This window comes from Gordonia sp. PvP123 (assembly GCF_040547295.1).
GTDB lineage: Bacteria > Actinomycetota > Actinomycetes > Mycobacteriales > Mycobacteriaceae > Gordonia > Gordonia terrae.
On the sequence record NZ_JBEPPN010000001.1, the window covers coordinates 230,686 to 346,028 of the forward strand.

At 69.3% G+C, this 115,343-nt stretch carries 102 protein-coding genes, 4 tRNA genes and 1 pseudogene (3 of these 107 cut by a window edge); 38 read left to right on the forward strand and 69 right to left on the reverse strand.

Going from position 1 to position 115,343, the window contains the following annotated elements; genetic code table 11:
* Positions 1-3, reverse strand: the 5' end (the start) of a protein-coding gene (mltG, locus tag ABIC25_RS01025) for an endolytic transglycosylase MltG (RefSeq protein WP_354559572.1). 1,875 nt of this gene lie to the left of the window's left edge; the window shows 3 of its 1,878 coding nt (coding positions 1-3); the start codon lies at positions 1-3; its stop codon lies beyond the left edge, outside the window.
* Positions 1-451 carry the 5' portion of a Holliday junction resolvase RuvX gene (gene ruvX / locus ABIC25_RS01030; protein ID WP_239403930.1) on the reverse strand. The gene continues 11 nt to the left of window position 1, outside the view, so only the first 451 of its 462 coding nucleotides appear in the window; its start codon is at positions 449-451; its stop codon lies beyond the left edge, outside the window. The genes mltG and ruvX overlap by 14 nt, the downstream gene beginning before the upstream one ends.
* Entirely contained in the window at positions 451-3,162 is a 2,712-nt protein-coding gene (gene alaS / locus ABIC25_RS01035) for an alanine--tRNA ligase (protein WP_239403931.1), read from the reverse strand. The genes ruvX and alaS overlap by 1 nt, the downstream gene beginning before the upstream one ends.
* A 123-nt stretch (positions 3,163-3,285) precedes the next feature.
* Positions 3,286-4,671, reverse strand: a complete 1,386-nt coding sequence (locus ABIC25_RS01040) for a replication-associated recombination protein A (RefSeq protein ID WP_004019009.1) — start codon at positions 4,669-4,671, stop codon at positions 3,286-3,288.
* 7 nt (positions 4,672-4,678) lie between these two features.
* Positions 4,679-5,857 carry a hypothetical protein gene (locus tag ABIC25_RS01045; protein WP_033203545.1) on the reverse strand — a complete coding sequence of 393 codons (1,179 nt, stop codon included), beginning with the start codon at positions 5,855-5,857 and terminating at the stop codon, positions 4,679-4,681.
* Between the two features lie 148 nt (positions 5,858-6,005).
* Positions 6,006-6,911 carry a transglutaminase family protein gene (locus ABIC25_RS01050; RefSeq protein ID WP_004019012.1) on the reverse strand — a complete coding sequence of 302 codons (906 nt, stop codon included), beginning with the start codon at positions 6,909-6,911 and terminating at the stop codon, positions 6,006-6,008.
* Positions 6,908-9,613, reverse strand: a complete 2,706-nt coding sequence (locus tag ABIC25_RS01055; RefSeq protein WP_354559574.1) for a circularly permuted type 2 ATP-grasp protein — start codon at positions 9,611-9,613, stop codon at positions 6,908-6,910. The genes ABIC25_RS01050 and ABIC25_RS01055 overlap by 4 nt, the downstream gene beginning before the upstream one ends.
* Positions 9,610-13,096 (reverse strand): annotated as a pseudogene (locus ABIC25_RS01060) (transglutaminase family protein). Before ABIC25_RS01060 ends, ABIC25_RS01055 begins: the two are co-directional and overlap by 4 nt.
* Before the next feature lie 98 nt (positions 13,097-13,194).
* On the reverse strand, positions 13,195-15,027 hold the full coding sequence (gene aspS, locus ABIC25_RS01065) for an aspartate--tRNA ligase (RefSeq protein ID WP_239403935.1): 1,833 nt from the start codon (positions 15,025-15,027) through the stop codon (positions 13,195-13,197).
* Positions 15,028-15,167: 140 nt separating this feature from the next.
* Between aspS and ypfJ the strand changes: the two genes are divergently transcribed.
* The gene (gene ypfJ, locus ABIC25_RS01070) at positions 15,168-16,031 is read left to right on the forward strand and encodes a KPN_02809 family neutral zinc metallopeptidase (protein ID WP_354559576.1); all 864 of its coding nucleotides are present in this window, start codon (positions 15,168-15,170) and stop codon (positions 16,029-16,031) included.
* A 10-nt stretch (positions 16,032-16,041) separates the two neighbouring features.
* Entirely contained in the window at positions 16,042-17,715 is a 1,674-nt protein-coding gene (locus ABIC25_RS01075) for a DUF885 domain-containing protein (protein WP_354559578.1), read from the forward strand.
* A 16-nt stretch (positions 17,716-17,731) separates the two neighbouring features.
* Here ABIC25_RS01075 and ABIC25_RS01080 read toward each other — a convergent pair whose 3' ends face one another.
* Positions 17,732-18,547, reverse strand: a complete 816-nt coding sequence (locus ABIC25_RS01080; protein WP_354559579.1) for an SDR family oxidoreductase — start codon at positions 18,545-18,547, stop codon at positions 17,732-17,734.
* Complete coding sequence (locus ABIC25_RS01085) at positions 18,544-19,221, reverse strand: hypothetical protein (protein ID WP_239403939.1); 678 nt, start codon at positions 19,219-19,221, stop codon at positions 18,544-18,546. The genes ABIC25_RS01080 and ABIC25_RS01085 overlap by 4 nt, the downstream gene beginning before the upstream one ends.
* 113 nt (positions 19,222-19,334) lie before the next feature.
* Here ABIC25_RS01085 and ABIC25_RS01090 point away from each other — a divergent pair, with 113 nt between their 5' ends.
* The gene (locus tag ABIC25_RS01090; RefSeq protein WP_004018778.1) at positions 19,335-20,006 is read left to right on the forward strand and encodes a TetR/AcrR family transcriptional regulator; all 672 of its coding nucleotides are present in this window, start codon (positions 19,335-19,337) and stop codon (positions 20,004-20,006) included.
* A 15-nt stretch (positions 20,007-20,021) separates the two neighbouring features.
* Here ABIC25_RS01090 and hisS read toward each other — a convergent pair whose 3' ends face one another.
* Together hisS and ABIC25_RS01100 are read right to left on the reverse strand one after the other, a co-directional pair.
* On the reverse strand, positions 20,022-21,287 hold the full coding sequence (gene hisS, locus ABIC25_RS01095) for a histidine--tRNA ligase (RefSeq protein ID WP_004018779.1): 1,266 nt from the start codon (positions 21,285-21,287) through the stop codon (positions 20,022-20,024).
* Positions 21,284-22,024 (reverse strand): MBL fold metallo-hydrolase, encoded by a 741-nt coding sequence (locus tag ABIC25_RS01100; RefSeq protein ID WP_354559581.1) that lies wholly within the window; start codon positions 22,022-22,024, stop codon positions 21,284-21,286. The genes hisS and ABIC25_RS01100 overlap by 4 nt, the downstream gene beginning before the upstream one ends.
* Positions 22,025-22,234: 210 nt before the next feature.
* Between ABIC25_RS01100 and ABIC25_RS01105 the strand changes: the two genes are divergently transcribed.
* Positions 22,235-23,155, forward strand: a complete 921-nt coding sequence (locus ABIC25_RS01105) for a peptidylprolyl isomerase (protein ID WP_033203425.1) — start codon at positions 22,235-22,237, stop codon at positions 23,153-23,155.
* A gap of 463 nt (positions 23,156-23,618) precedes the next feature.
* On the opposite strand, the gene ABIC25_RS01110 is transcribed toward ABIC25_RS01105, so the two are convergent.
* The 24 genes from ABIC25_RS01110 to ABIC25_RS01225 all read right to left on the reverse strand — a co-directional run bounded on the left by ABIC25_RS01110 (position 23,619) and on the right by ABIC25_RS01225 (position 48,478).
* On the reverse strand, positions 23,619-26,003 hold the full coding sequence (locus ABIC25_RS01110) for a RelA/SpoT family protein (RefSeq protein ID WP_239403941.1): 2,385 nt from the start codon (positions 26,001-26,003) through the stop codon (positions 23,619-23,621).
* A gap of 109 nt (positions 26,004-26,112) precedes the next feature.
* The gene (locus ABIC25_RS01115) at positions 26,113-26,688 is read right to left on the reverse strand and encodes an adenine phosphoribosyltransferase (RefSeq protein ID WP_004018784.1); all 576 of its coding nucleotides are present in this window, start codon (positions 26,686-26,688) and stop codon (positions 26,113-26,115) included.
* 16 nt (positions 26,689-26,704) lie between these two features.
* Positions 26,705-28,426, reverse strand: a complete 1,722-nt coding sequence (locus tag ABIC25_RS01120) for an ABC transporter substrate-binding protein (RefSeq protein WP_239403942.1) — start codon at positions 28,424-28,426, stop codon at positions 26,705-26,707.
* Between the two features lie 10 nt (positions 28,427-28,436).
* The gene (gene secF / locus ABIC25_RS01125; RefSeq protein WP_354559583.1) at positions 28,437-29,633 is read right to left on the reverse strand and encodes a protein translocase subunit SecF; all 1,197 of its coding nucleotides are present in this window, start codon (positions 29,631-29,633) and stop codon (positions 28,437-28,439) included.
* Positions 29,630-31,255, reverse strand: coding sequence for a protein translocase subunit SecD (gene secD / locus ABIC25_RS01130; protein ID WP_239403943.1), 1,626 nt, complete (start codon positions 31,253-31,255; stop codon positions 29,630-29,632). Before secD ends, secF begins: the two co-directional genes overlap by 4 nt.
* Before the next feature lie 252 nt (positions 31,256-31,507).
* Positions 31,508-31,891: a preprotein translocase subunit YajC gene (gene yajC / locus ABIC25_RS01135; RefSeq protein ID WP_004018788.1), complete on the reverse strand. Its 384-nt coding sequence runs from the start codon at positions 31,889-31,891 to the stop codon at positions 31,508-31,510.
* Between the two features lie 149 nt (positions 31,892-32,040).
* Positions 32,041-33,129, reverse strand: coding sequence for a Holliday junction branch migration DNA helicase RuvB (gene ruvB / locus ABIC25_RS01140; RefSeq protein ID WP_354559585.1), 1,089 nt, complete (start codon positions 33,127-33,129; stop codon positions 32,041-32,043).
* A complete protein-coding gene (ruvA, locus tag ABIC25_RS01145) occupies positions 33,130-33,723 on the reverse strand; it encodes a Holliday junction branch migration protein RuvA (protein WP_004018792.1) in 594 nt (197 codons plus the stop codon). It abuts the gene before it with no gap.
* Positions 33,720-34,289, reverse strand: a complete 570-nt coding sequence (gene ruvC, locus ABIC25_RS01150; protein ID WP_064571789.1) for a crossover junction endodeoxyribonuclease RuvC — start codon at positions 34,287-34,289, stop codon at positions 33,720-33,722. The genes ruvA and ruvC overlap by 4 nt, the downstream gene beginning before the upstream one ends.
* Positions 34,290-34,393: 104 nt before the next feature.
* Positions 34,394-35,149 (reverse strand): YebC/PmpR family DNA-binding transcriptional regulator, encoded by a 756-nt coding sequence (locus ABIC25_RS01155; RefSeq protein ID WP_004018794.1) that lies wholly within the window; start codon positions 35,147-35,149, stop codon positions 34,394-34,396.
* A 155-nt stretch (positions 35,150-35,304) separates the two neighbouring features.
* Complete coding sequence (gene pdxT / locus ABIC25_RS01160) at positions 35,305-35,925, reverse strand: pyridoxal 5'-phosphate synthase glutaminase subunit PdxT (RefSeq protein ID WP_064571788.1); 621 nt, start codon at positions 35,923-35,925, stop codon at positions 35,305-35,307.
* Positions 35,922-36,764 (reverse strand): acyl-CoA thioesterase, encoded by an 843-nt coding sequence (locus ABIC25_RS01165; RefSeq protein WP_004018797.1) that lies wholly within the window; start codon positions 36,762-36,764, stop codon positions 35,922-35,924. The genes pdxT and ABIC25_RS01165 overlap by 4 nt, the downstream gene beginning before the upstream one ends.
* 64 nt (positions 36,765-36,828) lie before the next feature.
* Positions 36,829-37,323, reverse strand: coding sequence for a helix-turn-helix transcriptional regulator (locus ABIC25_RS01170; RefSeq protein ID WP_354559587.1), 495 nt, complete (start codon positions 37,321-37,323; stop codon positions 36,829-36,831).
* A gap of 170 nt (positions 37,324-37,493) precedes the next feature.
* Positions 37,494-38,261, reverse strand: a complete 768-nt coding sequence (locus ABIC25_RS01175; protein WP_354559588.1) for an FHA domain-containing protein — start codon at positions 38,259-38,261, stop codon at positions 37,494-37,496.
* Positions 38,262-38,272: 11 nt separating this feature from the next.
* Positions 38,273-39,139, reverse strand: a complete 867-nt coding sequence (locus ABIC25_RS01180; protein WP_101818783.1) for a PP2C family protein-serine/threonine phosphatase — start codon at positions 39,137-39,139, stop codon at positions 38,273-38,275.
* 131 nt (positions 39,140-39,270) lie between these two features.
* The gene (gene pdxS / locus ABIC25_RS01185) at positions 39,271-40,182 is read right to left on the reverse strand and encodes a pyridoxal 5'-phosphate synthase lyase subunit PdxS (protein ID WP_004018801.1); all 912 of its coding nucleotides are present in this window, start codon (positions 40,180-40,182) and stop codon (positions 39,271-39,273) included.
* Positions 40,183-40,277: 95 nt separating this feature from the next.
* A complete protein-coding gene (locus ABIC25_RS01190; protein ID WP_248645347.1) occupies positions 40,278-40,823 on the reverse strand; it encodes a LemA family protein in 546 nt (181 codons plus the stop codon).
* Positions 40,823-41,947, reverse strand: a complete 1,125-nt coding sequence (locus ABIC25_RS01195; RefSeq protein ID WP_101818781.1) for a glycosyltransferase family 4 protein — start codon at positions 41,945-41,947, stop codon at positions 40,823-40,825. Before ABIC25_RS01195 ends, ABIC25_RS01190 begins: the two co-directional genes overlap by 1 nt.
* 46 nt (positions 41,948-41,993) lie before the next feature.
* A complete protein-coding gene (locus ABIC25_RS01200) occupies positions 41,994-42,917 on the reverse strand; it encodes a phosphatidylinositol mannoside acyltransferase (protein ID WP_354559590.1) in 924 nt (307 codons plus the stop codon).
* Positions 42,914-43,615 (reverse strand): phosphatidylinositol phosphate synthase, encoded by a 702-nt coding sequence (gene pgsA / locus ABIC25_RS01205; RefSeq protein WP_354559592.1) that lies wholly within the window; start codon positions 43,613-43,615, stop codon positions 42,914-42,916. The genes ABIC25_RS01200 and pgsA overlap by 4 nt, the downstream gene beginning before the upstream one ends.
* 96 nt (positions 43,616-43,711) lie before the next feature.
* Complete coding sequence (locus ABIC25_RS01210; RefSeq protein ID WP_004018806.1) at positions 43,712-44,275, reverse strand: ATP adenylyltransferase; 564 nt, start codon at positions 44,273-44,275, stop codon at positions 43,712-43,714.
* Positions 44,268-46,361 (reverse strand): threonine--tRNA ligase, encoded by a 2,094-nt coding sequence (gene thrS / locus ABIC25_RS01215; RefSeq protein ID WP_354559593.1) that lies wholly within the window; start codon positions 46,359-46,361, stop codon positions 44,268-44,270. Before thrS ends, ABIC25_RS01210 begins: the two co-directional genes overlap by 8 nt.
* Positions 46,362-46,482: 121 nt before the next feature.
* The gene (locus ABIC25_RS01220) at positions 46,483-46,995 is read right to left on the reverse strand and encodes a TIGR02611 family protein (RefSeq protein WP_354559595.1); all 513 of its coding nucleotides are present in this window, start codon (positions 46,993-46,995) and stop codon (positions 46,483-46,485) included.
* A gap of 85 nt (positions 46,996-47,080) precedes the next feature.
* Positions 47,081-48,478 (reverse strand): glycosyltransferase 87 family protein, encoded by a 1,398-nt coding sequence (locus ABIC25_RS01225; RefSeq protein ID WP_354559597.1) that lies wholly within the window; start codon positions 48,476-48,478, stop codon positions 47,081-47,083.
* Between the two features lie 148 nt (positions 48,479-48,626).
* Between ABIC25_RS01225 and ABIC25_RS01230 the strand changes: the two genes are divergently transcribed.
* A complete protein-coding gene (locus ABIC25_RS01230; protein ID WP_354559598.1) occupies positions 48,627-49,160 on the forward strand; it encodes a hypothetical protein in 534 nt (177 codons plus the stop codon).
* Between the two features lie 90 nt (positions 49,161-49,250).
* On the opposite strand, the gene ABIC25_RS01235 is transcribed toward ABIC25_RS01230, so the two are convergent.
* Positions 49,251-49,604: a DUF732 domain-containing protein gene (locus ABIC25_RS01235; protein WP_354559600.1), complete on the reverse strand. Its 354-nt coding sequence runs from the start codon at positions 49,602-49,604 to the stop codon at positions 49,251-49,253.
* Entirely contained in the window at positions 49,601-49,975 is a 375-nt protein-coding gene (locus ABIC25_RS01240) for a DUF732 domain-containing protein (RefSeq protein WP_354559601.1), read from the reverse strand. Before ABIC25_RS01240 ends, ABIC25_RS01235 begins: the two co-directional genes overlap by 4 nt.
* Positions 49,976-50,222: 247 nt before the next feature.
* On the opposite strand from ABIC25_RS01240, the gene ABIC25_RS01245 reads away from it, so the two are divergent.
* The gene (locus ABIC25_RS01245; protein WP_354559602.1) at positions 50,223-50,984 is read left to right on the forward strand and encodes a GTP pyrophosphokinase; all 762 of its coding nucleotides are present in this window, start codon (positions 50,223-50,225) and stop codon (positions 50,982-50,984) included.
* An 83-nt stretch (positions 50,985-51,067) separates the two neighbouring features.
* On the opposite strand, the gene ABIC25_RS01250 is transcribed toward ABIC25_RS01245, so the two are convergent.
* Positions 51,068-51,142, reverse strand: a tRNA-Val gene (locus ABIC25_RS01250).
* Between the two features lie 253 nt (positions 51,143-51,395).
* Here ABIC25_RS01250 and ABIC25_RS01255 point away from each other — a divergent pair.
* The 3 genes from ABIC25_RS01255 to ABIC25_RS01265 all read left to right on the forward strand — a co-directional run bounded on the left by ABIC25_RS01255 (position 51,396) and on the right by ABIC25_RS01265 (position 51,660).
* Positions 51,396-51,468, forward strand: a tRNA-Gly gene (locus tag ABIC25_RS01255).
* A 22-nt stretch (positions 51,469-51,490) separates the two neighbouring features.
* Positions 51,491-51,564: transfer RNA gene (locus ABIC25_RS01260), tRNA-Cys, on the forward strand.
* A gap of 21 nt (positions 51,565-51,585) precedes the next feature.
* A tRNA-Val gene (locus ABIC25_RS01265) sits at positions 51,586-51,660 on the forward strand.
* A 51-nt stretch (positions 51,661-51,711) separates the two neighbouring features.
* On the opposite strand, the gene ABIC25_RS01270 is transcribed toward ABIC25_RS01265, so the two are convergent.
* Genes ABIC25_RS01270 through ABIC25_RS01285 form a run of 4 tightly spaced genes read right to left on the reverse strand, consistent with a single transcriptional unit; the run spans position 51,712 to position 55,673 of the window.
* Positions 51,712-52,806: a CaiB/BaiF CoA transferase family protein gene (locus ABIC25_RS01270; RefSeq protein WP_354559603.1), complete on the reverse strand. Its 1,095-nt coding sequence runs from the start codon at positions 52,804-52,806 to the stop codon at positions 51,712-51,714.
* Positions 52,803-53,447 carry a TetR/AcrR family transcriptional regulator gene (locus tag ABIC25_RS01275; protein WP_004018814.1) on the reverse strand — a complete coding sequence of 215 codons (645 nt, stop codon included), beginning with the start codon at positions 53,445-53,447 and terminating at the stop codon, positions 52,803-52,805. The genes ABIC25_RS01270 and ABIC25_RS01275 overlap by 4 nt, the downstream gene beginning before the upstream one ends.
* Positions 53,428-55,038, reverse strand: a complete 1,611-nt coding sequence (locus ABIC25_RS01280; protein ID WP_354559604.1) for a class I adenylate-forming enzyme family protein — start codon at positions 55,036-55,038, stop codon at positions 53,428-53,430. The genes ABIC25_RS01275 and ABIC25_RS01280 overlap by 20 nt, the downstream gene beginning before the upstream one ends.
* Positions 55,035-55,673, reverse strand: coding sequence for a nitroreductase family protein (locus tag ABIC25_RS01285; RefSeq protein WP_064571775.1), 639 nt, complete (start codon positions 55,671-55,673; stop codon positions 55,035-55,037). Before ABIC25_RS01285 ends, ABIC25_RS01280 begins: the two co-directional genes overlap by 4 nt.
* Before the next feature lie 138 nt (positions 55,674-55,811).
* Here ABIC25_RS01285 and ABIC25_RS01290 point away from each other — a divergent pair, with 138 nt between their 5' ends.
* The 3 genes from ABIC25_RS01290 to ABIC25_RS01300 are packed head-to-tail and all read left to right on the forward strand — an operon-like array spanning position 55,812 to position 59,168.
* The gene (locus ABIC25_RS01290) at positions 55,812-57,755 is read left to right on the forward strand and encodes a flavin-containing monooxygenase (protein ID WP_354559606.1); all 1,944 of its coding nucleotides are present in this window, start codon (positions 55,812-55,814) and stop codon (positions 57,753-57,755) included.
* A gap of 22 nt (positions 57,756-57,777) precedes the next feature.
* A complete protein-coding gene (locus ABIC25_RS01295; RefSeq protein WP_354559608.1) occupies positions 57,778-58,596 on the forward strand; it encodes a sulfurtransferase in 819 nt (272 codons plus the stop codon).
* Positions 58,593-59,168, forward strand: coding sequence for a GNAT family N-acetyltransferase (locus ABIC25_RS01300; protein WP_354559610.1), 576 nt, complete (start codon positions 58,593-58,595; stop codon positions 59,166-59,168). Before ABIC25_RS01295 ends, ABIC25_RS01300 begins: the two co-directional genes overlap by 4 nt.
* Positions 59,169-59,256: 88 nt before the next feature.
* On the opposite strand, the gene zapE is transcribed toward ABIC25_RS01300, so the two are convergent.
* Positions 59,257-60,270, reverse strand: coding sequence for a cell division protein ZapE (zapE, locus tag ABIC25_RS01305; protein ID WP_239403482.1), 1,014 nt, complete (start codon positions 60,268-60,270; stop codon positions 59,257-59,259).
* A 35-nt stretch (positions 60,271-60,305) separates the two neighbouring features.
* On the opposite strand from zapE, the gene ABIC25_RS01310 reads away from it, so the two are divergent.
* The 4 genes from ABIC25_RS01310 to msrB all read left to right on the forward strand — a co-directional run bounded on the left by ABIC25_RS01310 (position 60,306) and on the right by msrB (position 64,627).
* A complete protein-coding gene (locus tag ABIC25_RS01310) occupies positions 60,306-61,106 on the forward strand; it encodes a pyrimidine reductase family protein (protein WP_239403481.1) in 801 nt (266 codons plus the stop codon).
* A 76-nt stretch (positions 61,107-61,182) separates the two neighbouring features.
* Complete coding sequence (locus tag ABIC25_RS01315) at positions 61,183-62,793, forward strand: alpha/beta hydrolase (RefSeq protein ID WP_354559612.1); 1,611 nt, start codon at positions 61,183-61,185, stop codon at positions 62,791-62,793.
* Positions 62,794-62,853: 60 nt separating this feature from the next.
* Positions 62,854-64,158: a glycosyltransferase family 87 protein gene (locus tag ABIC25_RS01320; RefSeq protein ID WP_354559614.1), complete on the forward strand. Its 1,305-nt coding sequence runs from the start codon at positions 62,854-62,856 to the stop codon at positions 64,156-64,158.
* Positions 64,159-64,195: 37 nt separating this feature from the next.
* Positions 64,196-64,627 (forward strand): peptide-methionine (R)-S-oxide reductase MsrB, encoded by a 432-nt coding sequence (gene msrB / locus ABIC25_RS01325; protein WP_101818957.1) that lies wholly within the window; start codon positions 64,196-64,198, stop codon positions 64,625-64,627.
* 15 nt (positions 64,628-64,642) lie between these two features.
* Here msrB and hemQ read toward each other — a convergent pair whose 3' ends face one another.
* The 3 genes from hemQ to hemE are packed head-to-tail and all read right to left on the reverse strand — an operon-like array spanning position 64,643 to position 67,865.
* Positions 64,643-65,338 carry a hydrogen peroxide-dependent heme synthase gene (gene hemQ, locus ABIC25_RS01330; RefSeq protein WP_004018825.1) on the reverse strand — a complete coding sequence of 232 codons (696 nt, stop codon included), beginning with the start codon at positions 65,336-65,338 and terminating at the stop codon, positions 64,643-64,645.
* A gap of 56 nt (positions 65,339-65,394) precedes the next feature.
* A complete protein-coding gene (locus ABIC25_RS01335; protein WP_354559616.1) occupies positions 65,395-66,801 on the reverse strand; it encodes an FAD-dependent oxidoreductase in 1,407 nt (468 codons plus the stop codon).
* Positions 66,801-67,865: a uroporphyrinogen decarboxylase gene (hemE, locus tag ABIC25_RS01340; protein ID WP_354559617.1), complete on the reverse strand. Its 1,065-nt coding sequence runs from the start codon at positions 67,863-67,865 to the stop codon at positions 66,801-66,803. The genes ABIC25_RS01335 and hemE overlap by 1 nt, the downstream gene beginning before the upstream one ends.
* A 91-nt stretch (positions 67,866-67,956) precedes the next feature.
* Here hemE and ABIC25_RS01345 point away from each other — a divergent pair, with 91 nt between their 5' ends.
* The 3 genes from ABIC25_RS01345 to ABIC25_RS01355 all read left to right on the forward strand — a co-directional run bounded on the left by ABIC25_RS01345 (position 67,957) and on the right by ABIC25_RS01355 (position 70,406).
* Entirely contained in the window at positions 67,957-68,583 is a 627-nt protein-coding gene (locus tag ABIC25_RS01345) for a DUF3000 domain-containing protein (RefSeq protein WP_033203548.1), read from the forward strand.
* The gene (locus ABIC25_RS01350) at positions 68,580-69,857 is read left to right on the forward strand and encodes an HRDC domain-containing protein (protein WP_354559618.1); all 1,278 of its coding nucleotides are present in this window, start codon (positions 68,580-68,582) and stop codon (positions 69,855-69,857) included. Before ABIC25_RS01345 ends, ABIC25_RS01350 begins: the two co-directional genes overlap by 4 nt.
* Before the next feature lie 120 nt (positions 69,858-69,977).
* Entirely contained in the window at positions 69,978-70,406 is a 429-nt protein-coding gene (locus ABIC25_RS01355) for a type II toxin-antitoxin system Rv0910 family toxin (RefSeq protein ID WP_086536809.1), read from the forward strand.
* A 13-nt stretch (positions 70,407-70,419) separates the two neighbouring features.
* Here ABIC25_RS01355 and ABIC25_RS01360 read toward each other — a convergent pair whose 3' ends face one another.
* The 4 genes from ABIC25_RS01360 to ABIC25_RS01375 all read right to left on the reverse strand — a co-directional run bounded on the left by ABIC25_RS01360 (position 70,420) and on the right by ABIC25_RS01375 (position 77,040).
* Complete coding sequence (locus ABIC25_RS01360) at positions 70,420-71,583, reverse strand: carboxylate-amine ligase (protein ID WP_435529055.1); 1,164 nt, start codon at positions 71,581-71,583, stop codon at positions 70,420-70,422.
* A 30-nt stretch (positions 71,584-71,613) separates the two neighbouring features.
* Positions 71,614-73,572, reverse strand: a complete 1,959-nt coding sequence (gene dxs / locus ABIC25_RS01365; RefSeq protein ID WP_004018832.1) for a 1-deoxy-D-xylulose-5-phosphate synthase — start codon at positions 73,570-73,572, stop codon at positions 71,614-71,616.
* A 151-nt stretch (positions 73,573-73,723) separates the two neighbouring features.
* On the reverse strand, positions 73,724-75,028 hold the full coding sequence (locus tag ABIC25_RS01370; RefSeq protein ID WP_239403474.1) for a class I SAM-dependent RNA methyltransferase: 1,305 nt from the start codon (positions 75,026-75,028) through the stop codon (positions 73,724-73,726).
* Positions 75,025-77,040 carry an APC family permease gene (locus tag ABIC25_RS01375; protein ID WP_004018834.1) on the reverse strand — a complete coding sequence of 672 codons (2,016 nt, stop codon included), beginning with the start codon at positions 77,038-77,040 and terminating at the stop codon, positions 75,025-75,027. Before ABIC25_RS01375 ends, ABIC25_RS01370 begins: the two co-directional genes overlap by 4 nt.
* A gap of 78 nt (positions 77,041-77,118) precedes the next feature.
* Here ABIC25_RS01375 and ABIC25_RS01380 point away from each other — a divergent pair, with 78 nt between their 5' ends.
* Positions 77,119-77,787, forward strand: a complete 669-nt coding sequence (locus ABIC25_RS01380; RefSeq protein WP_004018835.1) for a potassium channel family protein — start codon at positions 77,119-77,121, stop codon at positions 77,785-77,787.
* Positions 77,788-77,809: 22 nt separating this feature from the next.
* Positions 77,810-78,472 carry a potassium channel family protein gene (locus ABIC25_RS01385; protein WP_004018837.1) on the forward strand — a complete coding sequence of 221 codons (663 nt, stop codon included), beginning with the start codon at positions 77,810-77,812 and terminating at the stop codon, positions 78,470-78,472.
* Here the strand turns inward: ABIC25_RS01385 and ABIC25_RS01390 are convergent.
* Positions 78,453-79,145, reverse strand: coding sequence for a DUF3159 domain-containing protein (locus tag ABIC25_RS01390; RefSeq protein WP_354559620.1), 693 nt, complete (start codon positions 79,143-79,145; stop codon positions 78,453-78,455). The two genes, ABIC25_RS01385 and ABIC25_RS01390, sit on opposite strands and share 20 nt — an antisense overlap.
* Positions 79,142-79,516 carry an OB-fold nucleic acid binding domain-containing protein gene (locus ABIC25_RS01395; protein ID WP_004018839.1) on the reverse strand — a complete coding sequence of 125 codons (375 nt, stop codon included), beginning with the start codon at positions 79,514-79,516 and terminating at the stop codon, positions 79,142-79,144. Before ABIC25_RS01395 ends, ABIC25_RS01390 begins: the two co-directional genes overlap by 4 nt.
* A gap of 214 nt (positions 79,517-79,730) precedes the next feature.
* On the opposite strand from ABIC25_RS01395, the gene ABIC25_RS01400 reads away from it, so the two are divergent.
* On the forward strand, positions 79,731-80,462 hold the full coding sequence (locus tag ABIC25_RS01400) for an alpha/beta hydrolase (RefSeq protein WP_354559621.1): 732 nt from the start codon (positions 79,731-79,733) through the stop codon (positions 80,460-80,462).
* 7 nt (positions 80,463-80,469) lie between these two features.
* On the opposite strand, the gene ABIC25_RS01405 is transcribed toward ABIC25_RS01400, so the two are convergent.
* Both ABIC25_RS01405 and dut read right to left on the reverse strand, forming a co-directional pair.
* The gene (locus ABIC25_RS01405; protein ID WP_354559622.1) at positions 80,470-81,378 is read right to left on the reverse strand and encodes a DUF3710 domain-containing protein; all 909 of its coding nucleotides are present in this window, start codon (positions 81,376-81,378) and stop codon (positions 80,470-80,472) included.
* Positions 81,379-81,462: 84 nt separating this feature from the next.
* Positions 81,463-81,948: a dUTP diphosphatase gene (gene dut, locus ABIC25_RS01410; protein ID WP_101818756.1), complete on the reverse strand. Its 486-nt coding sequence runs from the start codon at positions 81,946-81,948 to the stop codon at positions 81,463-81,465.
* A 22-nt stretch (positions 81,949-81,970) separates the two neighbouring features.
* Here dut and ABIC25_RS01415 point away from each other — a divergent pair, with 22 nt between their 5' ends.
* Positions 81,971-82,543 (forward strand): DUF3093 domain-containing protein, encoded by a 573-nt coding sequence (locus tag ABIC25_RS01415; RefSeq protein WP_064571759.1) that lies wholly within the window; start codon positions 81,971-81,973, stop codon positions 82,541-82,543.
* An 81-nt stretch (positions 82,544-82,624) separates the two neighbouring features.
* On the opposite strand, the gene ABIC25_RS01420 is transcribed toward ABIC25_RS01415, so the two are convergent.
* Entirely contained in the window at positions 82,625-82,924 is a 300-nt protein-coding gene (locus tag ABIC25_RS01420; RefSeq protein WP_004018846.1) for a DUF4193 domain-containing protein, read from the reverse strand.
* 411 nt (positions 82,925-83,335) lie between these two features.
* On the opposite strand from ABIC25_RS01420, the gene cei reads away from it, so the two are divergent.
* The gene (gene cei / locus ABIC25_RS01425; protein ID WP_354559624.1) at positions 83,336-84,028 is read left to right on the forward strand and encodes an envelope integrity protein Cei; all 693 of its coding nucleotides are present in this window, start codon (positions 83,336-83,338) and stop codon (positions 84,026-84,028) included.
* 1 nt (position 84,029) lies between these two features.
* Here cei and ABIC25_RS01430 read toward each other — a convergent pair whose 3' ends face one another.
* Positions 84,030-84,956, reverse strand: coding sequence for an inositol monophosphatase family protein (locus tag ABIC25_RS01430; protein WP_354559626.1), 927 nt, complete (start codon positions 84,954-84,956; stop codon positions 84,030-84,032).
* Between the two features lie 157 nt (positions 84,957-85,113).
* Between ABIC25_RS01430 and ppgK the strand changes: the two genes are divergently transcribed.
* The 4 genes from ppgK to ABIC25_RS01450 all read left to right on the forward strand — a co-directional run bounded on the left by ppgK (position 85,114) and on the right by ABIC25_RS01450 (position 89,449).
* Entirely contained in the window at positions 85,114-85,917 is an 804-nt protein-coding gene (ppgK, locus tag ABIC25_RS01435; RefSeq protein WP_354559627.1) for a polyphosphate--glucose phosphotransferase, read from the forward strand.
* Positions 85,918-85,973: 56 nt separating this feature from the next.
* Positions 85,974-87,542, forward strand: a complete 1,569-nt coding sequence (locus ABIC25_RS01440) for an RNA polymerase sigma factor (protein ID WP_354559628.1) — start codon at positions 85,974-85,976, stop codon at positions 87,540-87,542.
* 392 nt (positions 87,543-87,934) lie between these two features.
* Complete coding sequence (locus tag ABIC25_RS01445) at positions 87,935-88,984, forward strand: sulfite exporter TauE/SafE family protein (protein ID WP_354559630.1); 1,050 nt, start codon at positions 87,935-87,937, stop codon at positions 88,982-88,984.
* A gap of 258 nt (positions 88,985-89,242) precedes the next feature.
* The gene (locus ABIC25_RS01450) at positions 89,243-89,449 is read left to right on the forward strand and encodes a DUF7455 domain-containing protein (RefSeq protein WP_004018852.1); all 207 of its coding nucleotides are present in this window, start codon (positions 89,243-89,245) and stop codon (positions 89,447-89,449) included.
* A 131-nt stretch (positions 89,450-89,580) separates the two neighbouring features.
* On the opposite strand, the gene ABIC25_RS01455 is transcribed toward ABIC25_RS01450, so the two are convergent.
* Complete coding sequence (locus tag ABIC25_RS01455) at positions 89,581-91,341, reverse strand: DEAD/DEAH box helicase (protein ID WP_354559632.1); 1,761 nt, start codon at positions 91,339-91,341, stop codon at positions 89,581-89,583.
* A 283-nt stretch (positions 91,342-91,624) separates the two neighbouring features.
* On the opposite strand from ABIC25_RS01455, the gene ABIC25_RS01460 reads away from it, so the two are divergent.
* Complete coding sequence (locus tag ABIC25_RS01460) at positions 91,625-92,830, forward strand: YihY/virulence factor BrkB family protein (protein WP_004018854.1); 1,206 nt, start codon at positions 91,625-91,627, stop codon at positions 92,828-92,830.
* A gap of 52 nt (positions 92,831-92,882) precedes the next feature.
* On the opposite strand, the gene ABIC25_RS01465 is transcribed toward ABIC25_RS01460, so the two are convergent.
* A complete protein-coding gene (locus ABIC25_RS01465; protein ID WP_010840877.1) occupies positions 92,883-93,155 on the reverse strand; it encodes a DUF3039 domain-containing protein in 273 nt (90 codons plus the stop codon).
* Between the two features lie 100 nt (positions 93,156-93,255).
* On the opposite strand from ABIC25_RS01465, the gene ABIC25_RS01470 reads away from it, so the two are divergent.
* Positions 93,256-93,708 carry a DUF3099 domain-containing protein gene (locus ABIC25_RS01470; protein WP_064571753.1) on the forward strand — a complete coding sequence of 151 codons (453 nt, stop codon included), beginning with the start codon at positions 93,256-93,258 and terminating at the stop codon, positions 93,706-93,708.
* Between the two features lie 276 nt (positions 93,709-93,984).
* Complete coding sequence (locus ABIC25_RS01475; protein WP_171011532.1) at positions 93,985-94,923, forward strand: sigma-70 family RNA polymerase sigma factor; 939 nt, start codon at positions 93,985-93,987, stop codon at positions 94,921-94,923.
* Between the two features lie 55 nt (positions 94,924-94,978).
* Here ABIC25_RS01475 and ABIC25_RS01480 read toward each other — a convergent pair whose 3' ends face one another.
* The gene (locus ABIC25_RS01480) at positions 94,979-97,828 is read right to left on the reverse strand and encodes a bifunctional acetate--CoA ligase family protein/GNAT family N-acetyltransferase (RefSeq protein ID WP_354559634.1); all 2,850 of its coding nucleotides are present in this window, start codon (positions 97,826-97,828) and stop codon (positions 94,979-94,981) included.
* On the reverse strand, positions 97,821-99,065 hold the full coding sequence (locus tag ABIC25_RS01485) for an acetoin utilization protein AcuC (RefSeq protein WP_354559636.1): 1,245 nt from the start codon (positions 99,063-99,065) through the stop codon (positions 97,821-97,823). Before ABIC25_RS01485 ends, ABIC25_RS01480 begins: the two co-directional genes overlap by 8 nt.
* A 185-nt stretch (positions 99,066-99,250) precedes the next feature.
* Here ABIC25_RS01485 and ABIC25_RS01490 point away from each other — a divergent pair, with 185 nt between their 5' ends.
* Positions 99,251-99,946: an iron-dependent transcriptional repressor DtxR gene (locus tag ABIC25_RS01490; RefSeq protein WP_004018860.1), complete on the forward strand. Its 696-nt coding sequence runs from the start codon at positions 99,251-99,253 to the stop codon at positions 99,944-99,946.
* A 60-nt stretch (positions 99,947-100,006) separates the two neighbouring features.
* Here the strand turns inward: ABIC25_RS01490 and ABIC25_RS01495 are convergent, their stop codons facing one another.
* Positions 100,007-101,131, reverse strand: a complete 1,125-nt coding sequence (locus ABIC25_RS01495) for a DUF4192 domain-containing protein (RefSeq protein WP_239403465.1) — start codon at positions 101,129-101,131, stop codon at positions 100,007-100,009.
* Between the two features lie 93 nt (positions 101,132-101,224).
* A complete protein-coding gene (locus tag ABIC25_RS01500) occupies positions 101,225-101,929 on the reverse strand; it encodes a hypothetical protein (RefSeq protein WP_354559638.1) in 705 nt (234 codons plus the stop codon).
* A 178-nt stretch (positions 101,930-102,107) separates the two neighbouring features.
* Between ABIC25_RS01500 and ABIC25_RS01505 the strand changes: the two genes are divergently transcribed.
* Entirely contained in the window at positions 102,108-103,079 is a 972-nt protein-coding gene (locus tag ABIC25_RS01505) for a proteasome assembly chaperone family protein (RefSeq protein WP_354559640.1), read from the forward strand.
* 17 nt (positions 103,080-103,096) lie between these two features.
* Positions 103,097-105,229: a DEAD/DEAH box helicase gene (locus tag ABIC25_RS01510; protein WP_033203449.1), complete on the forward strand. Its 2,133-nt coding sequence runs from the start codon at positions 103,097-103,099 to the stop codon at positions 105,227-105,229.
* Here ABIC25_RS01510 and ABIC25_RS01515 read toward each other — a convergent pair.
* Positions 105,226-106,182, reverse strand: a complete 957-nt coding sequence (locus ABIC25_RS01515; protein WP_354559641.1) for a hydrogen peroxide-inducible genes activator — start codon at positions 106,180-106,182, stop codon at positions 105,226-105,228. The two genes, ABIC25_RS01510 and ABIC25_RS01515, sit on opposite strands and share 4 nt — an antisense overlap.
* A 102-nt stretch (positions 106,183-106,284) precedes the next feature.
* Here ABIC25_RS01515 and ABIC25_RS01520 point away from each other — a divergent pair, with 102 nt between their 5' ends.
* Together ABIC25_RS01520 and ABIC25_RS01525 are read left to right on the forward strand one after the other, a co-directional pair.
* A complete protein-coding gene (locus tag ABIC25_RS01520) occupies positions 106,285-106,872 on the forward strand; it encodes a peroxiredoxin (RefSeq protein ID WP_004019399.1) in 588 nt (195 codons plus the stop codon).
* A gap of 11 nt (positions 106,873-106,883) precedes the next feature.
* Positions 106,884-107,417 carry an alkyl hydroperoxide reductase gene (locus ABIC25_RS01525; protein ID WP_004019398.1) on the forward strand — a complete coding sequence of 178 codons (534 nt, stop codon included), beginning with the start codon at positions 106,884-106,886 and terminating at the stop codon, positions 107,415-107,417.
* Between the two features lie 117 nt (positions 107,418-107,534).
* On the opposite strand, the gene ABIC25_RS01530 is transcribed toward ABIC25_RS01525, so the two are convergent.
* The gene (locus ABIC25_RS01530) at positions 107,535-108,788 is read right to left on the reverse strand and encodes an aminotransferase family protein (RefSeq protein WP_354559642.1); all 1,254 of its coding nucleotides are present in this window, start codon (positions 108,786-108,788) and stop codon (positions 107,535-107,537) included.
* Positions 108,789-108,871: 83 nt separating this feature from the next.
* Between ABIC25_RS01530 and hrpA the strand changes: the two genes are divergently transcribed.
* Positions 108,872-112,861, forward strand: a complete 3,990-nt coding sequence (gene hrpA / locus ABIC25_RS01535; protein WP_354559644.1) for an ATP-dependent RNA helicase HrpA — start codon at positions 108,872-108,874, stop codon at positions 112,859-112,861.
* Here the strand turns inward: hrpA and nrdR are convergent.
* Both nrdR and ABIC25_RS01545 read right to left on the reverse strand, forming a co-directional pair.
* Positions 112,835-113,347: a transcriptional regulator NrdR gene (gene nrdR, locus ABIC25_RS01540; protein ID WP_033203453.1), complete on the reverse strand. Its 513-nt coding sequence runs from the start codon at positions 113,345-113,347 to the stop codon at positions 112,835-112,837. The genes hrpA and nrdR overlap by 27 nt on opposite strands.
* Positions 113,348-113,446: 99 nt before the next feature.
* Positions 113,447-113,986, reverse strand: a complete 540-nt coding sequence (locus ABIC25_RS01545; protein ID WP_354559645.1) for a LysM peptidoglycan-binding domain-containing protein — start codon at positions 113,984-113,986, stop codon at positions 113,447-113,449.
* 242 nt (positions 113,987-114,228) lie between these two features.
* Here ABIC25_RS01545 and lexA point away from each other — a divergent pair, with 242 nt between their 5' ends.
* Positions 114,229-114,933: a transcriptional repressor LexA gene (gene lexA / locus ABIC25_RS01550; RefSeq protein WP_239403460.1), complete on the forward strand. Its 705-nt coding sequence runs from the start codon at positions 114,229-114,231 to the stop codon at positions 114,931-114,933.
* Here lexA and ABIC25_RS01555 read toward each other — a convergent pair.
* On the reverse strand, positions 114,911-115,343 hold the final stretch of the coding sequence (locus ABIC25_RS01555; RefSeq protein WP_354559646.1) for a phosphoenolpyruvate--protein phosphotransferase. Its footprint extends 1,277 nt past the window's final position; the window shows 433 of its 1,710 coding nt (coding positions 1,278-1,710); the start codon falls outside the window, past its right edge — the gene reads right to left on this strand; its stop codon occupies positions 114,911-114,913. The two genes, lexA and ABIC25_RS01555, sit on opposite strands and share 23 nt — an antisense overlap.

The window sequence follows — 115,343 nt, forward strand, 5'->3', positions numbered from 1 at the left end:
CATCCAACCACCCCTGAAGAATAGCGACCGCCGCGGCCTGGTCGATCACCGCGCGCGAGGACTTCACCGTCCGGCCGCTCGCGTGCAGTGCCTGCTGTGCGGTCACCGTCGTGAAACGTTCGTCGTGCCACTGCACCGCCACCGGGTCTATCCGGGACGCGAGTCGGTCCCCGAAAGCACGTGCGGTCTCCGCCGCCGTGCCCGCGGTGTTCTTGAGTGTCTTCGGGAGGCCCACGACCACGCCGACGGCCTCGTACTCGGTGACCAGGGCCGCGATCCGGTCGAGATCGTCTGTGCGCGACGGAGTCCGGCGCACCGTCTCCACCGGCGTGGCGAGGATGCCGTCGGGGTCACACACGGCGACGCCGATCCGCACGCTCCCGACGTCGATGCCGAGGAGTCGTCCTCGGGTCCGCGGCGCAGCGTCGGGCCGGGATTGCGGGTCGGGCATCAGGCGACGAACTCGCGGATGCGGGTCAGCGCGGCGGCGATGCCCGACGGATCGGTACCGGCACCCTGAGCCAGGTCGGGTTTGCCGCCGCCACGTCCGCCGAGCAGCGGTGCGACTTCCTTGACGAGGTCGCCGGCCTTGATACCGGCGTCCCGCGCGGCGGCCGTGGTGGCGATCACGAACGGCACCTTGGCATCCGGCCCGTCACCGCTCGGCGAGAAGAGCGCGATCACCGCCTGCCGGTCGGCGACCCGGCCACGCAGGTCGGTCACCACCGAGCGGAGCCCGTTGGCGTCCAGGCCCGGCACCCGGCCCTCGACCACGAGCGTCGCACCGACGGTCGTCGCGGTCTCGAGAAGACCGGAGACCGCGGCCCGTGCGGCGTCGGCGCGCACCCGCTCGAGTTCCTTCTCGGCGTCGCGCAGCTTGGTGACGAGCTGCTCCACGCGGCCCGGCACCTCCTCGGACGGCACCTTCAGCGACGACGCCAGCCCGGCCAGCAGCGCCCGTTCCTTCGACAGGAACCGGAACGAGTCCATGCCGACATACGCCTCGACGCGCCGGACGCCCGAGCCGACCGAGGATTCGCCGATCAGGGTGATGGGTCCGATCTGGGACGACGACGCGACGTGCGTGCCGCCGCACAGCTCCATCGAGAACGGCCCGCCGATCTCGACGACGCGGACGACGTCGCCGTAGTTCTCGCCGAAGAGCGCCATCGCGCCCATCGCCTTGGCCTCGGACAGACCGGTCTCGAAGGTGTTGACCTGATAGTTCGCCTCGACCGCGGCGTTGCTGATCTCCTCGATCTCACGACGCTGGGCCTCGGTCACCGGACCGCCGGCGTTGAAGTCGAAACGCAGATAACCGGGACGGTTCAGGGACCCGGCCTGCGTCGCCCCGGGGCCGAGGACCTCGCGCAGCGCCGCATGGACCATGTGGGTGCCCGAGTGGCCCTGGGTGGCGCCGTGACGCCAGGCGGTGTCCACCGCGGCCAGGACCTCGTCGCCCTCTTCGATCTCACCCTCGTCGATGCGGACCTTGTGCAGCCACACCGACTTCCCGACCTTCTGCACGTCGGTGACCGACATGCGAACTCCGGATCCGGTGCTGATGGTGCCGATGTCGGCCATCTGTCCACCGGACTCGGCGTACAGCGGCGTGCGGTCGAGAACGACCGTCAGCTCCTGCCCGGCCGATGCGGCGGGCAATCGCGCACCGTCGGCGACGAGGCCGAGGACGCGGGCTTCCGACACCAGCTCGTCGAAGCCGGTGAACTCGGTCGGCCCGCGGTCGAGGAAGTCGCGGTAGACGCTGAGATCGGCGTGCCCGGTCTTCCGGGCGGTCGCGTCGGCCTTGGCGCGTTGCTTCTGTTCGGCCATGAGCGCGGTGAAGCCCTCTTGGTCGACGGCGAGACCGGCCTCGGCCGCCATCTCCAGGGTGAGGTCGATCGGGAAACCGTAGGTGTCGTGCAGGGTGAAGGCGTCCGACCCGGTGATGGTGCTGCGCGACGCGGCCTTGGTGGCGGTCGCGGCGTCGGCGAACAGCTTCGAACCCGCGGCGAGGGTCTTGGAGAACGAGGTCTCCTCGCCCACCGCCACGTCGACGATGTGCTTGCGCTGGGTCTCGAGTTCGGGATACGACGGCGCCATCAGATCGATGACCTTGCCGATGATCGTGCCCATGGTGGGCTGACTGTCGCCACTACCGAGCTGATTCGGCCCGCTCGCTCCGCTCCCGGCGCCGAGCAGACGCATGGACCGGACGACCCGCCGCAGCAGACGACGCAGGACATATCCCCGGCCGTCGTTGCCGGGCAGCACTCCGTCGCCGATCAGCAGGGCCGACGTGCGGGCGTGGTCGGCGACCACGCGGAACCGGACGTCGTCGGCGTGCGAACCGGCGCCGTAGGCCCGCCCGGACAGCTGCGCGGCGAGATCGATGATGGGCTTGCACAGGTCGGTCTCGTAGACGTTGTCGACGCCCTGCAGGATGCAGGCCACGCGCTCGACGCCCATGCCGGTGTCGATGTTCTGCTTCGGCAGCGGACCGAGGATCTCGTAGTTGTCCTTGCCGCCGCCGGGGCCGCGGACGTTCTGCATGAACACGAGATTCCAGATCTCGATGTAACGGTCCTCGTCGGCCTCGGGGCCGCCTTCCACGCCGTACTCGGGCCCGCGGTCGTAGAAGATCTCCGAACAGGGACCGCACGGGCCGGGCACGCCCATCGACCAGTAGTTGTCCTTCATGCCGCGTCGCTGGATGCGTTCGGCGGGGACACCGATCTCATCGCGCCAGATGGCCTCGGCCTCGTCGTCGTCGAGGTAGACGGTCGGCCACAGCTTCTGCGGGTCGATGCCGAAGCCGCCGTCGGCGACGCTGTTGGTCAGCAGCGTCCAGGCGAAGGTGATGGCCTCCCGCTTGAAGTAGTCGCCGAAGGAGAAATTGCCCGCCATCTGGAAGAAGGTGTTGTGCCGGGTGGTGATGCCGACCTCGTCGATGTCGAGGGTCCGGACACACTTCTGCACGCTGGTGGCCCGCGAGTAGGGCGGGGTCTGCTCACCCAGGAAGAACGGCTTGAACGGGACCATGCCGGCATTCACGAACAACAGGTTGGGATCGTCGAGCAGCAACGAAGCGCTCGGCACCTCGGTGTGCCCGGCCTTGATGAAGTGGTCCAGGAACCGCTTCCGGATGTCATGCGTCTGCACTGTGGGTTTCGTCCTGCCGTTGGTGATCGCAGCCGTTGGTGGTGGCGGCCGTTGATGTCGCGACATCCCAGCCTACCGTCGGCGGGTCGTCGAACGGCGCAGGGACTCTCAACTGCGAGAACGTCAGCGGGACCGGCGCCGCGACACCGCGCCGCGCACGATCGACCGCAACTTCGCCACTCGCGGACCGATCTCGCGCTCCAGCCCGTGGTCGGTGGGGACGTAGTAGTCCCTCCCGACCAGATCATCGGGCGCATACTGTTGCGCCACAACGCCATCGGGATCATCGTGCGGATATCGGTAGGCGACGCCGTTGCCCAGCTTCTTGGCCCCCGGATAGTGGCTGTCGCGCAGGTGGGCCGGAACCGCGCCGGCCTTGCCCGACTCGACGTCGGCGAGAGCCGCGCCGATGGCCGACACCACACCCGCCGACTTCGGGGCCGTCGCGAGGTGGATGGTCGCCTGGGTGAGTGCCAGTTTGGCCTCCGGCATCCCGACCAGGTTCACGACCTGAGCGGCCGCGACCGCGGTCTGCAGGGCCGTCGGGTCGGCCATCCCGATGTCCTCGCTGGCATGGATCATCAGGCGCCGCGCGATGAACCGCGGGTCCTCCCCCGCCGCGATCATCCGCGCGAGATAGTGCACGGCGGCGTCGACGTCCGAACCACGGATGGACTTGATGAACGCGCTCGTCACGTCGTAGTGCTGGTCGCCGTCCCGGTCGTAGCGCACCGCGGCGCGATCGATGGCGGTCTCGACGTCGGCCAGGTCGATGGACTCGGTCGAGTCGGCGCTCGCCTCGAGGGCGGTCAGCGCCCGGCGCGCGTCCCCGCCCGACACCGCGACGAGGTGGTCGTAGGCGGCGTCGGAGACCTCGACCTTGCCGTCCAGCCCCCGCGGGTCGGCGACCGCCCGGGTCAGCACCTCGCGGATGTCGGCGTCGGTCAGGGACCGCAGCTGCAGGACCAGCGACCGGGACAGCAGCGGGGCGACCACCGAGAACGACGGGTTCTCGGTCGTCGCGGCGACGAGCAGGACGATGCGGTTCTCCACCGCGTCGAGCAATGCATCCTGCTGTGTCTTGGAGAATCGGTGCACCTCGTCGATGAACAGGACCGTCTGCTGACCGCCGTTCTTGCCGTCGCCGATGAGCCGGCGGCGGGCCACGTCGATGACCGCCCGCACCTCTTTCACCCCTGCGGTCAGCGCGGACAGCGCCTCGAAACGGCCGCCGGTGGCCCGCGCGATGAGCGAGGCCATGGTGGTCTTGCCGGTGCCCGGCGGCCCGTAGAGCAACACCGACGCCGCGCCCGACCCGCTGATCAGCTTCCGCAGCGGCGAGCCGGTCCCGAGCAAGTGCTGCTGCCCGACGATCTCGTCGAGGTTCTGCGGGCGCATCCGGACCGCGAGCGGCGCGGTCGGGGACGGCGGCGCGGTGAGGCCGCCCGCGTTGCCGGGCCCGGCAGAACCTGCCCGAGGATCGTCGGGTGGGTCGAACAGTCCGTCCACGAGCGTGTCAGGCCAGCCAGATGCGCTGGAGCGCGACGCCCATCGCGGTCGCGAACACGGCGGTCTCGTCGTCCCCCGCCCGTCCGGCCGCGGCGGCGAGATCGGTCCAGCGGCTGACGATCACGCGGGGGTCGTTGGTGTGCAGGGCCCAGTCGTGGGTGAAGCCGGCGGCACCGAAGTCGGCCACATCGAACTCGGCATCTGGCTGGTCGGTCGTCTCCGGATCGCCCGGCAACATCCACACCGTCGACAGCCACACCCAGAGCTGGCGGGCGAGCAGCACCTTGCGCTGCATCTCCCGCTCGTGGGCGAGGGCCGGCCAGATCGAGTGCACCTCGGACCGCCACGCGTCCACCATCGACACCTCGAGGTCGGTGGCACGCGCGGAGGTCCGGGGCGGCAGCTGGGCGGTGATGGTGACGAGCGCGTAGGCGATGTCGAGGGTCGCGTCGCGGAATCCGCCCCACTCGTAGTCCATGAACTGGACACCGTCGTCGTTGAGCAGGATGTTCTCGGGTCCGACGTCGGAGGGGCTGAAGGCGCGGTGGTCGCCCTCGTCGAACAGCGTCGCCGCGCTCCGCAACGACTCGACGACCTGCTCCGGGACCACGACGTCGAGCGCGGCAGCGTGCCCGACCACCGAATCGATCGACCGCAGCGCCTCGTCGCGCAGGATGTCGCGCCCCTGCGTACCCGACGGTCCGCGGCGCAGCAGCGCGAGGAAGTCTCCTTCGCCACCGACCGTGGCCGCATGCATCCGGCCGAGGGCCTGACCCCAGGCGCTGACCGCACGGGAGGTCTCGACGGGGTCGACGCCGGCGAGGTACTCGAGCATCGAGCGGCCGTGGCCGAGGTCGGAGAGCACCATGATCCGCAGGTCGGGATCCGAGGCGATGAGTTGCGGCCCCGGACGCGATTCGTTGGGCAGCGCGGTCGCGTACTTGTACGACGCGATCTCCCGGTGGAAGGCCTGCGGGTCCTCGTGCTCGGGAAGGGCCTTGATCACGAGCGATCGGTCCAGGCTGAGAGGGTTCTGGGCGACCCGGACCCGCACCACCGTGGTGCGCCCGCTGCCGCCGAGGTCCTCGGGATCATCGAGGACCACTGCTGATCCGGCGCGGTGTGACAGCAGCGCCTCTGCCGCCCGCACCACGCTGGTGATGCGGCTTTCCGTAATGACCGTCATGTCGCCCACCAACCTACCCGTTGCAACGATGTCGCAACAGCACTGTTCGTTCATCTGTACCACGTCGCGATCGGGGCGTCAGCAGATCGGGCACCGAACACGGTGTGGCACAGCGGGTTACCGCATGGGTCGCGGAACCGTGTCCGATTCAGCCCGGCGCGGGGCCATCCGCCGGGCTCACGTCCACCGACACCTCGATCCGGCTCTTGGTGGAGTCGGTGTAGATGACCCCGCGCAGCGGCGGCACGTCGTCGTAGTCGCGTCCCCAGGCGACCGTGACGTGGCGTTCGTCGACCAGCTTGTCGTTGGTCGGGTCGAAGGGCAGCCAGCGGCCGTCGGGCATCCAGACCGCAGCCCACGCGTGGCTGGCATCCGCGCCGAAGACCTTCTCCGTGCCGGGCGGCGGCTCGGTCGCGAGATACCCCGACTCGTACCTCGCCGCGAGGCCCTGCGACCGCAGGCAGGCGATCGCGACGCGGGCGAAGTCCTGGCAGACGCCCTCGCGCCGCTGCAGGACCGTGTCGACCCGGGTGGTGATGGCCGTCGACCCCGAGCGGTAGGTGAAGTCGGCGAAGATCCGTGAGGTGAGTTCGGTGACGGCCTCGACCAGCGGCCGGCCCGGGGTGAAGACCCCGGCGGCGTACTCGTGGACCGCGGGGGTGATCTCCGGCCGCTCCAGATCCAGGACGAACTCGGCGGCCAGGGCACCCTCCCGGCCGTCGACGGCGGCCGGACGTGCCTGCTCCCACGGGGTACGGGCGGCCGGGCTCAGGAGGACACCCGGGTCCACCGGGTCCACCTCGACGACGGACCGCGCGGTGACGGTGAGCTCGCGATGCGACGTCCGCACGTGGAAGTAGCTGTCGTGGTTGCCATAGACGTCGAGCCCCGTCGACCGGTCGTCGGGCTCGGGTTCGATCTCCAGCGACGTCGAATGCACGCGCTGCCCGGGCAGGTCACGCGGCGTCAGGTGGCACCGCCCGTACGACGACGACACGTCGTCGTCGTAGGTGTAGGTGGTCCGGTGCATGACGCGGTAGGTGCGCGAACTCACGACTCCCCACCGGCCCAGATCGGTCGCGCCTGACGGGGGGTGGCGAAGCGGGTCCGGGTCAGCAGGTCGGAGAGTTCGCGCGCACCGGTGCGCAGCGTCGTCATCAGTTCGACGAGTTCGGGACGGCGCCGCTCGGTGTCGACGTGCACGAGATCCACGGGGTCGCTTCGCCGGAGCTCGGCGATCATGTCCTGGACGGCGCGTTCGGCCCCGGCCGACCGCAGGGTCTCCGGCACCGAGGACAGGGCTGAGTTCAACCGCTCCAGTGAGAAGATCATCGACCTCGGATTGGTCGGGTCGAACAGCAGCAGCTCGGCGACGCCGGCCGGCTGGTACAGACCGCGGTTGCGGCGCCGGTAGATGATGGACGACTCGTTGGCCACCAGGTACGACTCCAGCAGCGCCTGCTCGACGTCGGTGTCCTGCGCGTCGGCGAACATCGCGAGCGTGAGGTCGGCGAGGGTCACCGCCCGCTCGATGCGCCGGCCGACATCCATGAACATCCAGCCCGGGTCGTGCACCATCGACTCGGCCTGTAGTCCGGTGAGGGCCAGCACACCGTGCAGGATCTCGTCGTGCGCGCGGGCCAGGTCGGGGCCGAGGTCGAGCGCGGCGTCGCCTGCGCCCGCCTCGGCCCGCGACCGGACGACCAGCCTCGTCGTGCTCGCCATGACGCGTTCGACCGGGGCGAGCACCATCCAGGTGCTCGTCGACATCTGGTCCCGGACCGCCCGGGCCGTACTGATGAGCCGGTCGATCGAATACGCGATGGTCCCGGGCACCGACCGCGACACGGTGAGGTCGGCGATCTTCTCGATCGCCTCGTTCACCTGCTCGGGCGACGGCGGCCGGTCCGACCCCGACATCAGCAGCCCGGCGGTGTCGAGGTAACGCGCGGTGCCGGTCACCGTGGCGACGGCATGCAGCAGCCGCGGTACCGCCGGCGTGCCGGACATCCACGGCCGATACTGGAAGTCTTGATAGCGCTCGCGGGAGACCTTCGCCAGTCGGGTCACGAGCTCGGTCCGCTCGCCGTAGCGGCCGAGCCAGAACAGGTCCGCCAGCACTCGTGGGCTGGCCGCGGCCGCGACGTCGGAGTACTCGCGCGTCACCGGACGGCCCGCCGCAGCGCCTGCGACGACCTCGGCGGCCGGCTCGGTGCGGGTCTCCGGACGGCGCGAGACGTGCCCGCCCACCTCGGTGCTGGTGACCCAGACGTCCTTGGCGGCGATCACGTGGTGGGCGGCGCCCTCCACCCCGTCGGCGAGGACCGCCCCCAGCCCGCCGGGCATCACCGCGTAACCGGGACCCTGCGCCACGCTGAAGGCGCGCACCGACACCGGCGCCGCACGAAGCGGCGCCTGCGACCCGCCCGGAGCGCTGCCGGGGGTGACCGTGGGGGCCACCGAGAACGCCTCGAGTTCGCGCGCGACCCACTGCCAGGTCTGCGCCTCGATCCGGGCGGCGAGGTCGGCGCGCTCGGACGCGGCGAGCAGCGGGCCGATGACTTCCTCTCCCGTGCACGTGTCGGTCAGCACGAGGGACGCCAATCGATCGCGGATCAGGCTGCGCTGCAGCGGATCTCCCGCCCAGTAGGTGGTGACCGAACCCAGTTTCAGCTCCTCGTCGAGCAGGACCGGCGCCAGCCGCTCCAGCACGGTGTGCAGAGCCGGGTTCTCCAGCACTCCCGAACCGAGCGTGTTGAGGACCGTCACCGTGCCGCGCGAGATCGCCTCGACCAGACCGGCGACACCGAGCTGGGAGTCCGTTCGCAGGTCCAGCGGGTCGGCGTAGGCGGCGTCGATCCGCCGCAGCAACACGTCCACACGCTTGTACCGACCGAGCGACCGCATGTACACCGCACCGTCGCGGACGGTGAGATCGGCGCCCTCGACGAGCGGGAAGCCGAGCACCGAGGCGAGGTAGGCCTGGTCGAAGGCGGTCTCGGACATGCTGCCGGGACTGAGGACCGCCACCGTCGGATCGTCGACCCCCGGCGGGGCGTATTCGGTGAGCGCGAGGCGCATGGTGCCGGCGAAGTTGGCCATCGGCCGGGGCGCGCACGCCTGGAACAGCTGCGGGAAGGTCTTCGACATCAGCCGGCGCCCGGCGATCGCGTAGCCGACCCCCGACGGCGCCTGCGTGCGGTCGCGGTATGCGACGAAGTCGCCGTCAGCGGTGCGTGAGATGTCGACCGCATGCAGGAACAGCGCATGGGGTCCGGCGACCTCCAGACGGGCTGCCTTCCGGATGTACCCGGGGTGTCCGAAGACCATCTCGGGTGCGACGAGTCCGGCGGCGATCGTCTTCTGGTCGCGGTAGAGGTCGCGCAACAGCAGGTCCAGCAGCATCGACCGCTGCGTGACGGCCTTCTCGAGTTCGGCCCACTCGACTCCGTCGACGACCAGCGGCACCGCGTCGACCTCCCAGTCGCGGGTCACGGTGTCGTGGCCGTCGAACTCGTTGTAGACCACGCCGTCGTCGCTCACCGCGGCCGCCAGGCGCGCCGCGGAGCCCCGGAGCCGGTCGGTGCCGCGCAACCGGTAGATGCGGGCGAGGTCCGCCCACGCCGGACGGATCGCCCCACCGGGTTCGAGGAGTTCGTCGTAGGATTCGACCGGCCGGTCCGGGTCGAAGAGGGTCTGGCCCGCGGCGCGGTAGCGGTCGAACACCGCGGAGGCGTCGCCCGGCGAAGAGATCACCGAAGAACTGTACGTGCCCGCCGGAGGTCGAGGACTCCGGGCACCCCGAAGTCGATGGCCTGCCGGGACGCTCGCTCGCGCAACAGTCCGACGTCGACGGTGCCGGTGGTGTGTCCGGCCGCCTCGAACCGCCCGTTGCGGCGCGACTCGGCCTCGACCGCGTTGACCGGCGGACGGTCGTAGGCCCGTCCGCCGGGATGGACGACGTGATAGGTGGCGCCACCCACCGACCGGCCGTTGACCGTGTCGATCAGATCGAAGGTGAGCGGGGTGTCGATGGTGATCGTCGGATGCAGCGAACTCGGCGGCTGCCAGGCCCGGAACCGGATCCCGGCGACGCGTTCCCCGGTGCGCCCCGTGGCCCGCAGCGGGATCGGAAAACCATTGCATGTCAACAAGTATCGAACGTCCTCACCACCCAGGACCCGCACCTGCACCCGCTCGACGGACGAGTCGACATAACGAGCGGTGCCGGTTCCGGTCGACTCCTCCCCCAGCGTGTTCCACGGCTCGATGGCACTGCGCAGCTCGATCTCCTGGTCTCGGATCTGCACGGTCCCCAGACGCGGGAACCGGAACTCGGTGAACGGGTCCAGCCACGCGGTCTCGAACGGGTAGCCCGCCTCACGGAGCTCCTCGGCGACGAGCGCGATGTCGGCGATCACGTAGTGCGGCAACAGGTGTTTGCCGTGCAGGTCGCCACCGTGGCGGATGAGCCGGGCGCGATAGGGCTTCTCCCAGAACCAGGACACCAGGCTGCGCACGAGCAGCGACTGGACCATCGCCATCCGATGGTGCGGCGGCATCTCGAACGCCCGCAGTTCCAGCAGACCCAGCCGCCCGCGCACCGAGTCGGGGCTGTAGAGCTTGTCGATGCAGAACTCGGCCCGGTGGGTGTTGCCGGTGATGTCGGTCAGCAGGTGCCGCAGGGCCCGGTCGGTGACCCAGGGATTGGGTGGCGCCCCGTCGAATCGCCCGCCGACGGTGTCCTTGACCGCCAGCCGGTCGATCTCGGCGAAGGCGATCTCCAACTCGTAGAGCGCCGACTCGCGCCCCTCGTCGACGCGGGGTGCCTGCGACGTGGTGCCGATGAACCGGCCGGAGAACAGGTACGACAGCGCGGGATGCCGCTGCCAGTAGGTCAGCATCGACACCAGCAGATCGGGGCGGCGCAGCATCGGTGAGTCGGCGGGCGTGACGCCGCCGAGGGTGATGTGGTTACCACCGCCGGTCCCGCCGTGGCTGCCGTCCAGGTCGAAACTCTCGGTGCCCAGACGCACATGTCGCGCATGGTCGTACAGCGACTCGAGCAGTTCGGACTGCTCGGCGAAACTCCCGGTCGGCTGGATGTTGACCTCGACGACACCCGGGTCCGGCGTGACCGACAACGACACCAGGCGCGGGTCGGCGGGCGGTCCGTATCCCTCGACGACGACCGGTGTCGACGTCGCGGCAGCGGCGTCCTCGACGAGTTCGACGATCGCGAGGTACTCCTCGAGGGTCGAGGTCGGCGGCATGAACACATGGACGACGCCACCACGCACCTCGGCGACCAGGGCGGTGCGGGGCAGGAACTGGACGGGGTCGACATCGCGGACGGCGTGGCCCAACGCCGTCGACGGGTCGGCCGGCAGGTCCTCGTGGCGCGCGGACGGGTCGGCTTCGAAGAGCGTCGGAGCCGGACCCCACGAGAGCGAGTTGAGCGGCAGCCGCAGGCCGGCCGGTGAGGTGCCCGGGGTCAGCACGATGCGCCCCCGCCGGGTCGTCCAACACCGCGCTCTGCCACGCGGTCCGATCCTCCGATCGACTCAACGGCACCAGGTGCGCACACGGCTCGGTGACCGCGGCGTCGAGCCGGGCGATCAGCGCCCGCCTGCGGGCGACGGAATCCGTTGCCGGCGCGAGGCTCTGGTCGTCCTCGCCGTCCGTCGAGTCCGCGTCGACGATGATGTCGGCCTGCGCGAAGGCGCGCGCGGCGGGGAGGGTGGGGTCGGTACCGGGATCACCGGGGGGCATCGCGGCGAGTTCACGCATCCGCACCAGCGGATCCTCGTAGGCCGGCATCACCTGCCCGGCCGGAAGACCGAGCGCCGCCGCGAACGCGGTGAGCAGTTCCCGCGCCGGGCCGGCATCGCCGGTGATCTCCGGATCCGGACCGTGGGTCTCGGTCTCGATGGCGGCCGCGCACTGCTCCGGCGTCGCCCACGGGTCGGCGAGCAGACCCGGGTCCCGCCAGATCGGCAGACCGTCACTGCGCCACAGGAGTTCGAGCTGCCAGCGCGGGAGCGGTTCGCCGGGGTACCACTTGCCCTGGCTGCGCCGGATCAGGCCATCGGGCGCGTAAGCCTTCTGCAGTCGACCGGCAAGCCGCCCGGCCAGCAGCCGTTTGTGGGGACCGTCCGCGGCCGTCCGCCACTCCGGGTCCGTCTGGTTGTCGATGGACACGAACGTCGGCTCGCCGCCCATCGTCAGGCGCACGTCGTTGCGATCCATCCGCTCGTCGACCAGCGCGCCGAGATCGGTCACCCGGTTCCACTGTTCCGCGGTGTAGGGCAGCGTGACCCGCGGGTCCTCGTGGAAGCGGGTCACCGTGTTGGTGAAGTCGAGCGTCGCGTGGCACGGACCGGTCGAACCGGTGATCGGCGCGGCACCGACCGGATGCGGGGTGGCCGCCAGCGGGATGTGTCCCTCGCCGGCGAACAGGCCCGACGTCGGGTCCAGGCCCACCCAGCCGGCACCGGGTAGGTACACCTCGGTCCACGCGTGCAGGTCGGTGAAGTCGGCGTCGGGACCCGACGGTCCGTCGAGGGCCTTGACGTCGGAGGTCAGCTGGACGAGGTAGCCGGAGACGAAACGCGCCGCGAACCCGAGCTCGCGCAGGAGTGCGACCAACAGCCAGGCCGAGTCGCGGCAGGATCCGATGGCGCTGGAGAGCGTGTACTCGGGCGACTGCACGCCCGCCTCGAGCCGAACGGTGTAGCCGACGGCGTCGCGGACCGCGGCATTGAGACCTACGAGAAAGTCGATGACCCGCGTCCGGCCCGCCGGCCGGTGCTTCGCCGCGAACCTCGCGATCTCCGGATGTACTGGCGCGCCCGCGAATTCACCCTCGGTGACGCCGGCGGGACGGAGGAAGATCTCCAGGTCGCGGCGCAGTTCGGCGGGATAGTCGAACCCGTAGAACTCGGCCCACTCCTCGATGAAGAAGTCGAACGGGTTGATCGCGGTGAGATCCGCGACGAGACTCACGGTGATCCCGAGGGAGGTCGAGGGTTCCGGGAACACCAGGCGCGCCAGGTAATTGCTGAACGCGTCCTGCTGCCAGTTCAGGAAATGCGCACCGGGTTCGACGGTGAGCGAGTAGGCCTCGATGGGCGTGCGCGAGTGCGGCGCCGGACGCAGGCGGACGACGTGGGGGTAGATCTTGGCCGGCCGATCGAACGAGTACACCGTCCGGTGCTCGAGTGCGACCTTGATCGTCATGCTGGGAATCTCATCACAGATGACCGGCGGGCGCCGGGTGGCGAGCACCACCGTCGGATGGCGGTGGCCGAACTCACGTCCGGCCACCGCATTTCGGGTCAGACCGAGGTGCTCCCGGCGTCCTTCTGCCCGGCGTCCTTCTGATCGGCGTCCTTCTGATCGCCGCCCCGCGGTGCGGGCTTGGCGTCGATCCCCGATTCCTTGCGCTGCTGCGCGGTGATCGCCGCGGGCGCGTCGGTCAGCGGGTCGACGCCGCCGCCCGACTTCGGGAAGGCGATCACCTCGCGGATGGACGATTCACCGGCGAGCAGTGCGGTGATGCGGTCCCAGCCGAAGGCGATGCCGCCGTGGGGCGGTGCGCCGTAGGCGAAGGCGTCGAGCAGGAAGCCGAACTTCTCCTGGGCCTCGTCGTGGCCGATGCCCATGATCTCGAAGACGCGCTCCTGCACGTCCCGTCGATGGATACGGATCGATCCGCCGCCGATCTCGTTGCCGTTGCACACGATGTCGTAGGCGTAGGCCAGCGCCGAACCGGGATCGGACTCGAGGGCGTCGACCGACTCCGGCTTCGGCGAGGTGAATGCGTGGTGCACCGCGGTCCAGGCCGAATGTCCCAGTGCGACATCACCGGACGCGGTCGCCTCGGCGGCCGGCTCGAACATCGGCGCGTCGACGACCCAGGTGAACGCCCAGTCGCCGTCCTTGATGAGACCGAGCTTCGAGGCGATCTCGCCGCGCGCCGCGCCGAGGAGCGCGCGGGTCGACTTCACCTCTCCTGCCCCGAAGAACACACAGTCACCGGGCTGCGCACCGACGTGGGCGGCCAGACCGGCGCGCTCGTCGTCGGACAGGTTCTTGGCGACCGGACCCGACAGCGTGCCGTCTTCGGCGATCAGGACGTACGCGAGGCCCTTGGCGCCGCGCTGCTTGGCCCATTCCTGCCAGGCGTCGAGCTGACGACGCGGCTGCGACGCGCCGCCGGGCATGACCACGGCGCCGACGTACGGCGCCTGGAACACGCGGAACGGGGTGTTCGTGAAGTACTCGGCACACTCCACGAGTTCGATGCCGAAGCGCAGATCCGGCTTGTCCGAACCGAATCGGCGCATCGCGTCGGCGTAGGTCATCCGCGGGATCGGGGTCGAGATGTCGACACCGATGAGCTTCCACAGGGCGGTCAGGACCTCTTCGGCGACCGCGATGACGTCGTCCTGGTCGACGAAGCTCATCTCGATGTCGAGCTGGGTGAACTCGGGCTGCCGGTCGGCCCGGAAGTCCTCGTCGCGGTAACAGCGTGCGATCTGGTAGTAGCGCTCCATACCTGCCACCATCAGCAACTGCTTGAACAGCTGCGGGCTCTGCGGCAGTGCGTAGAACGTACCCGGCTGCAGGCGCGCGGGCACCAGGAAGTCACGCGCACCCTCCGGGGTGGACCGGGTCAGCGTGGGGGTCTCGATCTCGGTGAAGTCATGCGCGGCGAGCACCCCACGCGCGGCCGCATTCGCCTTCGAGCGCAGACGCAGGGCAGCACTCGGGCCCTCGCGGCGGAGGTCGAGGTAGCGGTGGCGCAACCGCGCCTCCTCACCCGGCGACTCGTCGAGCTGGAACGGCAGCGGTGCCGACTCGTTGAGGACCTCGAGTCCGACGGCGTTGATCTCGATCTCGCCGGAACTCAGGTTGGGGTTCTCGCTGCCCTCGGGTCGTACCTCGACGACACCGGTCACCGCGACGCAGTATTCGGCGCGCAGACGGTGGGCGGCCGAAGCGACAGACTCGTCGCGGAAGACCACCTGGACGAGTCCGGTGGCGTCACGCAGGTCGATGAAGACCACGCCACCGTGGTCGCGACGGCGTGCGACCCACCCGGCGACGGTGACGGTCTGCGACGCGTCGGCGCGGCGCAGCGAACCTGCGGAATGCGTGCGGAGCACTGAGAATCCTTCCAACGTCGAAATCGGTCGGCAGAAACGCAGACCAGGTGTCCATGGTGCCGTATCCACGACCCGGGGCGTCAATCGCATACCTCCGCGACTGCGCCGAGGGCGGGTGCCGATCGTGCCAGAATGGCCGCGTGACCTTCCAAGGCAGCGGATCGATCGACACCGGCAACGTCTCCGGCGGCGGCGGGGGCGGTGGCCGTGGCGGCCGGATCGCGCTGGGCGGTGGCGCCGGGCTCCTCATCACGATCGTCGCGCTGTTCTTCGGCGTGAATCCCGGCGACCTGCTCGGCTCCGGCGGTCCGGCGCCCGGGACGTCGTCCGACGCGGCGCAGATCCAGCAGCAACTGGACTCGTGCACCTACGAGATGGCCAACGAGAACACGATCTGCCGGATCAAGGCGACCACCGTGAGCGTCGACTCGGTGTGGTCGGACCTCTGGCCCGAGTACGAGGCACCGCAGACGGTCATCTTCGCCGACGCGGTGAACACCGGGTGCGGCCCGGCCAGTTCGGCGACGGGCCCGTTCTACTGCCCCGCCGATTCGACGGCGTACTTCGACCCGACGTTCTTCGCCCAACTCCGCCGCATGGGCGGCAGCGACGGGCCCCTCGCGCAGGAGTACGTGGTGGCCCACGAGTACGGGCATCACGTCCAGAACCTCACCGGCGCCCTGGCGAAGGGGCAGCGGATGGGTTCGCAGGGGCCGCGATCGGGTTCGGTCCGGGTCGAGCTGCAGGCCGACTGCCTCGCCGGGGTGTGGGCCCACCACGCCGACGACGGCCCCGACGCACTGCTCGCACCGATCACCGAGGAACAGATCGCCGGCGTGATCCAGACCGCGAAGGCCATCGGCGACGACACCATCCAGGGTCCGGGGTCCAATCCCGAGGGGTGGACCCACGGTTCGGCCGCGCAGCGCACGCGCTGGTTCTCCGTCGGCTACCAGGGCGGCGACCCGGATCGCTGCGACACCTTCGCCACCGACGACCTGTGAACCCCGGCCTGTGAACCCCACCGACACCGTCGGCGCGCGTCGGCCCACCACCGTCGACGCGATCGCCGAGGCGCACCTCGACCGGCTGTGCACGCTGAATCCGCTCTTCGCCACCGAGATCGGCCACGGCGAGCACGACGACCGGATGACCGACTTCTCCGCGCAGGGGTGCGCCGAACGCGCCGAGGTCGCCGCCGGAACGCTGTCCGCGCTGGCCGACGCCGACATCACCGATCCGATCGACCGCGTCACCGTCGCCACCATGAGCGCCTCACTGCGTCGTGAGCTCGCGCTCGCCGACGCCGGCGAGCACATCGGCGAATGCAACGTCATCGCGTCCCCGCTGCAGGCACTGCGCGACGTCTTCGACCTCATGCCCACCGACACCCGTGAACAGCGCGAGATCTTCCTGTCCCGGCTCACCGCCATCCCGGCCTCGCTGACCGGCGTCGTCGACGGTCTGGCCCATCGCCTTCGGCACGGCCCACCGCCGGCACGCCGGCAGGTGGAAGCCGTCGCCCGCCAGGCGGATTCGGCGGCCGACGCCATCGGCGGCGCCACCGGGCCGATCGCTGCGGACACGGCGCTGGCCGGCACGCTCGCAACCGCGCTCGACGCCGCACGCACCTCGTTCGGGACGTTCGCCCACTACCTGCGCACCGAGGTTCTCGATCACGCCCTCGACGACGACGCCGTCGGCCGCGACCGGTATCTGCTGCACCTTCCCGCATATCTGGGCGCCGACGCCGATCCCGACGATGCGTACGCCTGGGCGATGACCCGCCTGCAGCAGATCATCGCCGAACAGCAGGAGATCGCCGAGGGACTGCTCCCCGGACAGGGCATCGGCGCGACCCTCGCCTGGCTGGACCGCCAGCCGCAGTATCGGATCCACGATCGCGCCGAGTTCGTCGACTGGATGCAGGCGACCTCCGACGCGGCGGTCACCGGCCTGTCGGGAATCCACTTCGACCTCCCGGCCCGGTTGTCCCGGCTCGAGTGCCGGCTGGCCCCCTCGTCGACCGGCATCATCTACTACACCCAGCCCAGCGCGGATCTGTCCCGGCCCGGCCGCATGTGGTGGGCGGTGCCCGACGACCAGACCGTCTTCCACACCTGGCAGGAGAAGACGACCGTCTACCACGAGGGCGTCCCCGGACACCACCTCCAGCTCGGCTCGGCGATCGTCGACCCCGACCTCAACTCCTGGCGCAAACTCGCCTCGTTCACCTCCGGTCATGGCGAGGGATGGGCCCTCTACGCCGAGCGCCTCATGGACGAACTCGGCTGGCTCGAGGATCCCGGCGACCGAATGGGGATGCTCGACTCGCAGCGGCTGCGGGCAGCGCGGGTCGTCGTCGACATCGGGGTGCACTGCCGACTGCCCGCGCCGGAGTCGCTCGGTGGGGGCATCTGGGATGCCGACAAGGCGTGGGCGTTCCTGACCTCGTCGGTCGCGATGGATCACTCGGTGTTGCGCTTCGAACTCGACCGCTATCTGGGCTGGCCCGGTCAAGCCCCCTCCTACGCCCTCGGCCAGCGCGTCTGGGAACAGACCCGCACGGCCGCACTCCGCCTGCACCCGGAGTGGACCCTCAAGGACTTCCATTCGCGCGCACTGGCTCTCGGCGGTGTCTCGCTGGATGTGCTCGCGGCCGAGGTCGCCGGCCGGCCCGCGAGCTGAGGCGGCCCGGCACCGTTCAGGACGCCCGACTGCGGTCCAGGTACGCCTGCCGCTGCCCCTCGTCGAACGCGCCGTAGTCCGCGCCCCCGACGAACCGCTTGAGGCGCCACATGATCGGCGACGGGATGAGGTCCTCGAGGATGCCGATCGGCGCGAGGTAACGCGGGACGGTGACCTCCCCGCGCCCGTGCTCGACACTGGCGACGATCGCGGCTGCCACGTCGGCCGGTTCGAGGGTCGGCTGCAACCGCAGGCGAACGCCAGCGGTCAGATCGGTGTGGGTGGCCGCGGGCAGGACGGTCGTCATCGTGACGCCGGTCCCGGTGAGTTCGGCGCGTATCGCCTTCGAGAAGGCGACCACGCCGAACTTCGACGCGCAGTAGGTCGCGATCCCCGGCGTGGTGACCTTGCCCGCCATCGACGACACGTTGACGATGTGGCCGCGCCCGCGCTCGATCATCCCGGGTAGCACCAGGTGCGTGCCGGTGACGACCGCTCCGAGATTGATCGCCAACTCACGGTGCAGTCCGGCGAGATCCTGGTCGACCAGTCGCCCCATGTGCTGGATCCCGGCGTTGTTGACGAGCATGTCGATCGGTCCCGTCGACTTCGCGGCGTCGACGAAGGCGGCGAACGAGTCGGCGTCGGTGACGTCGACGTGCACCGCGTGGGCCCGGCGCCCGAGTCGCTCGGCCGTGGCGGTCGCGGCGTCGAGGTCGCGGTCGCCGATCCACACGGTCGCGCCGCGCTCGACGAGGGCGGCGGCGGTGGCGGCACCGATACCGCGGGCTCCCCCGGTGACGCACACCCGCGCGCCCTGGAGTGCGATCACAGCGGGCTGCCGATCGGGTGGCGCAGGGCGAAGTACGCGATCAGGCGGATCTCACCGCTGCTCCGGAACAGCAGTGCCCGGCCGAGGTACACGCCGGGGACGAGTTCGACGATCTCGTCGCGCGTCTTGCGGATCGGAAACGTGCGGACTCCCGGATTCTTGTACTTCGGCACCCCGTAGTCGAGCGCGCGCACGCGCACCTTCGGCTCGATCAGTCCGAGGCTCGGCTCGTGCTCGAAATGGAATCCCTCCATCTCGCCGTCGACCGGGCGCAGGCCGAGGTATCCGGCGGTGATGATCGGCATCACCAGCGCCGCGATCGGCGACAGCCGGTTGAGGCCGGTTCCCGACCGCTGGTCGAAGGACTTGCCCCGCCACGTCGGATCGATCTTCATCAGCGGGTTGGCAAGGGCGGCTTCGGGAATCCCGAACAGCTTGCCCACGATCAGTCCCTCCAGCCTGCCGTCGAGGCCTTGCGGGTCACTTCCGGCACCGAAGAGCGTCGAGAGCGCCTCCCGGTCGTCGCGGTCACCGAGCTGCCGAAGGAAGCCCCATGCCTCGCAGCGCGCCCGGAGGGGGCTGTGATCGGCGAGGCTCCGCAGTTCGGCCAGCATCTGGAGCTCCGTCGGGCTCGCCTCGTCGACATCTCGTGCGGTGTTCAGCTCTGCGCTCATTACATCTCCCATCTGGCACTGTGTCGTGCCACTTAATGTGGTACCAGAATGTGCCAGATGGAGTGCGGGCTGTCAATGGCCGCTCCCGTGTGGAGGGATGGAAGGATGAGCCGGTGAGTTCGACCAGCACCGACCGCAGCTATGGCGGCGAATCTGCGGCCGGACGGACGGCGCGACGGCGCGCTGCTCTCGTCGATGCCGCGTCGACGGTGATGTCCGACGGTCGGTGGCGGGCCGCGACGGTCGCGGGTCTCTGCACCGACGCGCAACTCAACAAGCGCTACTTCTACGAGAGTTTTCCGGATCTCGACGCCCTGGCCGATGCGGTGATCGACGACATCTCCGGCGAGGTGGTCCAGGCGGCGGTCGGCGCCTACCTCGGCCTCCTCGACCGTCCGCTCGCCGACCAGGCCCGCGGTGCCGTCGACGCGGTCGTCGGCGTCCTGGGCACCGACCGACGCAAGGCGCGGATCCTGCTGGGCGGTGCGGCCGGGACCCCCGCCGCGGATGAACGGCGCACCGAGGCGATGACGGGTCTGACCGCCGTGCTGATCGAGCACGCACGGACCATCCACGACGTCGAACTCGAGGCCGACTCGCTGGCGCGGACCGCCCCCGCCTTCGTGATCGGGGGAAGCGCCCAGGCGATCCTCGCGTGGGCCGAGGGGACCCTGCCGGTCTCCCGGGCCGATCTCGTCGACGACATCAGCGCCCTGTGGCTCGCGCTGGGTACCGCCGCGAGCGAACTCGCCCGCGCACGACTGGAGTCCGGCAGGGTGGAGTGATCCGGGCCGGGCGGCTCAGCCCAGCAGGCGACCGACCTCGGCGACGACCTCGTCGAGAGCCACCCGGTGCTGTTCACCGTTGCTCAGGTCCTTGATCTCCAGCTGCCGCTCGGCGAGTTCGTTCTCGCCGAGCACCAGAGCCAGGCGTGCCCCCGAGCGGTCGGCCGCCTTCATCGCGCCCTTGAGGCCACGATCGCCGTAGGCGAGATCGATGCTGATCCCGGCGGCGCGCAAAGCGCCTGCGACGCCGACGAGTTCGGCCTTTGCCGCCGTGCCGAGCGGCACTCCGAAGACCTGGCAGCGAGCCGCCTCGGTGCCCGCCACACCCTCGGCTTCCAGCGCGAGCATGGTGCGGTCGACGCCGATCCCGAATCCGATACCGGAGAGGTCCTGCTTGGCGCCGAGCTGTCGCATCAGTCCGTCATAGCGGCCGCCGCCGCCGATGCCCGACTGCGCACCGAGCCCGTCGTGGACGAATTCGAACGTGGTCTTCGTGTAATAGTCCAGCCCGCGGACGAGGCGCGGATTGATCTCGTAGACCACCCCGAGTCGGTCGAGGTGCGCGAGCACGAGATCGAAGTGCGCCTTGGCGTCCTCGGACAGGTAGTCGATGAGCAGCGGTGCACCCGCGGTCGCCGCCTTGATCTCGGGACGCTTGTCGTCGAGGACCCGCAGCGGGTTGATCTCGGCGCGCATACGGGTCGCCTCGTCGAGGTCGAGACCGAACAAGAACTCCTGCAACGCTTCTCGATACCGCGGACGGCTCTCGTCGTCACCGAGCGAGGTGATCTCGAGCCGGAACCCCGTCAGACCGAGGCGCCGATAACCCTCGTCGGCGATCGCGATGACCTCGGCGTCGAGCGCCGGGTCGTCGACGCCGATCGCCTCGACCCCGACCTGCTGCAGCTGACGGTAACGACCGGTCTGCGGTTTCTCGTATCGGAAGAACGGCCCGGCGTAGCAGACCTTCACCGGCAGCTGACCACGGTCGAGTCCGTGCTGGATGACCGCACGCACCACACCGGCGGTGCCCTCCGGACGCAACGTCACCGACCGGTCGCCGCGGTCGGCGAAGGTGTACATCTCCTTGCTCACCACATCGGTCGACTCGCCGACCCCACGCGCGAACAGTGCGGTGTCCTCGAACACCGGCAACTCGATGTGGCCGTAGCCGGCACGACGCGCCGCGTCGGTGAGCGTGTCCCGGACCCTCCGGAAGTCCGCCGAGTTCGGCGGGAAGTAGTCCGGGATGCCCCGGGGGGCCTGAAATGCTCCGCTCACAGTCCGTGTCGTCCCTTCGGTCGTGTGCTCTCGCTGTCGCGTCCGGCCAGGAAGGGATTGCTCGCGCTCTCCTGGCCGATCGTGGTCTGGGGTCCGTGCCCGGGCAGCACCAGTGTCTCCGCGGGCAGCGGCAGCAGTTTCGCCGCGATCGAGTCGAGCAACTGCTGATGGTTGCCACCGGGCAGATCCGTCCGTCCGATCGACCCGGCAAAGAGTACGTCACCGGCGAAGCAGACCCCGACGACCGCGGGCGTGTCGGCTCCGGCCTGGTCGCGGGCCTCGTCCGGGACGTCGACCTCGACGCCGAGCAGCACCGAACCCTGCGTGTGTCCGGGCGCGAGATCGACCGAGAACGAGATCCCGGCCAGTTCCACCGGCTCGCCGTCGGCGAAGGCGATCACCTTCTCCGGCTCGGTGAACACCTCGTCGCCGATCATCGCGCCCAGGGCCCGCCCGATTCCCAGACCGGGGTCGGCGAGCATCGGACGGTCCGCGGGGTGGATGTAGGCCGGGATGGAGTACTCGTCGCAGAGCTCCGTCGCGTTCCAGGTGTGGTCGAGATGACCGTGGGTGAGGAGAACCGCCACCGGGGTGAGGTCGTGTTCGGCGAGCAATTCGCGCACCCGGGGCGCCGCGTCCTGACCCGGGTCGATGATCACCGCGTCCGATCCCGCCTCGGCGGCGACGATGTAACAGTTCGTCTGGAACATCCCGGCGGGAAATCCGGTGATGAGCATGATGCTCCTCGGGTCGGCACGGACAGGACGACGCGCACACGTCGATGTCCATTGTTGCGTAGGCGGCATGGCTCGCCACCCGCCGCACCCTGTTCTCAGGTACAACTGGCACACTTGCCCCCGAGTAAGTGACATCCACGACGATGTCGGCACACCCATGCCGGCAGACCGTCGGCACTGGAGTGCCGGGATTCAGGAGGATTCACCCGCGTGTCCACCAATGAGGAGCGCCGTGAGGCGGCGAAGCGGAAGCTCGAAGAACGCCTCGAGACCGAGCGACGCGCCCGGCGCAAGCGGAAGATCGTCATCGCCTCCGTCTCGACCGCGGTCGTGGTGGCCGTCGTCGCGGGCGTGACAGCCGTCGTGGTGAAGAAGATCATGGACGACCGCGAGGCCGCCCGCTGGACGACCTGCGCCTACGAGGACTCCCCGAGCCGCTTCGACCAGCTGCCCGACCAGGTGCCGGACACCGTTCCGGCCGAGCAGCGGCCGCAGTACCAGGCCGAGCTCGACGAGCTGAAGGCTGCCGCCAAGAACGAGCGGACCTCCCCCAAGCCGGACGAACGGGTCCTCAAGTCGGGCACCGAACAGGCCACCTTCGTCACCACCCAGGGCACCCTGCCGATCACGCTCGAACGCGACGGCGCCCCGTGCAACACCGCGGCGGTCACCTCCCTGATCGAGAACAAGTTCTACGACGACTCGACCTGTCACCGCATGACCACCAGCGAGACGCTGAAGATCCTGCAGTGTGGCGACCCCACCGGAACCGGCATGAGCGGGCCCGGCTGGACGAGCCCGGACGAGCCGCCGACCGACCTGCAGCCCGCCGGACAACCCGATCCGCAGACCGGTTCCGCGCCCGTCACCTACCCGCGCGGCACGATCGCGATCGCCAACAGCAGCCAGGGCGGTCAGAATCCGAACACCGGCTCGAGCCAGCTCTTCATCGTCATCAACGACAGCCAGCTCGGCCCGGACTACTCGATCGTCGGCAAGGTCGACGAGCCCGGACTCGCGGTGCTCGACAAGGTCTACGCCGGCGGCATCAACCCCGGACCGGTCGGCAGCCAACCGGGCGACGGCGAGCCCAAGCTCCCCGTGACCATCGAGACGGCCACCATCAACTAGGCCGACCTATGTCGACGAGCCACCGCTCGCTGAGGTGCGAGGAGTGTTGGCGGCCAACGCTTTCGGAAGCAACCCACCTCTGCTCACCAATCCGAGAGAAGCGGCCCGCCATTGCTCCCTGAGGTGCGAGCGAAGCGACCCCCATTGCTCCCTGAGGTGCGAGCGAAGCGAGCCACGAAGAGCAGGGTGACCCTTCGAGGCTCGTCGCTTGCGCTCCTCACACCTCAGGGAGCAGAGAGAGGGTCGCTTGCGCTCCTCACACCTCAGGGAGCAGAGAGAGGGTCGCTTGCGCTCCTCACACCTCAGCACCTGCGGCCTGGCGACCCTCGTGGGCCACGAAAGACCTTCCCCGATGCCCCCGATTCAGTGACCGGCAGACTTCAACTCGACTCCTAGACTTCGATCGAAGTCTGTCGGTCGAGCTGAAGTCTGCCGGTCGCGGGCCCGACCCCCCACGTCGCGATCAGGCGGCCGAGGTCACCCGATAGACGTCATAGACACCCTCGACGTTGCGCACGACGTTGAGGACGTGGCCGAGGTGCTTCGGGTCGCCCATCTCGAAGGTGAACTTGCTGATGGCGACCCGGTCGCGGCTCGTCGTGACCGACGCGGACAGGATGTTGACGCGTTCGTCGGCGAGCACCTTGGTCACATCCGACAGCAGACGGTGCCGGTCGAGCGCTTCCACCTGGATCGCCACAAGGAACACCGATTCCGGCGACGGGGCCCACGACACGTCGAGGATGCGTTCCTCCTGCTGGCGCAGCGATTCGGCGTTGGTGCAGTCGGTGCGGTGCACGCTGATCCCGCCGCCGCGCGTCACGAACCCCAGGATGTCGTCGCCGGGTACCGGGGTGCAGCACTTGGCGAGCTTGATCACGACGTTGTCGATGCCGTCGACCATCACACCGGCGTCGCCGCCCTGCCGCGACCGCGTCGGCATCGTCGACGGTGTCGACCGCTCGGCGATCGCTTCTTCGGCGTCCTCGATGCCACCCAGTGACGCGACCAGCCGGTTGACGACATGCCGTGCAGAGACATGGTTCTCGCCGACCGCGGTGTACAGCGCGGTCACGTCGGTGTAGCGCAGTTCGCGCGCGATCGCCGACATCGATTCCGCGCTGAGGAGCCGCTGGAGTGGCAGTCCGCCGCGTCTGACCTCCTTGGCGATGGCGTCCTTGCCTGCCTCGAGGGCCTCTTCGCGGCGCTCCTTGGCGAACCACTGCCGGATCTTGGCCTTGGCGCGCGGCGAGACCACGAAGGTCTGCCAGTCCTTCGACGGGCCCGCGGTCGGGGCCTTGGAGGTGAACACCTCCACGACCTCGCCGTTCTCGAGCGTGCGTTCCAGCGCGACCAGCCGGCCGTTGACGCGCGCGCCGATACAGCGGTGACCGACCTCGGTGTGCACCGCGTAGGCGAAATCGACCGGCGTCGACCCGGCGGGCAGCGTGATCACGTCGCCCTTCGGGGTGAACACGAAGATCTCGCGGACGGCGAGGTCGTAGCGCAGCGACTCGAGGAACTCACCCGGGTCCGCGGCCTCCCGCTGCCAGTCGAGCAGCTGACGCATCCAGGCCATGTCGTCGATCTCGGCGGTGTCCGACTTCTTGCCCGACTTGCGGTAACCGTTTTCTTTGTAACGCCAGTGCGCGGCGATCCCGAACTCGGCGGTGCGGTGCATCTCGTGCGTGCGGATCTGCACCTCGAGGGGTTTTCCCTCGGGACCGATCACGGTGGTGTGCAACGACATGTACACACCGAATCGCGGCTGGGCGATGTAGTCCTTGAAGCGACCTGCCATCGGCTGCCACAGCGAGTGCACCACGCCGACGGCGGCATAGCAGTCGCGGTCCTCCTCGCAGAGGATGCGCATGCCGACCAGGTCGTGGATGTCGTCGAAGTCGCGACCCTTGACGATCATCTTCTGATAGATCGACCAGTAGTGCTTCGGACGCCCTTCGACGGTGGCGTTGATGCGCGCGCCGGCGAGCGCGTTGTTGATGTCGGCGCGCACGCGGGCGAGGTAGGTGTCGCGGGACGGTGCGCGATCGGCGACGAGCCGGACGATCTCCTCGTACCGCTTGGGATGCAGGATGGCGAAGGACAGGTCCTCGAGCTCCCACTTGACCGTCGCCATACCGAGTCGATGTGCCAGTGGCGCAATGACTTCCAACGTCTCGCGAGCTTTTCGGGCCTGCTTCTCCGGCGGCAGGAAGCGCATCGTGCGCATGTTGTGCAGTCGGTCGGCCACCTTGATGACGAGAACGCGGGGGTCGCGCGCCATCGCGATGATCATCTTGCGGATGGTCTCGGCCTCGGCCGCACTGCCGAGGGCGACCTTGTCGAGTTTGGTCACGCCGTCGACGAGGTGGGCCACCTCCGGCCCGAAATCCTTCTCCAGTGCCTGCAGGGAATAGCCGGTGTCCTCCACCGTGTCGTGCAGGAGTGCCGCGATGAGCGTGGTGGTGTCCATGCCCAGATCGGCGAGGATCGTGGCGACCGCCAGCGGATGGGTGATGTAGGGATCGCCGGACTTGCGCTTCTGCCCGCTGTGCCGTTCGTCGGCGACGTCGTAGGCGCGCTGGAGCAGCGCGACATCAGCCTTCGGGTAGATCTCGCGGTGCAGGGTGACCAGCGGTTCGAGGACGGGGCGGACCTGGCTGCGGGTCGCGGTCATGCGGCGCGCGAGGCGTGCGCGCACCCGGCGCGACGCCGAGGCGGACGCGCCCGGCTGGATGGAACCCACCGCACCCGTGCCGCCGACCGGCCGGTCGGCGCTCTCGGGCGTCGTCCCGGCGTTCTCCGCGGGGGTCACGCCGCGCTGCGCCGTGTCGGATTCATCGGGCATCAGCGGTCCTCCTCACGGTTGTCTGTCGACACACGATGAGCCCATCGCGCCTGCCCGGGCGGGCTCAGACGATTCTAGTCGCGGTCCAGCCGTCACCGTGTCGACGCCGTCAGTCCGACGCGACCGCGTGGACGGGAACGTCCGGTCCGAGACCCCGGGCGATCGTGTCCCGGCCGCCGAGACCGGCGAGCTCCATGATCACCGCGACCCCGACGACCTGCGCACCGGCGCGGTGCAGCAATTCGGCCGCGGCCACCGCGGTCCCCCCGGTAGCGAGCACGTCGTCGACGAGCAGCACACGACGGCCGGTCAGGTTCAGGCCGTTCGCCGGGATCTCGAGCGTCGCCTGCCCGTATTCGAGGCTGTAGTCGACGGCGATGACCGGCGGCGGGAGTTTGCCTCCCTTGCGGACCGCGAGCACCCCGACCTCGAGCTCACGTGCGACCGCACCGCCCAGCAGGAAGCCGCGCGCATCGATGCCGGCCACGAGATCGATCGAGGAGCAACCGTGGGTCAGCGCAGTGACGATCGTCGACAGCCCCTCCGGGTCGGCGAGTACCGGGGTCAGGTCTTTGAATGCGATTCCGGGAGCCGGGAAGTCGTCCACGAGGCGAGCGTGTTCGGCGATGGCCGCCCGTGCTCGCGAGACCGCCTCCGCCGTACGTTCGGGCACGACACCACCCATCGGTTCACTCCCCTGCTCAGCCACGGATCGTCCACCGATCCATGTTCCATCCGGTGCCGTCGCGGCCCATCCCGGCCACCACGTTGCCCACCCGATCCTTCCATTGCCGCACCCGCGGTGCCGCGAAGAGGGGCACTGACGGCATCGTCGACCAGGTCGCGTTCTCGATGGACCGCGCCAGACGCAGCCGGTCGGGCGCCGAGACCGTCGTCGCGAGCTGATCGACCCCTCGACTCACCATCGGTTCCCGGATTCCGGACAGGTTCAACGGGTCCCCGCCGCGCAGGGCGTAGGCGTCGCGGCTCGGGTCGGCGGCGCCGGCCGCCGCGAACGACGCGCCACCGGCGACGATCAGGACGTCGGCGTCGCGGCCGAGCGCGTCGGGTCCGATGTCCGGTGACGACACGTCTTCGACCGCGAGGCCCGCGCCGCGACACGACGCCGCGATCGCCGCGGTCATCTGCTGCCACCGTGGTGTCGGCGCGACGTAGCCGATGCGCACCGTCCGGGTCGCGACGGCCGAGGTTGTCGTGTCACCGGTGGCCGAATCCTCGCCCTGGCCGGTCGCCGCCCGCACGAGTCCCCGCGCCCGTTCGATGTCGGGTCGCTGGTAGGCCTGACCGAATTCGGTGTTCATCTGGCCGGCGAGGTTGTCGGCGGGAGAGAGCACCCGCAGATTCCAGACCTGCGCACCTCCGCCGAAGTCGCGCGCCAGGTCGGCGCGCGGCACACACGAGGCGAACGCCCGTCGCGTGCGGACGTCGCCGAACACGCCGCGGCCGGCCAGGACGAGTTCTTCGACGCCGAGCGCGCGCGCCGGCGAGGCCGGCCCGGCTGCACCCGCGGATCCGGCGACATCACCGTCGACGAGGCCCGCCGTCACGTCGACGACGTCGAACCGTCCGTCGGGGAGCCGGCGGGTGGCGTCGGTACCGCGTCCCCAGACGACGATGCGCGAGGTCTCGGGCTTGTCACCCCACCATTTGTCGTTGGACACCAGGACGAGCCCGCCCGATCGCGAATACCGGTCGATGCGGTAGGGACCCGACGCCGGGTAGTGCGCGTGATCGACGGGGCCGAAACCCAGATCGAATCCGGTGTTCCACGCATCGGCGATGCGTCCGACGGCGGCCCGGTCCATTGCCCGGATCGGGTCGATGACGTCGGACAGTCCGGCCACGCGGGCCACGACGTGCGCCGGCATCAGTGTGCCGGCGCCGAAGAGGGAGAGCCAGTTGCGGTACTCACGCCCGGGCGCGAAGGTCACCGTCGCGCTCTTGTCGCCTGCCGCGCAGTCCACCGACTCGATGTCCCGGTATCCCGCGGTGGTCGCCGGGGTGAAGCCGGGCATCCGTCCACTCATCGCCGCCCAGGCCAGCAGGAGATCGTCGCAATCGAGGGCCACCCCGTCGGAGAAGGTCGCCTCGGGACGGAATTCGTAGCGCAGGGTCGGCGACCGGCCGGGGACCTGGGTGACCGTGCCGACGTCCCGATCGGGGATCACCTGACCGGCCGGGCCCAGCAGACTGAACCCGGGCAGCAACCGGGTGGTCGCCATCAGCACGCCGTCGGCGTTGCCGCCCACCGTGTTCGCGTTGTAGGTCGAGATCCGGGCGTCGACGACGTAGTCGATGGTCGGGGGCCCGTCGTCGCCGCATGCCGTCAGCAGCCCGGCGACCGAGACGACCCCGACAAGGAGGCTCAGGACCCTGACGAACTCCCGGCGCCGAACGATCACGTCGGAGAGACTAGCGGTTCCGGCGGCGTTTGCCGGTCGGGACCGCGCGGTCCGCCTCGTCGGTCTCGACGGTCTCGCCTCGTCGCTGGGTCCGGACGGGACGCGCGTCGCCGACCGGCGCACCGGCCTCGACCGCGGCGCGACGCTTGAGCACCTTGTCGGTGTGGCGGGCGATCTCGGGGCGACGTTCCTTCAGGGTCGCCAGGAGCGGCGCCGCGAGGAAGACCGACGAGAAGGTACCGACCAGGACACCGACGAGCTGGATCAGACCGAGGTCCTTGAGTGTGCCGACACCGAGCAGCCAGACCGCGATGACCATCAGCGCGATGATCGGCAACACCGAGATGACGGTGGTGTTGATCGATCGCATCAGCGTCTGGTTGACGCCGAGGTTGGCCTGTTCGGCGTACGTGCGGCGGGTTGTCTGCAGGACCGAGCGGGTGTTCTCCGAGACCTTGTCGAACACGACCACCGTGTCGTAGATCGAGAAGCCGAGGATGGTGAGCAGACCGATGACCGTTGCCGGCGTGACCTCCCAGCCGACCAGCGAATAGATCCCGGCGGTGACGATCAGGTCGAAGAACAGCGACCCCATCGCCGCGATCGACATCTCCCGGTCGAACCGCACCGCGATGTACACGAAGACGATGACCAGGAAGACCACCAGCGCGATCAGCATTCGCTCGGTGATCTCACTGCCCCACGTGGAGCTCACATCCGAGATGCTCACCTCGGCGGGCGCGAGTTCCGGTCCGAACTCGTCGGCCAACGCACGCGTCACCGACTCCGCCTGGGCGAGATCGAGTGTCTCGGTGCGCACCTGGACCGTCTGGCTGCCGCCGGCACCCGCGGTCTGCACCGACTCGGGAGCCTCGCCCAGCGTGTCGGCGACGACCTTCTCCACCGACTCCGCGGTGATCTCCGAGGAGGCCACCGGTACCGACATCTGGGTGCCGCCCTCGAAGTCGATGCCCAGGGTGAACCCACGGATTCCGATCGAGGCCAGGCAGATCAGCAGGATCGCGGCGGTCACGCCGTACCACATGCGCCGACGCCCGACGATCTGGAACGCACCGGTACCGGTGTAGAGCCGGGACAGGAACGAGCGGTTGCGATCGGCGACGAAGTCGGCGTCCGCGCCGGACTGGGCCTTGTCGGCGTCGAGAACGGCCGAGTCGCCGGCTGCCTTGTTGTCCGGCCCGGTCATCGCACCGTCCCCTTCTCCCGAGTGGCATCAGTGGTGTCGTCGGCGTCCGCGGTGCCCGCGGGCGTGCCGTCGGGGGCAGCACTCGCCTGTCGGTGTGCCGCGACGCGACGCTGGCGGGCGACCTCGCTGATCGCTCCGAGGCCGTTGACGCTCGGTTTCGACAGGAACGTCGAGCGGCTCGCGTAGACGACCAGCGGGTGGGTGACCAGGAACACGACCATGACATCGAGGATCGTGGTGAGACCCAGCGTGAACGCGAAGCCGCGGACCTCGCCGATCGCCAGGACGTAGATGACGGCGGCGGCGATGAAGCTCACCGCGTTGCCGGACCAGATGGTGCGGCGCGCGCTCGCCCAGCCGCGGGGCACCGCGGACCGGAAGCTGCGCCCCTCGCGCATCTCGTCCTTTATTCGCTCGAAGTAGACGACGAAGGAGTCGGCGGTCATACCGATACCGATGATCAGACCCGCGATACCGGCCAGGTCGAGTGTGAATCCGATCCAGCGGCCGAGCAGGACGATGATGCCGTAGACCATGGCGCCGGCCAGGACCAGCGACAGCACCGTGAGGATGCCGAGCATTCGGTAGTAGGCCAGGGCGTAGATGAAGACCGCGATCAGGCCGACCAGTCCGGCGATGAGGCCCGCCTGCAGCGAGGCGAGACCCAGTGTCGCCGAGATCGTCTCGGCGTCCGACGCGGTGAACGAGAGCGGCAGCGAGCCGTACTTCAGCACGTTCGCGAGCTCGTTCGACGACGATTCGGTGAACGGGCTGGCGCTACCGCCGCTGATCCGCGTCTGACCACCCGGGATGGGCTCGTTGATCGCCGGTGCCGAGACGACGCGCGAGTCGAGCGTGAACGCGGTCTGGGTCCGGTTGGGTGCCTGTTCGGCGGTGTACCGAGGCCAGAAGTTGGCGGCCTCACCCTCGAATTCCAGGGTCACCACCCATTCGCCGGTCTGCGGATCGGTACCGGCGTTGGCGTTCTTGATGTCGCGACCGTCGATGATCTCCGGGCCCAGGAGGTAGACCTCCGAGCCGTCGGTCGAACAGGCCACGAGGTACTGGTCAGGGCGATCGTTGCCCAGCAGCGGATCGTTCGCCGTCGGCGAGCAGTCCATCTTCGCCATCTGCTGCTGCAGTGCCTCGAGCTGCTGCGGGGTCGCGTTCGCCGGCGCCTGGCGCAGTCTGCGCTGCTCGTCGATCGCGGCGGCCGCGGCCTCGGTGGGCAGGGCGTCGGCCTGGTCGTCGGCACTCTCGGGCTTCGGGGGTTGCGGGGTCGCCATGGCCGGCTGCCCGACCACCGGCCGGACGTACAGGCGCGCCGTCTGGCCCAGCGACTTGGCCTGCGCACCGTCTTGGCCGGGAACCGTGATGATCAGGTTGTCGCCGCTGACGACGACCTCGGAACCGGAGACACCGAGGCCGTTCACACGCTGCTCGATGATCTGCTTCGCCTGGTCGAGCTGCTCTCGGGTCGCCGCCTGCCCGTCTTCGGTCCGCGCGGTCAGCGTGACCCGCGTACCGCCCTGCAGATCGATGCCGAGTTTCGGTTCGATGGTCTGGGGTCCGGTGAAGAAGATCAGGCCGTACACGACCGCGAGCAGGCCGATGAAGGCCACGAGCGGGCGCCACGGCGGGATCTCTCGAGCCGGTCGCGACCGCTTCCCTGCAGTCCGGCCCTTCCCCGAAGTCCGAGAGGGAGTTGTCACAGCTGTTCAGGTCTCCTTGAGAGCGTCAACCGGCCGACGGGCATCACGACCGGCACGACCCACCACCGGCCCGCGGCCAGGTCCCGCCGGAGCCGCGTGCGACGCGGCCGTGCGGGCAGGTGGGCGCGCCGCGTCGCAGAATCGACGCGGCGCGGATTCGGCTTACTTGTCGGTGTCGCGCGCGTCGTCGGCGGCAGGCTTGTCCAGGCTGACCGAGTCGACGTCGTCGTAGTCGTCGGACGGGATCTCCGGGGCGACGTGACCCGCGTAGGTGGCGGCAGCCTCGTCGGTCGGGACCACGCGCATGACCGCGAGCCGGTTCCAGCGGGTGACCACGCCGGTCGCGATCTCGACGTCGACGACGTCGGGCGAACTCGCATCGATCACGGTGCCGAAGAGGCCGGAGGTCAGCTGGACGCGGGTTCCGGTGGACACCGAGTTCTGCATCTCCTGCATCTCGGCCACACGCTTCTTCTGCTTCCGCATCGACAGGAACATGAAGCCGGCCAGCAGGGCGAGCAGGAGCGGGAAGAGCAGAGCGTCCATGAGTGCGAGTCAGTCCTTTGGGTATCGGGATGTACGGCGTGAGCGAGCGGCCTGTCCGGAGGTGATCCGGGCAGCATCAGCTCAGCTGTGCTCCACACAGTGTGCCACGTCTTGCGCGGAGGTCATCCCCGCAGGTGGTGCCGGTGTGGTCAGAGGTCGTCGAACAACGTCTCCGCGCCGACGTCGCGCGGACGCACGCCGAAGGTGGCGTTCATCGCACCCGCCGGTGGGGTGAGACCGAGGTGATGCCAGGCGGCGGCGGTGGCGACCCGCCCGCGGGGCGTCCGGGCGATCATCCCGGCGCGCACCAGGAACGGTTCGCAGACCTCCTCGACGGTGGCCGGCTCCTCGCCGACCGCCACGGCCAGCGTCGACACGCCGACCGGTCCGCCGCCGAAGGCACGGATCAGGGCGTCGAGCACGGCTCGGTCGAGCCGGTCGAAACCGAGTTCGTCGACGTCGTAGACCGCGAGCGCCGCGCGGGCGACGTCCACGGTGATCGAGCCGTCGCCGCGCACCTCGGCGTAGTCACGGACCCGGCGTAGCAGCCTGTTCGCGATACGGGGCGTGCCCCGCGAGCGGCGAGCGATCTCGCCGGAGGCGTCGCCGCGGAGTTCCATGCCCAGGATCCCGGCCGACCGATGAAGCACCCGGACGAGCTCGTCGGGTTCGTAGAACTCCATGTGGGCGGTGAATCCGAACCGGTCGCGCAGCGGCCCGGTGAGCGAACCGGATCGGGTTGTCGCCCCGACCAGGGTGAACGGCGCGACGTCGAGCGGGATCGAGGTCGCTCCGGGCCCTTTGCCGACCACGACGTCGACGCGAAAGTCCTCCATCGCGAGGTACAGCATCTCCTCGGCCGGACGCGCGATGCGATGAATCTCGTCGATGAACAGCACATCGCCCTCGACGAGGTTGGACAGCATGGCCGCGAGGTCGCCGGCGCGCTCCAGGGCCGGACCCGAGGTCACCCGGATGGCGGCCCCCATCTCCGAGGCGATGATCATCGCGAGCGACGTCTTGCCGAGCCCTGGCGGACCCGACAGCAGGATGTGGTCGGGTGTGCCGCCACGCCCCTTGGCACCGTGCAGGACCAGTTCGAGCTGCTCGCAGACCCGCGGCTGCCCGATGAAGTCGGCGAGCGACTTCGGGCGCAGACCCGCGTCGAGATCGCCGTCGGAGCGAACCGGGGTCGCGCTCACGTCCCGGTCGTCGACGCCATCGGTGTCGTCGAACATCTAGGACGCCTTCCCCAGCAGCGACAACGAGTGCCGGAGCGCCGTCGACGCATCGGCGTCGGGGTGTTCGGCGAGGACCGCGGTGACCGCCTTCTCGGCGGGGCCCGCGGTGAATCCCAGCCCGACGAGGGCCTCGGCGACCTGCTCTCGGATGCCGCCGACGACGGTCACACCGCTCGCGGGCTCGCCGGTGGGCCGGTCGACCTTGTCCCGCAGTTCGACACAGAGCCGTTCGGCCACCCGCTTGCCGATGCCGGGCACGGACGTGAGGGCCTTGGTGTCGGACTCCGCGAGTGCTCGCCGCAGCGCATCCGGTTCGAGCACCGCGAGGGTGGCCATCGCCAGTCGTGGGCCGACACCGGTCACCGTCTGCAGCAGAGCGAAGAGGGCGCGGGCGTCCGGCTCGGTGAAGCCGTAGAGCGTCATCGAGTCCTCGCGGACGATCATCGAGGTCAGCAGCGTCGCCTCGTCGCCCCGGCGAAGCCGGGACAGCGTCGCGGGTGTGGCCAGCACGCGGTAACCCACTCCCCCGCAATCGATCACGGCATGGTCGAGAGCGATCTCCAACACCGGTCCGCGAACTGACGCGATCATGCGCGACTCCCCTCTCGTGCCTGGGCCACCCGCGCGCGGTGACGGGCCGCGGCGGCGTCGGCCTGCTTCTGCGCGGCGGCCATCCGTTCCATCATCGGTCCGCGCCAGCAGTGACAGATCGCCAGCGCGAGCGCGTCGGCCGCGTCGGCGGGACGCGGTTTGGTCTGCATGCCGAGAATCCGGGTGACCATCGCGGTCACCTGCGCCTTGTCGGCGCGCCCGCTGCCGGTCACGGCCGCCTTCACCTCCGAGGGGGTGTGGAAGCGGACCGGGACATCGCGCTGCGACGCGGCGAGCGCGATGACGCCACCGGCCTGCGCGGTCCCCATCGCGGTGGACACCTGGTTCTGGGCGAAGACGCGTTCGATGGCGACCACGTCGGGCTGGTGGACGTCGAGCCAGTGACACGCCGAGGTGTAGATGGCGAGCAACCGCTCGGCGAGGTCCATGTCACTCGGGGTGCGCACCACGTCGACGTCGAGCGCCGTCACCGACCTCCCACGCCCCGACTCGACCAGCGCGATACCGCACCGGGTCAGACCCGGATCGACACCCATGACGCGCACTCGTACCCTCCCAGGCCTCGCGGACAGTTGCGAACAACTGTTCGAGATCCTATCGGGAGGGGCGGACGACGCCGGTGATCAACACACCGGGTCGCGTCCTGAGGTCAGTCGTTCTCGAGTTCGGCGAGGACGTCGTCGCTGATGTCGACGTTGCTGTAGACGTTCTGGACGTCGTCGGAGTCCTCGAGCGCGTCGATCAGCTTGAACACCTTGCGGGCGCCGTCGGCGTCCACGGCCACCTCGACCGACGCCCGGAAGCTCGCCTCGGCGGAGTCATAGTCGATCCCGGCCTCCTGCAGAGCGCTGCGGACTGCGATCAGATCGCTTGGCTCGCTGACGATCTCGAAGGACTCACCCAGATCGGTGACCTCTTCGGCACCGGCGTCGAGCACAGCCATCAGCACGTCGTCCTCGCTCTGCCCGTTCTTCTCGAGCGTCACCACGCCCTTGCGGGTGAACAGGTAGGACACCGAGCCCGGGTCGGCCATGTTGCCGCCGTTGCGCGTCATCGCGGTCCGGACCTCGCCGGCCGCGCGGTTGCGGTTGTCGGTGAGGCACTCGATGAGCACGGCCACACCGTTGGGTCCGTAGCCCTCGTACATGATGGTCTGCCAGTCGGCGCCGCCGGCCTCTTCGCCACCGCCGCGCTTGCGCGCGCGCTCGATGTTGTCGTTGGGGACCGACGACTTCTTCGCCTTCTGGATGGCGTCGAACAGCGTGGGGTTGCCCGCCGGGTCGCCGCCGCCGGTCCGTGCCGCCACCTCGATGTTCTTGATGAGCTTGGCGAACATCTTGCCGCGCTTGGCGTCGATGGCCGCCTTCTTGTGCTTGGTGGTGGCCCATTTGGAGTGGCCGCTCATGTCCGTCGATTCCTTTCCCGGCGCCGGCACGTGCGGCGGGCCGCAGCCCGCATCCGGCGCACTCCTGCCTCTGTTCGGCCGCCCAACTTGTTGTGCGCCCTGTTGGTTGCGCCCGGCGTGCCGGGCTCATGGTCTACCTCTGGTTCGGCACGATCTTACCGACGCACCATCTCCACGAAGTATTCATGTACGCGCCGGTCGCCGGTCACCTCTGGGTGAAACGACGTCGCGAGGACGTTTCCCTGACGGACCGCGACGATCCGCCCGGCCGCCGGACCGTCGGGCACGCGCGCCAGCACCTCGACCTCGGGGGCGATCGTCTCCACCCACGGCGCGCGGATGAACACCGCGCGCATCGGCGCAGCACCCTCGACGTCGGTGATCCCGGTGAAGTCGAGATCGGTCTCGAAGCTCTCGACCTGGCGGCCGAATGCGTTGCGGCGCACCGTCACATCGAGGGCATCGAGGTGCCGCGCGTCCGGTCGGGTGTCGAGGATCGTGGATGCGAGCATGATCATGCCGGCGCACGACCCGTAGGCCGGGAGCCCGTCGGACAGCTTCTCCGCGAGCGGGTCGAACAGGTCGAAGATGCCGAGCAATTTGCTCATCGTGGTCGACTCGCCGCCCGGGATGACGATCCCGTCGATCTCGTCGAGCTCGGCCGGACGACGGACGGCGATGGCGTCGGCACCGCTGGCCTCGAGCGCGTGGACGTGCTCGCGGACGTCACCCTGCAGCGCGAGGACCCCGATACGCGGCCGGTTCGTCGCGGTCACCGATCGGTCCGGGCGGGGTCGCGCCGCCCGGTGCGGGTCAGGCCCTCCTGGGTGACCGCGGCCACGAGTCGTCCCTGTAGGTCGAAGATCCGCCCTTGGGTGAGGGAACGTCCGGCTCCCGCCGACGGCGAGGTCTGGTCGTAGAGGAGCCAGTCGTCGGCGCGGAAGGGCCGCATGAACCACATGGCGTGGTCGAGGGAGGCCACCTGCGGCTTGGAGTCCGGATGCGGCACGCGCGACGAACCGATCAGGGTCATGTCGCTCATGTAGGCGAGCGTGCCGACGTGGAACACCGTGTCATCGGGCAGCGGATGTCGGTAACGGAACCACACCCGTTGCTGGGCAGCGAAATAGGGCGACGTGACCAGCTTGTCGGCCGGGACGATGCGGAGGTCGAAGTTGCGCCACTCCTGGAAGACCGCGCGCTCGCTCTCACTCAGTTCTTCGGATCGGTCGGCGAGCTCATCCGGGCGCGGCGCCGGCGGCATCCGGTCCTGGTGCTCGTAGCCCTCGTCGGTGCGGACGTGAAACGACGCCGACATGGTGAAGATGGCCTCACCGTTCTGGACTCCGGTCACCCGCCTGGTCACGAAGGATCGTCCATCCCGGATGCGGTCGACGAGGAACACCGCCGGGCGGTCCGGATCGCCGGGGCGAAGGAAGTAGCCGTGCAACGAGTGGACGTCGAACTCCTCGGACACCGTCCGGGTCGCCGACATCAGGGCTTGGCCTGCGACCTGACCGCCGAAAGTGCGCTGCAGGCGACTCGGGAAGGCACCGCCGCGGTAGATGTCGTTGTCGATCTGCTCGACCTGGAGTATGTCCTCGATGGCTGCCACGCAGACCAGTATCGCGCACCGGACCGGTGGACACTCCCCTGCCCGCCGGCCGGACGTTCCGCGATCAGAGCTCGTCGAGCGTCATGATCCCGTCCTGGATGGCGCGGGCCACCAGCGACGCCTTGGTCGGGGCCGGACGGCCGATCTCGGCGTACTTGGCCCGGATACGGGTGAGGTGGGTGTTGACCGTGCCGAGCGAGATGTAGAGCTCCTGTGCCACAGCAGGTTTGGAGTCGACGAGCATCCAGGTGCGCAGCACCTCGACCTCGCGTGAGGTGAGGTTGGGCTTCGCCCGGTCGACGGCCGGTGCCGCGGCGACCTCGGGGATGTCGGTGGTGGCGGACACGGCGACCGCCCGGTGCAGGTGGGGGTGGCCCGGTCGATGTCCCAGACCCAGCGGCTGACCCGCACGCGACGTCTGGATCTGGTGGCCGGGCAACGGCATCCGGCGGGCCGCGAGACGCGCCAGGGCTTCCTTCCGGCGGGCGATGGCCTCCGCGTCGCGACGAGCGCTGACCGAGCGCAGGTGCTGGGGAGCCTGGTGGGCGATCGCAGTCATGTGTGCTTCCTCTTCACTCATTCGAACCGGTGGTCTTCCGGGTCTTCCCGGCGATGAAATGAAGATTATGGGCTGATGGCCCGCTGGTCGATGGGGAGAACTCCCCTACGCGTGGGGAGAACTACCCACGGTGAAACCGCAGGTCAACAGCGTGCAAAGGAGAGTCGACCTCAGCCCTCGGCGTTCCGTGCCGCCTCGGCGTCGATGAGCGGGAGGTCCTCGCGGGTGACGATGCGCGACGACACCGCGTATTCCACGAGTTTGGTCCGGCGATTGCTGGCGAGTTTGCCTCCGCCGCCGCGCATTCCGCTCACGCCGAGCTGGTCGAGTTTGTCGCAGACGTTGTCGAGCTTGCGGTTGAACTTGGTGAGCGGCCAGCCCAGCCGTCGGGCCGCCTGCGCCGACGACGGGATGGCACTCGACCCTGTCCCCTCGCGTCGGAGGATCTCCTCGGCCAGCACGATGATGAGCAGTTTCTGACTCTCGGTGAGCGTCGGCACGCCCTGGGTGGTGTGACCGCCGCTGTACTCCGGGCGGGTCACGGACTTCACCTGCGGCGCGCGGGCGAACAGGCTCAGTTCATAGGTGGTGGGGCCCGCGGTGAACACGATGGTCGTCTCGCCGAAGACGAGCGGCATCCGCGCGCCGGGACCCAACGTCGCGGAGAACCCGACATCGCCCGCCGACACGCTGGCCGACAGGTGCGTACCCAGATTGGTCAGCCACCACAGCCCGTTCTCGTTGTGGATGACCAGGAATCGACGATGGAGGTAGGGATTGTCGTCGATCGACAGATCGGCTTCCCGACCGATGAAGAATCGACGATCGGCGTCGAGGGCGATGCGTTCGCCGCAGTACTCGACGTAGGTTGCCCCGGTATCGAGCGCGGCGTCGCCGGGTTCTGCGGGGGTCGCGGCTCGATCCTGCCCCGTGGTCATCTGCTCTCCGATCAGCTCGGGTCGGGTGCCGGAGCCTGTCCGGCTGCCTCTCCCTGCGCCGAACCGTCGAGCGCGGGCATCGTCAGGGTCGGCACCGACTCGTGGACGGACACGACGATCACGGTGACATTGTCGTGCGCGCCGAGTGCCAGCGCGGCGTCGACGAGCCGCTCGGCAGCCTGTTGGGAATCCGCGGCGTTGCGCAGGATGTCGCCGATCTCCTCGTCGGGCAGTTCACCGGTCAGGCCGTCGGTGCACAGCAGCAGCACGTCACCCGGGAAAGCCGGGGTGCTCGAGTAGTCGGCCACCGGGTCGACCATGCCGGCGCCCAACGCACGGGTGATCACGTTGCGACGCGGGTCGGTGCGGGCCTGCTCGGGGGTGAGGAAGCCGGCGTCGATGAATTCCTGGACCTGGGAGTGGTCGGTGGTGAGCTGGTTGAGCGACCCGTTCTGGAAACGGTAGGTCCGGGAGTCGCCGATGTTGAGCACGAGCCAGTGGGGGCTCTGCTCGTGCGTGACGAGCACGACGCCGGTCGCGGTGGTGCCCGCGCGACGCTCGGTCTCGGTGTCGATCTCCCCGATCCGACGCTGGGCGGCGAGCAGCAGATCATCGAGCTGCAGCTGGGTGGCCTTGAGCTCCCCCGCGCTGGTGGCCTCCGACAGGGTGAGAAGCGCTGCCTCGCTGGCCAGCTCCCCGCTGTCGTGACCGCCCATGCCGTCGGCGAGCAGGTACATCCCCGGCAGCGCGAGCGCAGCGTCCTCGTTTGTCTCGCGGACTCGTCCGACGTTGCACGCGGCAGACCACTCGAGCCGCAATTCACCCACGATGTGTGTGCCCGAGACCGAAGCGTCTCGAACGATGGTCGCCGCATCCATGATCAGCAGATACTACCGCCGCGGAGCCCTTGACCCGCTACGCCTGTCGACTGTTCGGTCTCGGGCGTGTTGGGCGGAGGCTCCGCGGCGGACGGCGGTCCGTCTGACCTCCTACGATTCGGTCGAACCGGTCACCAGCCGCGCTCGGCGAGGCGGTGCGGCTGCGGGATGTCGTCGACGTTGATGCCGACCATCGCCTCGCCCAGACCGCGCGAGACCTTCGCCAGCACGTCCGGGTCGTCGTGGAAGGTGGTCGCCTGCACGATGGCCGCGGCGCGCTGTGCCGGGTTGCCCGACTTGAAGATCCCCGATCCCACGAACACGCCCTCGGCGCCGAGCTGCATCATCATCGCGGCGTCGGCCGGGGTGGCGATGCCGCCGGCGGTGAACAGCGTGACCGGCAGCTTGCCTGCCTCGGCAACCTCGGCAACGAGATCGTAGGGCGCCTGCAATTCCTTTGCCGCGACGTACAACTCGTCCTTCGGCAGCGACGTCAGCCGACGGATCTGATCGCGGATCTGACGCATGTGCGTGGTCGCGTTGGACACATCGCCGGTGCCCGCCTCGCCCTTCGAGCGGATCATCGCCGCGCCTTCGGTGATGCGACGCAGGGCCTCACCGAGATTGGTCGCACCGCACACGAACGGCACGGTGAACGCCCACTTGTCGATGTGGTTGCTGTAGTCGGCCGGGGTCAGGACCTCGGACTCGTCGACGTAGTCCACGCCCAGGCTCTGCAGGACCTGCGCCTCGACGAAGTGACCGATGCGGGCCTTGGCCATCACCGGGATCGACACCGCGGCGATGATGCCGTCGATCATGTCCGGGTCGCTCATCCGCGACACGCCACCCTGGGCGCGGATGTCGGCGGGCACCCGCTCGAGGGCCATGACCGCGACCGCGCCGGCGTCCTCGGCGATCTTCGCCTGCTCGGGGGTCACGACATCCATGATCACGCCGCCCTTGAGCATTTCTGCCATGCCACGCTTGACCCGGGCCGTGCCCTGGCCGACCTCGGGAACGGTCGCGCCGTTGTGACTCACTGAAGATCTCCTCGTGTCGCAGTCTCGACCAGCCGCGATCGCGGCGTCGGTACGCCCACCAGTCTAGGTGAGCGCCCGATCGCCCCCGACGAGGGTCAGTCCGCCTGGCCTGGGGTGACGCGCTCGATGATCTCGAAGTACTCCGGGGGCGTGGCGTGCCCGCCGAGCCGGAGCCACCGGACGGGCCGCCGCTGCGCGAGAGCCCTGGTGTCGCGGACGGCGTCGTTGTAGAAGCGACGGGCCATCATCACCCGCGTCTCGGCATCGGCGAGCTCGACGACGAGCGCCGCGGACCGACGGTTCGGGTCGGTGCGCGCCAGCGCGGCCGACACGGCGTTCTCGGCGTCTTCACGCGCCGACGGAGCCGCACGCTCGGCCCGGTCGGCCAGCAGCGCCAGTTCGCGCGCCTGAGCGGCGACGTCGTCGCCGACGGGCTTGCGGTACCCCGCGGAACCGTCGCCCGCGATCATCTCGGCGGCGACGGCACGCACGACCACCGCTCGACGGTCGAGACTCGACTCGAGCGCCTGACGGGCGAGGTCGACCCGCACGTTGAGGCGGTCGAGCCGGTTCGCGGTGTGGTAGGCCCAGCCCATCACGAGCAGCACGGCCACCACGCCGAGAACGATCCAGGTGGCCATCAGTCCGACACCACGACCGGACCGGCTCCCACGGTGACGGTGTCGTAGACCCGGAGGATCTGATCGGCGACCCGCGACCAGTCGTATTTGTCGGCGCGGATCCGGCCGGCGGCGACGAGGTCGGCGCGCGCTTCCGGATCGGTCAGCAGCTCGACGAGCCCCGCCGCTAGCTGATCGGGGGAACCCGTCTCGACCAGCCGACCCGCCCGGCCGTCGTCGAGGACCCGGCGGAAAGCGTTCAGCGAGCTGGCGATCACCGCCGCACCCGCCGCCATCGCCTCGACCAGGACGATGCCGAAGCTCTCGCCGCCGAGGTTGGGTGCGCAGTACACGTCGGCCGAAGCCAGCGCCCGCGCCTTGGTCGCGTCGTCGACCTGCCCAAGGAACACGAGATGCTCGGCGAGCGCGCCCGCCCGACGGCGCAACGCCGCCTGATTGCCGCCGCCGACGACGAGGACCCGCACATACGGGAACTTCTCCACCACCGCGGGCAGGGCGCGCATCAGCACGTCGATGCCCTTGCGTGGTTCGTCGAAGCGACCGAGGAACAGGATCGTCCCACCGGGATGCGGATATCCCTCGAGGGGCTCCGCGTCGGCGAAGGACGCGACGTTGATGCCGTTCGGGATCTCGACGGCATCCGAGCCGAGCGATTCCATCTGCCACCGGCGCGCGAGCTCGGAGACGGCGATCTTGCCCGCGATCCGTTCGTGATAGGGCCGCAGGATTCCCTGGAAAACACTCAGCCACAACGACTTCGACGTCGCCGTGTGGAACGTCGTGACGATCGGCCCGGACGCCACCATCAGCGACAGCATCGAGATGCTCGGCGAATTCGGTTCGTGCACGTGCAGGACGTCGAAGCCGTTCTCGGCGACCCAGCGTCGCAGTCGGAGATAGCCCTTGGGACTGAAGTTCACGCGGGAGACCGACCCGTTGTACGGGATCGCCAGCGCCGGCCCCGCCCGGACGACGTACTCCGGCAGGTCGGTGTCGCGGGCGGCCGGGGCGAGCACACTCACCTCGTGACCGCGGTCGAGGAAGACGTCGGCGAGTTCGGTGACGTGGGCCTGCACCCCGCCGGGCACATCGAAGGAGTAGGGGCAGATCATCCCGATACGCATGGCACTCCCCTGGTCGTCGTTCCCGAATCCTGATCGTGCGTGCCGGTCACCGCGGCGGCCCGTCCTGTTCCACGCGACTGCGTTGCCGATCGGTCCAGTCCGCCTCCCAGAGCGGCTGCAGCATGTGCCAATCCGCCGGGTGCGCGGCGATGTTGACCGCGAAGGCGTCGGCCAGTGCCTGCGTGGCGGATTCGATGCCGCCGGAGACGTCGATCGGCTCGCCGAGGCTCATGCGGGAGTACGGCGCCTCCTCGAACCAGTGATGGGCCGGCAACAGTGCCGCGCCGGTCTCGATCGCCAGCCGCGCCGACCCGGCCGGCATGCGGGTTCGCTCGCCGAAGAAGGTCACCGGCACCCCGTGCCGGGCGATGTCCCGCTCCCCGAGCAGGCACACGATGCCCCCGGCACGCAGCCGGTCGGCCAGCAGCCCGAAGGGCGGCTGCTCGCCGCCGCTGAGCGGGAAGATCTCGAAGCCGAGCGACTCCCGGTAGGCAACGAACCGCTCGAACAGCGTCTCCGGCTTGAGTCGCTCGGCGACGGTCGCGAATCGGCCGTAGTGCTGGACCAGCCAGACTCCGGCCATGTCCCAGTTGCCGGTGTGCGGCAGGGCCAGGATCACGCCCTTGCCGGGGGCCAGCGCGGCATCCAGACGAGCCCGGTCCGCGTCGGGGAGCACCGCGGTCTGCGCCACCGTCGCGCGATCCTGCGCGGGCAGCCGGAACGCCTCACACCAGTAGCGCGCGTACGACCGCATCGCGTCGGCGAGGAGGTCGTCGGGCACCTCCGCCGGTTCGACACCGAGGACACGGGCGAGATTGCGCCGCAACTGATCCGGACCGCCGGACCGGCGCCCGGCGAAGTTCCCCGCGCGGTCGAACACGGCCCGCGCCGCCCGCTCCGGTGCCCATCGGACCGCGGCCCAGCCCGCCCGGTACCCGAGGTCGGCCGCCAGTGCGCCGAGATCGGTCATCGCTCTCCCACGGGTGGCGTCGGTCCGTCCGGGCCGGCCGTCGGGCCGTCCTCGGATGCGGTGTCCTCGGGTGCAGGCGTGATCGGGATGAGGTCCCGCGCGCCCGGCGACTGGGCGATCGACCACATCCGCTGCCCGACGGTGATGACGCTGGCGACGGCGAGGAGCCACATCGCCACATGCACGGCCCACCACAACCCGAGGCCCGTGAGCCCGGTGCCGACGAGCACGATGATGAGCCGGTCCGGCCGCTCGATGAGACCGCCGTCGCCGTAGAGACCGCTCGCCTCCGCGCGGGCCTTGGCATAGGAGATCACCTGGGAGGTCACCAGACAGATCAGGGTCGCGACGAGCAACAGATCGTGGGGTTCGGTGACGGCGCACCACCACGCCAGGCCGGCGAAGATGGCGCCGTCGGCCACGCGGTCGCATGTCGCGTCGAGGACCGCACCGAAGCGCGTACCACCGCCGCGGGCACGGGCCATCGCGCCGTCGAGCATGTCGAACATCACGAACAGCCAGATGACCAGCGTGCCCCAGAAGAGCTGTCCCATCGGGAAGAGGGTGAGCGCGGCCGCGACGCCGGCCAGCGTGCCGATCACCGTCACCGAGTCCGGCGTGAGCCCGGTCCGCAGGAGCGCCCGACCCATCGGGAGGGTCACCTTCGAGACCGACGCCCGACCCAGAATGCTCAGCATCGCCGAGTTCCTCCCCCATCTCGCCGCGCGCCGCGCGCCGACGCGTCCCGGTCACTCATCGTCTGACTCGCCTCACCTGATCGCACGCCGCGGACGTCAGTCGCCCAGACGCTGCCAGGCATCGGCCAGCAGTCCGCGGGTGTCTCGCAGCAGCTGTGGCATGACCTTCGTCTCACCCACGATCGTGATGAAGTTCGCGTCGCCCATCCACCGCGGCACGATGTGCTGGTGGAGATGCTCGGAGAGCGAACCGCCCGCGGCGTACCCGAGGTTCAGTCCCACGTTGAAGGCGTTCGGATTCGACACCGACTTGATGGTCCGGATCATCCGCTGCGTGAACGACATCAGTTCGGCCGATTCCGTCGCGGTCAGGTCCTCGAGGTCGGCGACCTGCCGGTACGGCACCACCATGGTGTGCCCCGGGTTGTACGGATAGAGGTTCAGCACCGCGTAGACGGCCTCGCCGCGCGCCACGATGAGACCGTCCTCGTCGGACATGGTCGGGATGTCGAGGAACGGGTGTCCGGTCTTCTCCGCCGGTTGCGGGTCGGCGATGTAGGTCATCCGGTGCGGACTCCACAGCCGCTGCAGGCGATCGCCGACGCCGACCCCCTCGTCCCGGATCTCGCCGGGCGCGTCCCCGAAGGCGGCGTCACTCATCGAGCGCCCCCGCCACCACGACCGTCTCCACGTCGCCCAGGGCGATCTCGATCAGCTCCTTGGTGGGCGACTCGTTGCGCCTGCTGCGGACCCACTCGACGATGACGGACACCGCGTCGGCCACCGGCACGCCGTTGACCTGCGTCCCGTCGCGGAAGCGGAAGCTCACCGCGCCTGCCTCGACGTCGCGCTCGCCGGCCAGCAGCATGAACGGCACCTTGCCGGTGGTGTGGTTGCGGATCTTCTTCTGCATCCGGTCGTCGGAGAAGTCGACCTCGGCGCGGACGCCGGCGGCGAACAGATCGTCGACGACGCCCCGGAGGTGCTCGACGAACGCCTCGGCGACCGGGATGCCCACCACCTGGACTGGGGACAGCCAGGCCGGGAACGCTCCCGCGTAGTGCTCGGTGAGTACACCGAAGAACCGCTCGATCGACCCGAACAGGGCGCGGTGGATCATCACCGGGCGGTGCTTGGCGCCGTCGGAACCGGTGTACTCCATCTCGAACCGGTCCGGCAGCATCAGATCGACCTGGATGGTCGACATCTGCCACGTCCGGCCGATGGCGTCGCGGGCCTGCACGGAGATCTTCGGCGCGTAGAACGCGGCGCCCCCGGGGTCGTCGACGAGGTCGAGTCCGAAGCTCGACGCGGCGTCGCGCAGGACCTCGGTCGCCTCTTCCCAGGCCTCGTCGGAGCCGATCGACTTGTCGGGATTGCGGGTCGACAGCTCCAGGTAGAAGTCGTCGAGACCGTAGTCGCGCAGCAGATCGAGCACGAACTGCAGCAGCGACCGCACCTCATCGCCCATCTGCTCCCGGGTGCAGTAGATGTGGGCGTCGTCCTGGGTGAAGCCGCGCGCACGGGTCAAGCCGTGGACGACGCCGGACTTCTCGTAGCGGTACACCGTGCCGAACTCGAACAGGCGAAGCGGCAGCTCACGATACGAACGGCCCCGCGAGTTGAAGATCAGGTTGTGCATCGGGCAGTTCATCGGCTTGAGGTAGTAGTCGATGGCCGGTCGGCGGACGGTGCCGTCGGCGTCGACCTCCTCGTCGAGCTGCATCGGTGGGTACATGCCGTCGGCGTACCAGTCGAGGTGACCCGACCGCTTGAACAGCTCGCCCTTCGTCGCATGCGGGGTGTAGACGAACTCGTAGCCGGCCTGCGAGTGGCGGAGTCGCGAGTAGTCCTCGAGCTCCTTGCGGATGATGCCGCCCTTGGGGTGGAAGACCGGCAGGCCCGAGCCGATCTCGTCGGGGAAGCTGAACAGGTCCAGCTCGGAACCCAGGCGGCGGTGGTCGCGCTTCTCGGCCTCCGCGAGCATCTCGAGATGCGCGTCCTGGGCCTCCGTAGACTCCCACGCGGTGCCGTACACGCGCTGCAGGCCGGCGTTGGCCTGATCGCCGCGCCAGTAGGCCGCCGAGCTGCGGGTCAGCTTGAAAGCCGCGATGTATTTGGTGGTCGGGACGTGCGGCCCGCGGCACAGATCGCACCAGATCCGTTCGCCCGTACGAGGATTGAGGTTGTCGTAGACCGACAGTTCGCCACCACCGACCTCCATGACCTCGGCGTCGTCGGCGGCACCCTTGTCGTCGATGAGCTCGAGCTTGAACGGCTCGCCGGCCAGTTCGGCGCGGGCCTCGTCCTTCGACGCGTAGACCCGGCGCGAGAATCGCTGACCCGACTTGATGATCTGCTTCATCTTCTTCTCGAGGGCTGCGATGTCCTCGGGTGTGAAGGGCTCGGCGACGTCGAAGTCGTAGTAGAAGCCGTCCTTGATCGGCGGGCCGATGCCGAGCTTGGCCTCGGGGAACAGCTCCTGGACCGCCTGCGCGAGAACGTGTGCGGTCGAATGCCGGATCACGCTGCGGCCGGCCTCGGTGTTCGCGGCGACCGGTTCGACATCGGTGTCGGCGTCGGGTGCCCACGACAGGTCGCGCAGATCGCCGCCCTCGTCGCGGACGACGACGACGGCCTCCGGCCCCTTGTTGGGCAACTCGGCCTCGCGCAGTGCGGTGCCCGCGGTCGTCCCAGCCGGCACACGGATCGTGGCGGGGCTGGTCACCTGGACGTCGTCGGGCACGGGGGCGCTCCTAGGGTCGGGGCGGACACGCGAAGACGCGTCCGGGTCGGGACGTTTGCGACTCTGATGGTATCCGCGCCGGGTCGTCGCGGGGTGCACCCCTACCTCGTGGCGCCGGCGGTCAGCCGAAGACGGGGCTCGCCAGCCACTCGTAGTCGAGACCCACCCAGCCGGCGACGGTGTGCAGGGCACCGAGCACCCAGAGGGTCGCGATGACGATCGCGCAGGTACCGAGCCAGAAGATCGCCTGCACCGACCAGTGCTGACGGCCCATCCACTCCATCCAGGCGTCGTACTTGGCGCGCGCGAACTTCAGCAGGCGGTGGGCCCACTCGAACTCCGATGCCAGGATTCCGAGGCCGAGGAACACGATGAGCCATCCGGGGCCCGGGTACGGGATCGCGACGATCCCGCAGAGCAGGACGATCGTGCCGATGGTCCCGACCGCGATGCGGTAGATGCCGTGCCACCGCGGATTGCTGCGTACGACGAAGCGACGGTGACGCGCGAGGATCCGGAGCCGGTGCCGGCGGGACCCGCGATCGACCCGGTCCGACGTCGACGATCCACGCCGCGCGGTGTCCGGCGTGGAGGTCTCGTTCACTCCGGACTCGCTCGCCCCCGGTGTCGGCATCGTCTCCCACCCTGTTCGTCCGGCCCGATGATGTGTGGGGCCGGTGTGCGTCCCGGCCGTACGTGCCGGAAAAGTGACGTCCAGGCTACGCGATCGAGGCAGCGTCCTCCGGCGCCGACAGTGTCGACGTACGACGCCGGTGTCGCGTCCGCGCAGCGTCGACCAGGGTCGCCGACACCGTGACCGCGAGCAGCAGCGGGTAACACCCCGAGTAGAGAACGACCAGCACGTCCCCGACGAGGGAGCCAGGTGGGTCACGCGGCATCATGAACAGCCCCAGAGCGATCGCGTGATCCGACGTCAGATATGGCCCGCTGTCCCACCAGTGCCGCCACCAGGTGAACGTCAGGCCCACCACGCCTGTCGGGGCGAGCCAGTACCACCACGTACGAGCCGTCGTCCCCCGCCGCAGGGCCAGGTCGAGCCCGAGGATGAAGAGGGGTACGCACCAGACCCAGTGGTGTCCCCACGCGAAGGGCGAGACCGCACACATCGTCATCCCGACGATCGTCGCCGCCAGGAGGTCGCGCGACTCGCGATGGGCGAGCACCGCGGCGAGCAGCCCGAGACCGGCGACGATCACCGCGAGCGGTAGCCACAACCAGGTCGGCGCCACGAAGACGGGCCCGCCGGGCGCGCGCTCGGCGAATCGTCCTATGTCGAAGTGGGCCAACAACTGTGACGCGGATCCGCGTATCGACTGGTTGGCGGGCGAATCGGCCCGGCCGACACGGTCGGTCTCGGTCAGGTGGCGGGTCCAGTAGGCCCACGAATCGCCCGGGATGAGCACGAATCCGATGGCCACGGTCGCCGCGAAGGTCGCCACCGCGGTACCGGCCGCACGCCATTGCCGGCTCGCCACCAGGTAGACGACCGCGAACAGCGGTGTCAGTTTGATCCCGGCCGCGATCCCGATCGCGACTCCGCGCCACCGCGAACTCTTCCCGAGCAACACCAGGTCGACCAGGATGAGCGTCATCACCAGGAGGTTGACCTGCCCGAGCCAGATGGTCGTGCGGATGGGTTCGAGGGCGGTGGACGCGATCGCGATCAGCACGGCGAACACGCCGAGGCGGGTATCGAAGCGGCGGTTCAGGCTGCGGAGGCACATCGCGACGACGCCGGAGAGCGCCGCGAATCCGATTGTCCACCACACGATGTTGGCGACAGTCTCGGTGAGCAGGGCGAGCGGGACGAAGGCCACCGCGGCGAACGGCGGATAGGTGAAGTGCAGTCGCCACAGGACAGGGGCGTCGTACAGCGGTCCGGCGTCGAGCACCGTGGCAGCGCCTGCGCGGTAGACACGGACATCGGTGGCGTTCTCGAAGAGTCCGTAGAACGGGTTGGTGATGGGGAATGCCGCGACGTGCCAGGCGATCACCCCGAGCGCGACGACGGCCGCGACGACGATCGCCGCCGTCGGGATCGGTGCGGGCACAGCACGTGGCGACTCCGGCAGATCGACGGCAGTCTTCGCGGCCACGCGGCGAGAGTACGCCCCAATTGTGAGCCCGCTCACGCGAAACGCCGCGTGACGAGGTCGGTTGTTCGACAGACAGCCCGGTCCCGACGGCCCGGGCCGGACTACCGTCGATCTCGGTGGGTGACGAGATCACCTTGGGGACGACACCATGCCACCGAAAGCACTCGGCACACTCGCCGCGGCAACTCTGGCACTGACCATCGCCGCCTGCACGGGCAGCGGCATCGAACCGGCGGCGATGACGCGCGCCGGCGCGTTTGATCCCGTGGTCGAGGGTCCGGCGCCACCGATTCGCATCGCCGTCGACACCCCGTCTGAGCCCGTGCGCCCACACATCGATCCGTGGCCACTCCCCGACGACGCCGCGCTCCGGCCAGACCAACAGCGTGCGATCGAGGCACTGGTCGACCTGTCGGCCGGGAACGCCGGCGAGAAGCTCGCGCAGCGGTCGACCTGCCGCGTCCTGAACGCCATCCAGTCACCGCCGGCCGACGCGCCGGGCTGGCAGGTGCGCATCCTCGCCACGGTGACGATGCGGCACGGTTACGCGCTCCTCGCCGCGCCGCAGCAGCGGTCAGCGGATGCCGCGGTCGTCGTGCTGGCCCGGGTTCTCGCCGACGTCGATGCGGTTGCGGGACAGCCATACCGGCCCGTGTTCGTTCAGGGGTGCAGTCCCTACTGACCGCGACCGGACGTGCTACACCCACCGAACTCCGGTGCGGCAACTACCACTGCCATCGCTGTCCAGCGGAGGCGTTCGTCGACAGACCCCTCAGAAGTTCTCGTAGCGATACGCGTGCCGAGGACAGAGGTCCTGGGTCGCGTAGAGCAGGAACAGTCGCTGCTCGTACGCGGGCTCGTAGCTGCCATCAGGGTTGTAGAAAATCCGTTCCGCAACCTGAGTGTTCCGGTATCGGTCCATGACGCCGCAGGCTCGGTACCCGCCCGCCACCATCTCCGCGTCGGTGGTGTACCTACTGTTCGGCCAAGCCGCAGTGGGCAACGTCCGCGCCTTGTTGACGAAAGACTGTTCGGCGACCGTGATGGCCGATGCCTGCCCGACACCCGCGAGCAGTCCTGCGCTCAACGCCGTTGTGGCGAGGATTCCGGTGATGAGTCGCTTCATTCGCAAAGCTCTTTCTGTGCGGCGTTGACGACGACGGCAGAGTTCTCCTTGCTGAGGAACAATCCATCCGCTGTGTACAACCCATGGGCAATAGATGAGGGTGATCGGCCGGTGGCCAACTGGCCGCAGACCCAGTTGCCGGTGTGAAGTGCGTCGTCAGCTGTGATGAATCGTCTGGTGCAGCCGCTGGTGCCGTCGTCGGGGTAGTCGAAGCACGACGCCGCTCCGGGTGCTGTGGTGTAGATCCCGTGCGACGCCAGAACAGCGAGATAGTCGCTCGGCGTTGCCGAGGCGCCACCTGCGCCAAGCGTGAGGACGACAGCCGATGCGAGCACGGCCGGCCCGCCGAGCCGGCCATACCGTTTGGTCATGTCTGCCTCCGAGCATCCGCCTGCAGCTGTGAGCCACCGATCGCTACAACCGCCGCCGCATCGTATCCATCTGAGGCACCAGGACTTGGGGCCGATGGCATTGTTCATCCGATCGATCGAACGTCGCACTGAACGGTGAATTCGATCCGCCGTCGCGTACGGGTGGCGCAGCTCGCTGCCGCTGCTTCTATCGTCGATGGTCGATGGCCAGGTTGTGCGTCCATCGGAGCGAGAAAGTGGAGGACCGATGACCGCAGGAGACAGCGACAGTCCGACCGACCGCGAGATCCTGGGTGATCTGGCGCGACTGCGTGGCGACATGACCCGATTCCAGATGGAACATCAGTTCGCGGTCGACGAGATCCTGACCAAGGTCACCATCCTGCGCACCGAGTTCCTTCACCTGCATCACTACAACCCCATTGAGCACGTGACCTCGCGGGTCAAGACACCGGAGAGCATCTTGCGCAAGGCCATGCGCAAGGGTATCGCCCCCGACCTGCCCACGATCCGCTCCCAGCTGACCGACATCGCGGGCATCCGCGTCACGTGCAGCTTCATCGCCGACACCTATCGAATCCTGGAGACCCTGACCTCGCACGACGACATCCGCGTCATCGAGATCAAGGATTACATCGCCGCACCCAAGCCCAACGGCTACAAGAGTCTGCACGCGATCGTCGCGATCCCGGTCTTCCTGTCCACCGGACCCGTCGAGGTGGTGGTGGAGATCCAGATCCGAACCGTCGCGATGGACTTCTGGGCGTCGCTGGAGCACAAGATCTTCTACAAGTACGACGGCCGCGTCCCCGATCATCTGTCCGCCGAGCTCGCCTCGGCGGCTCGCACCGCGAACGAACTGGATCAACGGATGGAACGGCTGCACGCCGAGGTTCACGGCGACGGGCCCGATTCCGGGCGCGACCAGATCGACGACGACGTGATCCGGTATCTGAGGCAGCATTCGTCGTGGCCGGAGGTCGAGGAAGGCCGGCCGGAAGCACCCTGACCTCCCCGCCGGCGGATTCGGATGTCGCGGAACCCGGTCAACGACAAGAGCCTCGCCGGAAATCCGGCGAGGCTCTTGTGATCTGGTGGTCCCGGCTGGGATCGAACCAGCGACCTTCCCGGTGTGAACGGGACGCTCTTCCACTGAGCCACGGGACCGTGTCGGGCGCCTGCTGTCGATGCCAGGGGCGCCTGTGCACGAGCCAGAAGATTACACGGCTTGCGCAGAAGTCCCAAATTCCGACGGTGGGCCACGTCACAGCGAGGAGTTTCGGGTCGCCTGGTGAATCACATGCTGGGGATTCGCCTCGTCCCACGCTTCTGACCAGGCGATTTGGATAGTTCGGAAACCATCGCGTAAGTTTCTCTTCGCACCGCGAGCAGCAAGATCCACAAGATCGCTCGTGGGCATGCGGATGTAGCGCAGCTGGTAGCGCATCACCTTGCCAAGGTGAGGGTCGCGGGTTCGAATCCCGTCATCCGCTCGGCGCGAGTCGACTCGCATCTGGTGGTGTGGCCGAGTGGTGAGGCAACGGCCTGCAAAGCCGTGTACACGGGTTCGATTCCCGTCGCCACCTCCACCGCTACACAATTTGATACCCGCGCGATTAGCTCAGTGGGAGAGCGCTTCCCTGACACGGAAGAGGTCACAAGTTCAATCCTTGTATCGCGCACCACGACAAAACCCCCGGGTCGCCCCGGGGGTTTTTCGTTGGCATACGTCTGAGCTAGTCGCCCGCCGACCACTCGTCGACGATCTCCCCCAGCGACGCCGCCGACGGCGCGGAGGGAGCCGGCAACACGGTCCGCGAGAAGCGGGGTGCCGGCGCCGGGGCGATCGCGTCGTCGACGCGCACGAACGAGCCCCGCTGCACCGCGACCGGGTCCACGGCGGCCTCGTCGAAGTCGAGAACCGGTGTGACGCAGGCATCCACGTCCGCGAAGACGCTCCCCCACTCGTCGCGCGTGCGCGTACCGAAGCGGGCCTGCAGTGCCGCGCCGATCACCGGCCACGAGGCCCGGTCCCACCGATCGGGCAGATCGCCCACCCCGAGGGTGTCGACGAGGTTCCGCCAGAACTTCTCCTCGAGCGCACCGACGGCGACGAATCTGCCGTCGGCGCACCGATACGTGGCGTAGAACGGTGCCGACCCGTCGAGCAGGTTGCCCTGATCCCGAGAACCCCAGCGTCCGGCCGTCTTCCACGACCATTGGAGCGCGGCGAGGAGTCCGGCACCGTCGACCATCGCGGCGTCGATCACCTGACCGCGGCCGGTACGCGTGCGGTCGTGCAGGGCGGCCAGCACCCCGACGACGAGCAGCATCGATCCCCCACCGAAATCGCCGACGAGCGACAGCGGCGGCACCGGTGGCGATCCGGCCGGACCCATCGCCTCGAGCACACCGGTGACGGCCAGGTAGTTGATGTCGTGTCCCGCAGTGGCGGCGCGGTCACCGCTCTGGCCCCATCCGGTCATCCGCGCGTAGATGAGTTGCGGAGCGTCGGAGCAGATCTCGGGCCCGAGGCCGAGGCGCTCCATCACACCCGGCCGGAAACCCTCGACGAGAATATCGGCGCGCAGGACCAACTCGCGGATGCGCGCGAGGTCGGTGGGATCCTTCACATCGGCGTCGACGCTGCGCCGTGACCGGTACAGACCTGCGTCGGCATCCGGGATACCGTCGGGCCCGGGCAGATCGGGGCCGGGGCGCCGGATCCGGATGACGTCGGCACCGAGATCCGCGAGCAGCATGCAAGCGTGCGGGGTCGGCCCGAGGCCGGGCATCTCGACCACCCGCACGCCGGCGAGCGGGCCGCTCACGACGCCGGACGGTGGTGAAGAACGCCACCGATCGTGAAGTCGACGTAGTCGCGCACCAACTGGTCGACGTCGTGGGAGTCGTTGAGCCACCAGCTGATCCCGTTCATCAGATCGAGCACCGCGATCGCCGATTGGTGCGGGTCGCGAACCTCGAACAGGCCCAGCCGCGCGCCGGCATCGATGACGTCGCGGATCCGACGCTGGTAGTACTTGCGATAGTCGGTGACCACGCGGCGATGCTCGGGCGTGAGCGCCGACAGCTCCCGCAGGGCGACAAGGTGTTCCACCCGGTGTCGTGCCAACCGCCGGACATGCGCCTCGATCAGGTTGGTCAACCGCTCGACGGGACCGCCCTCGCCGTCGAGCAGCAACAGGTCCTGCTGCGGATCCTCGGTCATCCGCAGGGCGATCGCGTAGAGGATCTCCTCCTTGGACTGGAAGTGGTTGTAGAGGCTCGCGCCCCGCATGCCGACCGCCTGCGCGATGTCACGCATCCCGGCGTTGGAGTATCCGTGTTCGGCGAAGTATCCCGCGGCGGCCTCGACGATCTCGTCGCGGCGCCGGCGTGGCCGTCGATCTGTTCGCTGCCGCTGATCGTCGGCTGCCGAGACGGCGTCGTCCTCAGCCCTGACCGGTTCCATAGGCCTTCCTCAACTCGCGCTTGAGCAGTTTGCCCTGGGCGTCGGTCGGCAGTGCGTCGACGACGTGGACCTCTTTGGGCACCTTGTACTTTGCCAGGTCGGTGCGGCAGTACTCACGGATGTCGTCGCCGTTCACCTCCGCACCCGCGCGCAGGACCACGAAGCCGGTGACGGCCTCCGACCAATAGGGGTCCGGAAGCCCCACGACGGCGGCGCGCTCGACGTCGGGGTGCGCCTGCAGGACACGCTCGACCTCTTGCGATGCGACGTTGAACCCGCCGGTCTTGATCATGTCCTTGCGCCGGTCGCGGAAGAACAGGTTGCCCTCCGCATCGATGCGGACGATGTCACCGGTGTGCACCCAGCCACCCTCGAAGACCTGCGCGGTGCGCTCGGGGTCCTTGAAGTAGCCGAGCATGACCGACGGTGTGCGACACAGCAGCTCGCCCTCATCGGCGTCGTTGCCGTCGGCGTCGACGACCCGGACCTCCAGGTGCCCGACCGGCTTGCCGATCCAGGTCGGGTCCTGGTCCGGTACGTCTTCCAGCCGCCGGAACCAGCCGACCGAGCCGAGCTGGGTGAGCTCGGACTGTCCCCAGTATGTGCCCCAGACGGACTCGGGTGTGGCCGCGGCCCACGCGTCGACCGCGTGCGGCGACACCTGGCCGCCGTAGGTCAGGCAGCGACGCACCGTACCCACGGTGTCGGGGCCGAAATCGGGGTGATTGGCCAGTGCGATGAAGAACGTCGGCGTCTGCGCCAGGACGGAGATCTTCTCGTCCCGGATCATCCGCAACGCCGTCGCCGGGTCGACCGCGGCCGGCAGGACGAGGGTGGCACCCAGCAGCGTCAGCGACGTCAGCGAACCGATCCCGGCGATGGTGTGGAAGGGCATGACGTAGAGCCACACGTCGTCGTTGCGGCAGCGCAGTCCCCATGTGTACGCGGGCGAGGTGGAGATGAGGTAGTTGCGGTGGGCGATCTCGACGCCCTTGGGTGTCGACTCGGTCCCGCTGGTGTAGACGATCATCGCGAGGTCGTGTTCGTCGACCTCACACTGCGGTTCGGAGTCGTCCGCCGCGGCCACCGACTCGTCGAAGGAGTTCCACGAGTTCCCCTCGGGGTCGCCGACGACGAGGACCGAGATGCCGAGACTGTCGGCGATGGGGCCGGCCAGCGCGGACAGCGGTTGTTCGACCACCAGCACCGTCGGCTCCAGGTGGCGAAGCTGTTGTGCGACCTCGCCTTCGCGGAACATCGGGCTCACGCCGGAGTACGCGGCGCCGACCTTCAATGCGCCGTAGTAGGTGGCGACCGTCTCGACGCGGTTGCGGCTCATCACCGCCACCCGGTCCCCTCGCCCGACGCCGAGGTCGAGCAGAACATGCGCGACGCGATTGGCCATCGCGTCGAGCTCGGCGTAGGACGTCGACGTCCGTCCGCCCTGTGCGTCGTACGCCACGATCGCCGGGGTCGATCCCTGGGACCGGGCCAGTCGTCGGAGCTGGTCACCGATGGTGGCCCGGCCGAGCATCGAGGTCTGTGCGGGCGACAGGGCGCGCGTGGTCGGGTTCATGGCGGGGGCACTCACGCGAACATCCGGTTGTCGAAGCGGTCGAGGAAGGTGATCTCCTCGACCGGGGTCCGGGTCAGCTTGCGGGGAAAGTCGTCGCGCGGGTAGCCGACGGCGATGTGCGCTGCGGTGAGGTAGCCGTCGGGGATGCCGAGCAGGTCCTTCACCTCGTTCTCGGCGGCGCAGAGCAGGGTCGTCAGTGCGGTCGCCACGCCCTGTTGCCGGAGCGCGAGCGTGAGGTTCTGGACACTCGGGTAGATCGACGCCCCGCCGACGACGCTGAGCCTGCCCAGTTCGTGGTCGGTGGGATGCAGACCGTCCATCTCGGCACAGACCACGATCAGCGCCGGCACCTCGGCGAGGTGGTGGGCGAAGTAGTTGGCACTCTCCACGGTCTTGGGGATCGCGCCGACCTTCTTCGAACCCTCGACGACCGCGGCGTAGTAACCCTCCCAGAACGGCAGGTAGAGGTCGGCGAGAGCTTTCTTCGTCGTCTCGTCGCGGACGACCACCCAGCGGACGGGCTGACGGTTCCCGCCCTGCGGGCCGAATCGCGCGTCGTCGAACGCCCGGTACAGCACCTCGTCCTCGACGGGCCGCTCGCTGAAGTAGCGGCAGGTGCCCGTGGTGCGCATTGCTTCGCTGAGTTCCATGTCAACCCTCCGTGATCACTAACCGTTGTTAGTATGACTGAGCACACACTTACACACCCGATTCGCGACGTCAATAGCCGCCAGGAGTGCATCGATCCGGTATTGACGTCGAAGTACTAACAGTGGTTAGTTTTAGTCATGACATCCGTTTCCTCGCCCTCGGACACCCGGCCGCGCACCGCGGACATCCGCGCGGCGGTCGCGGCCGGCAACATCCCGACCCTGCTCGCCGTTCTCGTGGAGATGACCGGTGACCGCCGGTGGATGACCGACCGATACCGGCCGACCCGCAGCCGCGGCATGGACGACAACTCCTCGGGCGGGCTCGCAGCGGACATCCAGCAGGAGATCCGCGAGGCGGTCGTCGAGGCTCTCGACGACTGGTACGACCGGGGGCAGCCGACGCGCACGCCCGCCGACGAGACACTCGTGGCCGCACTGATGTCGTTCACCGCGGGCGAGCAGGTGGCCCCGGAATTCGCGCCGATGATGACCGAGATCGTCCACGGCGACCTACGGGGTACACACCTGCCGACCGTGCCCGCCGATCTCGCCACGTCGATCGACGCGCTGGTGATCGGCGCCGGGGTGGCCGGCATGCTGATCTCCACGCAACTCGCCGAAGCCGGCGTCGAGCACACCGTGCTGGAGAAGAACGATGAGGTCGGCGGCTCGTGGTACGAGAACCGCTACCCCGGCGCGGGCGTGGACACGCCGAGCTACCTGTACTCCATCTCGTCCTTCGACCACCCGTGGTCGACGCACTTCGGCAAACGCGACGAGGTGCAGGGCTATCTTCAGGCCTTCGCCGACCGGCACGCGGTGCGTGATCGCGTCCGCTTCGGCACCGAGGTCATCTCGGCGACCTACGACGCCGACACCCAGCGCTGGACGGTCCACGTCCGGGATCGCGACGGCCGTCAGGACACCCTCACGGCCCGGATCCTGGTGAGCGCGGTCGGACTCCTCAACCGCCCCAAGCTCCCCCAGCTCTCGGGCCTGGCCGACTTCACCGGTCCGATCTTCCATTCCGCCCAGTGGCCCGACGAACTCGACGAGCCCGACGCCCTCACCGGCAAGCGGGTGGCGATCGTCGGGTCCGGCGCCAGCGCTATGCAGATCGGGCCGGCGATCGCCGATCGGGTCGGGTCGCTGACGATCTTCCAGCGCTCACCGCAGTGGATCGCGCCGAACGACGACTACTTCGCACCGGTCGGCGACGCCGTGCACTGGCTGATGGACAATCTCCCCGGGTACCGGGAGTGGTACCGCGCACGTCTGTCGTGGATCTTCAACGACAAGGTCCACTCGACCCTGCGCGTCGACCCGGAGTGGCCCGAGCCGACCGCGTCGATCAACGCCGTCAACCACGGTCACCGCGAGTTCTACCTGCGCTACCTGCGCACCGAACTGGGCGACCGCGACGACCTCATCGAACTGTCGACTCCCGACTACCCGCCCTTCGGCAAGCGGATGCTGTTGGACAACGGCTGGTTTCGCATGTTGCGCAGGCCGAATGTGGAACTGGTCCCGCACGGCGTCGAGCGGGTCACGTCCCAGGGACTCGTCGACGGCACCGGCGCCGCGCACGACTTCGACATCATCGTCTTCGCGACCGGGTTCCACAGCGATCGCTACCTCTACCCCATGGACATCGTGGGGCGCAGCGGGCAGAACACGGTCGAGGCGTGGGGTGACCACGACGCGTATGCCTACCTCGGCATCACCGCGCCCGATTTCCCCAACCTGTTCATCCTCACCGGACCGAACACCGCACTGGGACATGGCGGCAGCTTCATCAGCATCCTCGAATACCAGGTGCGCTACGTCTGCGACGCCATCCGCGCTATGATCGAGAACCGTTTGGGCGCAATGGAAGTCCGGCGGGACGTCACCGAGGTATACAACGACGCCGTCGACCGCGCCCACGCGCAGATGGTGTGGACGCATCCGGCGATGACCAACTGGTATCGCAACCCCGACGGACGCGTGGTCGCCGTCCTGCCGTGGCGGATCGTCGACTACTGGGACAAGACCCGCCGCGTCGAGCTCGCCGACTTCACCACCGAACCCCTCCGATGACGGCGGGACTACGGTGTCTGTCATGACCTCGCTCATCTCCGCCACCGACCTCGCCGCTCGTCTCGACGACGAGAACCTGCGCATCGTCGACGCCACCGTGCACCTGACCTTCGATGCCGACGGCGCACATGTCGCCTCCGGCCGGGACACCTATCTGGCCGGTCACCTGCCCGGCGCGGTGTTCGCCGACCAGATCGCCGATCTGAGCGATCCCGACGGCGAAGCTCCCTTCGCCGCGGCCGACTCGGCTCGGTTCGCCACGGCGATCGGCGGGCTGGGGATCGGCGACGACTCGACCGTCGTCGTCTACGACACCGTGAACGGCATCTGGGCCACGCGCCTGTGGTGGCAGTTCGGACTCGAGGGATTCGACGACGTGCTCGTCCTCGACGGCGGATACAGCGCCTGGACCGCAGCCGACCTGCCGGTCGAGACCGGCGAGGTCACCCGTCCGGCAGCGACATTCACCCCGAGCCGCCGGTCCGAGCGCATCGTGTCCACCGACGAGGTCGCCGCCGCCACCGGCGATCCGTCCGTCCTGCTCGTGAACGCACTCGACCGGGAATCGTTCGCGGGCGGCCACATCCCCGGCGGTGTCAACGTGCCGTTCGCCGAACTGGTCGACGACGCCGGCCGGCTCCGGCCGCTCGACGAGCTCCGCCGACTGTTCGACAACGCGGGCGCCCTCGACCCGTCGGTGCGACCGGTCACCTATTGCGGCGGTGGGATCGCCGCCACCGCAGCCGCATTCGCGTTGCGCACCCTCGGCCGGGACGACGTCGCCGTCTATGACGGGTCGATGAACGCCTGGACCGCCGACCCGGCCCGCCCGCTGTCGTGAGCGGCTCCGATGTCACCGATACGACCGAGGTCGTCGTCGAGGTCGTGACCGACCCCGCGGCGGCGGGGGGTGTCGCCGAGGTCGCCGCCATCACGTTTCCGCTCGCGTGCCCACCGCATGCGTCGCCGGCCGACATCGACGAGTTCGTCGCGGCGAACCTGCGGGAGAGCAACTTTCGTGCCCACATCACCGATCCGCGCGCCGATGTCCTGGTCGCGCGGGACGGCGTCGGCGGCCCTATCCTCGGCTACGCGCTCGTGATGCACACCGAACCGGCACACCCCGACGTCTGCGCGGTCGTGACCGAACGTCCGGTGAGCGAGGTGTCCAAGATGTACGTGCTGCGCGACCACCATTCGCGGCAGGGCGCGACCCCGTCGCATCTGCTCATGGGCGCCGCGATCGAACGCGCACGGTCACACGGCAGCACGCTCATCTGGCTGGGGGTGAATCAGCTGAACGCCCGCGCCCAGCGGTTCTACACGAAGATGGGTTTCGAACGCGTCGGTGTGAAGACCTTCACCCTCGGGGAGAGCACCGAACACGATTACGTGTTCACGCAACGTCTGTGAGCCGACGCAAACCCACCCCTTTCTGTAAACCCACCGCGCTCGGACCGGCTGGGTTTACGGAAAAGGGGTGGGTTTGCCGGTTACGTTGTCAGGCAGCCGACTCCGCGAACCGCGAGAGCGCGAGCAGGCGGGACGTGGCACGCAGGTACTTCTTGCGATAGCCGCCGGCGAGCATCTCGTCGGTGAAGATCTCGTCGAGTTTCGCGCCGGCGACGGTGACCGGGATGTGGGCGTCGTACAGGCGGTCGGCGAGCACCACCAGGCGCAGCGCCACCGACTGGTCCTCGGCCGGGTGCACTCCCGAGATGCAGACCAGGGAGACGCCGTCGACGAGATCCTTGTACTTCGACGGGTGCAGCGTGCTGAGGTGATCGCACAGGGCGTCGAAGTCGTCGAGGGTCGCCCCCTCGGTGGACTCGGCGATCTCGGTCAGTTCGGACTCGCTTCGCGGCTCCGGCGCGGGTGGCAGGTCACGGTGGCGGTAGTCGGGGCCGTCGACACGGATGGTCTCGAACACCGCGGACAGTTTGCGGATCTCCCGCAGGAAGTCTTGGGCGGCGAACCGGCCCTCGCCGAGCTGGCCGGGAAGCGTGTTCGAGGTGGCGACGATCGAGACGCCCTTGGCGGTGAGCTCGGTGAGCAGGCGGGAGACGAGCATGGTGTCGCCCGGGTCGTCGAGTTCGAACTCGTCGATACACAGCACCGTGTGCTGCGAGAGCCGCTCGACCGCGTTGACGAAGCCGAGCGCACCGACGACGTGGGTGACCTCCACGAACGTCGCGAACGACTTCGGCGCGGGCATCGAGTGGTAGATCGATGCCAGCAGGTGGGTCTTGCCCACGCCGAAACCGCCATCGAGGTAGAGACCGACTCCCTGGGCCGGCGCCTTCCGCGAGAAGAGGCCCTTCTTCCCGGAGCGCGCCTTCGACGCCCGCACGACGAAGTCGCGCGCCTTGGCCACCGCCTCGGCCTGCGACGGCTCGTTCGGGTCCGGGATGTAGGAGTCGAAGCTCACGTCGTCGAACGTCGACGGGGGCACCATCTCGTCGATGAGTGCGTCGGGCGAGGTCGCAGGGTTGCGATCGCAGAGTCGGGCCACCATGTGTGGAGAGTAGCCATCCGCGGAATGATGAACACATGTTCCACCTGCAGAAAGCGACCCAGGTCACATCCGACGACGAGCTGGGCCGGTTGGCCGAGCTGTACCGGTACCCACCGCGCCCGGCGTCGGGTTCCGACGCCGCCACCCCCTTCGTGCGCGCCAACATGGTGTCGTCGATCGACGGTGCGGTCACCTACGACGGTAAATCCGGCGGACTCGGCGGACCCGGCGACAAGGCCCTGTTCCGCGTGCTGCGCGGACTGGCCGACGTCATCCTCGTGGGTGCCGGTACCGCGACCACCGAGGGGTACGGCCGGCCCCAGGCCGACGACGCGCTCGCCGCGCATCGCGAATCGCTGGGGCAGGCACCCGCGCCGGCACTGGCGCTGGTGTCTCGGTCGTTGTCCATCCCACCCGACTTCGAGCCCGTCGCCGACCCGAACACGGTCGTCCTCACCTGCACGAACGCCCCCGCGGATCGTCGACGCGCGTTGATCGACGCAGGCGCGACGCTGGTGGACTGTGGTGACGACACCGTCGCGACGTCGGCGATCCTCGAACACTGCACCGACCGCGGATGGTCCCGCGTGCTGTGCGAGGGCGGACCCCGTCTGCTCGGTTCCCTCGTGGCCGCCGACGCCCTGGACGAACTCTGCCTCACCACGAGCCCGCACCTGGTGGGCGGCGACGCCGGACGCATCGTGACCACCGGCGGCGCGGAGTCCGGTGGAGCATCCGCCGTCCTGCACGCGCTGCGCCCGGCGTCGATCCTCACCGACGACGACGGGTTCGTGTTCACCCGATGGCTCCGCCACGGGCGCTCGTCGACCCGGTGACCCGCCGGTCCCATCCCGACGCGCCCCCGCACCCGGCCGGGGCGTCTTCGCGGTGGCGTTGACTACTCTCGCGGACATGCCAAGAGCGCACACCCCGTCCGTCGGCGTAGTACCACGCACCCGTCCGAGGGCTCTCGCGGGTGTCGTCGCCGGCGCGGTCGCGGCGATCGTCCTGTCCTCCTGTGCCGTCGGCCCCGATCGCGGACCGGACCTGATCCCGGGTGGCGGCGGCCAGCAGGGGCCTGCCCCGTCCTCGTCGACCGCCCCGCCGGTGCCGGCGCTCGCGGCGCCGAAGACCGATCTGGCGTGGAGTGACTGTGCCGCCGAGACGACCGAACGGTACGGGGTGGCACGTCCGGAGGGTGTGACCATCGAGTGCGCCGAGTACGACTCGCCCATCGACCGCGACAAGCCGGACGGCGAAGCGGTCTCGATCGCGGTGACCCGCGCCCGGACGACCGAGACGCCACCCGATGCCGCGCCGCTCGTCCTCACCTCCGGCTCGGACCTGCCGTCGTCGCGAACCCTGATGGTCATGACAGCCGGACCGGGACGGGCGCTCCTCGCGTCGCACCCGGTGGTCGCGGTCGACCATCGCGGGATCCCACTCAGCACCGACATCGACTGCATGACCCGACTCGAACGCGAGACGATCGCGAACAACGGCCTCACCGATCGAGGGACGACCACCGACGCGCGGATCTCCCGGCTCGCATCGGCAGCGTCGTCGGCGTCCGACGGCTGTACCGAGACACTCACCCCGTACCAGCTGAGTTTCGGGGCGACGAACGCCGCCGCAGATCTCGAGTCCCTTCGGCAGCGCTGGGGGGTCGAACACCTCGGACTCATCGGCGCCGGCGAGGGTTCCGATGTCGTGCTCGCCTACGCCTCCCTGTACGGCGGGCGCGCCGGGCGGATCATCCTGGACACCCCGACGCCGTTCGGCGCGAACGCGCGCGACCGCGCCCTGTCACAGGCGCGGGGCGTCCAGGTGGCGCTGCAGGGCTTCGCACAGCGCTGTTCGGCGCTGGGCGGCTGCGCCCTCGGCACCAATGGAGTCGCGACGATGACCCGCGTGCTGACCAAGGCGCGCGCAGGCCAGCTCCCCTCCCTGTCGGACACCGCCGCGCTCAACGCGATCACGACGACCCTCGCCCTCGCCTCGGACCGGCCGCAGTCACTCCTCGACCTCGCCGACGCGATCGCGGCCGCCGACCGCGGGCAGACCGCCGCGCTCGTCCGTCTCGCCGATCGCGCCGCCACCCTCCGGCTTCCCGACGGCGCCCTGGTCTCCCGGTGCAACGACGTCACCGGACCGGTCGGTCAGAACGAGGTGCCGGGTCTCGTGGACGCGTGGTCGAAGCAGAACCCTCTCACCGGGGCCGACAGCGCGCTCTCGCTCGTCCGGTGCAACGGCTGGGCCTCGGGCAATCCGGTCCGGCCCCCCACGTCGCTGCCGGCCGACCCGTTGATCCTCAACGGGACACGCGACCCGATCAACGGCGGCGAGGGAGCCGCCGCCCTGGTCCCGCTGTTCATGAACGCCGACGCCGAACCGGTGACGGTCGCCTGGGACGGACTGGGGTTCTCGGTGCTGGGCCGGAGCGCCTGTGCCGCCGAGGTGGTCACCGAGTATGTCGACCGGGCCCCGCTGCAGGGGCCGACTCAACGCGGCTGCCCGACCTGAGCAACGCCGGAGGCGCGCTCGGGGTTCTGAGCTCGACGGCGAGCGTAGTACGGTTCGCGGGTGGCGAATCTCGACAGGTATCTCTATCCACCGATGAGTGCTCAACGGATCATCCCGATGGTCCTGTGGCCGATCAGCCTGCTCATGGTCGTGCACCGCTCGGTGTTCCTGGGTGTCAACGGTGACCGCACCGACGACTTCAAGCCGGTGTACGCCGCCGCCTACAACTTCCTGAACAACCTGCCGGTCTACGGCGAGAACTACGCCACCGTCGACCCGCACTACCTCTACCCGCCGTCGGGCACCCTGCTGATGGCGCCGGTGGCGATCATCGACTACGAGCGCGCCCGCTGGGCCTTCATCGCCGTCAGCGTCATCGCGCTTCTCATCTGCGCCTACCTGCTCACCCGGATGTTCGGCTACGCCCTCGACTCGTGGGTCATGCCGACGGTCCTGTTCTTCTTCTTCAGCACCGAGACCGTCTCGCACACACTGATCTTCACGAACTTCAACTCGTTCGTACTGCTGGGACTGATCGCATTCCTCATGCTGATGCTCAACCGGCACGATTGGTGGGCCGGTGTACCGATGGGATTGACCCTGGCCGTCAAGCCGGTGCTGGCGCCCCTGATGCTCCTGCCGCTGCTCAACCGCCAGTGGCGGGTGTTCGCCCTCGCCATCGTCATCCCGGTCGTCTTGACGGTCGTCGCCTGGCCCCTCTCGGTCGACGCGAACGACTTCATCAGTCGGACGGTCCCGTACCTCGGGGAGGCGCGTGACTACTACAACAGCTCGATCGCCGGCAACGGTGCCTACTTCGGTGTCGCCCCGTGGCTGATCCTGCTGCTGCGCGCGGCGTTCGTGCTGATGGCCGCGTTCTCGCTGTGGTTCCTGTACCGCTACTACCGCAAGACCAACGAGCTGATGTGGCTGGCGGTCTCGTCGGGAGTCCTGCTGTGCACCACGTTCCTGGTCGGTTCACTCGGTCAGGGCTACTACTCGATGCTCCTGTTCCCGCTGCTCATGACGGTATTGCTCCCCGGGTCGCCGATGCGCAACTGGCCTGCGTGGCTCGGCGTCTACGGCTGTATGACCTTCGACGGCTTCTACTCCGACCGATGGACGGCGTTCGGCTGGATGGTCGAGTACAACAAGGTCACGTGGGGCTGGTCGCTGCTGATGATCGCGGTGTTCTGCTCGCTGCTGTTCCGCTACCTCGACATGCGGTCCGACGGGGTGGCCGGCATGGTGCCGCCGGTCCGGCCGGAGTCCGATGCGCCGCGTGTCCCCGCCGGCGGGATCGACGCCTCCGCCGACACGGCCACCGGCGCCGAGGACGCGGTCAGCCTGTCGAAACAGCGCTGACACAGTCGGTCCGGCCAGGCGCGCTACCGTGGAGGGCATGACCGACAGCACCCCGTCGACCGACGCCGAGAATCTCGCCGATCTGACCGACGACCAGTGGAAGCAGCGCCTGACCCCCGCCGAATACCGGGTCCTGCGCCAGGCAGGCACCGAAGCACCGTTCACCGGCGAGTACACCGACACCAAGACGGTCGGGGTATACCGGTGCCGCGCCTGCGACGCCGAGTTGTTCCGCAGCGAGCAGAAGTTCGAATCGCATTGCGGCTGGCCGTCGTTCTTCTCCCCGTTGGCCGGTGACAGGATCATCGAGGTCGAGGACAACTCACTCGGCATGCGGCGTGTCGAGGTGCTCTGCGCAAACTGCAAGAGCCACCTCGGTCACGTCTTCGCCGGTGAGGGTTACGACACCCCCACCGACCTCCGCTACTGCATCAACAGCATCAGCCTCAAGCTGGAGTCCGCCGACTAGCGTCCGCTCCCCGGCTCAGGGCAGCGCGTCGATCAGCGCGGACACCTCGACGCGCGGACCGGTGAAGAACGGCGTCTCCTCGCGGACGTGCAACCGGGCCTCGGTGGCGCGCAGGTCACGCATCAGATCGACGATGCGGTGCAGTTCGGGCGCCTCGAACGCCAGCAGCCACTCATAGTCGCCGAGCGCGAACGACGACACGGTGTTGGCGCGGACGTCCTTGTACGCACGGGCCGCCTTGCCGTGGTCGGCGAGCATCTTGCGACGCTCCTCATCGGGCAGCAGGTACCACTCGTAGGACCGCACGAACGGGTACACGCAGATGTAGTTGCCGGCTTCCTCGCCCGCGAGGAACGCCGGGATGTGGCTCTTGTTGAACTCGGCCGGGCGATGCAACGCGACATTGCTCCACACCGGGTTGCACGCACGTCCCAGAACCGTCTCGCGGCGGAACCTGGCGTAGGCGGCCTGGATCGGCTCGACGTCTTCGGCGTGCCACCAGATCATGAAGTCGGCGTCGGCGCGCAGTCCGGACACGTCGTAGACACCGCGCACCACGACGCCGCTGTCCTCGAGCGACTTGAAGAAGTCCGCGGCATCCGATTTGGCCTGATCACGATCGGCGCCCAGTTCACCGGGGCGGACCGCGAACACCGAGAACATCAGGTAGCGGATCGTCGAGTTGAGTTCTGCGTAATCCAAGCGGCTCATGGAGCCATCGTGCCACCGCAGCCCACCCGACGACGAGGCAGGTCAACCCTGCCGGGTCACGCCAGATCGTCGAGCAGTTCGGTCACCGCGCGACCGGCCCGGCCGATGCAGGCCGGCACCCCGACCCCGGCGTACGACGACCCGGCCAGGGTGAGACGCGGGGGCCGCGCACTCAGCACCTGCGCCATCGCGGCGAGGTGTCCGGGCGCATATACCGGCAGTCCCTCGTCCCAGCGCTGCACATACACGTCGACGACCCGCGACGACACCGGCGGGACGCCGGCGGCCCGGCACACCTCGTCGAGATCCTCGAGCGCATCGCGCCGCAACCGCTCGTCGACCCCGGGCTCGGTGGTCTCATCCGGAACCGGCGCACCGAACCGTCCGAACGACGCCCGGACCGACACCGGCCGGCCGGTGTCGGACAGGTGGGCCCACTTCTGTGAGCTGAACGTGAAAGCCTTGGCGCGCAATCCTTCTCCGGTGCCCACCAGCACGCCGGAGTGTTCGGGTAGCACCGTTCCCGGCGCAAGCGCGATCGACACCACGACGGAGGAGGCGCGCCGGACCGCCCGCAGCGGAGCGGACAGCTCCGGCACGGACCGGTGCAGCAGGTCGCCGGCCCGCCAGGCGGGCACCGCCAGGATCACCCCGTCGTACGGTGGCCGATCCACGGCACCATCGGATCCGAGCACCCAACCGTCTGCCGACGGAGTGACATCGGTGACGCGACCGGCCATCTGCGGATCGATACCGGCCGCGGTTCGCAGGGCGTCGAGGAGGACCGCGTAACCGCCTACGAGCGCACCGAAGACGGGGCCGGAGGCACCCGCGCCGGCGGCGATGAGGGCGTCGACGGCGGCACTGAGCGACGGCGTACCCGCGTCCAGACTCGTCGCGAGGGCCGGGAGCGCCTCACGGACCCCGATGTCACGGGCGAGACTGGAGTACACCCCGCCGAGCATCGGATCGACGCTCCGAGCGACGACGGAGGGACCGAACCGCTCGGCGACCAACTCCCCGACGGACATGTCGGCGCCGGCCTGCCAACTCAACGGCCGTCCGGGCTCGTCGGCCATCCGAACGAGGTCGGCGGGGTCGGCGAGACCCTCGACGACCGCCGGGCCGGCCGGGATCCCCATCAATGCCGGACCGGGCAGCGGATGCAACCGCTCCCCCGACCACACGGCGGGACGCCGCGGTGTCGGTGAGACGATCCGGTCGGCGAGGCCGAGTTCGGTGACGAGGTCGAGCGCCTCGGGACGCCGGACGATGAACGCCTCGGCTCCGACGTCGACGGCCCGCTCGCCGACGGTCGCGGTGTGCAGCACACCACCCAGCCGTCCGGATGCCTCGACGAGGTCGATGTGGGCGTCGGACCCGAGCGCACGACGAAGGCGGTACGCGGCGGTCAGGCCGGAGATCCCGCCGCCGACGATCGCGATCCGGACGCGCGGAGACATCAGAGGCTGTGGATCACTTCGACGGCCCGCGTCAGCACATCCGGGTCGGTGCCGGGCAGCACACCGTGACCGAGGTTGAAGATGTGCCCGATCGCCCCGGCGGCCACCGCGCGGTCGCCGTCGGCGACGACCCGCCGAACCTCACTGTCGACCACGTCCTGGCCGGCGAACAGGAGTGTCGGGTCGAGGTTGCCCTGCACGGCCTTGCCCGGACCCACCCGGCGGACGGCCTCCTCGAGCGGCACGCGCCAGTCGACGCCGATGACGTCGGCGCCGACATGCGCCATGGGGGCGAGGAGCTCACCGGTACCGACGCCGAAGTGGATGCGCGGCACCCCGTATTCGGCGACCTCGGCCAGCACGCGGGCGCTGTGCGGCGCCACGAAACGCTGATAGTCGGCGGCCGACAGCATGCCGGCCCACGAGTCGAACAGCTGGATCGCGTCGACGCCCGCGTCGAGCTGGACGCGCAGGAACGCGATGGTGATGTCGGCGAGACGTGCCATGAGTTCGCCCCACGTCTCCGGGTCGCCGTGCATCATCGCCTTGGTCCGCTCGTAGTTGCGGCTCGGCCCGCCCTCGATGAGGTAGGAGGCGAGGGTGAACGGCGCACCGGCGAAGCCGATCAGCGCCGTGGCGTCGCCCAGTTCGCCGAGCAGGAGTTCGATGGCCCGCGCGATCGAGCCGACGGAAGCGGGCTCCAGTCGCGGGATGCGCGACACCGCGTCGGGCGAGCGCACCGGCTCGGCGATCACCGGTCCGGTTCCGGCGACGATGTCGAGGTCGATGCCTGCGGCCTTGAGCGGCACCACGATGTCGGAGAAGAGGATCGCCGCGTCGACGTCGTGCCGGCGGACGGGCTGCATCGTGATCTCGCAGACCAGTTCGGCGTCGAAGCAGGACTCCAGCATGCCGTGATCGGCGCGGATGGCCCGGTATTCGGGCAGCGACCGGCCGGCCTGCCGCATGAACCACACCGGACGGCGTGAGGGGGTCGCGCCGGTGGCCGCGGCGACGAGCGGCAGGTGCGACCTATGGACCCGGGTACCAGTTGCGTTCGACATCACCGCTTACTCTGCCATGCCCCCCGATCCCGCACGTGTGGTGTCGGCGCGCCTCCGCCGTGGCCGGGCGCGCCCGCCCTACGGTCGAACGGTGACCTCTTCGGGAGCTCCGGACGAGCCTGCTGATTTCCGCGCGGCGGTGGAGTCGCTGCATGCTGCCCGGGTGCGCCGCGAGATCGAGGTCGGACCCATCCGCCCGCCGCAGCGCCTGGCGCCCTACAGCTACGCCGTCGGCGCCGAGGTGCGTCCGCCCGAGGACCTCGACGTGGTGCCCACCGATTCGCAGGGCAGCGCGTTCGGGCGGCTCATCCTGCTCTTCGACCCCGCGGGCCAGGATGCCTGGAACGGCACCATGCGTCTCGTCGCTTTCCTGCAGGCCGAGGTCGAGGCCGCACTGGCCATGGACCCCCTGCTGCCCGAGGTGGCCTGGAGCTGGATCAGCGATGCGCTCGGCGTACCGGTTGGCGCGACCGCCACACCGGAGGGGTCGGCGCACCGCGTCGAGGTGACCGCCCTCGGTGGCACCGTCACCTCCACCACGTCGGTCCGTTACGGCGACATCGCCGGGCCGCCGCGTGCACACCAACTGGAGGTGCGGGCCTCGTGGACCGCACTCAGCGCGGACGGGCTCGGGAGCCATCTCGAGGCGTTCTGCGATGTCCTCGCCTCCGCCGCCGGTCTCCCACCGGTCGGGGTGACCGAACTCGGCGCGACGTGAACGATCCCGCGCCCGACGACCCGGCTCCCGACGACCCCTCACCGGAGGTCACCCCACTGCTCCAGCCGGCCGACGGCGTACCCCCGGTCCTCGCGACGGCTGCCGAATTCGCAGACGCCGCAGCAGCTCTCGCGGCGGGCAGCGGACCGATCGCCATCGACACCGAACGCGCATCGGGCTACCGCTACTCACAACGGGCCTATCTGATCCAGATCAAACGACACGGGTCGGGCAGCTTCCTGCTGGACCCCATCGGCGATCCGGACGCACTGGCACCGGTGATCGACGCTCTGCGCGGACCGGAGTGGGTGCTGCACGCCGCCGACCAGGACCTCCCGTGCCTGCGTGAACTCGGTTTCGAGTGCGTCGAGCTGTACGACACCGAACTGGCCGGACGCCTGCTGGGCCTGGCCAAGGTCAACCTGGCGGCGATGGTGGCCGAGTTCCTCGGGCTCGGGCTCCTCAAGGGTCATGGTGCGGCCGACTGGTCGCGTCGTCCCCTGCCCGACGAGTGGCTCAACTATGCCGCACTCGACGTCGAGGTCCTCGTCGAACTGCGTGATGCGATGGACGCCGCGCTCGCCGCGGCCGGCAAAGACGGTTGGGCGCGCGAGGAATTCGCATACATCCTCTCCCGGCCGCCCGCCCCGCCGCGCACCGACAGGTGGCGCAAGACCTCGAACATCCACACCGTCAAGTCGACCCGCGCACTGGCTGCTGTACGCGAATTGTGGACCGCGCGTGAGGAATTGGCGCAGCGTCGGGATGTCGCACCCGGCCGTGTCCTGCCCGACACCGCGATCGTCAACGCCGCGACCGTGAACCCCGAGTCCATCGCCGAACTCACCAAGTTGCCGGTCTTCGGCGGTCCGCGGCAACGACGCCAGGCCGGGATCTGGCTGTCGGCGCTGCAACGGGCCCGCGAGATCCCCGACAGCAAGCTCCCGTCGCGCAAGACGACCGGGCCGGGCCTGCCACCGGTCAGTCGCTGGGATCAGCGCAACCCGGAGGCCGCGGCACGACTGCAGACGGTGCGTCCGGCGCTCAAAGAGATCGCCGAAACCCACGCCCTGCCGATGGAGAACCTTCTCGCTCCCGATGTGGTGCGGCAACTGTGCTGGGACGGGCTGCCCGAGCCGATCACGGCCGCGGCGCTCGATGCGCACCTGGCCGCTGCGGGCGCACGCGTCTGGCAGCGGACACTGTGTGCCGAGCCCCTGACGCAGGCCCTCCTCGAGGCCGCCCGACCAGGGCCGACAGCAGCGGGCGAGTAGCCACACGGCGTCGTTCGCGTACATTCGGTCACGACCCGAATGCGAACCACCCGAGTGCACGAACCGCCCGGGGGAAGTCATCTTCCCGAGCGGACCACCTCCTGCGATGGGAGCAGTTCTGTGGCCACAGTCTCCGTCGGCATCGACTCCGACCTCGACCCCAGCGCGGCCTGGGCTCTCGCGAGCAACCTCTCGCGCTTCGACGAATGGATGACCATCTTCGGCGGCTGGCGTTCGCCGGTGCCCGACACGATCGCCGAGGGAACCACCATCTCGTCGCTGATCAAGGTCAAGGGCTTCCGCAACGTCATCCACTGGACGGTCACCGATTACGACGAGCCGCGCCTGATCGCACTCTCCGGAACCGGACGCGGCGGCGTGAACATCGATCTGGCGATGAAGGTCGACGAGATCGTCGACGGGTCCCACTTCGACCTCTCGGCCGAGCTGTCCGGCGGGCTGCTCAACGGCCCGGTCGGCCGGCTCGTCGCCAAGGTACTGGAAGCCGATGTGCACAAGTCGATCTCGAACCTGGCGACGCTGCGCTGAACCCTGGCTGCGGTCAGCCGGCCCGGCGCAGCGTGGCCGCCCGGACGACGGCGAGCGCCGACCCGCACTCCTCGAAGATCCGCCGCTGCCGGGTGGCCCCGTTGCCGTCCCGTCGCATCGCACTCATCGCCTGCTCGACGTGCTCACGTTCGCCGAGCCGGTTGAGCGCGGGTGCGAGGGTCGTGAGCAGCTGATCGACGCGGGTCCAGATGGACATCAGCGCCCCGGTCGCCGGGTCCAGCGCGCGGTCGTCGATCCCGTCGTGAGCGGCGATCCAATAGGCGGCGGACAGAAGCGCCGGATCGAGGACCGCGCCGGAGCGTGACCGTCGTCCCCCGTGCTGCAGGTCGTCGAGAGCGCTCATCACCGCGGCCCGGACGACGGTGGCGAAGACCTGTGTTTCCTCCGCCCGCATCTGCACGTCGCCGACCCGCACCTCGACCGTGGGTAGGTGATCCGACGGTCGGGCGTCCCAGTAGAGCATATGCGGATCCAGGATCGCGCCGGTCGCGACGAGGAGCTCGACGGTGTCGGCGAAGTGCTCGGCCGAGCGCAGATGCGGCGGTGGGCCCGATGCCGGCCACCGCGACCACAACACCGACCGCCGGCTCGCGTGGCCCGAGTCCGCGTCGCGATAGATCGCCGAGTTGGCCGCCAGCGCCAGCAGCAGGGGCAGCCACGGCCGCAGCCAGTTGCACACCGCGACCGCCGTCTCGGTGTCGGGCACGCCCACGTGGACGTGGCAACCGCTGATGCCCTGTTCGTGGGCGAGCATGCCGTAACGGTCGGCGATCGCGCGGTACCGGCCGGTGTCGGTCACCGGGAACGAGTCGGGCACGCGCGGCGGCACCCCGCACGCGACCACGTCGACACCCACCTCCTCGGCGGCCGCGGCCAGGATGTCACGTAGCCGACGAAGGTGATCGCCGATCTCCGGACCCGAGCCGGCCGTGGGCGTCGCGATCTCGATCTGCGAGGAGGTGAGCTCCAACTCGAGGTCGAGACCGCGCGCCGACGCCGCCGCAGCCACCTCACGATTGCGCCCGACCGGCCGTCCGGTTTCCCGGTCGACCAGGACGAACTCCTCCTCGACCCCGAGGGTCGGTGCCGGCGGGTCATCGTTCACCAGGTGAAAATGCCCAGCCGCGGTACCGGCCAAACCGGACCTGTCCGGCATGGGACCGCCGCGGTCAGTCCGCTGTGGGTGTCAGTCCTCTGCGCGGCTCTCCGCCGCGTCGGGCGCGTTCTGGATCGCGCGGTCGAGGCCCGGCCCGGCCTGCATGCCCGAGACCGTGGCGGTGATCGACCGGGCGAGGTCCTGTGCGGTCAACCCGAGATCGGCGAGGATCTCACCCCGGGAGGAGTGCGGGACGAACTCCTGCGGGATGCCCTTGATCTGCACCGGCACCAGCACCTCGGCCGTCGACAGCGCGGTCGCGACGGCGGAACCGACACCGCCGCTGGTGCATCCGTCCTCGAGGGTGACGACCAGCCGATGACGGCGCGCCACCTCGACCACCGATGTCGGCACGGGCAGCACCCACCGCGGATCGACGACCGTCGCGTCGATGCCCTGACGCGCGAGGCGTTCGGCGGTGTCCACGGCCAGTCCGCAGAACGCACCGACCGCGACGATCAGCACGTCGCCGCCGGCCGGGCCGAGGTCACGGTCGGTCCGGTGCAGTACGTCGACCCCGTCGTCGAGCCGTTCGACGGCCCGGATGTCCTCGGGGACCGCGCCTTTGGAGAACCGCAGCGCGGTCGGACCGTCGGCGACACCGAGTGCCTCGTCGAACTCCTCGCGAAGCCGGACCGCGTCCCGCGGTGCGGCCACCCGCAGACCGGGCACCATCGCCATGAGCGAGAGGTCCCACATGCCGTGGTGGCTCGGACCGTCGGGGCCGGTGATGCCGGAACGGTCGAGGACGAGCGTCACCGGCTGCTTCAGCAGCGCGACGTCCATCAGCAGCTGGTCGAATGCCCGGTTGAGGAACGTCGAGTAGATGGCGACGACCGGATGCAGTCCGCCGAGGGCGAGCCCGGCCGCCGAGGTCATCGCATGCTGTTCGGCGATGCCGACGTCGAACATGCGATCCGGGTAGCGATCGCCGAACGGGGTGAGTCCTGTCGGTCCGGGCATGGCCGCGGTGATGGCGACGACGTCGGGGCGGTTGGCGCCGGCGTCGAGCAGCGCGGCGGAGAACACCGCGGTCCAGTCCTGCGGTGACACACTCGTGGGTCGCCCGGTGACCGGATCGATGATCCCGGTGGCGTGCATCAGGTCGGCGACGTGGTTCTCGGCGTGGGCGTACCCCATGCCCTTGCGGGTCACGGTGTGGACGATCACCGGTCCGCCGAAGTCGCGTGCCTGCCGCAGCGCCGATTCGACCGCGTCGATGTCGTGACCGTCCACGGGCCCGACGTACTTGAGACCGAGGTCGGTGAACATCGCCTGCGGGGCCAGCAGATCCTTGAGTCCGCTCTTCATCCCGTGCAGGACCGCATAGGCCGGTTCACCGACGACGGGCACCTGCTTGACGACGCGCCGCCCCTCGTCGAGGAACTTCTCGTACCCCGGCTGCAGCCGGAGCCCGGACAGATGGCTGGCCAGACCGCCGATCGTCGGCGCATACGAGCGCCCGTTGTCGTTCACGACGATGACCACCGGGCGATTGCAGGCCGCGATGTTGTTGATCGCCTCCCAGCACATACCGCCCGTCAGAGCGCCGTCACCGACGACCGCGACCACCGTGCGGTGCGACTGACCGGTCAGCTCGAAGGACTTAGCCAGCCCGTCCGCGTACGACAGCGCCGCCGAGGCGTGCGAGGACTCCACCCAGTCGTGTTCGGACTCCGCGCGTTCCTGGTAGCCGGTGAGCCCGGCGCGCTGACGCAGCTGATCGAAGCCGTCCTTGCGTCCGGTGACGATCTTGTGGACGTAGCACTGGTGGCCGGTGTCGAACAGGATCGCGTCCGACGGCGAGTCGAAGACCCGGTGGATGCCGAGCGTCAGCTCGACGACACCGAGATTCGGACCGAGGTGCCCGCCGGTGGCCGCGACCTTCTCGATCAGGAACGTCCGGATCTCGGACGCGAGGGTTTCCATCTCCTCGTCCGACAGCGGCCGGAGATCGGCCGGTGAGCTGATCCGGTCGAGCACACCCATCGTTTCCTCCATCACCGGCGCGAGGCCGGGTCGGCTGTTGTGCCGACGACGTCCGGCACATGTCAGGTCAGTCTACGGAAGCATTCGTCGCGAGCCGGACCGGCGGATGGCCGGGACACCGCCGTCGCCGGTCCGTCCGGGCCCGCGTTGCTCACCCGGGCGCGGACGGGAGGAGGCAGGCCACCGCTTCCACGTGGTGTGTCAGCGGGAACGCGTCGAAACCGCGGATCTCCGCGACGCGGAATCCGCGCTCGGCGAAGAGTCCGAGATCACGTGCGAACCGGGCTGCGTCACAGCCCACGTGGACGACGATGCCGGGCCGGGCGTCGGCGACCGCGGTGATCACCCGCTCGCCTGCACCCGTGCGGGGCGGGTCGAGCACGACGACGTCGGGCCGCCCGGTCAGGTCCGCGATCCGGGTCGCGACCTCGCCCCGGTGGGTGCGCACCCGATCGCCCTCGCCGGCGAAAGCACGGTCGGCGGCGTCGAGGGCGGCCGGATCGGAATCGACGATGTGAACGGAGTCCAGCCCACCCGGACCGTCGAGCAACGCGCCCGCGAACACTCCCGCGCCGCCGTAGAGATCCCACGCCACGCGCGGCGGCGTCCCGAGATGCGCACCGACGAGTTCGGCGACGGTCTCGGAATAGGTCCGGGGCGCTTCGCGGTGCGCCTGCCAGAATCCCGTGACCGGGATGTCCCAGGACCGCCCGCCGACACGGTGCACCGCGTTCGCGCCGCCTTCGAGGATCGCCTGGGCGCGGGGTCGCGACCGCCGGACACGGTTCTGCTGCGCGCGGCGCCGGCTGTCGGCGCGGCCCCGCCGCGGCTTCTCGACCGGTGCCAGCTCGGTGACGTGGCGTGCGCCGTCGGCGTCGAGCACGACCGCGAGCTCGGAGTGCGGGGTGAAGCGACCGTCGGCGAGTCCGTCGAGCATCCCCGCGGCGGGCTGCACGCAGGGCTCGGTCACGATCGTCCGGCCGCGGAACGCCGACTGGCCCGGGTGCCCCTGCCCGTCCACGGCGAGGCGGGTACGGATCCGCCAGCCGAGGTCGGCGTCCCCGAGCCGCCGGACACCGACGGTCGCCAGCTCGGTGCTCGCGACGACGTTCCGCGGGAGATGGCCCACCCGGTCCAGGACATCGAGCAGCACAGCCTGTTTCAGGTCCCGGGCGTGATCGGGCGCCACGTGGCCGAGATCGCAGCAGCCGGCTCCGGCCGACGCCGCCGGACACGGTGAGGGCACCCGATGGGGTGAGGCGTCGAGCACGTCCACCGCATCGGCCCGCCAGTACGAGTCGTGCCGGTCGTCGGTGATCTCGGCGACCACCCGTTCGCCGGGGATCGCCCCGCGCACGAACACGACCCGGCCGTCCGCGCGGCCCACCGCCTCACCGCCGTTGGCCGGTCGGTCGACGGTGACCTCGACCCGGCGGGGCGATCCCGACCCGGTCACGGTCGCCGTTCGGGTTCGCCCAGTGCGCGGCGGGTCTCCCCCGGCGCCCAGTACGCACGGTCTTCCTTGCGCCGGTCCGACGAGGTGAGCTGCCACGGCACCGAGGTCACCATGACGCCGGGTTCGAACAGCAGGCGTCCCTTGAGGCGCAGCGCCGACTGATTGTGCAGGATCTGCTCCCACCAGTGCCCGACGACGTACTCCGGGATGAACACGGTGACCACGTCACGCGGCGACTCGCGGCGCACCCGGCGCACGTATTCGACGACCGGACGGGTGATCTCGCGGTACGGCGACGCGATGACCTTCAGCGGCACCGTGATGTCGCTGGCCTCCCATTCCGAGACGAGTTTGCGGGTGTCGCGGTCGTCGACGTTGACCGTGATCGCCTCGAGGACGTCCGGCCGGGTCGCCCGCGCGTACCGCAGGGCACGCTTGGACGCCATGTGCAGGCTGGACACGAGCACGATCGAGTGGGTGCGGCTCGGCAGGACGGCCTCGTCGTCCTCCTCGGCGCGGTCGAGTTCCCGCTGCACCGATGCGTAATGGTGGTGGATGAGCTTCATGATCACGAACAGCACGACCATCGCGATGACCGCGATGTAGGCCCCTTCGGTGAACTTGGTCAGGAGCACCACGACGAGGACGGTGGCCGTCATCACCAAGCCCACGGTGTTGACCACCCGGGACTGCATCATGCGGCGACGCGCGCTCGGATCGGTCTCGGTGCGCAGCAGGCGCGTCCAGTGCCGCACCATGCCGGTCTGGCTCAGGGTGAACGACACGAACACACCCACGATGTAGAGCTGGATCAGCGCGGTCACCTGCGCGCCGAAGGCGACCACGAAGATGATCGCGGCGATCGCCAGGAACAGGATGCCGTTGCTGAACGCCAGCCGGTCGCCGCGGGTGTGCAGCTGCCGTGGGAGGTAACGGTCCTGCGCGAGTACCGAACCCAGCACCGGGAACCCGTTGAAGGCCGTGTTGGCGGCCAGCAGCAGGATCAGGGCGGTGACGGTGGCGACGAAGAAGAACGCGGGCGGGAACGAGTCGAACACCGCGTGCGCGAGCTGCGCGATCATCGCCTTCTGCTGATAGCCCTCGGGCGCGCCGATGAGATCCTGCTCCGGATTCATCACGTACTTCGCGCCGATCTTCTCGGCCAGCAGGACGATGCCCAGCAGCAGCGTGATCGAGAAGGCACCCAACAGCAGCAGCGTCGTCGCGGCGTTGCGGGACTTGGGTTTCCGGAACGCCGGCACGCCGTTGCTGATGGCCTCCACCCCGGTCAGCGCCGCACAGCCGGACGAGAACGACCGGGCGACGAGGAAGACGAGCGCCAGCCCGGTGAGGTTGTCCTGCTCGGGCACGATCCCGAAGTCCGCGGTCTCGGAATGGATGTCCTGCCCGAGCACGAAGATCTCGGTGAAGCCCCAGATGAGCATGCCCAGGACACCGATGATGAACCCGTAGGTGGGGATCGCCAGAAAGGCGCCGGACTCCTTGATGCCGCGGAGGTTCACCGCGGCGAGCAGCATGATCGCGCCCACGCAGAACCACACCTTGTGCTCACCGACGAACGGGATCGCCGAGCCGATGTTCTCCGCGGCGGAGGTGACCGAGACCGCCACCGTGAGCACGTAGTCCACGAGGAGGGCGCTGCCGACGGTGAGGCCCGCGTTGGGTCCCAGGTTGACCGTCGCCACCTCGTAGTCGCCGCCACCCGACGGATAGGCGTGCACGTTCTGCCGGTAGCTCGCGACGACGACGATCATGACGATCGCGACGGCGATCGCCACCCACGGCGTGAACGCGAGCGCGCTGATCCCCGCGACGGACAGGACCAGGAAGATCTCCTGCGGCGCGTACGCCACCGAGCTCATCGCGTCGGACGCGAAGACCGGCAGGGCGATCCGCTTGGGCAGAAGGGTATGACCGAGGGTGTCGCTGCGGAACGGCCTGCCGAGCAGCAGGCGTTTCGTCGCGACGGACACCTTGGAGACGGTGGACACCAGGCAACCCTAGAGCGTCGGCGCCGAGCCGGGTAGGTTCGACTCGCGGCAGACGAGCCGCATGTGGAGAGGAATGCCGTGCAGGTGGTCATCATGGGTTGTGGGCGGGTCGGATCCTCGCTCGCAATGGCGATGCAGAAGCGCGGACACGACGTCGCGATCATCGACCGCGATCCGAGCGCGTTCGTGCGATTGAGCCCCGATTTCGCGGGCCGCACGATCACCGGGGTCGGGTTCGACCGCGAGATCCTGGTCAAGGCGGGCATCGAGCACGCCGACGCCTTCGCCGCGGTGTCGTCCGGGGACAACTCGAACATCATCTCGGCGCGGGTGGCCCGCGAGACCTTCGACGTCGAGCGCGTCGTGGCCCGCATCTACGACGCCAAGCGAGCCGAGGTGTACGAGCGTCTCGGGATCCCGACGGTGGCGACCGTGCCGTGGACGACCGAACGGTTCGTCTCGGCACTCGGCGAGACGACGACGATGGAGTGGCGCGACCCGTCCGGTTCGCTGGCCATCGCGCAGATCGACGTCGACGAGTCCTGGATCGGCATCTCGGTCGCCCGATTCCAGGAACAGACCGGGGCGCGGGTCGTGTTCCTCAGCCGCGTCGGACGCCCGGTCCTGCCCGACGCGAAAACCGTTGTCCAACAGGACGATGTGATCTACGGGGCAGTCATGCTCGACAATCTCAAGAACGCCCGCGGCCTCGCCGCGAAGCCGTTCACCCAGAACGAGTCCGGATGATCCGGGCCGAAGGAGTCCTGAAGTGAAGGTCGCCATCGCCGGAGCCGGCGCGGTCGGGCGCTCCATCGCACGCGAGTTGCTCGTGAACGCCCATGAGGTCACGCTTTTCGAGCGCGACGCCGGGCACATCGACACCGACGCCGTCGCCGGCGCAGACTGGGTGCTCGCCGACGCGTGCGAACTCGCCAATCTCGAGAACGCGCAGCTGCAGACCTACGACGTGATGATCGCCGCGACCGGCGACGACAAGGCCAACCTCGTCGTCAGTCTCCTCGCGAAGACGGAGTTCGCGGTCAACCGGGTGGTCGCCCGCGTCAACGATCCCCGCAACGAGTGGCTCTTCGGCGAGGACTGGGGCGTCGACGTCGCCGTGTCGACGCCGCGACTGCTGGCCTCCCTCGTCGAGGAGGCGGTGTCGGTCGGCGATCTGGTCCGGTTGATGACCTTCCGCCAGGGACAGGCCAATCTGGTCGAACTGACCCTGCCGTCGAACACGCCGCTCGCGGGCAAACCCGTACGCAAGCTGGAACTCCCCCGGGACGCGGCACTCGTCGCGATCCTGCGCGGCGGCCGGGTGATCGTCCCGCAGCGCGACGACCCCATCGAGGGCGGCGACGAACTGATCTTCATCGCGCCGACCGAGGCCGAACCCGCCCTCTACGAGGCTATGCAGATCGTGCGGTGATCTCGGCGTCCGCCGAGGCTTCCGCCCGGGCCGCTTCGGCGCGCTGCGCGCGGCGGACGAGCAGGATCGTCGCGAGCACCACGAGAGCGGTCAGGGGCCACCCCATCGCGATGCGGGTGAAGGCCAGCCACCCGGTCGCGCCGTCGTCGTACAGTTCCGATTGGGTGAGGTAGCGCGCCGCGAAGAGCAGCGCCCACAGCGCCGTGGCGATGTCGTAGGCACGCAGGATGGAGCGTTGTCTGCGCCAGCTCGACCCCTCGCCGTTGACCAGGTGCCACGCCACACCGATGAGGGGCCGGCGCACCAGGATCGAGATCACGAAGACGATCGCGTAGACGAGGGTGCTCCAGATGCCGAAGAGGAAGTAGCCCTTCGCATCCCCCACCCGGTCGGCGATGAAGACGCATATCCCGACACCCAGCAGGCCCGAGATCGCGGGTGTGAGCGGTTCGCGGCGTACGAGTCGTACGACGAAGAGCAGCGCTGCCACACCGAGCGCGGCGTAGATGGCCGTGCGGAGGTCGAAGAAGGAGTTGACGGGGACGAACACCACCACGGGCACCGTCGAGTAGACGAGGCCCGAGACGCCACCGATCTGTTCGAGGACCGTCGGCGTCGTCCGCTCGGGAGCCGATGGTTCAGATGCCGACTGGTCGGGCGCCGGGCCGGTCACTCGTCGACGCCGTGCAGCTCGTAATAAGGGTTGTAGATCACCTTGTGTCCGTCCTGCTCGGCGAGGCGGCCGCGGACGGTGACCTTGCGGCCGGGTTCGATCCCGGTGATGCGGTTGCGACCCAGCCACTTGAGCATCACGATGTCGGAACCGTCGAAGAATTCGGCCTTCACACCCGCCTTGGCCGACCGCGAACACGTCTCGACGGCGCGGAGCTCACCGTGCATGGTGACCTCGTCACCGCGGCAGCATTCGGATGCGCGCTGGGCGCCCGTCGCCTTGGATTCCTCGGCGATCTTCTCTGCGTCGGCGTCACCGAGATCTTCGGTCAGCCGACGGGTAAGTCGTTTGAGATAGCCGGCAGTGGGCATCTCGACCCTCCCAATGGATTTCGGCCGGTACCGCGGGCTGTGCAGAGCGGTGACCGTGGGTCGCCGAACGAGTGATCGGTGACCTGTCCGCCAGCGTAGACCCCGGCCCGTGCCAGTGACAACGTAGACGACCACGGGGGCATTCCGCGGTGCCGGGCCGCCGCGAACTCGGGTCTGCGCGGGGCCCCGGGACACACTAGGGGATGATGCCCTGATGCCCGGCACCGACCGTCTGCACCGCCCGCCTCCGACCGCTCTGGTCGTGATCCCGGGAACGGGTTCCGACGCCGACCACGCCTCCCGCTCCTTCGGCGTCGCCGCCGCCGACCTCGGCATCGAGCTCATCGCCCTGGAACCGACGGCGTCGCTGATCGACGGCCACCGACTGGGGCTGGAGCGTGCCGCTCGAGCGCATCGGTCGATCCTGGTGGGCGGCGTCTCGATCGGGGCCGCGATCGCGCTCGACTGGGCCATCGGTGATGCCGGACGACGGTGCTCCGGAGTGCTCGCCGCGCTGCCGGCATGGAGTGGCGAGGCCCACACCGCCCCCGCGGCCGCGAGTGCCGTCGCCACCGCCGAGGCCCTCGAGAGTGACGGACTCGAGGCGACCATCGCCGCGATGGCGAGCAGCAGCCCCGGCTGGTTGGCCGCGGAACTGACCCGGTCGTGGCGGCGCCTGCACCCGGGACTCGCCGCCGCCCTGCGCGAGGCGGCCGGCTACCGGGCTCCGGTGCCCGCCGAGATCGGCGGCCTCACGGTGCCCCTCGCCATCGTCGCGGCCCCCGACGATCCCGTGCACCCGATCGCCGTCGCCCGTGAATGGCACGCCGCCGCACCGCGATCGGCTCTCGCAGAGGTCGCCCTCGACGACTGGGGCCGGAACCCGGGGCTCCTCGGAGCCGGCACGCGGGACGGCATCATCGGTCTGATGGACCCGCAGGCGTGACCGGACGTCAGCGCCGTCGCAGGAAGCGCTGCATCGCCGATCCCGACGACGGCGGCTCCTGGTCATCGGCGTCCGACGGCACATCGGGCGCCTCGGCCGCGGGTGATTCTTCCTGGGGCACGACAGCGGCATCCGCGTCATCGCGATAGGTGTTCTCGCCGTACACGGTGGCATGCGCGACCTGATCGAGCGCGCCGCCGGCGACGGGACCCGACTCGTCGGTCGCGTCCGCGTCGGCCCCGACGACCGGAGCCTGGGCCGTCGGGTTCTGGGCGCTCGGGTTCTGGGCCGTCGGGTTCGGGGGATTCTGTCCGGCCGCGGGGTCGGCGAACATCTGTTGCTGGGCGGCCGCGACCTGCTCGGCGAGCACCGGGGGCAGCACGATCGGCAGCGGGTCCCGCGGGGGGAAGGGTTCGGAACCGCGCCGGACGACGGTTTCGGCGAGCACCGCACGGCTCAGCCGTGCGAGGTCCTCGGAGTTCTCGGTGGGCCCGCTGCCCACACACCGGACGAGCCAGCGCGGCCCGTCGACCCCGATGAACCGATGGGTGACACCGTCCACCTCGGCGACCACCTCACGCCCCCAGTGCCCGTCCTCGACACTCGTGGTGGCGCCGTCGTCGCGGAGCGAACCGGCCAGTTCCCGGACCACCTCGCGCCACATCCCGGGGGATTTCGGTGCCGCGAACGCCGTCACCGAGATGCGGCCGATGGGAGTCACCAGGTACACGTTCTGCGGTTGGTGGGCCTCGGACATCTCCACGGTGACCTGGCCACCCTCGACCACCGGCACCAGCACCGAGCCGAGGTCGAGATGGGAGTTCTCGAGCTCCTGCGGTCGGGTGGTCAGCGCGTCGAGGTCGTAGGGACCGCGCGCCTGACCGACCCGCAGTTCCTCTGATTGGTCCTGTGCCATCGCGTCACTCCTGGTTCGTCACCGCCGGCGACGACGATCTGCCGGCCACACGGAAAACAGTAATCCACCACCACCGGGCAGCGGTCAGGCGAGAATCGCCGAACCGCCGCTCGATCCGTAACCGCCGTCGCCCCGGGCGGTCTGGTCGAGTTCGTCGACCTCGACGAAGTCGGGCAGCTCGACCCGCTGCACGATCAGCTGGGCGATCCGGTCGCCGCGCGCGATCGAGATCGTCTGCTCCGGGTCGTGGTTGATCAGGCAGACCTTGATCTCGCCGCGATAGCCGGCGTCGATGGTGCCCGGGGTGTTCACGACCGACAGGCCGGCCCGGGCGGCGAGCCCCGACCTCGGGTGGATCAGCCCGACGGTGCCCACCGGCAGGGCCACCGCGATCCCGGTTCCGACGAGCTGCCGGCGCCCGGCGGGCAGTTCGAGATCGATCGTCGAATAGAGGTCGACCCCCGCATCACCCGGGTGCGCCCTGGTCGGCAGGGGTAGGTCGGGGTCGAGGCGACGGACCGCGATCGACGCCGGGGCGGAGGGCTGCGCAGGGGGGAGATCTGGGGTCACGGACGCAGACTACGCTGGTCACGTGACCGCAGATCATTCGCCCGAGCGCCCCGGGGGCACGTCGGACGCCTCCCCCGCACCCACCGGGCGGAACGCCGGCGTGACCGACTCGACGACCGATCGGTTCGACGAGCGCCTGTACGTCCCCTGGTGGTGGTGGCTCGCCGCCGTGGTCCTCACCGGCGTGGTGGGCTACGAGATCCAGTTGTCGGCGCGTGGGAGCGCCTGGAGCATCATCGGTTACGTCGCCACCGGCGTGCTGTGCGCGGTGATGCTGTGGTCGATGGGCCGCACCCGCATCCGGGTGACCCCGGATCGGGAACTGCACGCCCATCGCGCCGTCCTGCCGCGCGGCGTCGTGGCCCGCGGGGCGACGGTTCCGGCGTCGGCCAAGAGCGCGGCACTCGGCCGCCAGCTCGATCCGGCCGCCTACCTCGTGCACCGGTCCTGGGTGAAGACGATGGTCCTCATCGTCCTCGACGATCCCGACGACCCGACCCCGTACTGGCTCGTGTCCACCCGGCGCCCGGCCGAACTCCTCGCCGCCCTGGGCATCGAGGACGCCGCGGCCGACCGTCCCGCCCCCACCGCCTGACCCCGGACACGACGAAGGGGCCGCGCCGGTGTTCGGCGACGGCCCCTTTCGTCAGCTGTCAGTCGCTGGCGGCGGACCTGCTCACGCGCAGTCGACGCAGATGAGCGAGCTTCCGTTCTCCTCGGCCAGCCGGCTGCGGTGATAGACGAGAAAGCAGCTGGTACAGGTGAACTCGTCGGCCTGCTTGGGGATGACACGCACCGACAGCTCTTCGCCGGAGAGATCGGCGCCGGGGAGTTCGAAGGATTCCGCGGTGTCACTCTCGTCGACATCCACCGCCGAGGACTGGGCCTCGCTGCGCCGGGCCTTCAGCTCTTCGAGCGAGTCCTCGTTGAGGTCCTCGGTCTCCGTCCGCCGTGGCGCGTCATAATCTGTAGCCATTCTGTGCCTAACTTGTCGAGAGTGTGAGGGGCGCTCACGGTGACGGCGCTGACGTCGCCACCCGGTGTTCTTGCGCACGACTCCGCCGGGATTGTCTTACCGATGGGGTCACTGCAACGTCGTCTCGGGCGAGATTCGTACCAGAGAAACAAACGTATTGCGTGATTTCGATCACGGTTAGATATCAGGCGCACCCCGGGTCTGGAAGCGCGGGCGCCCGAAGCATAGTCGACGCCCCATCCAAGGTCAATACACTGCACCCAACTCGTCGGTAAGTTTCACCTCGTCCGTTGGCAGACGACCCGATTCGCGCGGCCGACACCGCTCCCGGCGAGGCACGCGGTCCGCCGCGGGGCCACCCTCTAGAGTGATCCGAGATCACGCAACGCCCAGTTGAGGAGCCAGTTCACGGTGGTGTCGAAGATTACGTCCGGCTATCCGACAGACGAGCAGGGCCGCCCCTACCGTCGGCGCCGCTACGCGCCCGCGATCATCACGGTCGTCGTCCTGATGGTCGTCGGTGTGGTGGTGTGGGCGATCGCGCTCGGTGGCGGCGACACCGAATCCGTACCGACGGCCTGCAATCAGCCGACTCCCCCGACGTCGGTGGAGGCCGGCGCACCCGCACCGGCCGCACCGCCGACGCTGACCGTCGTCGGGCGCGACGAGATGCTCGGGGTCGCACCGGCTCCGCTGTCGACCTTCGGTGTGCGGGTCCTCAACGCCTCCGACGAACGCGGCGCTGCCCGGACGGTGTCCGACGACCTCACCGCCCAGGGCTTCACGCCCGTGCCGGACAACCCATACGCCGATGATCCGGTGTACCCCAACCGGGATCTCGACTGCGTCGCGCAGATCCGGTTCGGCCCGGCGGGTCGCGCCGCCGCGGCGGCCACGTGGCTCGCGTTCCCGTGCGCCCAGCTCGTCGACGACGGCCGGCGCGGGACGGCCGTCGATGTCGCCCTGGGTATCCACCACTCGGGCGGCGAGATGTCGCAGGACGCGCAAGCCGCCCTGGAGGCACTGCGCTCGGCGGACCCGAAGAACCCGGCGAGCGGCGTCGACCCGGTACTCGTCGAGGCCGTGCACTCCACGCCCTGCTGACTCAGGTCAGCGGGCGACGCGCATCGAATTCGTCCAGCAGCGCGAGGAATTCGTCGGCCACACCCGGCGCGACGGCGACGGTGATGTGTCCCTCGTCGGCCCGGGAGTCCGGCGGCGGCGTCTGGACGACGGCGCCGGCTTCGGCGGCGATGAGGCCTCCCGCCGCCCAGTCCCACGGGCTCAGCCCGTGCTCGTAGTGCGCGTCGACCGCGCCGGCGGCGACCATGCACAGGTCGAGGGCCGCGGCGCCGATGCGACGCACGTCCCGCACGCGCGGCAGCAGTTCGGCGACGATGCGGCCCTGCTGTCGGCGTCGTGCTGCGTCGTACCCGAAACCCGTTGCCACCAGGGCCAGTTCGGCACGACTGACAGGGTTGCAGCGCAACGGGCGCCGGACCCCGGTCGAGTCCGCGGCCCAGGCTCCGCCGCCGAGGGTCGCGCCGTAGGTCACGTCGCGGGCGACGTCGACGACCACCCCGGCCACCGACCGCCCGTCGACCTGTGCCGCGACCGACACCGCGTAGGCCGGGACGCCGTACATGAAATTGACGGTCCCGTCGATCGGGTCGACGACCCATCGGACGCCGGAGGGCACCGCGCGACTGCCGCCGTCCTCCTCCCCCAGCACCTTGTCGTCGGGGCGCGCCTGACGGAGCAGCGAGCGGATCAGTCGCTCGGTCTCGGTGTCGGCGAGGGTGACCGGATCGGTTTCCGTCGACTTCGTCGACACAGCCTGCACCGTCGACGTCGTCGACACGGGCTGCACCGTCGCGTCAACGGTGCCCGGTTCCGGCGGCTCGCCGTGTCCCGGTGTCGCACCGAACAATTCGGGCCGGCGGCGACGCACGTGCGCGGCGGCCTCCCGGGCCACGGCGTCGGCGACCGCGGCGAGCCCGTCCACCGGAATTGTCTGATCCACGCCTTCCATGTCAGCACATTCCCCGACCGCACCGCCGATCGCGGTGACCGATCTCTCGCCTCGAACGGGCGAAACGTGTCGACAAGTGTTGCGATGTCGCGCGTTCGGCAGGTCGCGTGGATAGCCTGGATGTCGATTGCCGCCGACCCGGACAGGGAGCCCCGCCATGACCGACACGTCCGTCCCCGAATCGTCCGACCCCGACGGTTCGACGCCCTCGACCAACCTCGGTTTCGGCGTCGACGTCGGTGGGTCCGGGATCAAGGGCGGGATCGTGGACCTCGATTCCGGTGAGCTCGTCGGCGAACGGTTCAAGGTGCTGACCCCACAGCCGGCGACACCCGACGCCGTCGCCGACGGGGTGGCCGAGGTCGTTGCGCATTTCGACTGGACGGGCCCGGTGGGCATCACCCTGCCCGGCGTCGTGACCGACGGGATCATGCGCACGGCCGCCAACATCGACAAGGCCTGGATCGGCACGGACGTCTACGAGCTGTTCAGCAAACACCTCGACGGCAGGCAGGTGTCGGTGCTCAATGACGCCGACGCCGCGGGCATGGCCGAGGACGCGTACGGCGCCGGCAAGGACGTCGCAGGGGTCGTGATGCTGTTGACGTTCGGGACCGGGATCGGATCGGCGATCCTGATCGACGGCACCCTCGTGCCCAACACCGAGCTCGGACACCTCCAGGTCGGCAAGAAGGAAGCCGAGCATCAGGCCTCCTCCAGCGTCCGGGAGGAGAAGGGCTGGTCCTACGAGAAGTGGACCGAGAAGGTCTCCGAGGTGCTCGAGACCTACGAAGCACTCTTCTGGCCGAAGCTCTTCATCGCCGGCGGAGGCATCAGCCGCAAGTCCGACAAGTGGATTCCGCTGCTGACCAACAAGACCCCGGTGGTACCGGCGGTACTGCTCAACACAGCAGGCATCGTCGGCGCCGCCATGGCGGTCTCGCGGGGCCTCAAAACCTAGCGCCGCGCGTCCATTGACCAGGTCTTTGACACACCGGACCGGACGATGTCGTTACAATGGTCGTCACCGGTCATTCCAACCGCGAAACCAAGACCTCGTCCACGGCGGCTCGCGCTGCCGTGTCGCGTCTGGTGACAGACGACAGTAGACACCACAGAAGACAGTTCGAAAGGTTGTACGTGGCAGCCATCACGACCCATCAGGGTGATGTAGAGGCCGAGGAGTCGACCGAGTCGACCCCCGCCGCGACCGACGCCCCGGCCAAACGGACCGCCAAGAAGGCTGCGAAGAAGACCGCCGCCCGGAAGGCTCCCGCCAAGAAGGCAGCAGCGAAGAAGGCCACCAAGAAGGCGGCCCCGAAGAAAGCTGCCAAGAAGGCCGCGTCGGCCGAGGGCGCCGGCGACGATCCGAACGCCGAGCCCGACGACCCGGACTCGATCGACGACATCGACGGTCCCGACGCCGAGCTGGAAGACGTCGAGATCGACGACCTCGAGGTCGACGACGACGATGACGATTCCGACGAGTCGGACGACGACGAGGAGGCCACCGACGCCAAGGCCCCGGCCGCCGCCGGCGCCGCCTCCGCCACCGCGAAGGCGGGCGCCAAAGACGAGTCCGCCGCTGCGAAGTCGGGCGACTTCGTGTGGGACGAGGAGGAATCGGAGGCCCTGCGCCAGGCGCGCAAGGACGCCGAACTCACCGCCTCCGCCGACAGCGTCCGCGCGTATCTGAAGCAGATCGGCAAGGTCGCCCTCCTCAATGCGGAGGAGGAGGTCGAGCTCGCCAAGCGGATCGAGGCCGGTCTCTTCGCCACCGAACGTCTCCGCCGCATCATGGATGCCGGCGAGAAGCTCAGCACCGCCCAGAAACGCGATCTCAACTGGATCTCGCGCGACGGCAACCGCGCCAAGAACCACCTGCTCGAGGCGAACCTCCGCCTGGTCGTGTCGCTGGCGAAGCGCTACACCGGCCGCGGCATGGCGTTCCTGGATCTGATCCAGGAGGGCAACCTCGGTCTGATCCGCGCGGTCGAGAAGTTCGACTACACCAAGGGTTACAAGTTCTCGACGTACGCCACCTGGTGGATTCGCCAGGCGATCACCCGTGCCATGGCCGACCAGGCCCGCACCATCCGTATCCCGGTGCACATGGTCGAGGTCATCAACAAGCTCGGTCGAATCCAGCGCGAACTGCTCCAGGACCTCGGCCGCGAGCCGACGCCCGAGGAGCTCGCCAAGGAGATGGACATCACCCCGGAGAAGGTGCTGGAGATCCAGCAGTACGCCCGGGAACCCATCTCCCTGGACCAGACCATCGGCGACGAGGGTGACAGTCAGCTCGGTGACTTCATCGAGGACTCCGAAGCCGTGGTCGCGGTGGACGCGGTCAGCTTCACGCTGCTGCAGGATCAGCTGCAGTCGGTCCTGGAGACCCTGTCCGAGCGCGAGGCCGGCGTCGTCCGCCTGCGGTTCGGTCTCACCGACGGTCAGCCCCGCACGCTCGACGAGATCGGCCAGGTGTACGGCGTGACCCGCGAGCGCATCCGGCAGATCGAGTCCAAGACGATGTCCAAGCTGCGCCACCCGTCGCGGTCGCAGGTCCTGCGCGACTACCTGGACTAGGTCGCCCCTTCGTTCGACGCCGTCGCCCCGTGCCTCACCGGCACGGGGCGACGGCGTTTCCGTGTCCGGCCTGAACACCAGAGCGACAGATTTGTCAAGATTTGTGCGCGCACCGATTTCGACACAGCCGGAGAGTCGGGGTTTCGGCAGAGCACTACATAGGATGGCGCGGTGACTTACGCAGTGACCGGGAGCAGACGCGGCGCCATGCTGGTGCGCCGCGCCACCGTTGACCTGCTGCGCACAGCCTCGATGCTGTGTCTGTGAGGCGACCCAACCCACCCCGGGGCCCACGTGTGTCCCCAATTCTGCGTTTCTCTTCTCGCGGCCGCATCGTGCCCGCTCCAGCCTCGTCACGCCCCTGACGGTGTGACTTCCCGGAAAGACCCACTATGAGAACGATTGTCCTGATCGGCCTCGTCGGCTTCGCTGCACAGCTCGTCGACGGCAGTCTCGGCATGGCTTATGGCGTCACCACCACGACCCTCCTCCTCGCCATCGGCACCAACCCGGCTGCCGCATCGGCCACGGTGCACCTGGCCGAGATCGGCACCACGCTGGTGTCCGGCGTCTCGCACTGGAAGTTCGGCAACGTCGACTGGCGCGTCGTGCGCCGCATCGCGATCCCGGGCGCCATCGGCGCATTCCTCGGCGCGACGATCCTGTCGAGCCTCTCCACCGAGACCGCTGCCCCCGTCATGGCCGTGATCCTCCTGCTGCTGGGTCTCTACATCCTGGTGCGCTTCACCTTCCAGGGCATTCCCCGTCACAACCTCGGCAAGCCGCTGCGCAAGCGCTTCCTCAGCCCGCTCGGATTCGTCGCCGGGTTCGTCGACGCCACCGGTGGCGGCGGCTGGGGACCGGTCGGCACCCCGGCCATCCTGGCCAGCGGCCGCCTCGAGCCTCGCAAGGTGATCGGTTCGATCGACACCAGCGAGTTCATCATCGCCGTCGCCGCCAGCCTCGGCTTCCTGTTCAGCCTCGGTTCGCAGGGCATCAACTTCGCGTGGGTGGGCGCCATCCTCGTCGGCGGCGTGATCGCCGCACCGATCGCCGCCTGGCTCGTGCGCCACATCCCGCCGCGCCTTCTGGGCGCCTCGGTCGGCGGCCTGATCGTCCTCACCAACACCCGCAGCCTGCTGAAGAGCGACTTCATCGATGCTCCCGGCTCGGTGCGCAACGTCTTCTACGTCGTGATCGCCATCGCCTGGGCAGCGGCGTTCGCCTACTCGCTTCGCGAGTACCTGCGCGACCGCGAGAACGAGTCCTCGGACGCGGTCACCCACTTCCGCGAGGAGCAGGAAGAGGCGCTCGTGGGCGCCGAGGGCACGGAGCGTTCGAGCACCGAGGCGGCATCGACGTCCGACATCCCGGCCGCCGACACCGCACCCGAACCCGACGCGGGCGCAAGCGGAACGCACTCCCCCACCCGGACGAGCTGACCGTCCGACCCGACCCGCGCAGAACACGTAGAGTGGTGCGACCCGGCCCCCATGGCCGGGTCGCATTGCGTTCGGGCGATCGTTGTCCAGTTGTTGCGCGAGGTAAACGGTGAGTGACGACACACCGAGCGCACCCCCGGAACAATACGAACGCCTCGAGCGTCTGACAGAGTGAGGTTGACGCATCGCCCGGATGTGTCGGCTCGAAGGGAAGGCGACCGGACACCGGCGCCGGACCGGGACGGAGGAACGACAACCATGACTGACATCGCCACCACAGCCCCGATCTACCTGCCGCTCACTGCCGCCGATCGCTGCGATCGCTGCGGCGCCGCAGCCAAGGTACGGGCCGTCCTGCCCAAGGGCGGCGAGCTTCTCTTCTGCCGCCATCACTTCAACGAGCACGAAGCCCGTCTCGTCGAGCTGAGCGCCACCGTCGTCGAGTCCGCCGGCGAGTTGGTCTGACGATCCCGACGATCTGACACGGGCGTTCCTACGCGCACAGAGCCCGGCCGGAATCATCCGGCCGGGCTCTGTCGTGTCGTGCGTCTGTCCGTCGTGTCGGTCATGTCCGGGCCTTCGCCCGACCCGACCGATCAGCGCCACTCGCGCAGCGCGGCGATCCGTTCCTTGAGTTGCTCGGCACTGGCCATCGCGGTCGGCGGCCCACCGAGACGGGTCCGCAACTCGTTGTGCACCATGCCGTGCGGTTTACCCGTGCGATGGTGATGCATGGCGACGAGAGTGTTCAGTTCCTTGCGCAGCGCGTGCAGGTTCTCACCGGTCGTCCCGGGGGGTCGGCCGGGCGTCGGTTGCTCGGCATTCGCCGGAGACTCCGCGGTCGACGAAGCCGTCCGCGCGGTGACCTGATCCTCCTGCCGCTTGCGCAGGAGGGCACGCACCTGATCGGCGTCGAGCAGCCCCGGAAGGCCGAGGTAGTCCGACTCCTCATCGCTGCCCGCGAACGTCGCCGTGCCGAACGACGTGCCGTCGAAGATGACCTGATCGAGCTCGGCGTCGGCGTGCAGGGACTGGAACTTCGGCTCGTCCTCCCCCGGCTCGTCCTCCTGCTTGTTGGCGTCGATCAGCAATTGGTCGTCGAGGCCGTCGCTCTCGCGGTGCGGCTTGCCGAGCACATGATCGCGCTCGACCTCCATCTGGCTGGCCAGGTCGAGCAACACCGGCACCGACGGCAGAAAGACGCTCGCGGTCTCACCCGGCCGACGCGATCGCACGAAGCGGCCGATGGCCTGCGCGAAGAACAGCGGCGTCGACGAACTGGTGGCGTACACGCCCACGGCCAGACGCGGCACGTCGACACCCTCGGACACCATGCGGACCGCGACCATCCACTCGTCGGTGGACGCGGCGAACTGGCCGATCCGCGACGACGACTTCGGGTCGTCGGAGAGCACGACCGTCGGTTCTCTACCGGTGATGGCGGTGAGGAGTTCGGCATAGTCGCGGGCCGCGGTCTGATCGGTGGCGATCACCAGGCCGCCCGCGTCCGGTGTGCCGGTCGCGCGCAACTGTCCGAGGCGGGTGTGCGCGGCGGTGAGCACCGCCGGGATCCAGTCGCCGTGAGCGTCGAGGGCAGTGCGCCAGGCGCGCGTGGTGTGTTCCGCCGAGAGCGGCTCGCCCAGGCGCGCGGTGTACTCCTCGCCCGCGCTGTCCCGCCAACTGGCCTCACCGGAGTAGGCGAGGAACACGACCGGGCGGACGACGCCGTCCTTCAGGGCGTCGGCGTAGCCGTAGGTGTGGTCGGCCTTGGAACGCTGATGCCCGCCGGCCTCCGGTTCGTAGGTGACGAACGGGATCGGCGAGTCGTCCGAGCGGAACGGCGTACCGGTCAGCAGCAGCCGGCGCTCGGCGTCGTCGAAGGCCTCGCGGATCGCCTCACCCCAGGACTTGGCATCGCCACCATGGTGGATCTCGTCGAGGATGACCAGCGTGCGGTAGTTCTCGGTGCGCACCCGATGCCGAGCCGGGTGGGCGGCCACCTGCGCGTAGGTGACCACGACGCCGTGGAAGTCCGAACTGGTCTGTCCGGCGGCGTTGGTGAACCGGGAGTCGAGCGCGATCCCGACGCGCGCCGCGGCCTCGGCCCACTGGTGTTTGAGATGCTCCGTGGGCGCGACCACGGTGATCTTGTCGACGGTGCGGTCGTCGAGCAGTTCGCGGGCGATGCGCAGACCGAAGGTCGTCTTGCCTGCGCCGGGGGTCGCCACGGCGAGGAAGTCCTTCGGCTTCTGCGTCAGGTACTTGGTCAGCGCACGACGCTGCCAGGCGCGGAGCTGCTGTGTGGGGGCGCTCGTGGACCCGGACGGACCACTGGCGGAGGGTTCGGCTGACGTCACCTTCAGTGCTGCTCCTCCACGCGTGCGGGTGTACTGCCGGACATGAAATGACCCCTCGCGTGCGGCACCCGCGCCCAAGGGGACCCGCCAATCGTACCGCCGACCGGCGACAGCTCCCGCATCCCGACACCGGGCCGAGGCGCCCACGGAAGTCGCCCCTCGTGGGCGATCCGAACGACTCGCCTGGTGACCCGAGTACCCAACCGCCCCTCCGGTCAGGGATATTGAACACATCACAACGCGTAAGAGGAATCCGGTCCCGCTGGCCGACGAGACGTCGTCGGTGGCTGCGCCGAGCCTGCCCGCGGGGCCGCCACCCGCGCCCGTGTCGGCCGCGATCACCGCCCCGATCGGCGACACCGCGACCGAACCCCTGCGCTCCGCCGCGTTGCGAGCCGCGCCCGCGTCCGGCGACGTCGAGGTGCCCGCCGACGCCGGCCGTTCGTCGAAGCCGGGCAACGACGACCCGGTTCGGGACGAGGCACCGACCGGGCCCGGCCTCCCGGTGCTGCCGAACATCCATCGCGTGATCTGGCGGACCATCGTCAAGTCCTGGGACGACGGGATCATCGGCTGGGCCGCGCAGGCCGCGTTCTGGCAGGCGCTGTCCCTGCCGCCGCTGCTGCTCGGGTTGCTCGGTTCGGTCGGTTACGTCGCGGGCTGGTTCGGTCCCGACACCGTCGACGTCGTGTACGCCCGCATCATCGACTTCGCCGACCGCACGTTCACCCCGACCGTCGTCGACGACCTGATCACCCCCACCGTCGACAGCGTGCTCGGTCGCGGACGGATCGGGTTGATGTCGGTCGGCTTCGTCCTGTCACTGTGGGCGGGATCGTCGGCCGTATCGTGCTTCATCGCCTCGATCGCCCACGCCCACGATCAGCACGAGGTCCGTAATCCGGTGTGGCAGCGGTTTTTCGCGTTGTTCCTCTACGTCGGATTCCTGAGCGTGGCGGTGTTCCTGCTGCCCCTCGTCGCCCTCGGACCGAACTACCTCCGGGCCATCGTGCCGGAATCGTGGGGATCGTTCGTCACCACCCTCATCGACTACGGCTACTTCCCGTTCGTCGCGGTCCTGCTCCTGTTCGTGCTCACGACGCTTTACCACCTCGCGCTGCCCAATCCCCTGCCGTGGCATCGACTCATCGGCGGCGCCGTCGTGGCCGGCGTGTTCTTCTGGGTGGCGAGCTATCTGCTGCGCATCTACCTCACCAAGATCACCGAGGCCGGGGTCTCCTATGGAGCGCTGGCCACGCCGATCGCGTTCCTGCTCTTCACGTTCTCGCTGGGATTCGGCATCGTGATCGGCGCCGAGTTCAACGCCGCGGTGCAACAGTTCTGGCCGGCGAAGGCCTCGACCACGACCCAGGTGCGCCACTGGGTGAATTCGCAGACCTCGGACTTCACCGGACAGCTCCGGACCCTGCCCGACCGGCTGTCCTCCGGTCCGATCCGCAGGCAGCCGCGCGAACGCGGGCGCGGCTGACGGTGCCGGGCCCGCCGCCGGGCGGCAGCGGGCGGGCCCGATCAGGCAGCCGCTACTTACGCATCTTGCTGTAGATCTTCTTGCACTTCGGGCACACCGGAGACCCGGGCTTGGCCGACCGCGTCACCGGGAAGGTCTCGCCGCAGAGGGCGACGACGTGGTTCCCCATGACCGCGCTCTCGGCGATCTTGTTCTTCTTCACGTAGTGGAAGAACTTGGGGCGGTCGTCGTCATCCCGATCGGTCGCGTCGGCGTCGGGACGCTCGTCGGTCTTGGTGTCGGACCATTCGTCGAGGTCCGGGCGTTCGATGGTTTCGGTTCCCATGCGTCCATTGTGCGTCAACAGGCGGCGGCGGACGAAGCCGCGGGTGCATTCGATGATCGAAAGTGGGACAGTGGAGAGGGTGTTCGAACAAAGGGAATCCATGGGTGAGACCGGTCGCGGTCAGTACGGCCACAGGAGCGCGTCACCGCACGTCGACGAGCACGGCCACCCCCTGTCGAAACGGTCGGCCGCCGAGACGTACCTGATCACCGACGCGCCGGACTCGCTGGAGGCCCAGCACCGGGCGCGCGTTCGGAAATACCTGTTCCTCATGGCTTTCCGCGTGCCCGCCCTCCTGATCGCCGGCATCGCCTACGGCATCACCGGGTCGGGTCTCCTGGCGCTGGCGATCGTCGCGATCTCCATCCCGCTGCCCTGGGCGGCGGTCCTCATCGCCAACGACCGTCCACCGCGCAAGCGCGGCGAGGTCCCCCAGTACAAGTACGGCGCCGACCACCACGTCGTGGGCCCGCCTGCACTCCCCGACACCGAGAACAAGCTGTCGCGCACCGTCGACGGGCAGGTCGTCGACCCCGACGATCCCCGCGCCTGACACCTCGACCCGTTCACCGCATCGCGGCGCGGTTCCGTCGCGCGCGACATCTCAGCAACTTCTCAGCCGCTTGTCGAGTCGCGAAAAAGAATGCGCAGGTCACCAAGCCTCATCGAGGTTTGCTCCGAAGCACTCTCGGGAACTATCGGCCACACATGGACGTTGGACCCAGTGAACGCACTCAAGTCAGGAGGCCGCATGTCACGCTCGACAGTTGCACGTTCGACCCCGACCAAAGGTTTCGCCGAAGTCACCCCTCCGGGTACCCGGCCGGCGATGACCGAACAAGATCTCGACGCCCAGTCTCCAGCGGCGGATCTGGTCCGTGTCTATCTGAACGGAATCGGTCGCACCGCTCTCCTCAACGCGGAGCAGGAGGTCGAACTCGCCAAGCAGATCGAGGCCGGCCTCTACGCCAAACACGTTCTGGCGAACAAGAAGCGGCTCTCCGCCGCCAAGAAGCGTGACCTCGCGGTCATCGTCCGGGAAGGTGAGGCCGCCCGTGCGCACCTGCTCGAGGCGAACCTCCGCCTGGTCGTCTCGCTGGCCAAGCGGTACACCGGCCGCGGCATGCCGCTCCTCGACCTGATCCAGGAGGGCAACCTGGGTCTGATCCGGGCCATGGAGAAGTTCGACTACGCCAAGGGCTTCAAGTTCTCGACCTACGCCACGTGGTGGATTCGCCAGGCGATCACCCGCGGCATGGCGGATCAGAGTCGCACGATCCGGCTCCCCGTCCACCTCGTGGAGCAGGTCAACAAGCTGGCCCGTATCAAGCGCGAGCTGCACCAGCAGCTCGGCCGAGAGGCGACCGACGACGAACTGGCCAACGAGTCGGGCATCCCCGCGGAGAAGATCGCCGACCTCCTCGACCACAGCCGCGACCCGGTGAGCCTGGACATGCCGGTGGGCAGCGACGAGGAAGCACCGCTCGGAGACTTCATCGAAGACGCCGAGGCCACCTCCGCCGAGAACGCGGTGATCGCCGGACTGTTGCACTCCGACATCCGGGCCGTCCTCGCCACGCTGGACGAGCGGGAACAGCAGGTCATCCGGATGCGCTACGGCCTCGACGACGGCCAGCCACGCACCCTCGACCAGATCGGCCGCATGTTCGGGCTGTCGCGCGAGCGCGTGCGTCAGATCGAGCGCGAGGTCATGGGCAAGCTCCGCCACGGTGACCGTGCCGAACGCCTGCGTGCCTACGCGAGCTGAGCGTCCCCCCACGCTCGACTGCCGCCTTCACTGAGTCTCTCGGTCGGTCCGCCGATCAGCCGAGTCGTCTGGGTCCGGTGTCCCGCCTGTCGGGCACCGGGCCCACTCGTATCCGGGCATTGAGGACGGCCACCCCGTCGACCGAGGCAAGGATCGGGTCGCAGACGACTTCGCGTACCTCCGGGATGTCGTCGACGAGGGTCGAGATGCGGAGCAGGAGATCCGCGAGCGCCTCCTTGTCGGCAGGCTCCTCCCCGCGATATCCCGACAGCAGCGGCGCCGACCGCGGCTCCTCGATCAGTTCACGAGCGTCGAGCTCGGACAGCGGGACGGCGCGGTAACCGTGATCGCCCAGCAGATCGAACGTCCGCCCGGACAGACCGAACGAGATGACCGAACCGAACGACGGGTCGTCGCGGACCCGGATCACCGTGCCGACGCCCTTCGGTGCCATCTTCTGCACGTGCAGCACCCGATCACCGGTCAGCTCGGTGAGTTCGGCGAACGCGGTCACCACTGATGTCGCGTCGGGCAGGTCGAGGCGCGCGCCCTCGCGGTCGAGCCGGCCGCGCCATTTGTCCGACGTCGCCTTCACCGCCACCGGTAGTCCCAGCTCGCGCGCGGCCGCGGACGCCTCGTGCATGGTGGTGACCTCTCGGAACGGGACCACGTGGATGCCGTACCAGCGCAACAACTTCGCCGACTCCACGTGTCCGAGCAATCGCTCGCCGGGAGTGTCGGGGACACCCTCGCCCGACATGGCCTCACGCACGAACATCCGGGCCGTCTCGGGGTCCGTGCCCTCGGGACGATGCACGACGGACTCCGGCCGCTGGCGCCACCGGGCGTACTGCCAGGCCCTCGCCAACGCTGCCGCGGCCCGCTCGGGTGAGCCGTACGACGGGATCGACCCCTTCGTCGGCATCCCGCCCGGACCGGGCCTGGTCAGGCCCGGTGGGATGCCGTCCACGGCCAGGAAGGTCGTGACGATCGGTTTGTCGCCATCGGCGTCGGGTGTGTTCGCCGCCGCCATGAGGGCGCGGGCATGCCAGTCGGCGCCCACCGCCACCGGCGGCACGAAGACGACGATGATCCCGTCGATACCCGGGTCGGCCATCGCCGCGGAGACCGTCGACTCGAACTCCTCCTCGGAGGCACCGGCTCCCAGATCGATCGTGTCGACGACCTCGAGGCCGCCGTTGCGCGCGGTGTCGGCCGCCAGGCTGCCGAGCACCGAGGAATTGCCGATGATGCGGACGCGCGGTCCCCGCGGGAGCGGCTGATAGGCGAACAACGCCGCGCAGTCGAACAATTCGGGGATCGTGTCGACCTGGATCACCCCCGCCTGTTCGAGCATCATCCGGGCGATCTGGTCGTCGAGGGTGGCCGCCGATCGCGCCGCGCGGACCGGTGTCATGGCGCCCCGTCCGGACTTGACCGCGATGATCGGTTTCGAGCGGGACACCCGGCGCGAGATGCGGGAGAACTTGCGCGGGTTACCGAAGCTCTCGAGGTAGAGCAGGATGACGTCGGTGGTGGCATCGGTGTCCCAGTACTGGAGCAGGTCGTTGCCCGACACATCTGCGCGGTTGCCGGCCGAGGCGAACGTCGACAGGCCGATCTGGCGTCGGGCTGCGGTGTCGAGGATCGCGATCCCCAGCGCGCCGGACTGACAGAAGAACCCCACCCGGCCCGCGCCCGGGATGCGCGGCGCGAGGGTCGCGTTGAGTGCGACCGCGGGGTCGTTGTTCGCCACCCCCAGGGCGTTCGGCCCGACCAGACGCATCCCGTGTTCGCGGACCTGGGCCACCAGCCGGCGCTCGTTCTCCAACCCCTCTTCCTCACCGGACTCGCCGAAGCCCGACGACACCACGACGAGCGTGCGCACACCCTTCACGAGACAGTCGTCGAGCACGTCGTCGACGCGCGCGGCCGGCACCGCGACCACCGCGAGGTCGACGGGATCGGGGATGTCCCGCACGGTCTCGTACGCACGGATCCCGCGCACCGACGGCGGGCGTTCCCGAGTGCGTCGACGCGCCGGCGTCGGTTCACGACCGGCCCCGCGTCGGCCCGGTTCGGACTCCTCGTCCTCGACCCGGGCGGGTCCGTTGACCGGGAACACCGGTCCGGTGAACCCCCCGGCGATGATGTTCGCCAGCAGCGCGTTGCCGACCTTGTTCGGGTCCGTCGAGGCGCCGATGACCGCGACCGAGGTGGGACGCAACAGGTTCGCCACGCTGCGCGCCTCCGAGGCGCGTTCCCGGGCGTTGCGCACCGACAGCATCGCCTCGGTGGGGTCGATGAGGAACTCGACGTGCACGGTCGAACCGTCGAAGCTCCGCGCCAGCTGATACCCGGCGTCGCGGAACACCGCGACCATGTTCGGGTTCTCGCTGAGCACCTCGGCCTCGAAGCGGGTGAAGCCGTTCTCCGCCGCCGCCCCGGCGAGGTGTTCGAGCAGGATCGGTCCGAGACCACGCCCCTGGTGTTCGTCGGCGACGACGAAGGCCACCTCCGCCGATTCGGGTTTGCCGTCGAAGCCGAGGCCCTCGTAGATGCCGACCGCGATGATCTCGCCCCCGAGTTCGGCGACGATCGCGACCCGCTGCTGATGGTCGACGGTCGTCATCCGTGCGACCTCGCGCGGCGGCAGGGTCGGGGTCGGACCGAAGTAACGCATGTAGCGCGTCCGCTCGGACAGCTTGGAGTGGAATGCCACGATGCGGTCGGCGTCGTCGGGCACGATCGGCCGCAGATGCACGACGCCGCCGTCGGAGGCCAGCACGTCGGCGATCCAGTGCCGCGGGTAGTCCCACGGGCTGCGTGGTTCCGGCTGATCGGCCACCGCGGCGGGCGGGTCGGAAGGCGAAACGTCCGTTGCGGTCGTGGTGTCGTCAGTCACGGGGATCCTCCGGGTCGAGACCGTGGAGCGGGTACACTGCGCGTCGCGTGGCGAGGATTGCGCGATCGGTCTGGCGCTGGGCGTTGGCGGCGACGCCCTCGGGTGGCTCCTGACCGGCGTCACCCGCCCACGGCTGGTAGTCGACGATGCCCCCGTCGCCCATGACCCGAACCGGCGGGGCGGCGTAGTCGGAATGCACCTGCTCAGAGATCTGTTCGGCTGTGGCACACCAGGATTCGTCGATGACCGACGTTACGTCGACCTTACGCCCGAGAGCCACCCCCAGCAGGTGCGTCCAGCTGCGCGGCACCACGTTGACGACGCCGTAGCCGCCGCCGCCCACCGCGATCCAGCGGCCCTCGCAGTACTTGTCGGCGAGGTCGCGCATGGCGATCATCGCCGCCCGCTGGCCGTCGACGGTCAGCGAGAGGTCGGTGAGCGGATCGGCCCGATGACTGTCGGCGCCGCACTGGCTGACGATGATCTGCGGCCGGAACTCGGCGATCAGTGACGGCACCACGGCGTGGAAGGCGCGCAGCCACAATCGGTCCTCGGTGTTGGGCATGAGGGCCAGGTTGACCGCGCTGCCCACGGCATCGCCGTCGCCGACCTCGGTCGGCCATCCGGTGCCCGGCCACAGTGTCGCCGGATGCTGGTGCAGCGAGACCGTCATCACACGCGGGTCGGCCGCGAACTCGACCTGGACGCCGTCGCCGTGGTGGGCGTCGACGTCGATGTAGGCGATCCGGTCGAAGCCGTTGTCGAGCAGGTACTTGATCGCGATGGCGCAGTCGTTGTAGATGCAGAACCCCGCCGCGCGCGAGCGCATCGCGTGGTGCATGCCACCACCGATGTTGACCGCTCGCGTCGCCGCCCCCGAGACCACCGTCTGGGCCGCGGCCAGCGTGCCGCCGACGAGCAGGCGCGCGGCCTCGTGCATCCCGGTGAAGACCGGGTTGTCGGCGTCACCGAGACCGAACAACCGCTCGAGCAACGGGCCCGACAGCGACGCGGTCCCGGAGCCGACCGCACGCACGGCGTCGATGTAGTCGCGGCTGTGGACGACGGTCAGCGCGTCGTCGTCGATGGCCTGCGGCGGGACCGTCTCGACGTCGTCGAGGACCCCGAGGCTCTGCGCGAGGGTCATCGTGAGGGCGAGTCGGACCGGGTTCATCGGGTGCGTGTGGGCCCAGCGATAGGACAGGAAGTCCTCGCTCCAGATGACCGCCGTCGTCATCGGGCGCTCGTAGTGTTGATCACGACCTCAGGCTAGTGGTACACCTCGCGCAGCGTTCACGGATGTCGCGTCGGACACGAGCGGGTACCGCGCCATCCTCGTCGCGGACCACCCGGCCGCGGTGAGATCGCGGTCACCGCTCGCGAAGAGGGTAATCTTGGCGGGGACGAAAGGGATTGCGCACAGTGAACGACCTGGTTGACACCACCGAGATGTACTTGCGAACGATCTACGATCTCGAAGAAGAGGGCATCGTGCCGCTGCGGGCACGTATCGCCGAGCGTCTGGACCAATCCGGTCCCACCGTGTCGCAGACCGTTGCCCGGATGGAGCGCGACGGTTTGCTCCGCGTTGCCGGCGACCGACACCTCGAACTGACCGACCGCGGCCGCTCGCTCGCCGTCGCGGTGATGCGCAAGCATCGTCTCGCCGAGCGCCTGCTGGTCGATGTCATCGGGATGCCCTGGGATCAGGTCCACGAGGAGGCCTGCCGCTGGGAGCACGTGATGAGCGAGAACGTCGAACGTCGCCTGCTCGCGGTCCTGGAGTACCCGACGACGTCGCCGTACGGCAACCCCATCCCGGGCCTGGAGCTGCTGGGCGTGGAGGTGCCGAGTTCCGACGACGGTGCCACCCGTCTCGCCGACCTCCCGCCGGGCGAGACGGTGCCGGTCATCGTCCGTCGTCTGTCGGAGCACGCGCAGTCCGACACCGAACTCATCGGAGCGCTCCGGGAGGCGGGTGTGGTCCCCAACGCCCGCGTGACGGTCTCGAACACCGCGGGCACCATCACCATCGACACGCCCGGTCACGACGGTCTCGAGCTCTCGCCCGACATGGCGCACTCGCTGTTCGTCGAGAAGGTCGTCGAGAAGGTCTGACCGAGCGAAGGTGACCCAGCGAAGGTCTGACCCAGCGAAGGTCTGACGCAACAGGTCCGGTCACCCGGCGGTGCGCAACGTCGCCGCTGGGATGACGATGCCGAGACGTTTCGCCGCGTCGTAGGACTTGTCGATCGTGCCCCACAGCCTGGCCGGGCGTACGCCTGCCCGTAGGGCCGAGTCCAGCAGCGTGGCCAGCGGTCCGGGTTCTGTGCACGCGAGCGCGACGTCGAGCGCGACACCGGCATAGGCCCCGTCCCCGCCGATGTAGTGCAGGTGCGCGAGAAGTGTTGCGGCGGTTGCGCGTCCGCGTCCGGCGAGTCGTCTGGTGAGTTCTCGCCACAGGCGTTCGGCAGCTCCCCGCAGTTCGGTGACGGCCAGGGCGAGCGCGGCGTCGCGGACGTCGGGGCGGAGGATCGCCCGTTCGAGCAGGTCCAGTTCGTCGCAGTCCAGCGCCCGGTCCGCTCCGATCATCGCGCTGATCACCAGGTCGAGCGCCAGCGCCGAGACCTCGACGTCGTCGGTGTCGGGATCGAACCGGTCGAGATCGGTCCGGTCCAGGTCGTGGCCGCGGCACCGATGGCACTCCGGCCGGGGGCGACCCGGACCGCACTCGCCGTCCAGCGGTTCGAGCATCGACCTCATCTCCGAGCGCCGTCCGAGGATTCGTCGGCCCGAGCGCACGGCTTCGGCGATCGCCGTCGGACTCGTGTGCGGGTCGTCGATGCGCCCGACCGCGTCGGCAGACACCTCGACCGACCATGCTCGGTCCTCGGGACACCAGATGGTGGTCCACTCGGCGCCTGCGTCGAAGGTCGCCAGCGCGAATCCCGCCGCGACGCCGCCGACCTCACCGAAGTACCGGTCGCTCATCGCCATGATCCGGCGGTGGCGGTGGTCGTCGACGGGATGCCGGTCGTCGGCGATGACGACCACGATCTCCTCGACGCCATAGGTGGAGGTGATCTCTCCGAGCCCGCCGAGGACGGTGACCAACTCCCGGCTGGGGCTGCCGTCGTCCTCGAGAGCGAGGTCGTGTCGCATGGTCGCGTTCACGGTCCGGTCGGCGGCGAAGGCGATCACGATGATCGATCGCTCCGGGACGAATCCGAGACGTGCGGGGATCGAGGTGAGCAGCGTAGACGGGTCGTGTGGCCCCGACGGACGTGATTCGAACATCTGCATGGACGCAGCGTCACCCGCAGGCGGCCGCGCGAACGCCGGGGAACTCGTCCTGTGGACAACTCGGGTCGAGTCATCCACAGGGGCGGTGGGGAATCAGCCGAATGCGGCCGCGTTCGCCTTGACGAACAGTGCATCGAGCGCGGCGGCCGCCTCCGGCGCCACCGGACCGGCTGCGGGCCAACGGTATTCGGTGTAGACCCGGACCCCGTCGCGCTCGCCGAGCAGGGTGAGGGCACTCGTCGTCGTGGGGACGCCGCCGCCGGTCACGATCGTGCGACGGATGGTGGCCGTGTCGACCCCGTCGAGCGCCGGTGGCGGAGGTAGGACCTCGGTGGTGACCGTCGACGACGCACCGAACGTCGTCGTCGTGGTCTGCCTGCACCGCTGCGCCAGGTCGACCACGTCGTCGAGAGTCGTGTCGACGCCGGCCACGACCGTGGTCAGGGTGGACCGCTCCCCCGGGCCGGGCCCCAGGTAGGCGACCGCGCCGTCGGCGGCGACGGTGGCCGGCGCGCAGTCCGGCGGCGACACCTCGGTGCCGGTCTGTCCGGGCATCGGTGCGCCGGTCACGTCGGCCAGCGCGTTCGCGACCGCGGACGCCGGGATCTCGCTCGCCGCGCCACCCGGGAAGTCTGCGGCCGACACCGATCGCGCGGAGAGGTCCGGGCCGGACGGCGCCGGTTCCCCGGCCACCGAGCACGCGGAGAGCAGGACCGCGGCGGCCACCAGGCAGGCGGCCGGCACACGGGTCCGGCCCGGGAAAGGCAGACACGGTCGGGGCACACGCGGCTCGGTCACAACGGTCTACTGTGCCACCGCCGCACGCCCCGCACGCCCTCCGACACACCGCGCGCACCAGGCCGGGAATCACCCGCGTGCCGAGGTGGTTGCACCCAGATGACTCTCAGCACCCCGGTGCGGGACAATGGACGTTCAGCTGTCTCGATGGACAGCTGCCAGCAGAAGGAGGGACGACGTGGACGAGCAGCCCGCGCGCGACGACGCGCTGTATGAACTCGCCTTTCCCGCTCCGCAGGTGACCCGGCCCGACGGCACGGGTCCGGTACTGATCCACGCACTCGAAGGGTTCGCCGATGCCGGGCATGCGGTCGCCCTGGCGGCGGCGCATCTGCGCGACAGCCTCGAGTCGGAGTTGGTCGCGACCTTCTCGTCCGACGAACTGATGGACTACCGCTCGCGCCGGCCGACCATCTCGTTCAGCGGCGAGACCTTCACCGACGTGGAGATGCCGTCGCTGGCGCTGCACGCCATCCGCGACAACTCCGGCAAGGGGTTTCTCCTCCTCGCCGGTTCCGAGCCGGACCTCCGGTGGGAACAGTTCGTCGACGCGGTCCGTCGCCTCAGCGACGGCCTCGGCGTCACCGACGTCATCGGCCTGAACGCGATCCCGATGGCCGTGCCGCACACCCGCCCGCCGTCGATCACCGCGCACGGCAGCGATCCCGACGCCCTGGGCGACCTGCCCCGGTGGGGATCGGCGATGAAGCTGCCCGCCAGCGCGTCGATGCTTCTCGAACTCCGCATGGGTGAGCACGACTACCGCGCCTCGGGGCTGTCCGTACACGTCCCGCACTACCTCGCGCAGACCAACTATCCGGCGGCCTCGGCACGGTTGCTGGCGGCGGTCGCCGAACTCGCCGGCCTCGACCTCCCCCTCGCCGCTCTGGACAGCGCCGCGGAGAAGGTGCGCGCACAGGTCGACACCGAGGTCGAGGGCAACAGCGAGATCGAGTCGGTGGTGGCAGCGCTGGAGACCCAGTACGACACGTTCACCCAGGCCGCCCAGGAGCGGGCCTCGCTGCTCGCCGCCGAGGAATCCCTGCCCAGCGGCGACGAACTCGGAGCCGAACTCGAGCGGTTCCTGGCCGAGCAGACCGGCAACGGTGAGTCGGACCCCGGGGACGAGGGTCCACGATCACCGATCTGATCCCCGAGACCGCATCGATTCCCGGACCCCACGTCCTGGTCCCGACCGACGACGAGGACGCCGCCCTGCAGCGGTACACCGACTGGTGGACGGGGCGTGGTCTCGACCTCTACCCCCATCAGGAGGAATCACTCCTCGAACTCCTCGCCGGCAGCCACGTGATCCTGGCGACGCCGACGGGCTCGGGTAAATCACTCGTCGCGGCGGGTGCGCTGTATTTCGCGCGCTGCCGCGGCGAGCGCGCGTTCTACACCGCCCCGATCAAGGCGCTCGTCAGCGAGAAGTTCTTCGAGCTGTGCGCGATGTTCGGCGCGGACCAGGTCGGTCTGCTGACCGGTGACGCCGCGGTCAACGCCGACGCGCCGATCGTGTGCGCGACCGCCGAGATCGTCGCCAATCTCGCGCTGGCCGCGGGCGGTGAGAGCGACATCGGCACCCTGGTCGCCGACGAGTTCCACTACTACGGCGAACCGGACCGCGGCTGGGCATGGCAGGTGCCGCTCATCGAACTGCCGTCGACGCAGTTCCTGCTGATGTCGGCGACGCTTGGCGACGTCTCGTTCTTCGTCGACGATCTGACCCGCCGCACCGGACGCGAGACCGTCGAGGTCACCGGTGCGCAGCGGCCCGTCCCCCTCGAACACACCTACGCGATGACGCCGGTCCACGAGACGATCGAGGAACTGGTCGACCGCGGCCGGGCGCCCATCTACGTGGTGCACTTCACCCAGGCCGCCGCGGTCGAGCGCGCACAGGCACTGCTGAGCGTCCGCATCTGCGACAAGGCCGAGAAGGCCGCCATCGCGGAAGCGATCGGGGACTTCCGGTTCTCCACCGGCTTCGGCAACACCCTGTCCAAACTCCTGCGCGCCGGGATCGGTGTGCATCACGCCGGGATGCTCCCGCGGTACCGGCGCCTGGTGGAGCGCCTCGCCCAGCAGGGTCTGCTGAAGGTCATCGCCGGGACCGACACGCTCGGCGTCGGGATCAACGTGCCCATCCGTACGGTGCTGTTCGCGGCGTTGAGCAAGTACGACGGGCGCCGGGTCCGGCGCCTGCGGGCGCGCGAGTTCCATCAGATCGCCGGCCGCGCCGGGCGTGCCGGGTTCGACACGATCGGCTACGTCGTCGCCCAGGCCCCCGATCACGACGTGGAGAACGCCCGCGCGGTGGCCAAGGCCGGCGACGATCCCAAGAAACTGCGAAAGCTGGTGCGCAAGAAGCCCCCCGAGGGCTTCGTGTCGTGGGGTGAGAAGACGTTCACCCAGCTCGTCGACGCCCCCGACGAGCCGCTGCGCAGCCACTTCCAGATGACGACGGCCATGCTGCTCGAGGTGCTCGGCCGACCGGGCGACTGCTTCGCCGCGGTGCGCCACCTCCTCGAGGACAACCACGAACCCCGCGACCGGCAGTTGCGCACCATCAAGCACACGATCGAACTCTACCGCGGGTTGCGAGATGCCGGCATCGTCGTGCAGCTCGACGAACCCGACGACACCGGACGGCACATCGCGCTGAGCGTGGACATGCCGGCGAACTTCGCATTGACCAATCCGCTGTCCGCCTTCGCGCTGGCAACCTTCGAGATCCTCGATCCCGAATCGTCCACGTACGCACTCGATGTGGTCTCCGTCCTCGAATCGACGCTGGAGAATCCCCGCCCGCTGCTGCTCGCCCAGCGCAAGGTGGCCCGCGACGCCGCGATCGCCGAGATGAAGGCCGACGGCATCGAGTACGAGGAGCGCATGACCCGACTGGAGGAGATCACCTGGCCGCAGCCGCTGGCCGAGGAGATCTTCGCCGCCTTCGACATCTACCGTCGCGGCCATCCCTGGGTGTCGTCGTTCCCGCCGGCGCCGAAGGCGGTCCTGCGCGAGATGCTGGAGAAGGCCATGACCTTCACCGAGCTGATCTCCGCCTACGGCCTCGCCCGCAGCGAAGGCGTGTTGCTGCGCTACCTGTCGGACTGTTATCGAGTTCTGCGCCAGGGTGTTCCGACGAGCGTGGTGACACCCGAGATCGAGCGGATCGTCGAGGATCTGGGCACCATGGTCCGCGAGGTCGACTCGAGTCTCGTCGACGAGTGGGAGGCCCTGGCCGCGCAGGCGGCCGCCGCCGAGTCACTCGCCTCGACGGGCGAGCCGGTCTAGAGCGGGGTCACGGCCCCGGTCGCGCCGACGAGATCACCGATGACGGAAGCCAGTTCGCGGTAGGCCTCGTCGTGGCGTGCGGAGGCCCGGAAGACCAGGCCGATCCGACGGCCCGGACGCGGGGTCGCGAACGTCGCGGTGGCCAGGTCGCCCGACGCCGTCTCCGACGCCACCGCCGTCTGAGGGATGAGCGTCACACCGAGACCGCCGACGACGCAGTGGACCGCCGTGGTCAGCGAGGCGGCCCGGGTCTGTCCGAGATCGGGCCGCACGCCGGCGAGCCGGCACACCTCCAGGGCCTGGTCGCGCAGACAGTGCCCCTCGTCGAGGAGGAGCAACGGCAGGTCCGCCAGGGCGGTGGGGTCGACACGGCGACGTCCGGCGAGGGCATGTCCGGACGGGAGCGCGAGAACGAAATCCTCACGGTAGATGGGGACTTCGACGATGCCGGGCACCTCGACGGGGAGGGCGAGCAACGCCACGTCCAACGTGCCGGTGCGCAACTGCTCGACCAGTCGCGCGGTCTGTTCCTCCACCACCCGGGGCACGAGATCCGGAAGCCGCTCGCCGAGCCCGCGCAGCAGCGTCGGCAGGACGTACGGTGCCACCGTCGGGATGACCCCCAGCCGCAGCACCCCGCGTAGCGGTTGTCCGGCGCCCGCGGCCGCCGAGGTGAACTCGTCGACGGCCTCCGTCACCGCGATCGCCCGCGGCAGGAGTTCGACCCCGTCGGCGGTCAACTGGACACGCCGCGTGGTGCGTTCGACGAGGGTCACCCCGAGCCCGGACTCCAGCGCGGACAGCGCCTGCGACAGTGACGGCTGACTGACACCGAGATCGGCTGCGGCAGTTCCGAAATGGCGTCGATGAGCGAGAGCGACGAAGGCGCGCAGACCGGCGACGGTGGGCTGATAAGTTCTATCGGGCACGCCTATCAGTGTAGTGCTAATCATCACGTTTCGCTTTCGGCCAGAATCCGGCACGATGGTACTCGTACGTCGCGAAACTCTTTCGCGCGCAAGTTTCCGTACATTCACCAGCTGAAGGAGCGACACATGGCCCTGCTCACCATCGGTGACCAGTTCCCCGCCTACAACCTCACCGCCGTCATCGGTGGCGACCTCAGCAAGGTCAATGCCCAGCAGCCCGACGACTACTTCACCACCGTGTCGTCCGACGATCACCCCGGTCAGTGGCGCATCGTGTTCTTCTGGCCGAAGGACTTCACCTTCGTCTGCCCCACCGAGATCGCCGCGTTCGGCAAGCTGAACGACGAGTTCGCCGACCGCGACACCCAGGTCCTCGGCGCGTCGGTGGACAACGAGTTCGTCCACTTCCAGTGGCGCGCACAGCACGAGGACCTCAAGACCCTCCCGTTCCCGATGCTGAGCGACCTCAAGCGTGAACTGGCCACCGCTGCAGGCGTTCTCAATGCCGACGGAGTCGCCGACCGCGCCACCTTCATCATCGATCCGAACAACGAGATCCAGTTCGTGTCGGTCACCGCCGGCTCGGTGGGCCGCAACGTCGACGAGGTCCTGCGGGTCCTCGACGCGCTGCAGTCCGACGAACTGTGCGCATGCAACTGGAAGAAGGGCGATCCGACCATCGACGCCGGCGAGCTCATGACGGCCGGCGTCTGAGAGGAGAACAGATGAGCATCGAGAATCTGAAGAACGCGCTCCCCGAGTACGCCAAGGACCTCAAACTCAACCTCGGATCGATCAGCCGGACCACCGCGCTGAGCGAGGAGCAGTTGTGGGGGACCCTGCTGTCGACCGCAGCGGCGAGCCGTAATGCCAAGGTGCTGAGCGAGATCGCCGACGAGGCCGCCGACACACTGTCCGCCGAGGCCTACAACGCCGCACTCGGCGCCGCGTCGATCATGGGTATGAACAATGTGTTCTACCGGGGTCGCGGCTTCCTCGACGGCAAGTACGACGACCTGCGTCCCGGCCTGCGGATGAACATCATCGGCAACCCCGGTGTCGACAAGGCCGCCTTCGAGCTGTGGTCGTTCGCGGTGTCCTCGATCAACGGCTGCGGCCACTGCGTCGCCGCACACGAGAACACCCTGCGCGAGGCCGGCGTCGACCGTGAGGCGATCCTCGAGGCGCTCAAGGTCGCCTCGATCGTCAGCGGCGTCGCCCAGGCGATCGCCACCACCGAGGTGCTCGCGAACGCCTGATCCGCCGCAGCGCGACGAACAAGGGCCCGGCTGCTCGAGCAGCCGGGCCCCTTCGTGACGCGCCCTCCGCAAGCTCCAGGCGCTCCTCAGGGAGCAGAACGAACGGCCGCCGCAGGGTCAGCTCAGGGCCGCACGCATCCGGTCGGCGAGTTCGCCGACCTCGGCGGTCGTCATCACGAAGGCGGGCGAGATCTGCAGCGCCCCTTGACCCGCCGCGCGCGTGCTGACGCCGTGCTCGCGCAGCGCCCGAACCGCGGCCGGAGCGGTGGCGGCGTCGGCGAGCTGGACCGCGGTGACCGCACCCAGACCGGTCCGGACCTCGGCGACCGCATCGAGATCGGTGAGCGGTGACAGCGCCGCGGCGAGGTCACCCTCCAGACGCGTCGCCTCGGCGAGGAGGTTCTCGCGCCGGATGATGTCCAGGTTGGCCAGGGCGGCCGCCGCCGCACCCGCGTGCCCGCCGTAGGTGTAGCCATGCCGCCACCAGACGCCACCGGCGAAGAACGGCTCGGCGATCCAGGGGGCGATGAACACCGCGCCCATCGGGACATAGCCGGACGTGAGGCCCTTGGCGGTGGTGATCATGTCGGGTTCGAGGCCGAATCGTGCCGAGGCGAACCAGGATTCGCCGCCGATGCGACCGAAGCCGGTGACGACCTCGTCGACGACGAAGAGGATGTCGTGGTCGCGGCAGATGCTCCGCACCTCGGCGAGGTAACCCTCCGGCGGCAGGTAGATGCCGCCGGCACCGATGATCGGCTCGCAGAAGAACGCGGCGATGTTGTCGGCACCCACCCGTTCGATCAGGCCGAGCAGGCTCTTGGCGTCGTCCCACTCGACGTTCTGGACGTCGTGCATGAGTTCGCCGTACCCGTCGTGGTTCAGCGGGATGCCGGCCAGCGAGGTGCCCGCGGCGTGCATGCCGTGGTAGGCCTTGGTGCGGCTGACGACGACCCGCTTGGACTCGCGTCCCTGCTCCACCCAGTAGCGACGGGCGAGCTTGACAGCGGTGTCGATCGAGTCGCTGCCGCCGGAGGTGAAGAAGATCTTCGACCCGGGCACCGGCGCGATCGCACCGAGTTCCTCGGCCAGTTGCAGGGTCGTGTCGCTCGCGATGTCACCGAAGTTCGAATAGTGCGCGATGGAGCCGAGCTGCCGGGCGACGGCGTCGGCGATCTCGGTACGACCATGGCCCACATTGGTGAACCAGAGACCCGCGGTCGCATCGAGATAGGACTTGCCGTCGCGATCGAAGATGCGCGCACCCTCGCCCCGGGTGACGACGAACGGACCGCTCGCGGTCACCGCACCCATGTCGGCGAAACCGTGCCACAGCGACCCCGGAGTTCCGGTACTCGAACCATCAGCCATGGCCCCAATGATGCCGGTCCGCGCACCCTGCACGGCCACTGGGGTGAAGTCCCGCGCGCACCGACCCATATCCTGGAGGGATCATGCTGGACCCGTCTTCCTCAGCTTCCCCGTCGCCGGGAAGTGCCCCGTCTGCAGGCGCACCGGGTGTGTCGCGCCCGGACCTGCTCCGCGCACTCGACGACGTGGGCCTCGTCGACGCCGACCGGCTGCGGCGTCGCATCGACCGCCTCACGGCGCGTCCGGATGACGCGAAGTGGGAGCAGCTCGTCACCGACGTCGACAAGGCACGTGCACGACTCGACCGGCGGCGCGCGAGCGTGCCCATCCTGCGCTTCCCGGACGAACTCCCCGTCTCGGCGGCACGGGAGGAGATCGCCGAGGCGATCCGGGACCACCAGGTCGTGGTCATCGCGGGTGAGACCGGTTCGGGCAAGACCACGCAGCTGCCGAAGATCTGCCTCGAGCTCGGCCGGGGCATCCGCGGGTCGATCGGGCACACCCAGCCCCGGCGGATCGCCGCGAGCTCGGTCGCCAAACGCATCGCCGACGAGACCGACACCGAGCTCGGCGACGCGGTCGGCTACTCGGTCCGGTTCACCGACCGCTCCGGCGCCGACACCCTCGTCCGGGTCATGACCGACGGCATCCTGCTGCGCGAGATCGCCACCGACCCGATGCTGCGCCGCTACGACACCCTCATCATCGACGAGGCGCACGAGCGCAGCCTCAACATCGATTTCATCCTCGGATACCTACGCCGGTTGCTGCCGCGACGACCCGATCTCAAGGTCATCATCACCTCCGCGACGATCGAACCGGCCCGGTTCGCACGGCATTTCAGTACGCCGACGACATCGGTCCCGGTCATCGAGGTGTCGGGTCGCACCTATCCGGTCGAGATCCGTTACCGGCCGCTGAGCCTGCAGGAGCGCCCCGACGACGGCGACGATGCCGGCGGTGGCGAGCATGCCGACCTCGACCAGATCCAGGGCATCGACGCCGCCGTCGACGAACTGTGGGCCGGTGGCCGCGGCGACATCCTGGTGTTCCTGCCGACCGAACGCGACATCCGAGAGACCGCGGACGCGTTGCGCCGCCGCACCGGTGGCGGCAAGGGGCCCGGCGCCGAGATCGTGCCGCTCTACGCGCGGCTGTCGATCGCCGAACAGCAGAAGGTCTTCTCCCCGTCCGACGGACGCCGGATCGTGCTGGCGACCAACGTCGCCGAGACCTCGGTCACCGTGCCCGGCATCCGGTATGTCATCGACACCGGCACCGCCCGGATCAGCCGTTATTCCACCCGGACCAAGGTCAATCGCCTGCCCATCGAGCCGGTCTCCCAGGCCAGCGCCCGCCAGCGCGCAGGCCGATGCGGTCGCGTCGCGCCCGGTGTCTGCATCCGCCTCTACAGCGAGAACGACTTCGAATCCCGGCCGGCGTTCACCGACCCCGAGATCCTGCGCACCAACCTGGCCGCCGTCATCCTGCAGATGACCTCCCTCAAGCTCGGCGAGATCGCCGACTTCCCGTTCGTCCAGCCGCCCGACGACCGCGCGATCCGCGACGGTATGGGCGTTCTCACCGAACTCGGCGCCATCACCGTCCCACGCGAGGGCGGCCCGCCTCGGCTCACCCCGACCGGCCGGTCGATGTCGCGGATTCCGGTCGATCCGCGGGTCGCCCGAATGCTCATCGCCGGACACGAGCTCGGCTGTCTCGACCACCTTCTCGTCATCGCCGCCGCGATGTCGCTCCCCGATCCTCGGGAACGGCCGGCCGAGCACCGGGAGGCCGCCGACGCCCAACACCGGCGCTTCGTCGTCCCACAGTCGGACTTCCTGTCCTACGTGGAGCTGTGGCGATACCTCGGCGAACAACGCAAGGAGTTGTCCGGCAGCCGCTTTCGGCGCATGTGCGAGCGGGAGTACCTACACTTCCTTCGCATCCGGGAGTGGCAGGACCTCCATCGACAGCTGACCGAGATCGTCAAGGACCTCGACTGGTCGGTCGCGCCCACCGAACTCGACGCCGATGCCGTCCACCGGGCCATCCTGTCGGGTCTGCTGAGCAACATCGCCGCCCGCAACACCGAGGGCCGCGAGTTCACCGGTGCGCGCAACACCACACTGCTGATCTTCCCCGCCTCTCCGCTCGCCAAGAAGCCACCCGCCTTCATCATGGCGGCCGAAATCCTCGAGACGTCCCGACTCTTCGCCCACACCGTCGCCGGGATCGATCCGCTGTGGGCCGAGAAACTCGCCGGGGATCTCGTCAAGCGCACCCACAGCGAACCGCATTGGTCCGCCAGACGCGGGGCCGCGATGGCCTACGAACGCGTGACGCTCTACGGGGTCCCGCTCGTTGCCCGTCGGCGCGTCGACTACGGCCCCATCGACCCGGTGGTCTCGCGGGAGCTGTTCATCCGGCACGCTCTCGTCGAGGGCGACTGGCGGACGCAGCACGCCTTCTTCGACCGCAATCGCAAGCTTCTCGAGGCCGCCTCGGACGTCGAGAACCGCACGCGCACCCGGGGTCTGGTGATCACCGAGGACCAGCTCTTCGAGTTCTACGACCAGCGGCTACCGGCCGACGTCACCTCCGCGCGGCACTTCGACTCATGGTGGAAGAAGGCCCGCCGGGCCGAACCGGATCTGCTGGATCTGCGTCCCGAGGACGTCACCGGCGGCACCGACGTCGCGCCGACGGACTACCCCGGCGCCTGGCAGCAGGGCGACACCCGACTCGAACTGCGCTACCGCTTCGAACCCGGCGCGCCCGACGACGGGGTCACGGTCGTGATCCCGCAGGCATTGCTCCCCCATGTGCGTCCGGCCGGATTCGACTGGTCGGTCCCCGGCATGCGCGCCGAACTGGCCACCGCACTGGTCAAGTCCCTGCCGAAGCAACTCCGCAAGAGCATGTCCCCCGCGCAACGATTCGCCGACCTCGCCCTCGGCCGACTCACCCCCCGCAAGGAGCCGCTGGCCGCCGGACTGGCGCGCGAGCTGTCGGCGATCACCAAGATGAGGGTCACCGCAGCCGATTTCGACGTCGAACGGGTGCCGGCTCACCTCCGGATGCACTTCGCGGTCGCCGACGATGCCGGACGGATCATCGCCCGCGCGGACTCGTTGTCCGAGCTCCAGCAGAAGGGTGTGCCCGCGGCGCCGCGAACGGTGTCACGCACGCTGTACCGGGCCTGGACCGCCGACGGGATCGGCACGCTCCCCGAACAGACGACGGTCGACGTCGCCGAGCAGCGGCTGACCCGCTACCCGACGATCGACGCGGTCGCCGATGACAAGGGCCGCCCGCGTGGCGTGATCGTCGTGGACGCGTCCTCCCCCTACGCCCGCGAGCGTCTCCGTCGTCGAGGGCTCGTCGCCCTGCTCGAACTGGCGATTCCCCCGCTGTCCAAACGCCTCGCCGGCTCACTCGATCCGGCCGAACGACTCGCCCTGAGCCTGAGTCCCTATGCGGACATCGAGGCACTGCTCGCCGACTGCACTCGACGGGCCATCCGGGACGCGACCATCGGTGTCGCCGACGCCGAGCTGGCGGCAGTCCGCTCGCCACAGTCCTTTTCGGCCTTCCTTGAGCGGATCAGGCCGCGCGTCGCCGAGGCCGCCCCGGACTATTTCTCGCTCGCCGTCGCGGCGCTCGAACGGCTGGCGCCGGTCCGCGCGGCGATCGACCGGCACGCCGGATCGCTGGCTGCCGACGACGTCGCCGAGCAGATCGACCATCTCGTGTTCGACGGCTTCGTGGCAGCCACCGCACGGCGGCATCTGGAGAACCTGCCGCGGTACCTCGACGGTGCGCGGGCACGTCTCGAGGCGCTGCCCGCGTCCGCCGCGCGCGACAAGGCCGGCGTCGCGGTCGTCGATCGCGTCGTCGAGCGGTGGGCCCAACGGCTCGAACAGGTCCCTGAGCACCGACGGGCGATCGTCGACGACGAGGCGCAGTGGCTCGTCGAGGAACTACGGGTCGGGTTGTTCGCCGAGCGTCTCGGTACCGCGTTCCCCGTGTCGGAGAAGCGCGTCCTACGAGCTCTGGACCGACTCGGCTGAGACGGGATCGGTGGTGGCGGTCTCGACACGTCCGCCACCGGACGCCGACGACTTCAGATCGTCGATCTCGCGCTGGAAGTCCTCCACCGAGTCGAACGACCGGTACACCGACGCGAACCGCAGGTACGCCACCTCGTCGAGATCACGCAGCGGACCCAGGATCGCGAGACCGACTTCGTTGCTGGGGATCTCGGCCGATCCGCTCGCGCGCACCGTGTCCTCGACCTGCTGGGCGAGTTGCGCGAGTGCGTCCTCGGCGACGTGCCGGCCCTGACAGGCACGACGCACACCGCGCATGACCTTCTCGCGACTGAACGGCTCGGTGACCCCGTTGCGTTTGACCACGGCGAGCACGGCGCTCTCCACCGTGGAGAATCGGCGCCCGCACTCCACACACGAGCGACGCCGTCGGATGGCCTGCCCTTCATCTGCGACACGCGAGTCGATGACCTTGGTGTCGTCGTTCTTGCAGAAGGGGCAGCGCATCGTGTCCTCACGCAGGTCGCGGGACGCTGGAACGCACCGAAACCGTGCGCCCCGCCGCTTCTCGGCCGGCCCCTGTGACATCGAGGATACCGCCCGGCCTCAGCGGTACCGGGGGGTGAGCAGGGGCTGACCCACCTGCAGCGCACTCGACGGCAGATCGTTCATCGCGACGATCTCGTCGATCACGATGTCGCGGGGCATCTCGGGCGCCACCCGGCCGGCGATCGTGCTGAGGGAATCCCCGGCGCGCACGTGGACGACCTCTGCGCTCACCGCGGCGGGCGTCATCGAGTCCGAATAGTTCTGACCGACGACACCGAACACCCACACGACGAACGCGAGGCCGACGCCGGCGAGGACCGCGACGGCGGTGCGGCGACGGCGACGGAACACCGCCGCATCCGGACCGACCGGCCCGCGGCCCCGGGCACCCACCGCGGAGCCGCAGTGCGTGCCGCCGACGCGTGGCGTCAGTGGCGACCCGCCCACCGGACGGTTGCCTGCCGGCCGGTTGTCGACGGGCCGAGAACCGTCGGTCAGCGGGGTCCGGGTCCGGATACGGTCGGCGCGGTCGGTGCGCGCCCGGACGGTGTCGGGACGCTCGGTACGGACGGGAGCGACGAGAGTGGCGGTGCGCATGGTGCCCTCCGGGTGTTCGGTGCGGGATCTTCGGGTGTTCGGGTGTCTGGCATCCGGTGTTCGAACTTCGATCAGATGTTCGATGCACTGATGTTCGAATTTGTAGCACGGCGCACCGACAAAGTCTCGCGACACATCGAACAAATGTTTGAGGTGGAGGTCGCACTCCGCTAGGCTCGGACGCGGCTGAACATCCCCACGGGCCATCTACCAGCACGTTCCGAAGACGAGAGGAACCGAACATGAGTGACACCGGCGATAGGCGCGGCCGAGCGCGGGGAGCCGACGACGAGGCCCCCATCGACGTCGCCGCCGCCGAGGCCTCACTCACCCCGCGCCAGCTCGGGGTCCTGGAAGTCATCCGCCGCTCGGTACGCGAGCGCGGTTACCCGCCGAGCATCCGCGAGATCGGCGACGAGGTCGGCCTGGCCTCGACATCGTCGGTCGCCCACCAGCTACGGACCCTCGAGCGCAAGGGTCTGCTCAAGCGGGATGCGAACCGGCCGCGTGCGGTCAACATCGCGCCGAGCGAATCGCCGTCGCCGGAGACCCCGCCGGCCGGCCGGCTGCCCGAGCCGACCTTCGTGCCGGTCCTCGGCCGGATCGCGGCCGGTGGCCCGATCCTGGCCGAGGAGGCGGTCGAGGACGTGTTCCCGCTTCCTCGCGAGCTGGTCGGCGAGGGCTCGCTCTTCTTGCTGCGCGTCGTGGGCGAGTCGATGATCGACGCCGCCATCTGCGACGGCGACTGGGTCGTCGTGCGGCAGCAGAACGTCGCCGACAACGGCGACATCGTCGCAGCGATGATCGACGGCGAGGCCACCGTGAAGACCTTCAAGCGTCAAGGCGCCAATGTGTGGCTGATGCCGCACAACGAGCTGTTCGATCCCATCCCGGGCAACGACGCCGTGATCCTCGGCAAGGTCGTCACCGTGATGCGGCGAGTCTGACCTCTCCCCCGACCGAACGGTCGAGCACCGCCGCGGCAGCTTCTCGCGCCGCGGCGGGGTCGGACGTGGCCAGCGCGGCGTCGGCGGCGGCGCGGCAGTCCTGCGCGGTCACCTCGCCGAGCCGAGCCCCCACCGCGGCGGCCGCGGCCGGCGCGCTGGACAGCGAGGTCACCCCGAGACCGACGAGCACGCAGGCGAGATTCGGATCGGCAGCCGCCTCACCGCACACCCCGACCGGCTTGCCCTGGCGGACACCCGCTGCGGCGACACCCGCGATCAGGCTGAGCACCGCGGGCTGCCACGGATCGGTCAATCCGGCGAGATCGGCCGACATCCGATCGGCCGCCATCGTGTACTGCGTCAGATCGTTGGTGCCGATCGACACGAAGTCCACCTCGGCGAGCACGGCC

What these genes read in the sequence shown, in the direction of transcription:
- ABIC25_RS01045 (WP_033203545.1), bottom strand. Translation starts at nt 5,857, where the DNA reads ATGACGGTCATTACGGAAAGCCGCATCACCAGCGTGGTGCGGGCGGCA.
- ABIC25_RS01085 (WP_239403939.1), bottom strand. Translation starts at nt 19,221, where the DNA reads ATGAGCGCAGAGCTGAACACCGCACGAGATGTCGACGAGGCGAGCCCG.
- ABIC25_RS01100 (WP_354559581.1), bottom strand. Translation starts at nt 22,024, where the DNA reads ATGCTCATCACCGGATTTCCCGCCGGGATGTTCCAGACGAACTGTTAC.
- ABIC25_RS01110 (WP_239403941.1), bottom strand. Translation starts at nt 26,003, where the DNA reads ATGCCCGATGAATCCGACACGGCGCAGCGCGGCGTGACCCCCGCGGAG.
- ABIC25_RS01115 (WP_004018784.1), bottom strand. Translation starts at nt 26,688, where the DNA reads ATGGGTGGTGTCGTGCCCGAACGTACGGCGGAGGCGGTCTCGCGAGCA.
- secF (WP_354559583.1), bottom strand. Translation starts at nt 29,633, where the DNA reads ATGACCGGGCCGGACAACAAGGCAGCCGGCGACTCGGCCGTTCTCGAC.
- yajC (WP_004018788.1), bottom strand. Translation starts at nt 31,891, where the DNA reads ATGGACGCTCTGCTCTTCCCGCTCCTGCTCGCCCTGCTGGCCGGCTTC.
- ruvB (WP_354559585.1), bottom strand. Translation starts at nt 33,129, where the DNA reads ATGTTCGACGACACCGATGGCGTCGACGACCGGGACGTGAGCGCGACC.
- ruvA (WP_004018792.1), bottom strand. Translation starts at nt 33,723, where the DNA reads ATGATCGCGTCAGTTCGCGGACCGGTGTTGGAGATCGCTCTCGACCAT.
- ABIC25_RS01155 (WP_004018794.1), bottom strand. Translation starts at nt 35,149, where the DNA reads ATGAGCGGCCACTCCAAATGGGCCACCACCAAGCACAAGAAGGCGGCC.
- ABIC25_RS01170 (WP_354559587.1), bottom strand. Translation starts at nt 37,323, where the DNA reads ATGACTGCGATCGCCCACCAGGCTCCCCAGCACCTGCGCTCGGTCAGC.
- ABIC25_RS01175 (WP_354559588.1), bottom strand. Translation starts at nt 38,261, where the DNA reads ATGACCACGGGGCAGGATCGAGCCGCGACCCCCGCAGAACCCGGCGAC.
- ABIC25_RS01180 (WP_101818783.1), bottom strand. Translation starts at nt 39,139, where the DNA reads ATGGATGCGGCGACCATCGTTCGAGACGCTTCGGTCTCGGGCACACAC.
- ABIC25_RS01190 (WP_248645347.1), bottom strand. Translation starts at nt 40,823, where the DNA reads ATGGCCACCTGGATCGTTCTCGGCGTGGTGGCCGTGCTGCTCGTGATG.
- ABIC25_RS01195 (WP_101818781.1), bottom strand. Translation starts at nt 41,947, where the DNA reads ATGCGTATCGGGATGATCTGCCCCTACTCCTTCGATGTGCCCGGCGGG.
- ABIC25_RS01200 (WP_354559590.1), bottom strand. Translation starts at nt 42,917, where the DNA reads ATGACCGATCTCGGCGCACTGGCGGCCGACCTCGGGTACCGGGCGGGC.
- pgsA (WP_354559592.1), bottom strand. Translation starts at nt 43,615, where the DNA reads ATGCTGAGCATTCTGGGTCGGGCGTCGGTCTCGAAGGTGACCCTCCCG.
- ABIC25_RS01210 (WP_004018806.1), bottom strand. Translation starts at nt 44,275, where the DNA reads ATGAGTGACGCCGCCTTCGGGGACGCGCCCGGCGAGATCCGGGACGAG.
- ABIC25_RS01220 (WP_354559595.1), bottom strand. Translation starts at nt 46,995, where the DNA reads ATGCCGACACCGGGGGCGAGCGAGTCCGGAGTGAACGAGACCTCCACG.
- ABIC25_RS01230 (WP_354559598.1), top strand. Translation starts at nt 48,627, where the DNA reads ATGCCACCGAAAGCACTCGGCACACTCGCCGCGGCAACTCTGGCACTG.
- ABIC25_RS01235 (WP_354559600.1), bottom strand. Translation starts at nt 49,604, where the DNA reads ATGAAGCGACTCATCACCGGAATCCTCGCCACAACGGCGTTGAGCGCA.
- ABIC25_RS01240 (WP_354559601.1), bottom strand. Translation starts at nt 49,975, where the DNA reads ATGACCAAACGGTATGGCCGGCTCGGCGGGCCGGCCGTGCTCGCATCG.
- ABIC25_RS01245 (WP_354559602.1), top strand. Translation starts at nt 50,223, where the DNA reads ATGACCGCAGGAGACAGCGACAGTCCGACCGACCGCGAGATCCTGGGT.
- ABIC25_RS01275 (WP_004018814.1), bottom strand. Translation starts at nt 53,447, where the DNA reads ATGGAACCGGTCAGGGCTGAGGACGACGCCGTCTCGGCAGCCGACGAT.
- ABIC25_RS01285 (WP_064571775.1), bottom strand. Translation starts at nt 55,673, where the DNA reads ATGGAACTCAGCGAAGCAATGCGCACCACGGGCACCTGCCGCTACTTC.
- ABIC25_RS01290 (WP_354559606.1), top strand. Translation starts at nt 55,812, where the DNA reads ATGACATCCGTTTCCTCGCCCTCGGACACCCGGCCGCGCACCGCGGAC.
- ABIC25_RS01295 (WP_354559608.1), top strand. Translation starts at nt 57,778, where the DNA reads ATGACCTCGCTCATCTCCGCCACCGACCTCGCCGCTCGTCTCGACGAC.
- zapE (WP_239403482.1), bottom strand. Translation starts at nt 60,270, where the DNA reads ATGGTGGCCCGACTCTGCGATCGCAACCCTGCGACCTCGCCCGACGCA.
- ABIC25_RS01310 (WP_239403481.1), top strand. Translation starts at nt 60,306, where the DNA reads ATGTTCCACCTGCAGAAAGCGACCCAGGTCACATCCGACGACGAGCTG.
- ABIC25_RS01315 (WP_354559612.1), top strand. Translation starts at nt 61,183, where the DNA reads ATGCCAAGAGCGCACACCCCGTCCGTCGGCGTAGTACCACGCACCCGT.
- msrB (WP_101818957.1), top strand. Translation starts at nt 64,196, where the DNA reads ATGACCGACAGCACCCCGTCGACCGACGCCGAGAATCTCGCCGATCTG.
- hemQ (WP_004018825.1), bottom strand. Translation starts at nt 65,338, where the DNA reads ATGAGCCGCTTGGATTACGCAGAACTCAACTCGACGATCCGCTACCTG.
- ABIC25_RS01335 (WP_354559616.1), bottom strand. Translation starts at nt 66,801, where the DNA reads ATGTCTCCGCGCGTCCGGATCGCGATCGTCGGCGGCGGGATCTCCGGC.
- hemE (WP_354559617.1), bottom strand. Translation starts at nt 67,865, where the DNA reads ATGTCGAACGCAACTGGTACCCGGGTCCATAGGTCGCACCTGCCGCTC.
- ABIC25_RS01360 (WP_435529055.1), bottom strand. Translation starts at nt 71,583, where the DNA reads ATGCCGGACAGGTCCGGTTTGGCCGGTACCGCGGCTGGGCATTTTCAC.
- dxs (WP_004018832.1), bottom strand. Translation starts at nt 73,572, where the DNA reads ATGGGTGTGCTCGACCGGATCAGCTCACCGGCCGATCTCCGGCCGCTG.
- ABIC25_RS01395 (WP_004018839.1), bottom strand. Translation starts at nt 79,516, where the DNA reads ATGCCCACTGCCGGCTATCTCAAACGACTTACCCGTCGGCTGACCGAA.
- ABIC25_RS01400 (WP_354559621.1), top strand. Translation starts at nt 79,731, where the DNA reads ATGCCCGGCACCGACCGTCTGCACCGCCCGCCTCCGACCGCTCTGGTC.
- ABIC25_RS01405 (WP_354559622.1), bottom strand. Translation starts at nt 81,378, where the DNA reads ATGGCACAGGACCAATCAGAGGAACTGCGGGTCGGTCAGGCGCGCGGT.
- ABIC25_RS01420 (WP_004018846.1), bottom strand. Translation starts at nt 82,924, where the DNA reads ATGGCTACAGATTATGACGCGCCACGGCGGACGGAGACCGAGGACCTC.
- ABIC25_RS01430 (WP_354559626.1), bottom strand. Translation starts at nt 84,956, where the DNA reads ATGGAAGGCGTGGATCAGACAATTCCGGTGGACGGGCTCGCCGCGGTC.
- ppgK (WP_354559627.1), top strand. Translation starts at nt 85,114, where the DNA reads ATGACCGACACGTCCGTCCCCGAATCGTCCGACCCCGACGGTTCGACG.
- ABIC25_RS01440 (WP_354559628.1), top strand. Translation starts at nt 85,974, where the DNA reads ATGGTCGTCACCGGTCATTCCAACCGCGAAACCAAGACCTCGTCCACG.
- ABIC25_RS01445 (WP_354559630.1), top strand. Translation starts at nt 87,935, where the DNA reads ATGAGAACGATTGTCCTGATCGGCCTCGTCGGCTTCGCTGCACAGCTC.
- ABIC25_RS01450 (WP_004018852.1), top strand. Translation starts at nt 89,243, where the DNA reads ATGACTGACATCGCCACCACAGCCCCGATCTACCTGCCGCTCACTGCC.
- ABIC25_RS01465 (WP_010840877.1), bottom strand. Translation starts at nt 93,155, where the DNA reads ATGGGAACCGAAACCATCGAACGCCCGGACCTCGACGAATGGTCCGAC.
- ABIC25_RS01470 (WP_064571753.1), top strand. Translation starts at nt 93,256, where the DNA reads ATGGGTGAGACCGGTCGCGGTCAGTACGGCCACAGGAGCGCGTCACCG.
- ABIC25_RS01475 (WP_171011532.1), top strand. Translation starts at nt 93,985, where the DNA reads ATGACCGAACAAGATCTCGACGCCCAGTCTCCAGCGGCGGATCTGGTC.
- ABIC25_RS01485 (WP_354559636.1), bottom strand. Translation starts at nt 99,065, where the DNA reads ATGACGACGGCGGTCATCTGGAGCGAGGACTTCCTGTCCTATCGCTGG.
- ABIC25_RS01495 (WP_239403465.1), bottom strand. Translation starts at nt 101,131, where the DNA reads ATGCAGATGTTCGAATCACGTCCGTCGGGGCCACACGACCCGTCTACG.
- ABIC25_RS01515 (WP_354559641.1), bottom strand. Translation starts at nt 106,182, where the DNA reads ATGATTAGCACTACACTGATAGGCGTGCCCGATAGAACTTATCAGCCC.
- ABIC25_RS01520 (WP_004019399.1), top strand. Translation starts at nt 106,285, where the DNA reads ATGGCCCTGCTCACCATCGGTGACCAGTTCCCCGCCTACAACCTCACC.
- ABIC25_RS01525 (WP_004019398.1), top strand. Translation starts at nt 106,884, where the DNA reads ATGAGCATCGAGAATCTGAAGAACGCGCTCCCCGAGTACGCCAAGGAC.
- ABIC25_RS01530 (WP_354559642.1), bottom strand. Translation starts at nt 108,788, where the DNA reads ATGGCTGATGGTTCGAGTACCGGAACTCCGGGGTCGCTGTGGCACGGT.
- hrpA (WP_354559644.1), top strand. Translation starts at nt 108,872, where the DNA reads ATGCTGGACCCGTCTTCCTCAGCTTCCCCGTCGCCGGGAAGTGCCCCG.
- nrdR (WP_033203453.1), bottom strand. Translation starts at nt 113,347, where the DNA reads ATGCGCTGCCCCTTCTGCAAGAACGACGACACCAAGGTCATCGACTCG.
- ABIC25_RS01545 (WP_354559645.1), bottom strand. Translation starts at nt 113,986, where the DNA reads ATGCGCACCGCCACTCTCGTCGCTCCCGTCCGTACCGAGCGTCCCGAC.
- lexA (WP_239403460.1), top strand. Translation starts at nt 114,229, where the DNA reads ATGAGTGACACCGGCGATAGGCGCGGCCGAGCGCGGGGAGCCGACGAC.